The organism is Imperialibacter sp. (genome assembly GCF_040222815.1).
Classification (GTDB): Bacteria; Bacteroidota; Bacteroidia; order Cytophagales; family Cyclobacteriaceae; genus Imperialibacter.
In genome coordinates, this window is record NZ_JAVKCH010000013.1 from 57,672 (window position 1) to 173,014 (window position 115,343).

Sequence of the window (115,343 nt, forward strand, 5' to 3'; positions counted from 1 at the left end):
TTCAATGAAATATTGGGAAAGCCTACCATGTTTTGACCCATATCGTATACAAAGACACCTGGCCTGACTTCTTCTACACTTTTAGCAGTTAGCGTCTTAACGATTGATGGATTGGCTCCCATTTGCCCGACTAGTTGAAGGTGGTCATAGTCAAACGTGGTTGGCCCGCCTCTGCCCGGGAAGGTGCCCAAGTATGCTGTGCCTTTTAGAGGTACTTCTACTGCTGGTTTCCAATTAGCGTCATTGTAGTCTGCGGTCGCCCATCCATTCACTTTTTCCTCTAATGTGGCATCGTATACTTCGCCTTGAAAAAAGCTCCCGACTCTAATAGGGCCCTGTGTGAAAAGCTTCCAGGCGTCAGGCTTTGTAGTGATCACCTGCTCGCTTCCGTCGGCATAGGTAACCACTAGCTTAGCAAGCAGCGACTGCCTGTCTCCAAAGTAGTTCCAGCTTTCACCACTGTAGGTAATGTTACCACTCCACCAACCCTCGCCCAGCCAGGCACCTACCGCATTTGCCTTCCCCGCCACCATCTTATCTGTGACGTCGTAGGTTTGGTACATATGGGTCTTGTTGTACTGCGTAAGACCAGGGTTGAAGTAGTCGTTGCTGATTCTCTTGCCGTTGATATACATTTCGTAAATGCCTCTTGCTGTCACATAAAGTCTTGCTTTAGCGATGGCCTTGTCCTCTGTCGAAAATTTGGTTCGGAGCATTGGTGTGGCGTTTCGGCTGGGGTTTGCTATTACCGTGGTTCCATCTACAACATAAGCGCCGTTAGCAATGCCAAAGCCTGTTTTTGTACCGTTAAGGAAGTTTGAAAACACGCCTTTGTAGCTTGAGATGGAAGCAAGATTTTCTTTGAAAACGGCATTGGAGGGAAAGCGGAAGTTTTTTATCTCAACGGAGGAAAAAGAAGCTTTTTGCTCCCTGTCGGCGGAGAATCCAATATCAGCGACCATGGGAAAGCTGATGAAGTTATTGCCCAGGCCTACTGGATTAAGGTTCAAGCCTCTCGGAGCAAATGGACTTGGGTTGGGGTCATCACTTTTGGTGATCAGATGCTCTGCGTCGTTGCCATCGATAAAAATCTCAAACACACCAAAGTTGCAGTCGGCATAAAATGTATGTGGGGCGTACTTATTGGTGTTGTTAACAAGCGTAAGGGGGAGTTGATAGCTTTTAAATGGGACGCCCACCTCATCTTCTGGCGCATAGCCGACCCTGTAAATATTAAAGCGGGCCAAACCCGCCGGAGTGCCATCTACTTTTGAAATGTCAAGTTCGAATTTGATGTAGCTTTCATTCTCACCGTTCTGCACGCCCAGGATGTTCATGTCTTTGTCCATGAGTCGGCTGTCGTTGGCGCCGAAGATGAAGCCAGCCCTGGTTGAGCCCGAGGCTTTGTCCATCTGAAGTTGATAGCTTAGTTTAAAGACCGACAAGTGGTGTGAGTAGAAGACCAGGTCGTCATCGCCGCCACCAATCCAGGTGGCTCCGCTCCAGGCTGATAGATTCGGGTCGGGATTCATCAGACCTGTTTCGAACCACGAAGATGCAGAGGCATTTGTTTTTTGGTTGCCCCATAAGGTTACCGTCCAGTTATATTTGGTGGTGGGCTGGAGGCTGGCACCGCCGTATGTAATGCCTAGCGCTTTATCACTTTCGATCTTGCCAGAGTTCCATACCTCATTTCCTTTTTCCGAAGCCACTACGATTTGATAGGCCGTTTGCATGAGCCCACGTGAATCATCCGAGCTCTGCATTTGCCAGCTAAAGCGTGGCTTTTCTACGTCAATTCCGAGAGGGGTTGTGGCATACTCTGTTTTAAGGTTAGCAACTTTGAAGGAAACCTGCGATAATAATGCATGAGTTGTCAGGAGTAGGAGAGAGAAAAGCACTCCTTTGATGTAGCGGTTTTTCATGTAAGTAGGTGTTGGCAAGTAATATACAACTTTTGGGTTTTTCCAGATCGATTAAAGTGTCAAATTAACATAATGAAATAGCCGCCGTGTCCTGCACTGTGCTGTTTATGAATGATCACATAAATCACTAAATTGAATGTGGTTATACTATTTATACACTACCTACAATGAACTACTCAATATTGAAGGGCCACATTAAGGGGCTGGCGACGCCTTTTTGCCAATCATTTGCGTTTGTGATCGTTGCGCTTATAGCGCTTGAAGGCTGCCAAACAAAAACTACGGAGCACAAAGACACAACCGTTTCCACTACTGATTCCACTATCCTAAAAGTGGTGCAGGACAATCAAGCCAATACCATTTCCATATTCAGAGAAGGAGAAAGCGAGCCTCTTGTCACGCAAAATGTAAGACCCGATTTCCGTCCTTACTTGCATCCCATTGTAGCCCCCGATGGCAAGGGGCAGCTAACTGAATACAGTCCTGGTCACCACAAGCACCAAACGGGCCTCTACTGGGGCTTCACGAGGGTAAATGGCCGGGACTACTTCCATCATCCCGAAGGTGACTATTGGCGGAAAGTGTCGGCAGAAGTGACTGAAGCAGAAGGCAAGGTGGTGAAATGGCAAACAGTCTATGACCTGCTTGATGAGCAGGGCAATCCCGTGCTGACAGAAACTCAAAACTGGTCGATGAGGGAGACGGGAGGCAAGTTCTTGCTTGACCTCGAATGGAACGGACTTGGCAAAACCGATGTGACCATTGGTGAGTATGACTACGGCGGACTGTTCCTGCGCATGCCATGGGTGGAAGGTATCAAAGGAGAAGTGGTGAATGCTGCCCGTCAGAAAAATGAAAAGGCCGAAGGACAGCGTGCCATGTGGGTAGACGCTGGTATGCAGGTGGAAGGACGAGATGATCTTGCACACATTGCCATTCTGGATCATAAAGAGAACAAAGGCTTTCCACAGACGTGGAGAGTTGATGGGCAGTTGGGTATTGGCCCGGCCCGTGCCCGCATGGGTGACTGGACTATTGCCAAAGGCGAAACTGAAACCATCAAACATGAGATTGTGGTCTACACAGGCGAGCTGAATGACGTTGAGATGACCGAAACCTGGCAAGACTATGTGGGCGACCACAACATGTACTCCACGGCAGTGCTTTGGGGCATCGCCCAGGAAGAGGGGAGAAACGCCAAATTTCTGAAGCCAGAAGAGGCAGTGGAGGCTATGACAATCAAAGATGGCTATGATGTAAATGTATGGGCGGCCGAGCCGATGATGTCGCAGCCGATGGCTTTTTGCTGGGATGACAAGGGAAGGCTGTGGATTGCAGAAAACAAAGACTATGAGTCGAGGGGGTATGGCTTCTCAAAGGCGGGGAACAGCCGGATACTTATCCTGGAAGACACCGACCACGATGGTGTCGCTGATAGCCGCAAAGTGTTTCTTGAGGGTATTGCTTTTCCTTCGGCGATAGCCGTTGGTTTCGATGGCGTGTTTGTTGGCGCACCACCTAACCTGCTTTTTGTGCCTGACAAAAACCATGATGATAAAGCCGAAATGGATGACATCGAAGTTCGGCTGACAGGCTGGGGCATCCGTGACAGACACGAAACACTGAATAGCTTTCACTGGGGGCCTGATGGCTGGCTTTACGGTTTGCAGGGGTTTGCCACACCTTCCAAAGTGAAACTGGCGAAAGGAAAAGGCCGGATATATGGTCACAATGATCCTTTTCCTGAAGACATATTTGAAGGAGAAGGCACCGATATCAACGGAGGCGTTTGGCGCTACCATCCTACGAAGGACAAATTCGAGGTAGTATCACATGGGTTCAGCAATCCCTGGGGCATCGACTTTGACGCAAAAGGGCAGCTGTTTATCAGCGCTTGCGTTATACCACACCTCTGGCATGTAATTCCCGGAGGTATTTATCATCGCCAGGGCGGGCAGCACTTCAATCCTTACGTGTATAATGACATAAAAACGATTGCCGACCACCGGCATCGTTCTGCCCATGGCGGCTTGAGAATCTACCAGTCTGACGCTTTTCCTGCGGAGCAGCAAGGCCGTCTGTTCATGGCTAATATTCATGAGCATGCCGTGTTGTCGGATGTGCTTGAGCCCAAAGGCTCTGGCTTTATTGGTCACCATGGTGAAGAGTTTTTGATGGCTAACAATGCGCAGTGGGTAGGTTTCAGCATGGAGCTGGGGCCGGAAGGAGCGCTGTACGTGCTCGACTGGCACGACGCAGATATTTGCGGCAAGGAGGTGCTCAATGAGGAAACAGGCCGCATTTTCAGGGTCGCACCGAAAAAATCCCTGGCGGAAGATTGGGAAGGACGATACAGTGACCTGAGCAAATTGACAGATGCTCAGCTTGTGGCTCTCCAAACAAATAAAAGCTCATGGCATGCCAGAAGGGCGAGACTCATTCTTCAGGGAAGAGCAGTAAAAGCACCCCTTGCAAAGGAGGTGCATGACCAGCTCAGAAAGATTTTTACGAGCAGCCCGAACCCTGATTTCCGCCTGAATGCCATGTGGGCTTTGCACGTCACTGGTGGTTTCAGTGAAAAGCAGTTGATGGAAAGCCTAAGCGACAAAGATGAGTATGTGCGTGCCTGGGCAGTGCAATTGCTCAGCGAGGAGAAGGCCTCTGGCGAAGCAGTTGATAAATTTACCGTTATGGCTGAAGGTGATAAATCGGCTGTTGTGAGGCTTTACCTTGCCTCAGCGCTTCAGCGTATTCAGCCGGAACAAAAGTGGGCGATTGCCGAAGCTTTGATGAGTCACGCTGAAGACGTCGAAGACCATAACCTGCCAAAAATGATCTGGTTTGGCACGGAGCCCCTCGTGGCTGAAAATCCTGACAGAGCGCTCCAGCTTGCAGCAAAAAGTAAAATCTCAATGCTGGCTGAGTACATTGCCAGAAGGGCGGTAGATGCGGACGCCACAGAGAAACTTATCGCAGCCATTGGGAAGAAGCCCGAAACAACGCTGAGTATGCTGGAAGGTATGCGCAACGGATTGGAGGGACGCACCGATTTGAGTGCACCAGCCAACTGGCAGAAAGTGTATGATAACTTGCAGAGCTCCCGGGATGTGAAGGTGAAGCAATTGGCATTGGAGGTGGCGCAGTTCTATGGAGACACCGAGGCAGCCAAACAATACCTGGCCACGCTGAAAAACAAAAATACACCTATTGATCAGCGATTGAAAGCGTTGAATTCTCTCGCCGATCAGCAGCGGGAGGAGCTTGTTCGGGAAATCCCGACTTTATTGAATGAGGAGGCTTTGCGGATCGATGTGATCAGGGCCGTGGCTGCCTTTGACGACAACTCATTGGGCCAGCTGCTCATCGATAAGTACTCAAGCTTCAACGGGCAGGAAAAACTGGAAGCTGTGCAAACGCTGGCCTCCAGACCTGAATATGGCTGGATGCTCACACAGGGCTTGAAAAGTGAAATAATCCCCAAACCTGATGTGCCAGCCTATGTGGCTCGCCAGCTGAGGCGTGTTGTCGGTAGTGGGTTTGTCGAAGTGTGGGGCCCCATCGATGAATTAGGCTCCGACATTGCCGCCGATTACAAGAAATACACGAGCTTATTGACTGACAAAGCCTTAAGAGGAGGCGATGTTGTCAATGGTAAAATGATTTTTCAGCGTACTTGTGGTGCCTGCCACAAAATGTATGGAGAAGGCGGCAGCATTGGGCCCGAGCTGACTGGTTCCAATCGGGCTAACCTTGACTATCTGCTGAGCAATGTCCTCGACCCCAGCGGCGAAATTCAGGATGACTACAAAATGGTGGTTATCACCACCAGGGACGGGCGCACCTACTCAGGCAATGTGAATGCGGAAAATGAACGGCAGCTTACGATCCGGGTTGTTGGGCAAGACGCCGTGGTGATCAATAAGTCGGACATTCAATCCAGGGAGGAGTCGGCCAATTCGATGATGCCGCCGGGGCTATTCAAGACGCTAACTGATAAGGAAATCATTAACCTGGTTGGCTATCTTATGGCATCGGGACCGGTGAGCCAACCAACAGAATAATTAAGTTATTTATGAGAAGAACAGTTTTAAAGAGTCCATTAGGATTACCCGCATTGGTATTGGTTTTGGTGGCTCTTACAGGATGTGGGCAGGAAGCTTCGCAAGAGGATAAGCCGGCAAAGCCTAACATCGTTTTCATTATGGCCGACGACCTTGGCTATGGTGACTTGGGTGTGTATGGACAGCAACAAATAGCCACACCAAATATTGACAAGATGGCGGCGGAAGGCATGCTGTTTACACAGTTTTATGCTGGAAGCACCGTTTGTGCACCTTCCAGAAGCGCTTTGTTGACAGGGCTTCACACAGGACATACCCGGGTCAGAGGCAATGCCAGGGTGCCGCTTGGAGCGAGTGATACTACTTTTGCTGAGCTGATTCAGCGGGCTGGCTACGTCACAGGACTGATCGGTAAGTGGGGTCTCGGGGAACCAGGATCGACCGGTGTGCCGAATAAAAAGGGCTTTGATTATTTCTACGGCTATTTAAACCAACTGAGGGCACACAACTATTATCCTGACTATGTGTGGGAGAATGAAACCGTAGACTCTTTGGATAATGTGATGGACTATATCCCCGAAACCTATGCCAAAGGTGTGGGCGGGATCGCTGCCGAGAAAAACACCTATATTCAGGATAGATTTCTGGAGAAGACACTTCAGTTTCTACAAAGCAACAAGGACTCCACCTTTATGCTTTACCTGCCGCTCACACTACCTCATGCCAACAACGAGGCGGGTTATTTCGGTCAGTCAGGGATGGAAATTCCCGATTTCGGAGCTTATAGTGACAAAGATTGGCCTGACCATCAAAAGGGGCACGCTGCCATGATTTCCCGGCTTGACAAAGATGTGGGAACCATACTGGATAAGCTCAGGGAACTTGGACTTTCGGATAACACACTGGTTATTTTTACCAGCGATAACGGGCCTCACGATGAAGGCGGGACTGATCATACATTTTTTGATAGTAACGGCCCTTTGCGTGGCTTAAAAAGAGATTTGTTTGAAGGAGGAATAAGGGTGCCCATGATTGCATCCTGGCCGGGCAAAATAGAAAAGGGAAGCAAAAGTGACTATATAGGTGCCTTTTGGGATGTATTACCCACCTTTGTAGAAGCAGCCGAAATAGATTCTGAGAACACGACTGATGGAATATCTTTTCTGCCATCGCTACTTGGTCAGCAACAAAAAGAGCATAGCTACCTTTACTGGGAATTTTACGAAGGGGGTGGCAAGCAGGCGGTTCGCATGGACAAATGGAAATGTATCGTTTTAAACATCAACAAGCCTGAGCAGCGAGAAGTACTTCTATTCGATTTGAGTGACGACCTCGGTGAGGAACAAAACGTCGCAGACCAGTTTCCCGAAGTGGTTGCTAAAGCATTGAAACTCATGGAAACAGCACATAAGTATGACCCAGACTTTCACTTCGACTTTGAGAGCTCAGGCGATAACTAGAAAAAGCTTTTCGGATTTATTGAACAACTATTATGCAATTAGTCATTACCGATGGGTATACCCTTAATCCCGGAGACCTTAGCTGGGAGGCCCTTCATCAGTTGGGTGAAGTGAAATATTATGATCGAACGTCGCCGCTGGAAATGATTGAGCGATGCAAGGAGGCCCACGTGATTGTCACTAACAAAACCCCAGTCACAGCCGAAACCATAAAAGCTTGTCCGCATTTAAAGCTGATTGCCGTCACCGCCACGGGCTACAATATTGTGGATGTGGCAGCGGCAGGAAATGCGGGTGTGCCCGTTTGCAATGTCCCCATTTACGGGACGCATTCAGTGGCCCAGCATACGTTCGCACTGATTCTTGAGCTTACGAACCGGGTGGGGCAAAACTCTCAGAGGGTAAGCAATGGTGAATGGTCGTCGGCTAAAGATTGGTGTTTCACAAGTGGCCCTTTGATTGAGCTTTTGGACAAAACGATAGGCATCGTGGGGTTGGGAAGAATTGGCGAGCAGGTAGCGAGAATGGCAGAAGCGTTTGGGATGAAAGTCATTTATCACAACAGAAGCCCCAAAGAGGTGGGCTGGAAATCCCGAACGGTCGGGGAGCTGTTTAAAGAAAGTGATTTCATATCAGTCCATTGCCCACTAACCGGCGAAAACGAGAAGTTTATCAATGAACAATTGATTGCAACCATGAAGCCAAAGGCTTTTCTCATTAATACGAGCAGGGGGCAGCTGATCGACGAAGAGGCTCTTGCCAACGCTTTGCAGAGGGGTGTCATTGCCGGGGCTGCCCTGGATGTACTCAGCAAGGAGCCGCCTCCTAAAGGTCATCCACTTGTGGGCCTAGAAAACTGCCTGATCACCCCTCACAATGCGTGGCTGAGCTTTGAAGCCAGGAAAAGAATGATGACTACTACGGTAGAAAATATTCAGGAGGCACTGAAGGGAAATCCGATTCATATAGTCAATCAGGGTCATTTAAAAAGCTGAACAATCTTTCTAATTGGCTGATGCTGTGAATATTAAGCGCCGGATCATGTGATCTGTTTTTTCAAATGTGTAAATTTTAGTGTCGAAAAGGAGAATTTTTAACTGACCTACCTATACCTACTATGAAAACTAAAGCCGATCGTCGTCGATTTTTAAAAAACCTGGGGATGGGGGGCGTAGGCGCTGGCCTGCTCTCAGCCGAAATGTCGTGTGCCCCCAATGAAAGGAAAGGGATAGCCGAAAATAACAAGCCCATTGGCGAACGTTCGACCAGGGCCTACAATGGCAAGTACAGTGACGGTTATTTGAGCCGAATAGCCATGCCGATTGGGGGCATGGGGGCTGGCATGTTTTGTCTGGAAGGTGCAGGTGCCATTTCGCATGTGTCGGTGAGAAACAAGCCTGATATATTCAATGAGCCGGGCATGTTTGCTGCCATCTCCGTAAAGGGAATGGACAAAGGAGCCAAAGTGCTGGAAGGCCCGGTACCTGACTGGAAAAAGTTTGGGCTGAGGGATGCAGGCAATGGTCTTGGTGGAGCAATTACTGGGCTGCCCCACTTCAAGAAAGCTACTTTTGAAACCCGGTTTCCATTTGCGAGTATTGAACTTGAAGATGACGATCTGCCCCTTAAAGTTCAGATCACAGGCTGGAGCCCTTTTATTCCTGGCGATGATGATAACTCCAGCTTGCCAATTGGCGCCATGGAATACAATCTTAAGAACACAGGCCCTGGTTCAGTAGAAGCTGTTTTCTCGTTTAACTCAAAGAATTTCCTGAAGGTAGACAAGGGTACGAACTCAGTGAAGCCCATAACGAATGGGTTTGTTCTCTCGGAAGCTGGTACGAAGGAGGAGCCTTCCAAAAAATGTGACTTTGCGATTTTTACAAACGACGCAGCGACAGTTGTTGATCATTGCTGGTTCCGTGGGGGCTGGTGGGATCCTTTGACTATCGCCTGGAACACCATAAAAAATGCTGAAGTGAGACCGGTAAAGCCCGTAGAGTCGGGTGCTCCTGGTGCTTCGTTGTATGTTCCTTTTTCCCTGGCAGCCGGGCAGGAAAAGACGATCAAGGTAATGATGGCATGGTACAGCCCTGACAGCGATCAGTCGTTTGGAAAAATGGGCATTCGTGCAGAGGACTGCTTGCCAGAAGAAGGATGCGCTGATTCACCTGATGAGCTGGATAAATACGATAAGAATTTTGATGCAAAGTTTTTCAAGCCCTGGTACAGTAGCAGGTTCTCAAGTGTAAATGAGGTGAGCAGCTATTGGAAGGATAACTACGATGACCTGTACAGAAAATCCGACTTGTTCACAAAGGCTTTTTATGCCAGCACATTGCCGCCAGAGGTGGTTGAGGCGGTGGCAGCAAACCTGTCCATTCTCAAATCGCCTACAGTGCAAAGGCAATTCGATGGCCGCCTCTGGAACTTCGAGGGTTGTGGCGATTCGTGGGGTTGCTGCCACGGTTCTTGCACCCATGTGTGGAACTACGCACAGGCCATACCGCATCTTTTTCCAGCGCTGGAAAGGAGCCTAAGGCACACCGAATTTTTTGAAAATCAAAATGCTCAGGGTCATCAGAATTTTCGGGCAACATCACCTATCAGGGTAAATGATCATAATTTCCATGCAGCGGCAGATGGCCAGCTTGGAGGCATTATGAAAGTGTACAGAGAGTGGCGCATTAGTGGAGACAATGCATGGGTTGGCACAATGTTCCCGCTGGTGAAGTCGAGCATGGACTTTTGTATTCGTACGTGGGATCCATCCGAAAAAGGGATACTGGAAGAGCCGCATCACAACACCTATGATATTGAATTCTGGGGGCCGGATGGGATGCACATGAGCTTTTATGTGGGGGCGCTCAATGCGCTGGCGGCAATGGGTAGGTTCCTGGGCGAAGAAGTAGGAAAGTATGAACAACTGGCCAGCCAGGGGAAGGTCTTTATGGAAAGTGAATTGTACGATGGAGAATATTTTATTCAAAAAATAAAAGTGGATGGGCTTAAGGCTCCCAACCCAATTGAAGCTTCGGCGATTAGCATGGGAGGCCAATACTCTGATGAGGCCAGACAACTGCTGGAAGAGGAGGGGCCTAAGTATCAATATGGAAATGGCTGCCTTTCGGATGGTGTACTGGGTGCATGGATTGCCAGGGTGTGTGGGCTCAATGACCCCATTGATCCTGCGAAGCTAAAGAGCCATTTACTGGCGGTGCATAAATACAATCTAAAGGACAACCTAAGCGACCATGCCAATCCCCAGCGGCCTACGTTTGCCCTGGGTGATGATGGAGGTCTTCTTTTGTGTTCGTGGCCCAAAGGCGGTAAGCTTTCGCTGCCATTCGTTTACAGCGACGAGGTATGGACAGGTATTGAATATCAGGTGGCTGCTCACCTCATGGAAATGGGAGCAGTGGAGGAGGGGCTTGAGATTGTTCGCACATGCCGGGATCGGTACGATGGCCGGGTGCGAAACCCTTTCAATGAGTACGAATGCGGTAGCTGGTACGCCAGGGCGTTGTCGAGCTACGGCATGCTACAAGGTCTGACGGGCGTGCGCTACGATGCTGTCGACAAAACGCTTTATGTAGATTCAAGGGTGGGGGATTTCACCAGCTTCCTTTCAACAGAGAAGGGCTTTGGCACTGTAAGCTTAAAGGGTGGTCAGCCATCTTTGGATGTGGCTCATGGTGAGATTTCGGTAGATAAAGTAATTGTTTCCGGCAAGGAGGCGGCCTTGGTTTAGTAAGTATGTTGACTGTTCAGAAGGAACATATTATTTCACTGCGCTACACAATGAAGGATGATCAGGGTGTACTGTTGGAGGACAGAATGAGCGGGAGGCCAGTTGAATTTCTATATGGTTCAGGAGAAATCCTGCCAGAACTCGAAGCCAACTTGTCGGGAATGGTGCCAGGTGACGTAGCCAACCTCAGCTTCTCCACAGAGCTCGGCAGCTCATTGGAGTCCTATTTTTTTGAGGTGGTGGTTGAAGGTGTACGAAAAGCTACCGAGAGCGAGATAGCGAATGGACGACCTGAAGGGGCCAAAGAAAACACGGACTGTGGGCCAGAGTGTGAGTGCTGGTAACGCCTTTATTGCACTTCCTTTGGTGGTATTGTCATTTGCACTTTGATCTCTGCCCTCCTGTTTTTCGAATGGTCATCTTCACCGCAATCCACGCCATCAGAACAAGTGTTCAGCAAAAGAGACTCACCAAATCCTTTGCCCTTCATTCGGGACTTGTTGATCCCATTTGCAGCGAAATAGTTGAGCACCGTGGCAACCCTGCGATCGGATAGCTTTTGGTTGTATTCAATTGTTCCCCGGGAGTCGGCGTGGGCCGTCACATTAAGTGTTGATTTAGGAAATCGCTTGAGCGTTTTCAGTATATCAGCAAGCTCTGGGTAAGCTTCAGTGCTGAACCGGTATTTGTCAACGTCAAAGAATACTGTGGCTTTATCAACAAAAACTTCTTCGAGCACCAGGTCATTGAGAAGATCGCCATAATAGATATTATCTGTGTTCAGGTTATACCCTTCGGGAAGGAAGCCTTCATTGGTGGCATCTATCCTATATTTTTCGTTCGGATAAACCAAAAATGCATACGATCCGTCAGTATCTGTTTGTAGTGATTGCTGGGTGCCTGTACTAGAGTTTTTAATAGTCACCAGAGCGCCTTCCATGACGGACTGTGACTCGTTGCTATAAATCTTTCCCTTTACAAACAGTTCGTGCTTCCAGAGTTTCAGTTTGATGCTGTCGTAGCCAATTCCTTTGCCATAGGTCGAGTATACAAGCGGTTCCAGTTGAGAATATCCATCCTTTTTCACTGAGAACGTGTAGTTTTTGTCGTAAAGCAAATCAATTTTGAACTCTCCGTTCTCATCGGCAGTAATATTGGTCGTTTGGTTGTCTTCGGCATTAGAAACTGAGATGCTGGCACCTGAAACTGTTTTGGCACTGTCCATGAGTTCGTACACACTGCCAGTAACAAAGTAGTAGTTGGATGTAAAGGCATAAAGATCGTCGAGGCCAGCACCCTCCGGACGGTTGGAGGCAATATATCCCTTTCTACCGCTGTCATCAATAAGAATCGAGAAGTCATCATGGGCGGAATTGAGTGGCGACCCCATGTTTACGGCGTTGGTAAACGAGCCATGTTGTCTGTAACTGATATAAACGTCGAGACCTCCAAATCCTCCGAGGCCTGTTGATGCGAAGAAAAGTGTGGAATCGTTGTGCAGGTAGGGATAAAACTCTTCTTCTGCCGTGTTGATTTCCGGCCCCAGGTTTTCAGGAACCGACCATTTTCCGTCTTTCAAATGCGAGACATAGATGTCGGACTTTCCAAATCCACCCGGCATGTTGGAGGCGAAGTAGATGCTCGTACCATTGGTATTAAGAGTAGGATGCCCTACGGAATAATCTTCGCTATTGAACGGAAATGCCTGGACGTTGGCCCAGGTGCCGTCGGCAATACAGTCGGCAAAAAAGATTTCAAGATTGATGAGCCTGGCACCGTTTTTTACGGAGCTATTTTTGGGATTATTTCTCGTAAAAGCAACCTTATTTTTCTTACCATAAAACCACAGTGGGCCATCATGAAACTTTGATTTTAGCTGTTCTCCATACACCAGAGGGTGGACGCCTTCTAATTTTTCGATAGAATCGAGAGGCACCTCGAAGTATTTGAGCATCACCTCGTCGTCGTTGTGTGCGGTGGAGGGCTGGTATTGGATCATTGTCTCTTGTTTTCTGGAGGAGACGAAGATCAGTTGGTTTTCTTTAAGTTGTGGCGAGAACTCGGATTGGGGGGAATTGATGGCGAGATTGTCTATTTCGTACAAATCGGGGTTCCTTTGATAATAGTCAATGTTATTTAGGAAGGCTAGCTTAAGCTCACTTCCCATCATGTTTCCATGATTATCCAGTATTTGCTGGTACCATTTTTTTGCTTCCGTATATTTTCCATTCTTTCTCAATACTTCGGCATATAGTAACTTTACTGTCGGCTCGGTGCTTGCACTGTCAGCGAGGGTTGCCAGCCATGCTTCAGCAGACGATGAATCGTCAAGTTTCAGGTAGCATTCTGCCACCCTGAGTTGCGCTTGCTTATTGTCAGGTACTTTGTCAAGCTCCTTCAAGTAGTAGTATTGCGCTGTTCGGTAGTCGAGGTAGTGAAAGGCTTCATCAGCCTTCGACATGTTGCTTTTAAACAGTGAAGAGATGTTAGCGCCCTGGGCCATTATTTGCGTCAGGCAGCACATCAAAACGATGGTGATGGCTAGGTGCTTCATGTTAGAAGTATCGTGGCGTGATCACGCCATATTTCCTGTATTTAAATCTATAATTGAGTAGCATTTCGTGGGATCCCAGCTCCACCGACCTGATCGGACTAGTGGTGATGGCATAAGAATACCCGACACTCAGCTGGTCAGTCACCTGCACCTGCACGATGAGATTCAATGCGCTTCCGACTTTGTAAGATAATCCTGCCCAGAGAATTTCATCCAATAAAAAATTGGCATTCACATCAAGCTCAATAGGTCTTTGGTCTAACATTTTAAATAGCAAATTGGGCTTAAATTTTATCTGGTTGGTAAGCGTTAGCATATAACCTCCCGTTAAGATGATAGGGAAGTTTTGATACACAGTTTTTAAGTCAGTGCCTCTGTCAAAGACGTTGTTGACAAGGTGTGGCATCGAAAGACCTATATAATACTTCTCATCTGTAAAAAACGCTCCGAGCCCGAAATTGGGACGCATTTGTCTGATGTCTTCCTGAAATACCGGATCAGATGATTGAAACTGATTTAGCTGGCTGTAATTGGCTCTGTAGGAAATCAGCCCGGCCTGAGCGCCCATTGACAGGTATTTTCTGTCGCCGAACTTTATCCTGTAAGCGTAAGCAAGGTGTGCGCCCGTTTGACTGATCACACCAAATTTGTCGTGAATAAAAAGAGCCCCCAGGGCGACATTTTTGTTAAACAGTGGGGCGTGCCCTGAAAAGGTCTGGGTGCTGGGGGCACCTTCCAGCCCAACATTTTGAAACCGGGAAATAACTGTGGCGCTCAGCACTTCGTGGCTGCCTGCATAAGCAGGGTTAATGGCCAATCCATTGAACATATACTGCGCATAGGAGGCCGCCTGCTGAGCGTGCAGTGATCCAAATGACCACAGCATGAAACCGAGGATATAGATGACTTTTCTCAATCAATTATTCTTCAGAACTACAAATCCACTGTAAGTTTTATTGGACTGGACAAGGGAGATCACGTAGAAATAGGTGCCGTCGGCGAGCTTGCCACCTCCAAGCCCTTTGTTCGATTGCCCTGTCCATACCCTTTCGTTGTTGTCGTAACCGGTTGTTTCGAAAACTATGTTGTTGAATCGGTCGAATATCCTGACCTGATTGTTGACGTAGAAATCGATCCCCTCAATCCGCCAGTAGTCGTTAATACCGTCTCCATTGGGAGACACCGCCTCATACACTGTGAACGGGAGGTCTTCGACGATAAACACTGCCACGCCCTGGCTAAAGTTGTTTGGCTCAGCCGTATCACTGATTTGATAAACCAGCGAATCGATCCCCATAAATGTTGAGCTTGATCGGTATGACACTGAACCATCCTGGAACATTGTCAGGCTTCCGTTGCCCGGCTCTACCACAGGAGTTGTGCTCAGGAGAATATCATCACCCTCCACGTCAATGTCATTATCCAGAATGTTGATAGAGAAGTCTTGATTTCGCAGTACTCTTAGCGTGTCTCTGTTGGCCAGGGGGACATCGTTTACTGGCGTAATTGATATTTCAATAACTAGCTTTGTGCACAGAACCGGGTTTCCGTCGTCACACATTTCTACCTCCCAATAGGCTGTGCCATTATAGTCTGCTGAGGGCATGTAGTCAAAACAGAACAGAGCAGCGCCAGACCTGGTCAGGGCACCACCGCCGCTGATGTTGTCGATCCGATTGAGGGAAATCTGATCACCGTCCGGATCCTGGGCCTCGAAACAAAAGTTGACCGCTGTGTCCTCCAATGTGGACACCCTTAACGTGTCGGCAGGAGCGCCATTAACCAAACCCACAGGGGGATTATTGACTTCCATCACATTTATTGTAATCAGCCCAGTGCCACAAATCGAAGCATCGCCCGTGTCACAAATAGTGACTTCCACAATGTCTTCGCCGATAAAGTCCTGAGGTGGGGTGTAGTCGAAACAAAGATCATTTGCAACTCTGTTGTTCACTGACCCGATTGAGCTTACCGAACTGCCTGAAGTAAATACATGCGTATTGCCTTCTTCATCAGTTACTTCAATGCAAATTGGGGTAGTCACATTTTCTGGCACATCTACTGTTTTGCTTACCACAGTTGGAGGGGTGTTTTCGGGGGTAACGTCGATAATAGCTATGAGGCTGCCACATAAAGAAGGCACCCCGTCATCGCAAATCACGACATCCCATACCGAACGACCGATGAAGTCGGTCACGGGAGAGAAAGTGAAGCAGAAAGCACCGGTGTTATTAGCTGCGAGAGAACCCTCGCCCTCTTTGTTGGTAATGCTTTGAAGCACCACATTGTTGCCTTCCGGGTCGACTACCTCAAAGCAGAAGTCGACGGGTATGTTTTCGGGAGTGCTGATGAACAAAGTGTCTGCCGGAACACCGTTGACCAGCTCAACTGGTGGCTCGTTCACATCCACAACGGTGATTTTTACAGGTGCCACCAGGCAAATGGAATTGTCTGATTCGTCGCAAATAGTTACCTCAATTTCATCCACACCAATAAAGTCTGCAGGTGGCGTGTAGTCGAAACACAGGTCATCCAGTGCCCCATTAGCAATTTTTCCGATAGCGCCGGTGGAGGTTGCGCCAGTCAGGTAATTGGTGTTTCCTTCCACATCGGTTACCTCAATGCATATCTGAGTGGTCACTTTTTCATTAACCTCAAATTCCTGTGTTATGAGTACGGCCGGATCGTTGACGGGAGTCACTTCTATGATTGTCTGAAGCGTACCACAAAGGGATGGAGACGCATCATCACAAATTTCGATGTCCCAGGTTGAGGTGCCGGAAAAATTGGCGGCTGGTGAAAATGTGAAGCAGAAACCCTCGCCCTCGGCTGCCACCAGTGTGCCTCCTCCTGAAGTATTTGACACAGATTGTATAGAAATGTTATCACCTTCAGGGTCAGTAGCGTCAAAGCAGAGCAGCAGGGGCACATCTTCCGGAGTCGTTAGGTTTAGTGTCTCCACTGGCAAGGAATTGACTTCCGGCACTGGCGGTTCGTTGACATCAAACACAATCACCGTAATATAAGCCGTTGTACAAACCGAATTGTCAAGTACGTCGCACACTATTACCTCTACTTCGTCTTCTCCAATAAAATCTGTGGGCGGAGTATAGTCGAAACATAGGCTCTGTGTCGCTCCAAGACCGATTGTGCCGATGCTTCCGACCGACAAGCCGCTGGTCACATACTGATCGTCACCTTCGGGGTCATCAACCTCTACGCAAATAGAGGAGGTTGTTTTTTCCGGCACTTCTACCGTAAGGTCAGTGCTGCCATTAATCAAGATCTCCGGTGGATAATTAAAAGGATCCACAGTGACAATGACTTTGATCTCACCACACTTTGGAGTGCCCGGATCGCTGTCGTCACAGATTGTCAAAGTCCATTCTGACTGACCAACAAAGCCAGTTTCGGGGGTGAACCTGAAGCAAAATGTCCTGTTTGCAGAAGGCGACCCGGAGAAGCCAGGGAGGTATTCAACCGTTGAGGCGTCAGTTGTGAGCTGAGAAGCACTGGCAAACGAAATGAGATCACCGGCATCAGGATCTTTAGCAGTGAAGCAAAAGTCCACGTATTGATTTTTGTTTGTTGTAACGTTAAGGTCTTCTCCAGCTACGCCATCATCTCCGAGGATAACAGGCTCTTCGAGGACATCCAATACGTTGATGGTGATAATACCTTCGTCAAACAAATCTGCATCCCCCGAATCACTCACTTTCACGGTTACCTCATCATTCCCAAGGAAGCCGCTGTTTGGGGTATAGTCAAAAGTGAAATTGCCCGTAATGCTGTTCGTGGCGTTGGCCGAAGTGGCCGAAGTGAAAGTGAGAGGATCAGACTCCAGGTCGGTTACATTGAATGAAATACTCGTGGTTTCCTTTTCATTTACGTCTACCGTCTTCTCAACAACCACAGGGGGGTCGTTGACTGGGTTAATGGTGATGTGAATCGTAATATTAATGCATTGACCATTAACACCTGGTGTCGGCTGGTCGCATACATTTACTGTAAATTGATCAGTGCCATTTACATTGTCATTTGGGGTGTAAATGAGGCAAAGGGAATTTGATGGGTGATTAGTCACTACGCCCAGGCCATTGACGGGAAGAGTATTAGAATTGATTACAACTAAATCGGACTCCGGATCCTGTATGTCCAGGCAAATTTCTATTGGTGAGTCTTCGTCAAATTCAAAAAACAGCTCGGTTACAGCGTTTCCCCCTTCGTCCAAAACTACCGGCGGGTTGTTGTATCCGTCAAAATTTATATAACTGTTAGTGTAGGTATTGCTCCAGGCGGTACCGTCAAAAACCCGGAAGGATAGCTGTCGGGCGATTTGGGTTACTACAGGAGCTGTGTTGGCGTATACAACCTCCCGAAGGGCTGTCTGATAAGCTGCCATTGAGGCGTTTCCCTCAATTGTCAAAACTCCGCCAGAGAAGCTGGTTACGTTGATGATGCCATTGATGTCGGTGAACTGGAGCTCTTCGAAAGCGCCGTCCAATACATTAATGATCCTTATTTCCGCTTTTTCAAACGTGGTGTTGTCAACATCAGAAACTGTGACGGATTGGTTGGCCTGGATAGTCCCACCGCCGGATGGATAGGTGACGGTATTAGGATTGTTGCCTCCTGTAACCGGGGCATCATTGACGGGCACCAGTGCAATGTCAACTTGAACTGTGTTACTCACGCCGCCAGGATAACCATCGTCGATCACAAATTGTACGGTTCTTGTGGCCGAAGAAGGGTTTTGACTGCCGTTAAAGTATTTAATGCTTCGTAGGGCTGCCGCATAATTGTCAAGCGTTACCCTTTCGGATGAGGTAAGCGTTAAGACACCACTGCCGCCATCGAAAGCCCCTGTAATTTCGGGTAGGTTGGTAAACTGAAGCACATCTTCTCCACTCACATAGTTACCACTGATTGTTATCCGGGCGTCAACTATGACGGTGGTTCCAATGGGGTAGTCGGCTTCAGGAGGATACGATACCGCTATGGCCGGATCGATGATAAGTGCTACGTCCCCTTCTGTGAAACTGGCATCAGTGACGCTGGCCGTCAAAACAGGAGGGTAGTTGGGTACAACCACCACTTCTACCAACACTACTTCATTGTCAGGATCGGTGTTGTTGGTATTGGAGCCACAAGTGCCTGGCAGCTGGGCAACTGCAGAAAGTAGCATCCCCCCCACCAACGGATCGTCAAATGTGATAGACCATAGTCCTTCGGCATCAGCAATGGCAGTCTTGGTGTCAAGAGGAGTGCTGGCAGAAGCATCCTGATAGAGCTTGATTGTCACTGTGGCAGTTGGCTCGGCAGTGCCTGTGATAAAGTCATCCCCTTCCCTGATTGGGGTATCAAAAGCAGGCTTTTCTGTTACTCCTTCCAAAAAGCCTCCTCCACCTTCGGAAAGGTTGCCAAGGTTGGTAGGACATTGGTTCTCCGACAATGCCGTCATCGCATCAAATAGTGATGCATAGTCTTCATCATTCACCCCGCCGATATCCGAAATGCTGCCACTCATGGCGCAGGTGGCGTTGTTGTTGGTTAGTGCAATGAACCTGATTTCTGTGGCAGTGGTAATGCCAAACTGAGAAGTAAGGTCAGCGAAAGGGACGTAGAAGTCGTAGAAATAGGAATATTGATTGCAGCCAACAATATCGCCAATGGCTCTCTGGTGATAGGTGCCTATTGGGTAAGACATCACAGCCGAGCAATTGTTGTTACCTCCATCAATATCGTACACCCTTACGCCGTGAGCATTAGCAGATGGGCCCCTTATTAGCGTAATGTCAATTTCAAAGCCAGGGTTTCTTGACCCCTCCACATAATCCGGATCAGAGGGGCCGAGTAGCCCGTCTGTATCAATCAGCACAGAATAACCCGGAACATTTTGCTTATTGTTGGCTACCCTAAACCGAAAAATAAGGTTGCCGTCTTTAAGAATAGCGTAAGCCGAGTAGCCTTGCGAATCAGGAGTCAGGTCGGTGTTGCTGCACGACGGGCCCGCCGCATCGCCAATCACGTCACCATCTCCAACTTTGGGCAAACCAAACATGGCAAACTCAAACTGATCAGGCGTGTACCCAGCGTTAGCATCGAAGCCAGCAGTAGTGGCGGAGACATAGCCGTCACTGTTTGGATCGAAAACAGCATCGTTTCCGTGCAGCTCGATTTGGCCAAACTGAGCATGGGCAATCAGGCATTGCACCACGAATGCCGAGGTTAATAAAATCTTGTAGCGGAACATTCAGTTATCACTTTACACCTTGCCCCGATGTCACTACCCCCGAATTCTACCTGTGCAGAAATCTGCCTATGGGTTAACACGTTGAAGCCTTTTAATGCAGCTTCTTCTTGTTAGCAATCAGAAAAGAATAAGAAGTTTAGTGACTGAGGGATTTTGGTGAACAAAAAAACGAATAAATATTCCAGCCAGTCCGTTGTAAAAATTACCAGTTGTACCCACCAGCTAATTAGATTTTCTTAAAAATCAGTCGTCATAGTTGATGTACGTACAATGAAAGGTAGGTAATATTAATCAAATCGGCAAGCCATGGCGGAGTAGTCAAGTTTTATCCCACTTTAAGCATAAAAAAAGCTCCACTTGGAAAAGTGGAGCTTTTTTTATGAGTAGTAACAAATGAATAATAACTATTTGGAGGTTAACGTTATGCCCACCACTGCACCAGTTACGTCTTCTCCGTCGTTTGGCTTGCTTATGATATACAAATCATGAAGCTTTCCGTCCGTTACCGGTTCGAAATTGATCGTGAACATGCTGGCGTTCATTCCAGCAGCAGATGAGGTTCCTGATGTCGACGAGGCTTCACCAATTTTTTTGCCATCAACTGCATCAAGGCGAACTTCGAACGTATAGCCTTTGGCCATCGGTTGCTGGCTGCCAGTCATAAAATCGGCCCCGCTAACGTCGGTTAAATCAATGTTGCCAAGGCTGAACGATCCGGTTGCATTTGGCAAAAGCAGAAGGTTCATGCCGTTGAATGACATTGTAGTGTAGCCATCGAGGTTGCTCGCCTTTGTCAAATCCAACTTGCTGCTCTTCAGTCTCAAAGTGGATGAACCAACCAGAGGTTTGATATTGGCACCACCCTTGTCAGTATAGCTAGCTCTAATAATCAGCGAGCCATTGTCCATTGGCTTTTTGTCCAGTGTGGGCTTCAGCGATCCGGTTGCAGGAAGTGACTTGCCAGCCTCGGTATCATCAGCCAATGAAAGCACCCAGCTAATAATTGTTTTTGCATCACTTTCCTTCAGGCCGGGGTGGGCTGCCATTGCCACATCACCCCATACGCCAGTTCCTCCGGCGATCACCTTTTGGGCTAGCATATTAAGTGCGTCAGGATTGCCTTTGTATTTTTTGGCCACATCGATGTATGCGGGTCCAATCGATTTTTCAACCTCTTTGTGACAAGCCTTACAATCCAGAGAGTTCATCATGTTCTTCCCGATCATGTTCTCCGAAATTACCTGATGGCCTTGAGTTGCCTCTGCCTGGTCGGTGCTTTCGATGTAGTCGGCTGACACAAACAGGCTTGCCATATCTGGTTCTGACGAATCGTCGCTGTCACTTACTGTTACGGCATACTCCACATTTTTTCCTGGGAAATAGAATGACTTGTTGCCTTTTACACTAATTGTTACATCAGGCGCTGCATTGCCAGCATAAACTGAGATCGAACTACTTTTAGCGGTCAATTTAGCCGGATCACTTGCTTCTACTGTAATGGTATAGTCGCCAATTTTTGAGTAGGTATAGGTAACTTCAGGAACGGTTGTCTGCTGCGTTTCTCCGTTGCCAAAATCCCATGTGTAGGTAAGCTTGTCTCTTTCAGGGTCGCTGGCCTTTGCAGTTACAGTTACTTCAAGTGGCAGTGTGCCGGAGCTTTTATTAACAGCTATTTGCTCTACCGAAGGCGCTCTGTTGCCACCATTAAAGTCCACTCTTGAAAGTGCAGCATCGTCATTTTTAGCGAACCAGCCATTTCCATACTCAAGCAAATAGAACTTTCCGTCAGGGCCTACTTCCATATCAATCAATGAGTTGAATTTGGTATGCTCCATGAAGGGCTCCATTTTCTCATAGTCGCCATTAGGGTACATGGTCACAGCTTTGATCCAACCACGGATCCAGTCGTAGATGAAAAGTTTGCCGTTGTAGTAATCAGGGTATCTCGTAGCGGCGGGGAACATGTCAGTATAATAGACGGGCCCGGCCATTGCGTTTCTTCCACCGGTGGCCACCTGGGGGAATTCTTTGGAGGCAGCATATGGATACCAAATGAATGCTGGCGCTACAGGAGGAAGCTCTTTGATACCCGTGTTGTTTCTTGAATCATTTACCGGATGTTCAGCATCGAACAGCTCTCCGGACTCTCCGGTGGCGTAGTTGTACTGACGGTAAGGATAGTTCTTGCCTACAAACATGGGCCAGCCGAAGTTCCCGGCCTTGCGTGCCTGGTTTAGCTCGTCGTAACCACGTGTGCCCCGCACTTCCATGCTGTCGTTGGCAGCGTCCGGCCCTACTTCACCCCAATAGAGGAAGCCGGTTTTCTGGTCAATAGAAATCCTATACGGGTTGCGGTTTCCTTGCACGTAAATTTCTGGTCGGGTACCTTCAGTGCCTATAGGGTACAGGTTGCCGTCGGGTATTTCATAAGAACCATCTTCCTTCACCCGGATCCGCATGATTTTTCCACGCAGGTCATTGGCATTGCCTGAGCTTCTTCTTGCATCATATTGCTCATGCCCTGGTCTGTCGTCGAGTGGACCAAAGCCATTGTTGACATATTTGCCGCCTGGCTCGTTAAAAGGAGTCGAGTTATCACCAGCCGAAACATAAAGAAGGCCATCTTTATCAAAGGCAATTGAGCCACCTGTGTGGCAGCAGATTCCCCTTTGCGAGTAAAATTCCAACACCACTTTCTCCGATGCAAGGTCAATTTTGTCATTTGCATACTTGAATCTGGATAGCCTGTTAACCGAGGTGTCCTTTGGACTATAGAAAATGAATACATTATTGTTAGTGCTAAAGTTGGGATCTTTCTGAATGCCCAGAACTCCTTCTTCAGCATTCACTCCCTTCACGCCACTCTGATGGTAAACATCAAGCTTGGCGGCTTCACTAATTTCTCCAGTGCCGTTTTTGTAAAGCAGGATTTCACCCCTTCTCTGAGCAATAAGAATGTCAAAGTTGGGCAGGATTGTCATTTCAGTAGGCTCGTAAAATACCCCTTCGGCGAGCATTGTTTTTGTGAATCTATTTTCCTCGGGGGCCCTCAGACTGGTTGCCTTTGAATAGTCAAGTTCGCTGTTGTCGCCAATGGCATACTGAATCCCTGCCAGTATATGCTTGAGGTAAAGTTCTTCTGTGTAGGACTCATCTGTATGGCCCAGGGCTGTGTAGTAGGCACGGCCTCCGTCATAGTCGTGGTACCAGGCCATCGGGTGGTTGCCTATTTTGGCCCCGCCTTCGTAGCTATCCTCGTCGATGGTCATTACCACGTTAGTGTTAGGATTGAGGTTTTTATAGCTATAGAACTCGTCGGTTTTTGTCCACTTTTCAGGTAGGAAGCTGGTGCTTGGGTGCGACTTGTCAACTATATTCAAAACGCCTTCCTGCACATTTGGGCTTTTGTCGTTGATGCCTGGGTGATCGAGGAAGTAGCCCCCCACTAATTTGCCGTACCATGGCCAGTCGTATTCAGTGTCGGCAGCGGCATGGATACCCATGTATCCTCCACCGGCCTGGATATATCTTTCAAAATCAGCTTGCTGGTAGTGATTGAGCACATCACCAGTGGTGCTGAGGAAAACAACTGATGAGTAGTTCTTCAGCGAGTCCTCGTTGAAGTAATCTGCATTTGTGGTGGTGTCCACCTCAAAACCGTTTTCAGCCCCCAGCTTTTGGATAGCTGCAATGCCAAAAGGGATAGAAGTGTGGTGCCAACCGGCGGTTTTACTGAAGACTAAAACTTTAGCAGGCCCTGATTTTTTTGAGCAAGAAAGGAAAGTCAGCGTTAAAAAAGCCACCAGGAAAAGGCTTTTTATGATAGACAAAGGGTGTTTCATCGAACGTAATTTTTATGGGTATGAGACGATTGAACTAAGCTTAATTTGTTTCATTAACACAATAAACCGAAATTATGTATAAAAACTTCCCAAGATAAAAGATAGGATCGTAAAAGTGGCGTTTTTGCATTCCGCAAAACGGTTTTTTTACAAATGGTGACATTTTCTGGACGACTAATTGAGTTTCGACGATATTACATTTTGTCTGGCAGAAATGTTTTTAGTGCATTAGAAGTAAATAGTTGCCGCCCGCCCGTCAGGATAGTGCAGGATGCTTGCAAATTCTCTATCTTCTAGCTTCAAAAGATTTAGAACACACCTACCTACATTATGACGAATCAATCAAAAGAAGCTATAGTTTCTGAGGAATACGAAAGGGAGCCCGTGCCAGCGTCGGCACAGAAGGGATGGACAAGTTTCCTTGGGATGTATGCGGGGGAGCATGCCGCAGGAACAGAGTTTGTCATCGGGCCCTTGTTTCTTACAGCGGGAGTCAGCGCTTTTGATTTGCTCATTGGCTTGCTACTTGGCAACTTCATGGCGGTGTTGAGCTGGCGATACCTTACTGCTGAGCTGGCAGTGAAGTACCGCACCACGCTTTATTTTCACCTGGAAAAAATAAGTGGAAGAAAATTGGTCATTGTATACAACCTGGCCAATGGCATCTTGTTCTGCTTCCTGGCCGGTTCAATGATTACGGTGTCCGCTACTGCCGTCGGTATTCCTTTCGATATGGATATGCCTAAGCTTACTGACACGATGCCAAACGGGATTACCTGGGTATTGATCGTGGTGGGGTTAGGGATCGTTATTTCATTGATTGCTGCCAAGGGCTACAACACGGTTTCCAAAGCGGCTAACTGGATGTCGCCGGTGATTGTGCTCGGTTTTGTTGCAGCGGGCATTGTAGCTGCCAATCAGCTTGGTGTGAGTTCTTTTTCCGATTTCTGGAATATTTGGGGAGAAGGCACTGAGCCGTTTCCCGGCCAAATCAAGTATACGTTCTGGCATGTAGCCATATGGTCATGGTTTTGCAACGCTGCCGTGCACATTGGCATGTCAGACCTAACGGTCTTCAGGTTTGCAAAAAAGGCAAGCTCAGGCTGGACTACTGCGGCAGGAATGTACGTGGGGCACTACATGGCTTGGATAGCCGCTTGTTTGCTTTATGCAGTTTATTTGAGGGCGCCGGAAACGCAGGCCATTTTGGCAAGTGGCGAAGCGCCGTCCGTAGCGCCCGGGCCACTGGCTTACAATGCACTTGGTGTTTTTGGAGTCATCGTGGTCATTCTGGCTGGCTGGACAACAGCTAACCCGACCATTTATAGAGCTGGGCTTGCCTTCCAGGCAATCATGCCGAAAGTGTCAACTTTCTGGGTGACTATCCTGGCAGGCGCACTGGCAACAATTGCCGGTCTGTTTCCGGCGTTTGCCATGAAGTTACTTGACTTTGTGGCGGTGTATGGATTTATACTGGCGCCGGTAGGAGCCATCATTGTCTTTGAACACTTCTTCGCTAAAAATTGGGGTATACAAACGTTCTATGCTGAGAAATCGGGCATTGGGTTCAACATTGCAGTATTTGTTGCATGGGTATCTAGTGTCGGCTTGTTCTACTTTATATCTGTTCAAAAAGGCGTGTTTCTTAGCTTTTTGACACTTCCCGCATGGTTGCTCTGTGGGTTTCTTTACCTGTTTATCAGTAAGCTGACTCAGAAGAAAGGCTTATGATTTGAGGGGCGGCTTGCGTAGTACAAAGGGAAAGGGTATTTTAAGATTTTGTTGTTAACAAAACACATACCCTACACCTACACATGCTTACACTACTGATTATTCTTGTGGCGCTGGCTTTCATACTGATTGCCATCACAAAGTTTGACATCCACCCCTTTCTTGCACTTTTTGTTGGTGCCATTGGCTACGGTCTACTTTCTGGTATGTCGCCCGACCTCATCCTGAAATCCATCACCGACGGTTTTGGTGGAGTGCTCGGCAGCATCGGCCTGCTGATTCTGTTAGGCGTAATGATAGGCACCTTTCTGGAAAAAACGGGCGGAGCTCTGGTGATTGCCCAAAAAATACTTTCGTGGATTGGGGAAAAGTCAGTCATGCTGGCCATGATGATTTGTGGTTATATCCTGTCGATACCGGTTTTTGGCGATAGTACCTTCATCATGATGAACCCGATAAGTAAGTCGCTCTCCTTCAAAGGGAAGGTGCCTTACGCAGCCACAACTGTCGCCCTTACGTTAGGTGCAACTGCCAGCCACTCGTTGGTGCCGCCCACACCTGGGCCAATTGCTACAGCCGGCATTCTAAACGCCGATTTAGGAATGGTCATTTTTTGGGGGCTGATCATCAGTATCACCACTTTGATTCCGAGCTACTTCTTTGTGAAGAAATTCGTTATGAAGATTCCATTGGAGCCAGTTTTTGCAGCCAGCGAAACAGAGGAGAAAATTGGTAAACACCCCTCGGCTATCAAGTCTTTTCTGCCGATTGTTATTCCACTACTGTTGATTGTGCTTGCTTCAATAGCGAAGTACCCTACCCAACCGTTGGGTGAAGGGGCAGTTATCACAGTTATCTTATTCATTGGAAGCCCTGTGATTGCACTTCTGTTAGGAGCTTTCCTTTCTTTTGCTCTGCCGGAGAAGTTTGATAAGCAGGTGCTGTCTTCTACTGGCTGGATAGGCGAGGCATTGAAAATTGCTGCGCCGGTAATATTGATAACAGGTGCAGGCGGCGTGTTTGGAAAGATGCTTCAAAATTCTGGCATTGCTGACCTGGTAAGCACAGGGTTAAGTGGGGCTAGCTGGGGGATTTTCCTACCGTTCCTTATTGCCTTTTCGTTAAAGACTGCTCAGGGCTCTTCTACTGTGGCCATGATTACCACCGCTTCCATCATTGCGCCGTTATTGGGCACGCTTGGTCTTGATACAGAAACGATGCGGGTGTTTGCAGTGCTTGCAACTGGTGCCGGTGCCATCGCTATCTCTCATGCCAACGACAGCTTCTTCTGGGCAATGACGCAGCTCTCGGGCATGACGATCAAACAAGGGAATCAGTCGCACAGCCTGGGTACATTTATTATGTCGTTCACAGCCATTATGATGATTTATTTGATCACGCTTTTTATCTAAATTCTCTACCCTCCAAGTGGTTTTGAATCCTTGGAGGGTTGAAATGCAAACTACCTGGCTGTCCATCCGCCGTCAACAGCAATCAAAGAGCCCACCATATAGGTGGCGGCATCGCTGGCAAGGAAAATAGCTGCTCCCTGGATTTCTTTCAGCTCACCCCAGCGCTCAAGGGCCGTGGCTCCGATAATAAACTTTTTGCCATCTTCAGTGCCTGCAATGGGGGCGTTCATTTCTGTGAGGAAAGGCCCTGGGCAAATAGCATTGACGGTGATGTTGAATGGAGCAAATTCCAGTGCCAGTGCACGAGTCATCTGTACAATGGCTCCTTTGCTTGAAGCATAGGGCGTACGGTTAGGAACTCCTACCAACCCAAGTGTGCTGGCCATGTTGATGATGCTGCCTTTTCTAGCCTTTTTCATGTAGGGAGTCACCGCTCTATTGCAAAGCCAGGTGCCATTTACATTTACCTCCATCACTTTGTTGAAGTCGGCCAGTGAAAGCTCGTCGATGGGGCCACGGATATTGATGCCTGCGCTATTGATCAATATGTCGATGCGACCGAAGGTGTCCATGGCCGCTTTGGCCATGGCTTCAGTTTGCTCCTGGTTGGTTACGTCGGCAGCAAATGATATGGCTTTGACGCCGTAGGAGCTGCTAATGTTTTTGGCGGCTTCTTCTCCATCTTTTTCGGTACGGTTCACCAACACGATGTTGGCACCAGCTGAGGCTAAGCCTTCCGCCATGGCCAGCCCCAGGCCCTTGGAGCCTCCGGTAATGATGGCGGTTCTGCCTGTAAGGTCGAATAGTTTAATGCCGGGTAGTTTTTCTGTAGTCATCAGGGATATATCAAGTTTTAATAATGATCAAAAAGTAATTTCCTCAGCGCCCCGTTCAGGAGACTTTGAGCGAGTGTTAATTCTTATGAAGTGCGCTTCAAGCGCAAGCCTCATAAGTTCTCGTTGCAAACGAGAACCATGTACCTATCTTATATTCAAATTGCTGGCGCTGTATTTCAGGCAGGCCAGATTATTTTCTTCTTCAAATGCAAGTCTTTGTTCGGCTGTAAGACCAGCCACCGATGGTAAAGGCGTTTTTGAAGCCTTTTCTTTGACCATACTTAAAGTATTCGCCAGGTACTTGCCCGAAACCCCTTCAAAAACATTCCAGTAGTCGTCAGTCAGGCATGGGATTTCCAGAGGGTCTCTTGTGATCATTTCCAGGTTGAATCTGATGTCAGGGTTGTGTTTTTTGCAAACATCCACCATTTTCTTCAGATCGCAAATGCCCATACCGAGGGGTACTTCCGAAAGCAGAAATCCTTTTTCATATTCCATCACCCCCATGTCTTTCACGTGGGTGGTGAAAGCGTACGGAGCCAATGTTTCGACTACATTCATAGGTTCTTCCATGAGGGCAATGCTATTGCCAAAGTCGACGGTTACGCCCACCCATTCGCTATCGATGGTTTTGACAAAATCGACCAGCTCCGGTGCCATCCAGTCCTTATGGTTTTCGATGGCCAGTTTCATTTTGTGCTTGCGAACTATCGGTTCGGCCAACCTGACCCAGGCAAGAGAATTTTTTGCGTATTCGTCAAAGTCACTTTGCGAGTGCAGACTTTCGTACCTTCTTGTGCCAAGGCAGACGGTTCTCAAAATACTCACTCCTGCTTCCTTTGAAGCGATTACCTCTTTTTCAAAATCCGCTACTTCCTCTGCTTTTTTGGGAAGGCCAATTGATCCTTCCAGGTATAGCCCAAGTTTTTCTCTTTTGTCTCTTGCCTTTTTTGCGAAATCGCCTGTCCAGCCACGCACCACTGTTTGCACACCACCGGCTCCTATGCTGGCACAGTGCTCCATGAGTTGAATGGCGTCAGTCATGGGTGGATACTTTTTGCTTTCCGTTTTGGAATTCCACCTGGCGGCATAAGAATGCACCACAACACCCATCGGAACATCTTTTAGAAAGTCTGGCATAGCTGGAAAGGGCATGCTTAATGCCAGAGCGCCAACGCCGGCTTTTTGGAGAAATTCCCTTCTGGAGGGCCCTCCAGCGGATTTTTGATCTAAAACTTTTTCATAAGCTTTCATGGTAGTACGGTGTAAGTGTCAGTAGGTTTATTGAGCTTTTGTTTTTGCTTCTTCCTGGTCGAGTGTTTCTATATGGGTATTTAGCTCAGCAGCTGTCCACGGAACAACACGGCCCTGTGAAGTCACTCTCGTTCCTCCCACAAAGCGGCCACTGATGGCACTGGCGCTATTGCCCCACTCGTTTCTAATATAGGTCAAAATAGTCGCAATGCTTCTGTCGTCCAGGGTCGAATGTGCGGGCATCACAGGTAGTATTTCAGGAGCGTTGTACAACTTTCCAGCAACTTCGATTGGGCCTTCAATTCCATGTAATATAATCAATGCCAGGCGCTTATCGCTGCCGGTTACCCAGTCGGAGCCAGCAAGGGGTGGGGCAAAACGGCTTATTCCGGCACCGTCGGTGCCGTGGCAACCTGCACAGGTGGTGAGGTAGTTTTGCCGCCCGAGGGCAAAGGCTTCACGTTCCTGTTCATTTAATGTGTTTCCGGCAGTTTGTGCTATGGCTTCCACTTTATGTCCTGGCCACTCAAACATGGCATTTAATGAGCCGAGCTTTGCTGGATCAACAGTCACCTGTGGTTTTGTGAGAATAGCGGGGGCAGAAGCTAGCTGAATAGGGCCTTTTTTGCTGGCACTACTTTGCTGAATGGCCAGGCCTGTCAGTACAGTGTTTTCCTTCCAGCCGAATGCTGATTCGTTCACATTCAGCATTGCGAGGAGTGCACCAAGTTCTTTTGAATCTCTTTTGTTGACGATTGAGGTGGCGAGCATTTCAAGAAAGATTTCTTTTGGCTGAGACGAGCTTTCCCAGGAAGGAGAGTTCCAAAGCCGTTGCATAAAGATGAATTCCTTGTTTTCAAGGCTGCTCATAACAGCATCACGAATTAGCGGAGAATCGGAGTGGCGGGAGACAATGCCTTCCAGAATTTGTTGCGAAATGTTGGGTGACAATGCATCGGCGCTTAGAGCGATTTGTAGCACTTGTTCAATTTCAGCGGCCTCATGGCTGTTTATCAGTGCCGCCTCCACCTTTTTCTGAATGGCAATATTTGCTGAGGCTATGGGCTCCAGAATTCTTAACGCTGTTGCCTGAATCAGCGAACTTTTATCCGATATAAGACTGATTAGAAGGTCAGTGTCGCTTTGGTGAAGTCCTTCCATTGTCCAAAGGGCGTGGAATCTTGCGAGGTCGTTGGCATTGCCTGTGGCAACGGCCTTAAGCGCCGGAGTAACATCCGGGTTGTTTCGCTCAACCAAAAGACGCTGGGTCATATCTCTTTGCCAGCCATCAGGATGAGAAAGGAGGTTGACGAGTTGATCTGACGACGCTTGGGATAGCTTTTGACTGGCTGAATGCTGCCAATCTTCTGGCACCACCCGCCATATTCTTCCCATATGAATAGGCTGCTCAAGGTGACGCTCCAATGTTTTCTCTTTCAAGTAGGGCGTGGCATACTTTCCGTCCTGGATGATGCCGTGGTACATGTCCACGATATACATTCCTCCGTCGGGGCCTGGGGCGATATGCACGGGTCTGAATCTTTCGTCAGTAGAGGCAAGAAACTCAGTGCCGGGATGTGGGTCAGTAGCGCTCAACATTATACCACTTTCGCTCACAACATTTCTTTTAATAAGATTACCGGCCGGCTCGCACACAAAAGCATTGCCGTAATATTCCTTAGAAAAAACGGTGCTCCGCAAAACCATCGGAGAACAGGCTGCAGTAAACTCTATCAGCTTTTCACTGTCGTCCAGCGTACCGGGAATATACCCCCTGTTGACGGCAGGTGTGGATCGAATCGGATACACTCTTCTGTCGATCGTAAGTCCGTGGTCGATACCGGTAGATGGTTTGTGGTTTTTGTTACGGCTTAGATAATTGGGAGGTACAAGATCAGCATGCAGTTGCGACCAGTTGTAATTATAAAAAAGCCGCCCCTTGTCATCGTGACTTACTCCCCACTGGCCACGAAATTCGGTGCTGTCTCTTACCCATTCTTCATTTACCAACCGGTAGCGCAATCTCGACTTCACGTTGTAGTACCAGTTGTCGGTATTGAGAAGCAGGCCGTTGTCGGAGTGCTCAGGCATGCCATTGGAAGCATAGGTTGAATCAAGTAAGATTTTTGAATCTGCTTTAAGGTCGCCATTCAGGTCTTTTGTGGCCCAAAGTGCGTTGTTTTCAGCAACAAGCGCTCCTCCCTTGGTTAAGCCTATTGCCCTGGGCAGCGCCAGGCTGTCGAGATAGACAGTGCTTTTGTCCATGGTACCGTCTCCATCGGTGTCTTCAAGAATCGAAATCCTTCCAAGTTTGTCATTTTCCTCATGGCCCTCAATGTCAGTCATGTAGCCCCGCATTTCGACCACCCACAACCTGCCGTCTTCGTCGAATACCGCAAATACCGGCTCCTGAATCATTGGCTCGCTGGCTACCAGTTGAATCTTCAGACCAGGCTCCAACTGGAAAGTGCCTAGCTGTTCTTCAGGCGTTTTAGCCGATGAATCATCAGTGATCGGCTTGTTAGTGTCGGAACAAGCTATGAGGAAAAATGACGAAATAACAAAAGAGAACAAACGGGCCGAAGGCGTTGTATCGCAAAACTTTCTCAAGGAAAATGTATTTTATGTTTAAGCAGGTATAACTGGTCACACAAATGTATTGGTGTGTGGTTAGCTACAATTTGATACATCTTGCCTGGATACACAAGTATGTTTTACAATAACGGTATGGTAGTGGGAGTACAGATGGGCTAAAAACAGAAAAGGCTAGGACTGCTACCTTAGGCTTTTTCGGTGCTCTAGCCAGGATAAGAGCTACATCGCCGCCGCAGCCTTGACGTGATTTGAGACACCCTGCTTTACTAGCCAATTTCTCTTTTCGATGAGAATCCTAAAAAGTAATGAAACTGACGTAACCAAGAGAGTCACCTCAAAATTCTCTGCAATTGCCTCGCAGACTTAAAGCCACATTGAGATGCAATAAAATCAATAGTGTAATCAGGATTATTGAGAAGCGTTTTTGCCCTCTCTCTTCGAAGCTCAGTTAGATATTCGACAACAGTTAACCCCGTAGACTCTTTAAAAACCCGAGTCAGGTTTCTGGGGCTCATGGCTATCATTTCTGCCAATGCGTCTATCGAGTTTTCATCTCCGATGTTGTTGATAAGAAAATCCTGCACCTCATGAATTTTTGGATTAATGTGATTTCGAAAATCCAAATAAATGCTTTTTTGTGAGTGCGACTGATCACGCCTGTGATACACCACTAAGCCTCGTGCCACCTTATGAACGAAATGAGGTCCTTTCAGGGCTTCCAAAATTGCAAGCGCAAGGTCGATGCCTGCACTGATGCCTGCACTGGTATAAATATTATCGCTCTTTACATACAGGGAATCCGCCAGCACGTTCGCTTTCGGGAAACGAGCCTTCAGTTCCTCTGTTCGCCTCCAGTGGGTGGTGCATTCTCTGTTGTCCAATAGCCCGGCTTCACCTAAAAAAAAGGCGCCCGTACAAATAGAGCAAGTATTTACCTGGCTGTCCGCACATTGGCTTATCCACTTAAAAAAGTTTTTCTCAGCACCAAACTGTGCACTTCGTAAATAGTCATGGTCCGTGCCAGCCACAAACACGAAGTCGCCTGGCTGCAAATTGGCCAGCTCATAACTTTTTATTGCTCCAAACGCAACACCAGAGGTTGATATAATACCGTCATGATAACTGTAAAATTCAATCTCTGCATCAAGTCCATGCGATTTGGCTTCTATAAAAACCTGCGCAGGCCCCGCAAGATCCAATAGCTCAACAAAGGGAGGAACGATAAAGGCTACTTTCAGCATACCTGTTTTTTTTACCTAAACAAGTTACCGATAATTTCCGGACTCAAATTCACTGGGATAGGTACCTGCCAGAAAATACGTTCTTACCAGAAACCTTCCGGGTGAGTCGTTGCCTCCCCATGCTGCCTGCCTTAATGAATAACCGGAAAGCTTCAGCATGTAGTCTTCATGGGCCCGAACGTTTTTTTTGGATAACATCAATCTTCGGAACTGAAAAACTTGTTTAGTTAATTACGTTCCTGGAATCTAAGCTTCTAAAAGGTTATTCTTTTTGGATTCAGCTTTATGTAGAAGTACAAGGCCAGCAAAACATCAATTGTTATACAGAAGATATCATATCCGTCTGGTGCTACTTCGCTTACATGGGGAAAGAGAACATCCCAAAGCCCGTGTAGTGCAAGGCCTATAACCGTGAGCATGTAATTCTTTTTGTAACCCCAATACGCAAACATCAGAAAGAACGATGCCCCTGGAATTGTAAGCAAAAGAGCGTGCGGAGCGATTGAAAATCCTATATAAATAAATGGTATTACCGCCAGGCTCAATGAAGCGAAGAGGTTGAGGTCAATCTTTCGGAATATCTCAGCGAAAGCAATTATCGCCAATGTAGTGCCAAGGCCAATAAGAAAGCTTGTCATATCTTGGTTATTAGATGTTGATAACGACATTTCCTTTTTTGTGCCCTTTTTCAACATAGGCGTGTGCTTCAGCAATTCCCTCCAACGGGTAAGCTCTGTCAATTACTGGCTTGAATTTGCCTGCATCAGTAAGCTCCTTTAGAAAAACGATATCTGCTGCGGTATGATTAATTACACCCGTCATTACACTCTTTTTGCTCGTTATAGATGTCCACAGCCCCTGAAGCATTTCCGGCATACCCGCCGCACTCAAAATCATTTTTCCGTTGCTAGTGAGCGACTTTAAAGAGCGGGAAACTGATATCGCTTTGACCGTATCAAAAATTAGATCGTAGACTTCACCGTTTTGCGTAAAATCTTCGACTGTATAGTCAATCACTTTATCGGCACCCATAGATTTTACCAAGCCAGTATTCGAAGTGCTGCATACACCTGTTACAATTGCCCCGTACGACTTCGCCAGCTGAACGGCAGCACTTCCAACCGCTCCCGAGGCCCCAACTATCAGAACTTTTTGATCTGCCTTTATCATTGCCTTCTTGATAAAATGTAGGGCTGTGACTCCTCCAAAAGGAATGGCTGCTGCTTCGCTGTGCAAAACAGCAGCTGGTTTTAACGCCAGTGATCCGCCTTCCGGGAGAACGATATATTCTGCGTAAGCACCAAAACTCATATCGGCATGTCCAAAAACCTGGTCGCCAGCCTTGAAAAGTTTTACCTGTTTGCCGACAAGTTCGACTTCTCCGGAAAAAACACTGCCAAGTATATTTGTCTTAGGCTTTAGAAGGCCAAAAAATAGCCTGACTGCAAATGGGTCTGCTTTTCGCAACCGCACATCACCTGAATTAACGGCCGTAGCTTTAATTCGCAAAAGAATTTCATTGTCCTTTGGTACCGGCTTAGCCACTTCCTTGATTTGGAGAACTTCCGGAAAACCATACTGAGTGTAGACTGCTGCTTTCATTTTCTTTATTTTATTGTGTTATGAGAAAAAATGGAATTGACTCTGTTTCTATTTCAAAATTCTTTGTAGCTGACTGGCCGTTTTTAAACCACACCTGGAGGCCACGTAAGCCAGACTGTTTTCGGGATTCTTAAGAAGAGTTTTGGCCGTCTCTAGACGTACCTGGGTCAAATACCCACTAACAGAAATTCCGGTTGTTTCCTTGAACACCCGTTTCAGGTTTTCCGGACTCATTTCGGCAACTAGTGCCAGGTTCGAAATAGATGTCGCTCCTGAAAGGTTGTCGACGAGGTAGTTTTGCACGTCGTGAATTTTGATATTCAGGTGGTTTCTGAAGTCCAGGTAAATGACTTCCTTTTTGTGATCGTTATTTCTCAGATAATGGACAAGTCCTCTTGCTACCTTTTGAGTAAAAGGAGCTCCGGCCAAATCCTTAAGAATGGATAAAGCCAGGTCAATCCCTGCGGTGATCCCGCCACTCGTGCTCACGCCAGCGTTCTTGGAATACAAGACATCCGTCAAAACTTTGGTCTGGGGAAAGCGCAGTTGCAACTCGTCTACCGTTCGCCAATGCGTAGTGCATTCCAGGCCATTTAGGAGACCAGCCTCGCCCAATGCAAACGCACCATTGCAAACTGAACAGATGTTTACTTTTCTACCGGCACAGTCTTTTAGCCAATCAAAGAATTTTTTTTCTTTTCGAAATGCTGGGCTTCGGACATAATTTTGATCCATTCCTGGTACAAAAACATAATCGCCATCCTTTAACTCAGCATCCGAGAAGCTGGCGATGGTTCCAAAACCCAGCCCGCATGCGCTGACCGGGTTGCTCTGAAAAACGTAAAACTCAATATTGATTTTAAATTGGTAAAACCTGGCTTCGGTAAATACCTGAACGGGGCCGGCCAAATCAAGTAGCTCAACCGTAGGCGGGATAATAAAGGCAATAGTTTTCATGATTTGTGTTAATTCTCTGCTTGGAAATAGGAAAACAAAGTGGCATTCTTTACCATCAAACTCACACGGTGCTCAGCTTTGTGGCGGTTACAGTGTTTTGATTGCGGCATTGACAGGGCTGACTGTTTTCGTAACAATCGCACGACGCCTGTTTCTGCATTGTGTTGCTGGCGCACCTCCAGCAGGGTCGGGTTATATCGGTTGTAATTGGTAGTTGAAGAGTTTCCGCAGCAGCAACAGTCCTTTCATTCACCGAACTTGCCAGGAGAACTACATCATTTTTATAATTGAACATGATATCACCCACTGGTCTAAATCCAGCCTTTACTATTCCATTGAAAGAGCTTTGATTTTCGGGGGCCGAAATAATCCATATTCTTTCACTGACTTTTTCTTCAGCCTGTAAAATCGTGCCCAGCAGTTGAACATAGTAACCCCTGCCCCGATAAGGCTCCAGTGTTCTGAAATTCCACAGATAAGCATTCCCCTTGGGAATATCAATTTCTTTGGACAGTTCTCCGATCCGGGCTTTTTGGCGACCCAACCACCCAAACGAAACTGGCATACCTTTTAACCTCAGCACCCAGGCCTCATTGCCTTCCCGAAACCTTTTCAGAATATCTTGTTCTGTTAGATTCATTAACCTTGCCAGGGTGAGCACATCAAGCTCTCTTTTGACTGAAATATGGTTTTTCCTTTTCGGTGTTGGGTAGTCATCACCATGCCAAAACGTGAATAGTGCCATGTAGAATTTGTGTTTTTATTGTTCGGTTATTTGACCTTCATTCCGACCCCCACCTCGAGGGCGATGTTATTTATGTTGCCGTCCACAAAGTTGATGTCGGATCCTTTGACAGGCCAGGGATAAAGGGGGACATATAGGCGTCCGGTAAAAAAGTATTTTTTTAATCCTCGCTTATGACTATACATTAATCCGTAGTCTGGGCTTAATGCGCTTATGGAGGCACTTACTTTATCAACAGCGGGATTATATACCGTTTCTTTGAAGGCAGTATACTTGGCGCCAATCATCAGTAGTAGTGTATGAGTGCTTTTCCTGGAGTAGAAGGTTGTGCCTGCGCCAAACTTTTGATTGAAAGAGTAGTTATAATCGGTTTTTATATAGTTGAAATCCCGCTGAAGAAGGTTGTTAATATTAAAGGAAGTGTGTGAGGCAAGGCTTAGCCGCTTATAAGGGTTCCATTGAATCAGGCCGGCAAGCAGAAGGTCTGTTCCAAAATTGGTGTGAATGCCTATACCCGGTTCGATGGTCAGCTCTCTTGTTGGATGATCTTTCGGTGAGGCTGCCGGCTCACGTTGTGCAAACCCATATGTGGGTGCTAATACCAAGATCAATAGAGGTAAATATTTACTTGTTTTCATATTTTTATACTCGTTATCATTAGTATTTGGATTATCTGTTTTTGAAATAGTAGGTGAGCCCTTTAATGATGTTGGGGTTTTTTGAACCCATATGATCCAGGTCATCCTCCCTATTTTTTGATAGACTGATACTCGAATAGTTGTCTCGAAGGGTTTGATAGAATGCTTCAAACGGAGCTTGCATTCTGCCCAGATTCTCCGACTCGCCGATGCCAAGAAATACCAGCTGTGGTTTATCCCTGTTCCTTTCTCTGTATTCTTTTTCCAATAGCAGAGAAACTTCATCATCAAACCAGATAGATGGGCTTAGCAGAATGTAATTGCCAAACAACTGATTGTTAACGGCCAGAGCGCATGCACCAAACAAACCGCCATACGAATGGCCCAAAATCGCCCGGCTGTTTCGGGTTGTGTCTACACTAAACTCCTGCTCAATTCTCGGAACTAGTTCATTTTCAAGAAAACGTAAGAAATCCCCGCCGCCTCCTGTTGTCGGGCTGATTTTCGTAGGTGTATAGTCCAACTCTCTGTCATTACCATAGCCTATGCCGACCACCACTACATTCGTTACTGAATAACGATCGGATATTTCTTCGCAATGATTGGCAACGAAGTCAAAACTCTCTTCGCCATCCAGAACATAGATCGAAGAATGCTTTATCCCTGACGAATTGTAGTTCAATGGAAGTCCAACTTTTATCTTATAAGTGGCACCATTGAAGGTAGACTGGATGGAGAATTCCCTTGTCAGGCTCGGGTTAAATTCTTCCTCGCTGCACGACGCCAGAAATAGCACAAGCGCACCGACCAGGGCGCCCAGTGTAAGAGTTGTTAGTTTTTGCCTTTTCATAACATTGTCTTTTTGTGATGTCCTTCGACAAGACAAAGGTCAGGCTCCTGATGTTATTCGCCTAGGTCAAGAAGGCGTCATAAAAGGACAACTTAGGCGGCCAGAAAGAGAGGTGTGGAATAGCGTTGATGTAATGCGCCAAAATAGTTTGCGGAGAAGTTGACCCCCGACGCAAAAGGGGCTTTCTATAGATATTTTGGAGTATGATATTCCGGGAGACTTGAACACAAAGGAATTGCAATCCCACGTAGCAATGTTGAGCGTATTATCTCTCACTAAGCTTTATTCTTTGTCCACCCGCTGGCGGATCAAAGGCTATGTTCTCAAACCAGCTTCCATTATCGTTGATTGGGTATTTAAAAAAAGCCCAATCATTTCTGATTAGGCCTTTGAGTGATCCTGCTGGGATTAAAACCTTATTTTGTTACCTATTGGTAATCAATAAGTTGAAAAATTTGTAATGAACTTGGGTAAAGCATTGGCATAAGTGTGTGGTTCTACCAAAGCTTGGTAATTACTTCAATTCGTCTGATTGGATTATCTGGAGAGGTATTTGTTCCGACAATTGTCAGCCGTGATAGGAGTTTTATTGAGTTAGATGTTAAAGATATACCACTGGGTATTTATGTGTTGGAAGTTCATGGCGATGGATTATTTGAACAAAGTAAAATCATAATTAACCGATGATATATGAACCTGATAAACAAAGCGATAGGGCTTTTATTGGCGGCATCCAGTTTTTTCGCTTGCGGTGAAAAAGATGACCATACTGAAAGTGGTGAGCAGGATCAAGACTCGGTTAACGTCGTAGCCGAGCAATGTTTACATTCCGGAGAGCTGAAGCGAGATCTATATGCTATAGTTTCAAATATACCCAACGGCGGTGGTTTCATTTACAAGTTAGGTATTGTAGATACCACCCGAATGCGGCAATATGCAGGTGCCTGGATGCCCTATGTCTGCAATGGCTTCCCAGATAGCCTGAAACAGGAGGGCATGCAATTGCTGGTAACCATTTCTGACAAAACGGTAGGCGAGACCAGTCTCAGTGTCTCAACCATTGATTTGGTCGAGGTGACGCTCCTAAAAGATCAATTAGATAAAGATCCGAGAAATGGCGACGGTGTGTCAACTGCTGATATTAACATTTCGCAAGTTAAAGGCCCGTTTTATACTGGCTACGTCATCAATTCAACTTCAGAGTGGGAGGCGGTCAGCCAACAAACCGGTGCAACCATGGGGGCCCCTGTAGATTTTGAAAGCCAAACGCTGCTTGGCTATAAGATCATGGTAGGCGGATGCTGGCCGGGAGGCCATGTTGAATTTCGTAGATTCATCCAGGATGCCGAACATCAATTTCGGCTTGATATAAATGTAAAAAGCTACGGTCTTTGCCAGGTGGGATATGCTCGCTGGCATTGGGTCACTGTAGATAAACTCACTCCGGAAGATGAGGTTGAGTTCTCTTACAAGCAAGTGGTGATCTCTAATTGAGCATCTTAGCATCTAATAACCTGGACAGAATTTACAAATGAGTTTGCTGGTAGAAATTCAGCTTCCGCCGTCTGCTGGACATGTTTGTGACTTAGAAGGTGGGCAGTTGACCTTTTATGAAACAGCTAAAAAGGAAAAATATCTCCCAGGGTTGTTAGCTCCGACGATTCTGGGCCACCTTCAGACTTTCTTCATTCTCCGTTAAGCCGACAGCCACTTGATGAGATAGAAAATATAAAAGCCCAAGAAATTAATCTTGAGCTTTTTGAGTGATCCCGCTGGGGCTCGAACCCAGGACCCATACATTAAAAGTGTATTGCTCTACCAGCTGAGCTACGGAATCTTTTAACATTTATTAACCATCAAATAAGGAGGAATTTTGCTTTATTTGGCTGCCTTTCCTTAATTGCGCCCGTAAATGAGGTTGCAAAGGTAGTACTCTATGAATAATTTGCAAAGCTGGCATATAAAAATTTTCTTCTGTTTTTTCGTAAGCACATTTCTGACCCCAGAATATTCTTCTGCTCAGTCAGTTAGCGCTGATTTGGTGAAAGCAGATTCATTGTTTGAACTAAAGAAGTACACTGAATCATTCGACGAGTATCAACTGGTGTTTGAGGCGGGCATGGCCTCTCCACAAATGCTGATGAAGATGGCCTTTATCAAGGAAGGACTCGATGAGTATCCTGAGGCACTTTTTTATCTGACGAAGTACTATGACCTCACTCACAATAATCTTGTCCTCAAAAAAATTAATGAAATAGCCGAAAAGCAGGGTCTGCAGGGCTATGATGTAACCGACGCTGATTTTTTTATGTCGTGGTACTCGTTGTACTACGATCTCATTCTCACCGTGGTGATGACGGTGATTTTTGTACTACTGCTTTTGCAGGCTTATCGCTTCCTTAAAAAGAAAGGCTTTTCCGCAGGTGTCATGACCTGGCAGCTTGTGTTTGGCGTTGCGTTGGCCGTTGTTGTTAATTACCCTTTTTCAGACCGGGAAGCTATTATTATTGAGCCTGCTACCTATCTCATGAAAGGCCCTTCTGCCGGTGCCCCCATGCTGGAAATTGTTTCTCAGGGTCACAAAGTAAAAGTCCTCGACGCCGGCCAAATTTGGACCAAAATCCTCTGGCACGACGCTGAAGTGTACGTGAGGAGCGGGAGCTTGAAGCGGTTGGGGTAGAGAAGGGATAATACCACCATATCCTTCGGCTTCTATATGGTCTTCTTCTTATTTTTCATATCATGTTTGATTTGCTGCGAGCGGTTCTATTTTGCTGATTTTTGTCAAGGGGCCTATCTTTCGTTCAGTTAAATCCATATCCATTAGTTTCCTCACTTGTGCAACAAATGAGGAAACTATAATTTATGGTTTGTTTTCCTGTATTGTCTTGCTGAATTTGTTCTAAAATTTACATATTTATGCGTTGCTTTTATCCAAGTTATTAGAGTCTGTTTGCTTTTGAATCCCTAGCTTATGGAAAAAATTTTTACCCTAAGTAATCTGGCCTTTGGTGCTGTATTACTCCTTCTTTTCACTTCAAATAACTCTTTTGGGCAGAATGCTTCGAGTTGTTCCGAGGCTGTGGTGGCTAGTAGCGGAACCAACGCTATTCCTGCAACAGTACTAGATGGCTATTGGTATACCTACACAATTCCCGCAGATGGTAAGCTGGTTGTTTCCTCGTCAACCGACATTTATGTGAGTCTGAGCTACAATACTTGTGCTAACCGATATTATGCAGGAGCTGGCATAGGGAATGCGAGTTATGCCAGTGCCGCGGAGGGACAAGAAATTTTTATCTATTGGGATTTGGGCAGTAGTGGAGGCGATTTTGAATGGGATTTAAGCATAGTCGATCTGGAGGAAGGTGATAATTGCAGTCTGGCCAAGGTATTGGCTATAGGGGAAAATTATCTGCCTCCAACGTACGGTGAGTATTGGTTCACCTACACTATGCCCAGCGATGGTCGATTCGTAGCACAGACTCCTGATCTCGCCGGCTTTGATATTATCAGTGGTGATTGCCCCTCCAACCTCAACGGTCATATTAATGCATACGACAATATTTCAGCTGCTTTTAAGGAAGGCGAAAACATATTTTTACGTTTTAGAGTAGAGAAGGGTGGAGATTTTACATGGAGCTTCAACGTTTTAGACATGGAAGAGGGTAACACCTGTGAGTTTGCCAAGGAAGCAATGGAAGGCGCCAACGAAAACCCGCTGGGAACAACTTATGAATATTGGTACAAGTATACAAAATCTGTTGAAGGGAAGATAGTTATCGAAACCACTCCTTCCAGATCTGTCTTGGCTTATTCAAATACCTGTGACAATCTAAATTACGTTAGTAGCGGATATGGAGAGCTCTTACTAACTGATATTGGAATAGGTGAGCAAGTGTTTGTAAAGATTTACCCACAATTTGATGAAGTGGTTGATTTATCTCTAAGCGTCGAACCACTGGTGCCTGGCGATGGATGTAATTCGACCGAATTGGCTGTTGAAGGGTCAAATGCCCTTCCTTCAACTCAATACAGCAAATACTGGTATGAGTTTGTTATGCCAGGAGAAGGCAAGTTGCATGTATCTTCTGAAAATAATGCTCGAGTGACTGTCTATTCCGGTGGGTGTAGTTCTCTCATTTATGAAACTGATGGTTACGGGCAGGCCATTGCAACTGGTTTGATGTCTGGTGAAAGAGTTTGGATTGTCTGGGATACCTATAGCTATGACAACTTTGATTGGGATTTGAGCATTGAAGAGCTCTCGCAAGGCGACAACTGCTCTCTTGCTGTCACAGCAATTGATGGGGTAAATCATATCCCAGTAACCACTTTAGACTATTATTGGTACTCCTATACAGTACCAAGTACCGGGCGATTGGTGATCACGTCTGAAACAAACAACTGGATAAGTGTTCAGTCCAACTCGTGTGAACTTCTTTACGGTTTTGCCAGTGGCAACGGGAGCCTCTCTAAACCCATTTATGAGGCTGGTATGCAGCTTTTTATAAAATGGAGAACAGGCAGCGGAGGGGATTTCGATTGGAGTATCGGCGTAGAGGACTTTGAACCGGGGGACATTTGTGAAATACCAATTGATGCAACTGAGGGTTTAAACGCATTCACAACAGGGGGATACGTTGATCAGTGGTATCGCTTTGTGATGCCGAATGATCAAAAACTTTCAATCGTCAGTCTTGATCAATATTCGAGTTGTTCGATTTATACGGGAGTTTGTGAAAATTTGTACTACGAGACCGGTGGTCAAAAGGGCACATCCGTCATTGGGCTTGAGTCCGGTGACGAGGTATTAATAAGATGGTATGGCCCCAACATATTCGGCTGGTCTCTCGTTTTGGAAGATTATGAGGAAGGTGACTATTGTGAAATTGCCAAGGTAGCCGTAGACGGTACAAATGAACTACCAGCAACCAACAATCAGTATTTCTGGTACAAATATCAGGCGACTAAAGATGGAAAGCTGGTAATTAATTCCAGTTCAGGCAAGTACGTAGAGGTTTTGTCCGGTAGTTGTGATAATTACTATTGGCTAGCCTCGGCCTATGAAGACCTTACTATTCCTGAGGTTTTTGAAGGCGACGAAATAATCATTAGGTGGTCAGCAAATTCTGATGGGTTTTCTTGGGATATTTCTATCGATGAGCCACAATTGGGAGACAAATGCGCTTTGCCGGCTTTGGCTCAAATTGGTGTAAACTCGGTCCCTGAAATTTCTTCTTACTATTGGTATAGCTTCACAATGGAGGAAGAGGGTAAGCTGTCAATTCGCTCTGAGAGTGATGACTACGTGTATGTTTTTTCAAACAACTGTGGTTACCAGAATACTTTGGGTTATGGGTATGGAAATGTTGATGTGGCGAACCTTTCAGTCGGCGATGAGGTGTTGATTAGGTGGAATTACAATAGTAGCGGAGATTTTGATTGGACGCTTGGTTATGAGGCAATAGCTGATGGAGATGTGTGTTCATTGGCAATTGACGCTCAAGAAGGACTCAATTCCCTACCAAATACCTATTCTTTTTACAAGTGGTACAGTTTTACCATGCCTAAGGATGGTAAGCTGACTATTGAATCGAGTGCATATGCAGACATCACTGTGTACTCTAACTCTTGCGAGACTCTCACTTATCGGGGTAATTATTATTATGGGAAAATATCAGTTCCATCTCTAGATGAGGGTACACAGATTTTGCTTCGATGGTCTCTTGGTTATGAAGACGGGTTTAATTGGACACTTGCCGTTGAAGACGATGCGGCCGGGGATAGCTGTGACCTACCAGAGACTGCGATAATCGGGACAAATCACTTGCCAGAATCAAACTTAACCTATTTCTGGTACAATTATATAGCCCCTTCAGCCGGTAAGCTGAAGATATCAAGGGAGGTCTGGGGATCAGTAAATGTTTTTGCTGGTGCCTGCCAAAGCCTATCCTATTATGGAGGCGGGTATGGTAACGGAGATCTGCTGGTGCCAGGGTTTAACGAGGGGGATCAGATATCTATTCAATGGTATCAGGCCTCTAATTTCGATTGGAATTTGGAATTCGTACCCTACGAAACTGGCGACTTTTGTACCGATCCACTAGATGCGGTAGAAGGAACTAATACCACCGATTCAGCTCCGATTTGGTTTAAATTCACGGTGCCCGCAGAAGGCGACCTCACTATCTCCTCAGTGGGCACCACAACAACCGACACCTACCTGAGGCTTTATCAATCCTGCGGGCTTGGCAGTTTTGCCTCCAACGACGATTTTGGAGGCACCTCTCAAAGTGAGATAACTGTTACCAGCCTTGCCAGAGGAGAAGAAATATGGATGCTGTGGGATGATAGCAACAGTATAGACGGGTTTGACTGGACGATTGCCTTCGATTCCAATGTGGAGCCGTTTGATCAGACTATCACTTTCGACGCAATAAGCAATAAAACCTATGGAAGCCAATTCGATATAGTGGCTACCAGCGACTCGGACTTGGATGTATTGGTTGAAGTAATCTCTGGCCCTGCTGTTTTGGATGGTTCGTTGCTTACACTAACCGGCCTGGGAGAAGTTGTCATAGAAGCGAGTCAAACCGGTGACTACTACTTTAACCCGGCTGTGCCTGTCCAAAGAAGCTTCACAGTTAACCCTGCTCCCCTAGTAGTTAAGGCAGCCAATAAAACTATTACCTATGGTGATCCTTTGCCGAATTTGACATACTCAATAAGCGGGTTTGTAAAAGATGAAACTGAAGAGGTTATCACCGGGACAATCTCCATTTCAACCGATGCCAGTGAAATCCCGAATGTGGGTACTTATGATATAGTTACCAGTGGTGGCGAAGCAGTCAATTACAATATTTCACATGTTAAGGGTACTCTTACCGTGGAAAAACCATCGCAAACACTGACATTTGATCCACTTCCTGAAAAGACATTTGGCGATGGTGTGCTTGAGTTGGTAGCCGTCGGTGGGGCATCGGGAAACCCGGTGGCCTTTTCGAGTGGCAACACTGAAGTGGCGACAGTGGAAGGCAATTTATTGACGATAGCAGGTGCGGGAACAACCACCATTACGGCGTACCAGGAGGGTGGCGATAATTACAAAGATGCCTCAGTCGAAAGGCAGTTGATAGTCAACAAAGCCAGCCAGTCCGTAGAGTTCGCCGAGCTTACCGAAAAAATATTTGGCGATGAGGCTTTTCCCCTCTCGGCGGTCTCTTCCTCAGGATTGACCGTTTCATTTTCAAGTTCGAACACGGCTGTGGCACAGATTGAAAATGGAATACTAAGTATAAAATCTGCAGGCGAAGCTACTATTACTGCGCTTCAGCCAGGTGATGGTAATTATAACCTGGCGACAGCCACACAACTGCTTGTCATCAATAAGGCATCCCAGGCAATAACCTTTTCAGAAATTGGCCCTACCGTAGGTATATCCAATGGTGCCATAACACTTTCAGCGACAAGTTCGTCGGGATTGAGTGTTTCCTACAAGGTAATGGGCCCTGCTTCTCTTTTAGGCACAGTATTGACATTAACAGCTCCTGGCCAGGTTGAAGTGACGGCAACTCAGGGAGGGAATGTTAACTACCTGCCTGCCGAAGATGTCACGATAGGGTTCGAGGTGATTGATGATACCAATCAGAGAGCGGAGCAAACCATTTCTTTTTCTCCAATTGAAGGCAAAACCTTTAGAGATGATCCATTTGAATTAGAGGCTACGGCTTCCTCAGGCTTGGGTATTGTTTTCACAATCGAAAGTGGCCCGGCTACAATTGACGGTTCTGTTGTCACATTAACAGGGGCTGGTAGCGTAACTATTGCTGCTAATCAGGCGGGGGATGAGGAATACGCTCCAGCTTCTGAAATAACCCAATCTTTCTTGGTGGGCAAGGCTACGGCAACCATTGCACTTAGCAACTTGCAGCAGAGAGCTGATGGCGCTCCTAAAACCCCAACAGTTAGTATTGACCCCCCTTTCGTTGACTACGTAATCATATTCGATGGAGGATCTGACGAGCCTGTGGAACCTGGGAGCTATGAGGTAGTAGTGGAAGTTGAGGATACAAACTATCAGGGAAGCGCCAGCGAAACTTTCGTGCTGTCGGAAGCATTGGCAGTGAAAGATGGAGACCTGGATCTAGATGTAAAAGCTTACCCTATTCCCGTTAAAGATTACCTTACAGTTGAAATGGCTGGCTCAGCAAGAGCGACACAGGCTACTAACAAGGTCATCAGGCTGATGAATTTGCTGGGACGGGAATCGCACCGAAGTTCTTTTGTCGGGGATATAAGCACAATCGACCTTAAGCATCAGCCAAAGGGCATCTACCTTCTTCTCATAGAAAATGAAATGGGTGAGGTGCTGAAGAGAGTGAAAGTATCTAAGGAGTAAACGTTCCTTGTTGTAATAAGCAAAGCCTCGATACCTGCTAAATCTGAATCAAAATCCTCTGGCACGATGCCGAAGTGTACGTAAGGAGCGGGAGCTTGAAGCGGTTGGGGTAGGTTTTAGGATCACTTGCCACCTGCGGTCAATGGGTTAACTGTTGCTTAAATGTCTAGTAGGATTTCCCCAACTTTTCCCTAGTTTTATCAGACTCACAAACTACCATTTACCTAGCTGCCGATTCGCATGTACAAAAGAAGACTCTTGAAGCTTGTAAGTACTGCCAGTGTCATTTGCCTTACGACTTTAATGTTGTTTGCTCAGGAGGCAAACTACCCGGATACGATAGCAGCGAAACTGAAGCGACTGGAATCTGCCGCAGAAAAAGTCACCTACCTCAATGAAGCAGCCTACCAGTTCCGAACCAGCGAACCGGCCCTGGCCCTGACTTTGGCTCGCAAAGCCAAAATACTTTCAGAAGATGACCAACTGCTTGTCGGCAAAACCAATATTACTTTGGCACAGCTGCTGTTGTACACTGGAGAAACCGATTCGGCAGAACTCTTGTTGAAGGAGGCCAGTCGGATATTTCTCACTGTTAACGATAGCGCTCAATTGGCGAAATCGTACTTTGAACTAGGCACACTTTATTATTACGAGTCGAAAGACTCGCTGGCACTGGAAAACTTCTTCAAGGCATTGCCTATGTTGCAGGCAATGAATGACCTGCGGGGTCTGGCATTTTTATACAATAACTTATCGAACCTGATCAGCTATATGGACGACACTGAAGGCGCCATCGACTATATGCTCAAGGCGATTGACCTGAAAATGCAGCTGGGTGAGGAGGCGCTGCTCGGTACCAGCTACCATAACCTGGGCCGGCTCTACTACCAGCTCGACAATGTGGACTTGGCCATCAACTACTTTCGTATGAGCCTACGGGTAAAGAAAAAATACAACAACATCAAGGGCTTGGCCCCCACCTACAATTCCCTGGCTGGTATTCAGCTAAAGCTTAAACGAAATGACTCTGCCATCTTTTATCACCAGGAGGCAATCGCCATCGACAAGCAATTGCAGGATACGCTGGGATTAGCCAACGACGTGCTCTCGCTTGCTGACACTTACCTGGAGTTGGGTAATTTTAGCAAGGCGGCGCAGTACAGTGTGGAAGCATTGAGCTATGCACAGGAACCAAGACTTGTGAGGGACACCCGGCAGGTGGTGGCCCAAAGCTACCAGGGGACGGGCGATTTTCGCAAAGCGTTGGAATACTACCAGCTATATATGAGCCTGAATGATTCTCTTACCAATGCCGACAGGCAAAAAAGCATTGACGAGCTCCGGGAAAAATACGAAGCAGAAGAAAAGCAAAAGGAGATCATCTTACTGTCCAAAGAAAACGAAATTGCGGGGCTCGAGCTCGACAAAACCCGTAGCCAGCTTTACCTCGCCCTGGTGGCGATAGTTTTGGTGGTGGGCGGCGCTTTTGTGTTTGTGTGGAACACACAACTGAAGCGTAAACTCCTCAATGAAGAAATTACTAATCTGCGAAATCAGCTCAACCTGTTACTGGCACCAGGAGATAGCCAGGAAGATCTATCCATCGAAGCTGTCAATAGTAAACTGACGGCCCCGCTTACCGAGCGGGAGTTTGAAATACTGCGGCTGGCCGTGTCAGACATGAACAACAAAGAGATAGCAGAGACGGTCTTTTTATCGGTTCATACCGTTAAGTTCCATCTAAGTAAGATCTACGAAAAGCTGGGTGTAAACGACCGACAGGCTGCCCTCAAGTTTATTGCAATAAAATAGCGCTTTTTAACGAGCTCATTTTCAGTCACTTGCAAAAACTAGCCACCCGGCTAGTAGGTGTTTCACCCGTGGTGGGTGAGGAGGAAGGGGGTGAATAGGAGAAAATTTGGTTTCACAAATCGCTGAAACCATGAAAAAAATCCTTTTACTCGTAACCATGCTGGCTGGACTCGCCGTTAGTGCCAGGGGACAGTTTACAGTAATTATACCAGCTGGTGCACCACCGGTAGGTACGAAACAATTTAAATTTCAATCTTCCTCTGGCTCCTGGAAGGCTTTGGGCAATGCTGCCCAGCTAGTCGACAATAACAATAATCCAGTAGGTACTATAAGTCTTCAGGGACACAACGGCAGTGGCAACTATCATCACTGGGTATATTTCAATTTCACTATTACGGGCAATAATTTTGGAGGTCAGCTTTTGCCCAACACCACCTACAAGATGGTGGCCTCCGGACCACTACTGGAAAAAACTAATGGAGAGCAATGGCCGACAGCCAGCGGCACCTTCCATACTTTCACGACTGGCGCTGACGACGTGCAACCAAAGGGGATATCCATTTCTCCAGTAAAAAACTCCACGAACGTCTCTGGAGATGGCCCATTTGTGATAACCTTTGACGAGAAGATTCAAAAAGGTACAGGCAACATTGTTCTCCATGCCATGGATTTCACTGGCAGAGACAGGATAGTCAATATCAGCTCCTCGCAAGTACTGGTTTCTAATAACACGACCACTATTCCACGATCAAATGTTATTGTTAACCTCACAGACTATTTGGTAAGCGACGGAACGGCTGCCTACTATCTGGAAATTGAAGAAGGGGCATTTGTTGACTTGTCAGGCAATGAAAGCGTCGCCTATGGGGAGTCATGGTTAACAAACTTTAGCGTCGAGAATACATATGTTTACGATACTTCGCCTCCCCTTGTTGTTACTCAGGCACCCGAGCACCAGGCTGTTCAGGTTGCTGCCTCTACCTATCGCATTACCTTCAATGAAGAAGTAAAAAGAGTAGGCAATTTCTACCTCAGAGATGCTTCAGATAATAGCATCTATGCCACTTTTGGCAACGGAAATACTTTTTACAAGGACGACAAACACAGCATTGAAATGACGCTTATTGGAGGCACAGCGCCGTTCGCTAAGCAGTTTTACCTTGAAATTCCCGAAGGTGCTATAACAGACCTGGCTGGCAATGCTTTCGCTGGGTTTGGAGCCAATGAATGGCGCTTTAGGATCGTGGACAATGTGAAGCCGGTGATCACGGCCTTCACACCCTTAGATGAGGCCCAAGTGCCCACAAGCCTTTCCACTCTTACCATGACCTTTGATGAGGATATTGAGGTTGGAAACGGTAGCATATCATTATATAAATTTACAGGAACTTCCCAGATTCATCAGTCTTTTCCGGTTGGGGGTAACAATGTGACGGTAGACGGCAACGTACTCACCGTGTCGGGACTGACAGGTTTATTGCCCAATCAGGCTTATTATGTGCTCGCCCCCTACGGCTTTGTCACAGACTTGTATGGAAATAGTTCGACAGGAGTTGCAGACCGATATATATGGAATTTTGCCACAGAAGCAGCTGCCAATGAAGCGCCCACGGACATAGCCCTTAGCTTTAGTACAATCAACGAAAATCAGCCTGTTGGTACCGCAGTAGGCTCTTTTTCTACCAGCGATGTTAATGCTACCGATACCCACAGCTACAGCCTGGTGGCTGGCAGTGGCGGAGTCGACAACAGCAGCTTTACCATCGAAGGTAACATCTTGAAATCTGCTTCATCTTTTGACTTTGAGTCACAGGCTAGCTATAATATCAGAGTACGCAGTTTTGACGGAATTGCCGGTTTTGAAAGAACCTTTGTTATTCAGATAGGCAATGTGGCTGAAAACAGCCCTCCCTCCAATATCACCCTCGTCGGCACCTCAGTGAATGAAAATAGCCCGCTGGGTACCGTGGTTGGCACCCTCAGCTCGACTGATGCCGACGGTGGAGATTCTCATACCTATGCCCTGATAGCAGGGGAAGGCGATACAAATAATGGTTCTTTTTACATAGCAGGGAATAGTTTAAGAACCAATGCCGTTTTCGACTTCGAAACCAAAACGTCCTATAGCGTAAGAATTCGTACCAGTGATGGTACAGCCGCTTTCGCCAAGGTATTTACCATCACCGTCAACGACGTGGTAGATACGGACATCACAGGCCCTCTTACCAGCAGCCTTACACCAGGTGATGGTGGCACGGGCATTTTCGTGGATGCCTCTCTGGTGTTGACTTTCAATGAGCCAATCAAGGCGCAAGCTGCCGGGGGCACTGTGTCTGTAAAAAGGCTCTCCGACAATGCGGTGATGCTTGCAGGGCAACCTAAAACTAATACGACGGACTTCACTGTTGCTGGGAGCACATTGTCGATCCATCTTTCGGGAGCATCGCTGGCGTACGAAACTGGCTACTATGTAACTATCGACGAGTACAGTATTGAAGATCTGGCTGGCAACTATTACCTCGGTTTTGCCGACAACACCACCTGGAATTTCACTACAGCTACGGCGATCCAAAGTGATGCCACTGCCCCAACGGTCGTTGGGTTTGATCCGGCGACAGGTTCCAGTAACAATTCTTACGATCATGGGTATTTGAGCCTCACCTTTTCGGAGGAAATCAGGCACAAGTCTCAGTTCAGTACTACTTTTATTCTTCAATACAACAATTTTGGAGTATGGAGTGGTGAGACTAAATATTTTCAAACAGGAACGGAAGATGTGACATTTAGCGGAAATACCATCACACTTAATAACGTGCCTGACTTGAATCCGAACCGTCAATACAGGGTGGTTGCTCATTGGAGTGGTAGCGGTGCCATTGAAGACCTGAATAACAACGATTTTGTTGAGTGGGGATATACCGACTTGTGGACTTTTACTGTTGCATCGGGGGCAGCGGTAGCGGCCCAGTACCCTGCTCATAGCAGCACCAATATTCCTACGTATGCAAATGTTGAAATTACTTTCGATCAGAGCATTTCCGTGGATTCTGACGACTCACAGTTTGCTATGATCTTCAAAAGCGGAAATGCTCAGCCATATTATTCCTTTAGTGGGTCGAGTGGAGAAGGCACAAGCTGGTGGATTGTTGGAAATACCCTTGTGCTCAACCCGAACTATGATTTCGATACAAATACTAGCTATGAGGTTAGATTACGATCTTTGCAAACCAGTGATGGCATCGATATTCACGACATTGCCAACGAAGACTGGCAATTTACCACGGGCACGGTAGTCAATAATGCTGCCACTAATATCACGCTCACTAAGGGGGGGGTGGCCGTGACAAAGTTATCGGAACAGCTCCCGGTTGGTGCTTTTATCGGCACTTTGGCCGCTGTCGACCCCAACGCTGGTGATACGCATACCTATGAGCTTTACAATACTGCTGGTTTCAACAATGATAAATTCTCTATTGAAGGCAATCAGCTCTATATCGCCGAAACATTCGATTTTGCCAGCATCCCTCAGGCCAAACTGAGAATAATCACCTATGATCAATACGAGAAGTCATACATCAAAGAGTTTTACTTTAACACCAACGCTCTCCCAACCGATATCACCCTCTCCAATGCAAGTATCAACGAGGGGGCCGCAGCAGGAACTAATATCGGCTATTTTTCAACGATTGATGCCAATAGTTTTGCTAATTCTTACACCTATGAACTCGTAGAGGGCTTTGGCGGAGAGGACATTGGTTCGTTCACAATAGCAGCAGGTGGGCTTTTGAAGTCGGCGGCAGTATTCGATTACGAGACAAAAAACAGCTACAGCATCAGGGTGAAAGTATCTGATGGGATGGATACTTTCGAGAAGAAGATGACCATAACGGTTAATTATGTGGATATAGAAGCGCCTCTTATGCTCAGCTTTTCACCAGCACATTTGGCCACAGGAGTGGCTTCGGATGAAAACCTGACGATTACGTTTAATGAGCCCATTGTGGCAGGGAGCGGACACATTTGGGTGCGTAAAATAGGGTCTGGAGAGACAGTCATATCCGGTGCAGTGGCCTCCAACCCATCGATCTTTACAGTAGAAGAGAATACGCTCACCATCCACCTCGCCAATTACAATGACAATGCGCCGACATCGTCAACAACCTACTATGTGACGGCTGCTTCGGGATCGGTCAAAGATGCAGCCAATAATAGCTTTGCGGGGATCAACAACAGTACAACCTGGAATTTTACAACAGCCGATATTGTAGCTCCGCTGCTCAACAGCAAGTCTCCGCTGGACAACGCCACTGGAGTGGCAGTGGGTGCAGACCTGGTGCTTACTTTCAACGAGCCGGTGGCGATGGGCTTTGGTGAAATTGGCTTGTACAATGGTGGGGGCAGCCTGATAGAGAGCTTCTCGTTGCTTGCGGATGGCTCTCGGCTTTCGGTTAGCGGAAACGCTTTAGCCATTAACCCCACCGGCAATTTGCTGGCTAGTGAGAGCTACTACCTCCTGGTCGCCGCCGATGCCGTGACCGATGTGGCCGGGAATTATTTTGCGGGCATTGCCAATTCGGACACCTGGAATTTCGCCACAGCTACAGCAGGGCAGGCACCGACCAATATCATGCTCTCGGCCAGTAGCTTTTCGGAATCCATCGAAGCCGGAGAAACAATTGCCACTTTATCGGCTACAGACCCCGATGCCAATACCAGTAGCTTCCAGTTGGTGGATACCGAGTCGTTGGGCACATCAGTTGACGATTTTTACATCGCAGGAAGCAGACTCTATGCAGGTGAGGGTGTATTCGATGCCAACACTAAGAGTACCTATGATATCCGTATCCGGGCGACCGACAACGATAACAACAAGTACACCAAAGACTTCCAGCTAACTGTGACAAAGGGCCAAACGATCACCTTTGCTGCGATGCCAGAAAAAACCTTTGGCGATGCTCCGTTTAACCTTGATGCGACAGCCAGTTCTACCCTTACCGTTAGTTATGCCAGCTCCGATCTGTCGGTAGCGACGGTTGACGGTACGCAGGTAACGATAATGGGAGCAGGAAGCACGCTGATCACTGCCACGCAGGCAGGCAATGGTGCTTATCGTGCCGCCGACCCCGAAGCGCAGGAACTTATAGTAAACAAGGCTTCGCAACTCATTACCGTGAGCCCTATTGCAGATAAAGCTATAGATGCAGTGCCATTTGCGGTGTCAGCGACGGTAGACTCAGAGCTCCCGCTTACCTATTCCATCGTTAGTGGCCCGGCGACCAACGTGGCTTCCAACGTTACCCTCGACGGCACTGTCGGAGAGGTAACAGTGAAAGTGAGTCAGGCTGGAAATGCCAATTATTTGCCTGCGGAAAGCGTAGAGGTGACGTTTCTGGTGACAGACCCGTCGAAAACTAACCAAAGCATTACGTTTAGTCAGATCGGCGACCAGACCTATGGAAGTACAGTAACGCTGGAGGCGACAGCCAGCAGTGCCCTGGCAATCGACTATCAGCTAGTGTCCGGCCCTGCCTCATTGAATGGAAGTGAGCTGACACTCACCGGCCTGGGAAGCGTCACAGTCAGGGCCACCCAGGCAGGTGACGATGACTATAATCCAGCGGCTCAGGTGAGCAGAAGCTTTGAGGTGGGCAAGGCTGCTCTGACAGCAACAGCCGAGAACAAGCAAATGACCTACGGCGATGCCTTGCCTGATCTCACGTATACTGTTACCGGTTTTGTAAATAGCGAAACGGCCGATGTGATTGCAGGCAATATAGAAGCAACAACGGAAGCTTCAGCGTCATCAGATGCTGGCGAGTATGCCATTACTGTGAGTGGCGGTACTGCCGAGAACTATGAGTTCAGCTACGTCGATGGAACCCTGACTATTGGAAAAGCAGACCAGTTGATCGCCTTTGAAACATTGGAAGCCAAAACATTTGGCGATGCTTCATTTGATCTTGTAGCCAGCAGCGATGCGGCATTGCCGGTGACTTTTACCAGCTCAAATGAAGCCGTAGCGACTATCAGCGATGCTACCGTGACCATTGTAGGAGCTGGCACCGCCACCATCACAGCGGTTCAGGCAGGCAGTATCAATTACAAAGAAGCAGAAACGACGCAGGAGCTTACAGTCAGCAAGGCTGGGCAAACCATCACTTTCGAGGCTATAGGAAACCAGGTACTAAGCACTGGTAGTATAACGCTCGCAGCAACAGCCAGCTCTGGACTGGCAATTGGCTATGAAGTAAGCGGCCCAGGGACATTGGAAGGAACGATATTGACCTTCACGGGGGCAGGAGATATCACGGTAACTGCCAGTCAGGCCGGGAATGTGAATTACATGGCAGCGACAGCATTGCCGAGGACCTTCACAGTGACCGATGATACTCCTGTTGACCCTGTGAGGCAAGACCAGGTGATCACTTTCGACGCACTTGCTGATAAAACCTTTGGCGATGCTGCCTTCGATTTAGCGGCCACGGCCAGTTCTGGACTGGCAGTAGGCTATAGGGTAACCGGCCCAGCTACTATAAGTGGAGCTACGGTTACGATCACCGGAGCAGGCGGTGTAACAATTACTGCAAGCCAGCCAGGCGATGATAGCTTCAATGCGGCAGCAGATGTGAGCCAAAGCTTCACTGTCAACAAAGCAACTGCCACCATCACCCTGTCGGATTTGGAGCAAGAAGTGGACGGCACACCCAAGACACCGACTGTAGTGACAGACCCAGCCGGTTTGGAAGTGGTATTCACTTTTGATGGAGAGACAATAGTTCCCGTCGTTGCCGGAAGCTACACAGTAGTGGCGACTATCAATGATGCCAATTACAATGGAAGTGCAGAGGCCGTATTTGAATTGACAGAAGTTGTTGAGACAGGGATAGGTGATGAACTGAGCCAGATTTTAGTGTATCCTAACCCATTTGTGGAAACGATCAAAATTGAAGGCAAGAACCTAAGTGTAATCCGCCTGCGCAATCTTAACGGACAGCTAATGTTTGAAAGAGCTGTCACTGACAAAACAGAGCTTACTACTCCTGATTTGATGCCTGGTGTTTATCTTCTTTACCTGATTGATGGCGAAGGAAGATCCAACGTTAGGAGGATGGTAAAGAAATAGTAGATCCCCACAACAACTGGATTTATTACTAGTGAGAAACCGGCTTCATCTGATGAAGCCGGTTTTCTTTTTATTAAATATCGCCGAACTGTATTCGATTAACCAAAACAATAATTATTTTCAGCTATTTGTCGGGAATTTATATCATTCAATAAATGGCTTTTAGATTTTGTTGGCTGGGAATTTGTCTGCTGATCGTCGGTACCGTTTCTGCTCAGAATAGTCAGTCGATAGCCCAGCTTAAGCAAGCAGACAAAGTTCAGAATTCGAGAGAAAGGATAACCTTTTTATTGTCCGCCGAAGGTCTCCAAACCATTTCCGATGATTCTATCAAAGCAGCCTACCTTCAAAAGCTGGGAAACACCTACGCTCAGGCCTATTCAAACGATACGGCGCTTTATCATTTGAACGAAGCACTACAGTTGGTTGGCTCTAAACCGTTTAAGTTGCTTAAAGGAGAGATTTATAATAGCCTGGGTAATACGTCCCTCACCCTGAGTGCCACCGACGATGCGATGAAGTACTACAATGCAGGATTAGAAGAGGTGGGTGATTTGCACACAGTGGACGGCGCTTCTCTTAAATCACGGCTTCTAGGGAATATTGGAGGGATTTATAACGAGTTGGAGCAGTATTCGAAATCGCTTGAATATGCACAGGCAAGCTTTCAGGTCATTCAAGAATATAATTTGACGGAGCGATATTTTATGGGACACCTTGTTCTCGCTTTTGCCCACAGTGCTCTGGGCCATCTTGACCAGTCTATGGAGCATAACCTGAAAGTGCTGGACATCATTCTGCAAAATGGAGATTCCTCCTACCTGGCATATGCTTATAAAAATATTGGATCTATTTATCATCAAAAACAAGACTGGAAACGGGCAGAGGAGTATTACCTGAATGCCAAAGAGGTTGCCTGGATTGTTCAGGAATATGAGGTGTATGTGAGTTGTTTTTCCAACCTGGCGGAGGTTTCAGAGCAGCAGGGACAACTCAAAACAGGTATAAGATTTGCCCAACAGGGTATCGAGGCGGCTAAGATGTACGGTTTGTTGCCCAAACATATCGAAGCCATTAAATTTTACTATTTACTGTTAAGAAAGTCAAATCAAATCGAATTGGCATTAGCGGTTCATGAAGAATACATGGCACTGAAAGACTCTTTGTTTAGGTTGGAAACGGTAGCTCAAATCGAGGAAATTGAATCGAAATACGAAAAGGCTGAGCAGCAAAAGGAAATAGCACTGTTAACGGCGCAGCAGGAATTGACAAAAAGTGAGTTGTCACGCAAACAGCAAGTGCAAATTTTTCTAGTCGGAGCGTCTGCCTTATCAATTATCATTCTCATGCTTGTTATTTACAGTCAACGCCAAAAGGCACGATTGAGACATGAGATTCTAGAAGGACAGCTCAATGAATACCGTATACGTCTCAATGAAATGCTGGGGAAATACGAAGGAGATTTTAGTTTGTCGCTTGAAGAACTCAACGGGCGAGTGTCCAACCCAATTTCTGAGCGGGAATATGAAGTGCTGAAGATGATTTTTACTCAAAAGACCAATCAAGAAATAGCCGATGAGCTTTATTTGTCTATTAATACCGTAAAAAGCCATTTGAAGAACTTGTACGACAAGCTAGGCGTGAATAACCGAGGGGATGTTGTGAAATTGATCGCCTCGAGGAAGTAAGTAAAGCGTTTCAAATCAATGTAGTTCTAAGCTTGTGAAGTGCGTTTTTCTGGTCAAGAGCAATGAAGAAATTTGTTTCAATTCTATTACTTACGTTCATTTTTTCTGCCAAATCCGAAGCTCAGTCCTACCAGATGCTCCAGGATTTTTTGGAACAGGGCCGGTATGAAGAATTGATAGCCGAATCTGACTCTCTGATTAGTGGAGGATCTGTGTCGCCCTATCTTTATCAGTATCGGGGTGATGCCTACTATTATCTCAATGATGTAAGAAATGCTTTGATTAATTATACCAGAGCGCTTGAAGAATATCAGCATTCGGAGATTGCCGACCCGGTGTTGGAAATGGACTGCTTCAGCAATGTTGGATGGTGTTATGACGAACTAGGGATCAATGAAAAGGCACTGCAGTATCATATGAAGCACCGTGAACTGGCTGTACACTATCTTGATACGTCACAATTCACCGTCGGAACATACAATTGTGCAATTTCGCTAATGGAGATGGGCCGATACGGGGAAGCCATGCCACTTTTTCTGGAAGTCTACGATATGGATGTGTTGCTGAAGGACACTGCAGCCATAGGCTTCGACCTTAATGCATTGGGGTATGTACACCTTGAAGCAGGTTTTATCGACAAGGCCATTGAATATTATCAACAGTCAATACGCCTTTTGGAGGGCAGTTCGGGAACGCAAAGGTCGCTGGCAACAAGGTGGAATAATTTAGGGAGAGCTTTTTTGGATAAAGGGAACCTGGACAGCGCCAGCTTTTTTTTCAAAGCATCCTTTGAGTTGCACAGTGAACTAAATGACACAATTAATGCATCAGAGAGGCTCATTAGCCTCGGTGCATTGGAGAATAAAAGGCACAATTTTGCAAATGCCCTTCCATTTTTGAATACAGCAAAAGTGGCTCTGGAACAACATGAAGTAGTTGATCAGCTGATACAATGCGACCTTGAGTTAGCCACTTCATATAGAGGGCTCGGTGAATACCATAAGGCGGAAGAGCTTGCCAAAAAAGTGGTTAGAAATTCATTTGAAAACAGTTCTTTGCCAGGCAGGATAAATGGCTACTCTTTGCTGTCTGATATTTACGAGCAGACGGGCAGGTGGCAGGACGCCCTGCAAGCCAATAAGAATGTGCAGGTTTGTCGTGACAGCCTGGCGGGCAGGGAAACCAACCGTGCCCTGGTAGAAATGCAGGTGAGGTACGAAGTGGATAATATGATGCAGGAAAACGAGCTGCTGAAGGTAGAAACACAGCTTTCTATAACACAATTGGAAATAGCTAAAAAAGAGCGTTTGGCTTTATGGATTGGGATTGTGGTGCTGGTGGCCGGGGCAGCAGCAGCAATAATGGTGATGTTTCAGCGACAGGCTCTTCGGAGAAAGCTTTATGATAGAGAAGTAGAGAATCTCAAACTCCAGGTAAGCGCCCTTGTAGGTAAGGCTGATGGAAAAGCTGAGGAAATCAGCATTGACTTGTTAAACGCACAGATCGAAAGTCCTCTTTCGGAAAGGGAATTTGAGATACTTGCAAGCGCCTTGAAGGGCAACAATAATACACAGATCGCAGAGGAGCTATTTGTATCGGTGAACACGGTGAAGTTCCACCTGAAGAATGTTTACGACAAGCTCGGTGTGTCAAGTCGCAACGAAGCACTGCAATTTGTGATCAAGCAAGGTTAGTAACCCCTCTTTCCTTCATTTTACGCCATTTCTAGCCTGGAAGGCTGAAAAACTACCCGGTGGGTAGGCCCAAATTCACCCGCTGCGGGTGGCAGTCAAGGACGGTATTCAGGTGACTTTAGCGGAAACAAATCGCCAAAGCCATGTTCAATACTTACTCTTCACGACGCACAAGGATTAAAGATTTGCAAGTGGTAGTCGGCCACATGCTTCACCAGCTCCTTCAAAAAGCAGCTGCGTTTCTGGATAGCTTTCATCGGGCTTTTGTCCGTCGTTCGAATGCCACACATGTCAATTATTTGGGTGGAGATTTGTCGGCCAATCAATTGAATGGTGCTGCTATAACCTGGTGCCAATCACCAAAAATTCCATTTAATCGATGCACTATAAGAACCATGATTTGTTTAATGGCCGGGCTAATTATTTCATGGCAGTCCATCGCTGCCGTGCCAGGGCTATTGATAAAATCACCTGCTGCTAACTCTACAGTTCCTTTATATTTCGGCTCTCCGCCGGCTGAGAGTTTGGATTACAAGGGCCGTAAAAATGCTTACCTGGCGTTTACCTTTACAATACCGGTGGTAATTCCAATTGGAAATATTGGAAATAGCGCATCGGTTAGATTACGTAATTACGATACCGATGCACATATTGCCTATGGGAGTTTGGACAAGGCCATTATTTCTGGCAATACGGTCTACGTACCGGTAAACTACGGCACGAGCATCGATGAATTAATGCCTGAAGGGCAGGCTTTTTACGTTGTTGTTTCTGGCAGCACGTTTGCTGACGCCTCTAACCCGACGGATTTCTTCCCTGGTTCATCATCTGAAAATTTTTGGCGGCTGACAAGGAGGGCTAATGACGGTAACGGCCCCACACCCGTTGCATTTTCGCCATCGGTTGGCCAGCAGGATGCACCTATTGAAAGAGTGATTTCCATTCAATTTGACGAGCCTGTTTTCTATGACTATGGGTCTACAGCTAATGTGTCAATTGGAGCCGCACCTTCGGGGATTCCAGGTTATCGGGCTGACTTAACGATTCAAATGAGTGCCGATCACAGAACTATCACCTTTAGAGGATCATTAGGCCAGTATTTGGCAAAGGGCACAGACTATTTTGTAAAGCTTAATGAGGGTCGACTATATGATGCAGATGGAAATTTCTACGCCATTACAAATGACTCTCAATGGACTTTTAAGACGTACGAAGCCTTTAATCCAGTGAGCTTTTCTCCAGCAAAAAACACGGCAAACTTGCCTTTAGATCAGGTGTTCACAATTACAATGAACAATGATCTGGATGTAAGCGGTTGGCAGGAGGGTACTGGTATAAGAGCCAGAAGAGCTTACGACGATTATTTGCAGGAATATATTTATGTGAGCTCGGATCAGGTGCAGGTAAACGGGAATGTCCTCAGCGTGAGTTTCACCGATTTGGAACCTCTGACGACCTACTACATCAGTACAGGCACCAATGTGATACGGGATGCTTATGGCCAGTTTTATGATCCTGACGAGACTTGGCGATTTTCTACAGGCGCAGCTTCAAATTCAGCACCTACAAATATTACACTTAGCGCATCCAATATTAATGAGAACAATGCAGTGGGTACTGTAATTGGTACCCTAAGCACCACCGATCCTGATGCGGGAAATACATTTAACTATACGTTGGTATCAGGTACTGGAAGTACGGATAATGCCAGCTTTAATATCAACGGGAGCCAACTTCGGGCCAGCCAGATATTCGACTTTGAAACAAAGAATAGTTATTCAATTCGAGTGAGAACAATAGATCAGGGAGGATTATTTTTTGAGAAGCAGTTTCAAATTTCAATTACCAATGTAGTTGAAAATAGCGCTCCCACAAACATTGCGCTCAGTGCGTCTAGTATCAATGAAAATAATGCAGTAAATGCTGCGATCGGATCATTAAGCTCAACAGATCCTGATGTAGGCAACACCTTCACTTATGCCTTGGTGGCGGGCACTGGCAGCACCGACAATGCTAGTTTCAACACTAACGGAGCTCAGTTGCGAGCCAGTGCTAGTTTCAATTTCGAGACAAAAAGTGTGTATAGCATCAGAGTTCGAACAACAGATCAAGGCGGTTTATTTTTCGAAAAGCAGTTTGCTATTAACATAAATAATCAGAACGAGCCTCCAGCCGATATTGCGCTTAGTGCGTCAAGCATAAATGAAAACAATTCGGTCAATGCGATAATTGGTACGATAAGTGCCGTTGACCCCGATGCTGGAAATACTTTTACTCATACACTGGTTTCGGGCACAGGAAGCACCGACAATGCAAGTTTCAATATAAGTGGCTCTCAGCTAAGGGCTAGCTCTTCCTTGAACTTTGAAACTAAAAACAGTTATAATATTCGTCTCCGTTCTACAGATAATTCAGGCCTTTCTTATGAGAAGCAGTTTACAATCTCTGTTAATAACTTGAATGAAACGGCAACGAATATCACACTAAGTACTCCATCAATAGATGAAAATTCCCCGGCCAATACAGTAGTTGGTTTACTTACTACTACCGATCCCGACGCAGGAAATTCTTTTACTTATTCACTTGTAAGTGGAACAGGCAGTGTCGATAATGCCAGTTTTAATATCATCGGATCACAATTGAGATCCAGCGCTACATTCGATTTTGAAACCAAAAGCAGCTACAGCATTCGTCTGCGAACGGCCGATCAAGGCGGTTTATTTTTTGAAAAGCAGTTTACAATAACCATCAATAATGTAACTGAAGATGCCACAGCTCCAGCTATAGTTTTGCTCAGCCCGCTTAGTGGAGCAGAAGGTATATCGGTGGCGTATGGAAGTATGGCCGTGATCACTTTCGATGAGCCGGTGAAAAAAGCAGGGACAGGATTCATTCGGTTGATGCGCAGGCAAACCAACGGCGATGTCGAGGTTTTAAATTACTACTACAATAACGCCAACTGGTCTGTCAGTGGAAATCAGGTTTCCATAGGAATGTGGGCTAATCTTGGTGAGTATGGTGGTGAGTACTATTTTTTGATTGACGAAGGAGTCATCGCAAACCTTGATGATGTTCCGTTTGGCGGCTTCGATGACATGACAGCAGTGTGGGAGTTTAGATTGATCGATTCCAGGGTTCCCCAACCTAACGGTGGTTCAAAATTACCTTCCAGTGTTATTAATTTACCAATTCAAACGGTGCTTTCGATGGAATTCGCACAAAATATAAAGTTTGGAACAGGTAAGATTGAGATCCGACTGGCAGATGACTTCGAAGTTGCATTGCAGTCATTTGTTGTTGGCGTTGATCCACAAGTGCAGATAGAAGGCAACAAGCTAATTATATCACCAGCCACGCTGCCTTACGGCACCCAAATTTCCATTTACATTGAACCTGGCGCTATTACCAATATTGATGACATTGAATTTGAAGGATTCACCCAAAATGTTAACTGGTTCTATGCTACTGTTGCGCCGCCAAACCGCTCTCCAACCAACCTCGGACTAAGTGCTTCCGCTATCAACGAGAACAATTCAGTAAATGCATTGATTGGCACAATGAGTACAACGGATCCTGATGCAGGCAATACGTTTACCTATTCGCTGGTTGCTGGCGCAGGGAGTTCAGATAATGCCAGTTTCAGTATCAACGGCACGCAGCTGAGAGCAAGTACGGCGTTTGATTTTGAAACCAAAAGCAGTTATAGCATCAGAATCAGAACCACGGATCAGGGCGGGCTATTCTTTGAAAAACAGTTTGCTATTGAGGTGAACAATGCCAACGAGAATCCAATAGACATCTCCCTTTCTTCCTCAAATATTGATGAGAACAATGCTTTGAATGCTGTAATTGGAGCCCTTAGCTCTCTGGATCCTGATGCGGGGAACACATTTGCTTACACAATGGCTCCGGGAGGAATAGACAATTCCAGTTTCAATATAAGTGGAAATCAGTTGCGGGCAAGCTCAATATTCAATTTTGAAAGCAAGAGTAGCTATTCCATCAGCGTGAGGGCTGTGGATCAGGATGGGCTGTTTCTTGACAAAGAATTTACGGTCACTATCAGTGATTTAAACGACGTACCTACTCAAATCGCTCTGAGCGCATCCAGCATAAATGAAAACAATGTGATTAACGCTGTGGTGGGTACCTTGAGTTCTACTGACCCTGATGCAGGCAATACTTTCACCTATTCGCTTGTGTCTGGCACGGGAAGCACCAATAATGCAAGTTTTAATATCAATGGCAGTCAACTGCGAGCGAGCACTGCTTTTGACTTTGAAACCAAGAACAACTATGCGATAAGGGTAAGAACCACCGATCAGGACGGACTATTTTTTGAAAAGCAGTTTGCCATTTCGATAGGTGACGTGGCGGAGGATCTCTCTGCGCCAACCATACAGTCCTTTGATCCAGTTGACGGCACTATTGATATTCCATCCGATGGAAATCTTACAGTTACTTTTAATGAAGACATTCAACCTAATTCAGGTTTTGTAAGAATTAGGAAGATCAGTAACACCTCGCTGGTTCTTGACGGTAGTGCATCTGCAAACCCTCAGCTGATTTTGGTTAGTGGAGCAACTTTGACAGTCAATCTGGCTTACGCAAATATCAATAATATTGAGCCTGGAACAGAGTATTATGTACAAATAGGCAACAATGCCGTAAGTGATTTAGCGGGGAATGGTTTTTCGGCCGGGTTTACGGGTATGACTACCTGGAACTTTACTACTGCGAAAAGCGATCAGACGATCTCCTTCCCACTGTTCCCTGCAATGACTTATGGCGATGCTCCCTTCGAGATCGACGCAGCGTCAAGTTCTAATCTCGATTTGTCATTCAGCAGCTCAAATACGGCTGTTGCTTCCTTAAACTTTGACATGCTGACAATTGAAGGGGCGGGTTCGGTTGTAATAACGGCGACCCAGGGAGGGAATGCCAGGTTTAATGCTGCCCCCGCCGTGCAGCGAACACTTACTGTTAATAAGGCCAATCAAACCATTAGTTTTGCTTCTTTGCCAACAAAGGAATTTGGCGATGCCGGCTTTGCTTTGGCCGCCAGCGCTTCCTCGGGGCAGCAAGTGACTTACAGTAGTTCGAATACAGCAGTAGCCTCCGTAAATAACGGTACGGTAACCATCGTAGGAGCTGGAACTACAGTGATCACAGCAAGCCAGACTGGTACCGCCAACTATAACGCTGCCTCCAGCGCAGAGCGAACGCTTACTGTTAACAAGGCCAACCAAACGCTTACCTTTTCCGCTTTGCCGGACAAGGTGTTTGGAGACCCCAATTTTGATTTGACAGCAACTTCCTCGTCGAACCTTACGGTGAGCTATATTAGTTCCAATACTGCCGTGGCTACCATAAGCGGAAGCACGGTGACCATTGTGGGGGCTGGTACAACTAATATTACGGCCAGCCAGGCCGGGAATGGTAATTATAATGCAGCGACTCAGGTAGAAAGGACTCTTTCAGTCGGGAAAGCAAGCCAAACAGTCAGCGTTAACTCTATTCCGAATAAAATGGTGACTGATGGTTCTTTTTCAGTCACTGCGACAACCACGAGCGGCCTACCTCTCGACTATTCAATCATCAGCGGCCCAGCGATTATAAGCGGGAACACCATCACCTTAACAGGTAGTAGTGGAGTGGTAGAAGTAGAAGTGAGTCAGGCGGGCAACAATAATTACCTTGAAGCTGAAGCATCAACATCGTTTGATGTGTTAGATCCTGACAAAACTGACCAAACCATCACCTTCGTTTCAATCGCTGACCAAACATACGGTGGTGCGGTAACACTCGATGCGACAGCAAGCAGCGGGCTCGTAGTTGCCTATGAGGTAGTTGACGGCCCGGCTACTTTGAACGGATCAGCATTAACGCTCACTGGCCTGGGAAGCGTCACAGTCAGGGCCACCCAGGCAGGTGACGATGACTATAATCCAGCGGCTCAGGTGAGCAGAAGCTTTGAGGTGGGCAAAGCTATGCTGACAGTAACAGCCGAGAACAAGCAAATGACCTACGGCGGCACCTTACCCGACCTTACTTACGTGGTTGCTGGTTTTGTGAATAGCGAATCAGCCGATGTTATTGTAGGCAGCATAGAAGCAACAACAGAGGCTTCGGCGTCATCGGATTCTGGCGAGTATACCATTACTGTGAGTGGTGGTACTGCCGACAATTATGTACTTATCTATGTACAAGGAATCCTCGCTATTGGCAAGGCTGATCAATTCATCACCTTTGAGGCGCTAGAGGCCAAAACATTTGGCGATGTGTCATTCGAACTAACAGCCACGGTAGACACTAACCTTGAGCTAACCTACGGTACTTCAGATGAAGTAGTAGCTACCATTGCGGGCAGCACAGTAACGATAGTAGGAGCTGGCACCGTCACTATAACGGCGACTCAGGCGGGCAGTGCCAATTACAATGCAGCAGAGGCTTCACAAGAGCTTACCGTCAACAAGGCAACTCAAACAATCACCTTCGAGCCGATAGAAAGCCAGGTGCTTAGTGCCGGTAACATAGCGCTGACAGCCACAGCCAGCTCGGGACTGGCCGTTAGCTATGAAGTAAGCGGGCCAGCGACGTTAGCAGGAACCACATTGACCTTCACGGGGGCAGGAGATATCACGGTAACTGCCAGTCAGGCCGGGAATGTGAATTACATGGCAGCGACAGCATTGCCGAGGACCTTCACAGTGACCGATGATACTCCTGTTGACCCTGTGATGCAAGACCAGGTGATCACTTTCGACGCACTTGCTGATAAAACCTTTGGCGATGCTGCCTTCGATTTGATAGCCATCGCTAGTTCAGGTTTGCCGGTAAGCTACACTATAACCAGTTCTGCTACCATCAGCGAAAATACTGTGACAATCACAGGGGCAGGCAGTGTAACGATCACAGCTAGTCAGGCGGGTAATGACAGCTTCAATGCAGCGGCTGACGTAAGTCAAAGCTTCACTGTCAACAAAGCCACTGCCACTATTACCCTGTCGGATTTGGAGCAGGAGGCTGATGGTACAGCCAAAACGCCCACGGCAACAACAGATCCTGCTGGTTTGGAAGTGGTATTCACTTTTAACGAAGAGGCAATTGTTCCTGTCGTTGCCGGAAGCTACACAGTAGTTGCAACTATCAATGATGCGAATTATCAGGGCAGTGCTGAGGCTGTATTTGAATTAACTGAGGCTGTAGAAACGGGCGTCGACGATCGACAGTCTTCAATTGACGTAAAAGCCTATCCTAATCCAGCGGCTGACTATCTGATAGTAGAGTTATCAGAGGACATTAAACCGGGAAGGAAAACGCTCAGGCTATTCGATTTTAGTGGAAAAGAGCAACGCCAGGCGGTATTTACGGGTATAAAATATTCACTCAATCTCCAACAACAAGTAAGCGGCATCTACCTTCTCGTTATTACCGACGAGGGGGGGAGGCTGCTGAAAAGAGTAAAAGTTAAGAAGGAGTAAGCGTCTGAAGATACCTTCCAGGGAGGATTTGCACGCAGTTTTTTAGCACATTGGTGGCTTCTCGAAAGCGAGATTTACTGCGACCAGGTGCTAAAAAGCGACTGGAGTTGAGGCGCTAACTGATAACTCCATTGAAAGCAGCCTCCTGATCATTAGCCTGTTCTCCCAAACTGGTGTGCCAACAATGCTGGTGTGACCTAATTTGGGCAGGAAAGCTTTCACTACAGCTGCCGCTTCCACCACTGCCATTTGACTTCCCAGGCAATGATGCATACCATACCCAAAGGAAAGGTGATCGTTCTCCTTTCTGTCGATAATTAGTTGATCGGGGTTTTCGAAATGGCCTGGATCACGGTTGGCAGACCCAAGGCAAAGAGTGATGGTGCTATTGGCGGGAATTTCAACGCCAGAAAGGGCTATAGGTTCTGGGTTTGACCTGCCTGTTATCTGCACAGGTGAATATAACCTTAATATTTCCCGGACAAAGTGCTCAATGCTGGCGTCGTCATCAAGTTTGCATAGTAGTTCTTTGTCTTCAATTAATGTTTGCAGGCAAATGCTTATCAGGCTGGAGGTTGTTTCAAAGGCAGCAATGAAAAGAAAAATAATGAGCGATACGGGATCAGTATTAAATTCAGGGTTGTCTTCTGCAGCTTTTTTGACAGCAGCTGCCAATCCGGTCGACTCCTTATCAAGGCTGCTGTAGTAAAGATCAAAAGATGCCCGAAGGTTTGTTGAGGCTAACTGGATATTTTTTAAATCTTTAAAAGTCAAATAGGGATCAAGGAGTTGAACCAGCTTGAAGCCATCCGCCTGAAGTTCTTCTCCTAAACCTCTCGGCATGCCAAGCACATCGCAAACCATCCATACTGGTAGCTTCTTTGCAATAAAAGAGACCAGGTCAAATGATGGCGGCATATCCGCCAGAATTTCATCACAAATCTCAGATGACTTCCTCGAAAGAAAAGACTTGGAAGGCCAGTTTTTAGCCAGAACGGAGCGAATAAGACTGTGTATTGGTGGGTTTTGTTGTATCGGCATTCCGGCCACTGCCTGCTGAATCGAGCCAAAGTCTATGTTTCTGCCCGTAGCATATTGAGTCATTTTATAAATCCATTCCGCCCTTGCTCCTGTCTGATAATTTTTAGCAAAAAGCACATGCTTCACGCCATCATAGCTCATTACTACGAAGTCCCCAGTGGGTGATTGGAATACAGGCGCATGCGCCAATATTTTGGAATATACTGGAAAGGGGTTAGTAATAAACCCCGGATTCGATGGTTGCCAAAGCTTAGTTACGTCCATTTATCAATTTGTAAACGTGTTCGGTAAAGGAAGAAACAGTTGGGTTGTTGTAGAGACTCAAAGGGTCAATGTCAATTTTATAATGCTCCTCAACATCTCCGAGTAAGAAAATTGAATTCACCGAATCCAGCCCCAGATCATTAAATGCCACAGCATCATCAATAGTGGTGACTTCTTTTCCAATTTCCTTCGCAATAAGTTTTTTGATGAAATCAGCTATTTCAGATTGGCTCGTCATACTAGGAAGTCATGAATAGGTGTAAGGTAAGGTCAATTGTAAAAGCTGTAATTGTGGAATTGTTGGCGTTTCATGACGCAAGTCGTCATAGAATATTTGAATTTATAAGTATTTATGGAGATTCAATAACAGTGAAACTAAAAACCTGCTAATTTACGCCTCAAGTGTAGAAATATTTACCAAAACTTACTTCTCGCAAAGGGACAATTTAAGTCACTGTTGTTGATGTTACTTGCATTGAATGCTTTTTAATAGTAGCGGCTACGGGGTCTTTCTGATTCTGTTACTTGTGTTTTATTACTTTACTCCAAAATCCTGGAGGTGGATACTGCTTTTAGCCTCAAGCGTATACTTTTACACGACCTGGAATTCATTCTTTCTTATTGTAGTCGGCCTATCAATTCTAGTAGACTACATCTGTGGGCTTGCGATCTACAACTCAAAGCTACAGTGGCAAAGAAAAGCCTTATTTTGGTCAAGCATAGTTTCCAACATTGGCCTCCTTTTCTTTTTCAAATACCACAATTTCTTTGCTGAGAATATAAATACTGTATTCAGTGCATTGAACATAGCAATTTTGATTCCCAAAAATTCACTTCCTTTTCCCATAGGTATAAGCTTTTATACCTTTCAAACCCTCAGCCACACAATTGATGTTTACAAAGGCTTCAGAAAGCCGGAGCGAAATTTAGGAGTGTTTTCTCTCTACGTATTGTTTTTCCCACAGATTTTAGCGGGCCCAATCGAAAGATCGAAGAATCTTTTGCCACAATTGAATAACCTAAGCCTTTTAAGCTCTGAGAACGTCACCGCTGGCGCACGGCTTATCCTTTGGGGGCTATTCAAAAAAATGGTAGTTGGAGACAGGATCGGGGAGCTGGTGGATTTGGTTTATGAGAGCCCAGAAACGTACAAAGGGTTGCCGCTTATGATCGGCTCCTGTCTTTTTACCGTTCAGATTTTTTGCGACTTCTCTGGATATAGCGACATGGCAATTGGCTCGGCCAGGCTTTTTGGAGTTAAGCTTTCGAAGAACTTTGACAATAGAGTGTATTTCGCCAACTCTAAAGCAAATTTTTGGAAGGGGTGGCATATTACGCTTAGTGACTGGTTTCGGGATTACCTTTTCTTTGCCGTTTTGGGAAAGGGAAGAACGCAGGTTCGCTTTTACGTTAGTCTGCTCTTTGTGTTTTTTATCACCGGGTTGTGGCACGGAGCAAATTGGGGCTTCGTAATTTGGGGAACGCTGAACGGCGTATGGATAGCAACTGAACGCCTCACCTACAAATGGCGATTTAAACAATTTGATAGATTTGGATTGCTTCGGTTTCCAGGAGTGTTCAACTTTTTCTGTATAGCTTTCATTTTTTTGACTACTTCTTTTACAGCCATGTGGTTTAAATCCGAGTCGTGGGAGGCTGGTGTTAAAATATTGCGATATAGCCTGGATTGGGGCAATATTGGAAAAAGTCCACTTACGATCAAGGAGGTTCAAGAAATTGGATTTTGTGTGGCTGTCTTTGTTTTAATGGACATTATTAATGTGAGCATGAAGCTGAATGACTTTGGCGAATGGGTTGCCAAAAAGTCCTTTCTTCTTCGATGGGCAATTTACATTGTGCTTGTTGAGGCAATACTCAACTTTGGGATTGTCAGTAACGAGTTTTATTATTTTAAATTTTAGAATGAAAAAGGCCGTTCTTAAAGCGCTTCTGTTTGTACTAATTTTGGTTGTGATACGGCAAGTCATAAGCACCTTGTTCCCTTTGGAGGAGCGGCAATCGGCACTCAATAAAAAAAGGACATTACTGAGTACAAACGAGAGCTTTAACACCATCATTCTGGGCTCAAGCAGAGTTGAGAGAGGTGTTGACCCTTCCATAGTCGACTCCATGACGGCCCGCCATCATTTGAAATCTTTAAACCTTGGATTTCAAAGCCTTACTTTTCCTTATATCAATGTTATTTCAAATCAGATTGTGACAGAGAGAGGAGTCGATTATTTGCTGGTGGAGCTGACGGGCCCAGGCCCAGACTTTGGAAATATGGGCCCTTGGTTTGAGTTTATGAGCTCGAATACCGCGGAAAATTCATTTTCTGATATTGTATTCTTATCTCAGCAGATGGCAACAAGCTTGAAAGGGATGCTGAGTACTCGCCTGAATATAGTCAATTTTGCAGGCAGATATCATTCACATAAAGGTCTACGACAAAACGGATATTTACCATACCCCGATAACCTGAGGGACGAGGAGAAACTGCCAAATCTTATAAACTCCAGGTTGACATTAGATGTGCATTCGGGGAATTATCCGCAGCGGAAGTTGCAAAGTAAATACCATTTGGAAGAAACAATCGACAAGGCAAATGCCAACGGAATTAGAATTATTTATATTCTACCGCCATTAATCAAAGATGAAGACGAGGCGACTTTTATATATGAAGCTTTCTATGAGCTTCCTGAGGAGTATAGATTGAATGTTTATTCAGCAGAGTTTGCCGAATTGGTAATGGACAGTACTAAAAGGAAAAACTATTTTCACCTTAACAATGAGGGAGCTGTTATTTTCTCTCAAATCCTGGGAGAAAAGCTGAATGAGCACCTCTCTAAATGGCCGGATCCTAAAAAGCGGGACAATTAGCCAATACCCGTTAAGGTTAAAATAGGGACAGCTTGGCTGCCTTGGTTTCTTCTCTTCCAACCGCCTCACAAAAAAACCCCTTGAGATTCCAACTAATTAAAATAACTTATACCTGATTCCGTGCGGATGAGTAAGGAGGGTGTAAATTAAACCAAACTTAATGTACTCAAGCTTTTATGAGACCCTACCTACTACTGTTCCTTTGTATTCTATTTGTATCGTCTTGTCAAGAAACTAAAAAAGAAGAACCGTACGACCCTGATTCCTTCATCAACCCAGAGCTTTTCAAGGACCACATACGGACTACCGACTTTCAAACGGCAGAGGAGGAAATCAAAGGTTTTCACCTTCCGCCCGGGTTTGAAATCAATCTTTATGCCTCCGAGCCAGACATCACCAAACCCATCAATATGGAGTTTGATGACCGGGGCAGGCTGTGGGTCACACATTCCATCGAGTATCCTAACGAGGCCTCTACTGGCTCGGGGCAGGATAAAATCACCATTCTGGAAGATACCAACGGCGATGGGAAGGCGGATAAATTCACTGATTTCGCCAGCGACCTCAATATCCCCATTGGCATTATGCCGGTAAAAGGCGGGGCTATTGCCTATAGCATTCCCAATATCTACTATTTCGAAGACAAAGACGGAGATGACAAGTATGACGAGAAGAGAGTGCTTGTTGGCCCGTTTGATCATGTCGATACCCATGGCATGATCAACAATTTTTTTCGTGCGCCAGACGGCTGGATTCACTCCTCGCATGGTTTTCGAAATGCCTCAAAAGTATCGGGTGCTGACCACGATTCAATAAGCATGACCTCCGGTAACACCTTCCGCTTCCGCCTCGACGGTAGCAGGGTGGAGCAAACCACGTTCGGCCGGGTGAACCCGTTTGGATTTGCTGTGGATGATTTTGGCTACGTCTACTCTGCCGACTGCCACACCATGCCCATTTACCAGATTATCAGCCAGGGGGACTATCCGCACTTCGGCAAAAAAGCACCAGGTCTCGGCTTTGGGCCACAGATGATGAACTATCAAATTGGCTCCACGGCCCTTTCTGGGTTGGATTACTACAATGGAGAAGCTTTTCCCGAAGAATACCGAAACAGCTTCTACTCTGGTGACGTGGTGGCCTGCCGGGTAAGTCGCAATACGATTACCTACAATGGATCTACACCTGTGGCAACGCTTCAAAAAGATTTTCTTGTTAGCGAGGATCCATGGTTCCGCCCGGTTGATGTAAAAATTGGGCCGGATGGCGCCCTTTATATCGCAGACTTTTATAACCGCATCATTGGTCACTACGAGGTGCCGTTGGATCACCCTGGCCGGGACAGAAAGAGTGGTCGTATCTGGAGAATTACTTACAAAGGCGAGACAACTGAGCCTGTAGACTGGTCAAATGCCAGCCTTGACGATCTGATCAAAGGCCTTGGCCAAAGCACTTTTTCGCAGCGGATGATGGCGTCGAACCGACTGGTAGACTACAAGGCTGATGAGGCAGTGCAGCCACTTAAGGCACTATTAGCAGGCAGCAAAGTATCGTCCAAGCAGAAAGTCCATGCCATGTGGGCGCTAAAGAGGCTTGAAGCTCTGTCGAACGCAGAGTTAAAAAGTGCTGCTACAGGAAGCGATCAGGAGGTAAGGGTACACGCCTATCGTATCCTGACAGAATATGAATCGTTGAATGGTGAGACGAGATCTTTGGCGTTGGATGGGTTAAAACATAGCGATCCTCATACGCAGAGAGCTGCGGCAGATGTATTCGTGAGACATCATGATGCCACCAGCATCAAACCACTTGTGACAGCGGCATTGGCGGTGCCGACGCAAGACACCCATCTTCGATACACTTTGATGATAGCTCTCCGTGATCATCTCACAAATGCCGAGATCCTTGCTGGCGCTGTAGGGCAAACCTGGAACGAAGCAGAAACAAAAGTTCTGATGGATGCCATGACGGATGTGCCTTCTGCCATTGCCTCCAGTTTCATTTACGATAACATCAAGAAGTACAATGCTCCGCACGACCGCATGGTGGTGTATTTACAGCATGTGGGCAGGTTCATTCCTGAGGCCCAGCTCACCTCGGCGATCGATTTTATCAGAGAAAAATTCAACGGGGATGCCGCAGGGCAATATACGTTGTACAACACGATCCAAACGGGTATTGGTCAGCGGGGAGGTTCTGCCAATGCCAAGCAAATGACCGACTGGGCGACCAGCTTCGCAGGCGACTTCCTGAAAAATCTGGAGACAAAACCTCAACTGGTGGCTGATCAACCGTCTGCCCATGCTGATGAAGAGTACGAGTACTTTGAAGAAATTTCCCAGCGCCAGGTGTTTGCGGCAAACATTGCCAGCCAAAATAAACTTACAAGCTATGAACAAGGTCTCCGTGACCTGCTGAATGCCTCGTGGGCTAAAAGCAGGCCCAGGGCGGCTGCGGCCAAAGCATTACTGAACATCAATGGCAAAGGCAATATTGATATAGTGGAAGCCAAATTAATTAGCGCTGAGGAAGAGCCTGCTTTCCGGGAAGAGCTGGCCAGAACCATTGGTACATCATCTTATGCAGGCGTAACACCACTGCTGAATAAATCGCTGAAAGATGCGCCCAGCGGATTGCAGGTAGCCATCGCTTCGGTGTTTGTAAACTCAGCCGACGGCCGTGCTAGTTTGCTGAAAGCAGCCATGGATGGCTTCATTCCGCCTCGCACGCTGATGGACAGACGAGTGAATGAGCAGCTGCTATCAAAGCTAACTACTGCCCAGAAGAAAGAGTACGATGCATTGACTTCCGGTCTGGAGTCCGTACTGGAAGAAAGGCAAAAACTGATTGATACCAGATTATCCAGGTTTGATCCTAAGCCTGATGTAGAGCTGGGTAAAGCGGTATTTATGAACAACTGTAACGTCTGCCACCAGATCAATAACGATGGAGGCGTGATTGGGCCGCAGCTTGATGGCATCGGCAACTGGGGTCGCAGGGCTCTGGCGGAAAAGATACTGGACCCCAACAGAAACATTTCGCAGGCATTCAAGACTTACACCATTACATTGAATGACGGCAAGACACTAAGCGGCTTGTTCAGACGGGATGAAGGTGAGCTGGAAGTATACGCTAACGCAGCCGGTCAGGAATTTACGGTAAGCAAAACCGATATCAAGGAGAAAAAAGCATCACAATACACCCTGATGCCCGACACTTTCGGCGAGTCCATCAGCGAAACAGACTTTGATGCCCTGCTGGGCTATTTACTTACACAGAAGTAAGACAATTGTGTCGAGGCCTGTCAGGGGACAGACCTCGGTTAAGTCACGAGATAGATCAATTATTGTGTAAAGAATTTTCAATTGTAGATGCGCCCATTTAGGAGGGTGGCCGAAGAATTGGCGGGCCGATGAGCATAAAGGCCAGTGCGTTTAATTCTTCAAAGACTTTTGCCTACTTTTTGTCCCGGCGGGGAACCGCTTTTAAAAAGTAGGAGCCTGCCCGGCTTGAGGGCGATGGTTATTTAGATGAAAATTGTTCATAGTATGAAGAAAATTGCCACTTCTGTAGTCGTCGTATTCTTTTCAATACAATGCTACGCCCAACTCATGAAGAACCACGTCGTCGCCGACGACATCCCCTTTAAAAAAACCGTCCTGTTCGACAAATTCGTCTCTGAAGGGGTAGCCGTCGGCGACGTCAACAACAACGGCCTCACCGACATCATGGCGGGTCCTTTCTGGTTCGAAGCCCCTAACTGGATCCGCCACGAAATTTACGAGCCCAAGCTGTATGTTGCTGAAGAAGAATGGAGCAACTCCATGCTAAACTTCTCGCTCGATGTGAACCAGGACGGCTGGATCGACTTCATCCGTGTCGACTTTCCGGGTAAGGCGGTTTACTGGCATGAAAACCCCCAGGGCAAAGAAGGTTACTGGAAAGAGTACATGATCCATGAAACCGTGGGCAACGAATCACCAGGATTTTATGACATGGATGGCGACGGCCGAAAGGACATCCTGTGCGGAGATGTGACCAACAAGCAAATGATCTGGTTGAAGTCGCCCAGCAAAAAAGGAGATACCAACTGGAAGGAATACACGATCAGCTTGCCGGGCACTCCTGGCTCTGAAAACTTTTCCCATGGTCTTGGCCATGCCGACGTGAACGGTGACGGGCGGAAGGACGTGGTGATCAGAGAGGGTTGGTGGGAAGCGCCGAGCGATGTTACTCAGGCGGCCTGGTTTTGGCATCCATCCAACCTTGGCGAGCCTTGCTCGCACATGTACACCACCGACTTCAATCAGGATGGCCATCTAGACGTTTTCTCAGCATCGGCCCACGAAAGAGGTATTTGGTGGTATGAAAATGAAGGAGACGGCAGTAACCAGAAGTTCACTCGCCACCTCATCAGCGATGAAATGTCAGAAACTCATGCCGTGGCCTTCACCGACATCAACGGCGATGGCAAAAAGGACTTTGTCACCGGTAAGCGCTACTATGCCCACATGCGCCAGGGCACCGGAGCTTTAGAGCCTGCTTATCTCTATTGGTTTGAATATGTGCCAGGCAAGGAGCCCAAGTGGATTGCCCACCAAATCGACGACAACTCAGGCGTGGGACTCAACGTGGTGGCCGAAGACATCAACAAAGACGGCCTCACCGACGTGGTGATTGCCAACAAGAAAGGGATTTTTGTGTTTGAGCAGGGGAAGAAATGATTTGTTTTTTAGCGTTGATTCCTTGGTTCGTATTATTTAATCAATGGATATAGCTACTGGCTCTGTAGTAATTGTGATAACGGCTCTTGCCGTTGGTTTACTCTATTGGCTGACAAGACAACAGCTTAGGCTAAGTAGAAAAATTGATCGACATATTATCGATCAAGCGAAATCCAGGGGTTTAATAGTTGAAGACTTTCGATATGCTGGTGGTTCAGACTGGAAGGACTCTCCTTTCCCAGACAAAATCCGTGTTGGTACAGTTGGGTTCCATGGTGTTCCTAATCGAGAAGAGTATGTCAGGATACTTGAGTGTAGAACTCCTATTGGGAAGAAGACTTTCTGGGTGAAGGTCATAAGGAAACGTAGGAAGGATTTCGATTATGAGTGGCTTGAGACGTAGCTAGCATTTGAACCCCTTGGCCTGCCCCCCGACAGGCCATCGCTCCACAAGTCTAACTTTTAAACTAAAGCCTCTTCACCCTAATATTCTTATAATACACCCTTTGTCCATGGTGCTGAAACATGATATGGCCTTCCTTGTCGGAGTGGTAGCCCGGGTTGTTTGAGAACTTACTTTCCGCCAGCAGCTTTGTCATTTCAGGGCTTCCGATTTCAAACTCCAGCACCTTGGCGCCGTTGAGCCAATGCTCCACATGGCCGTTGTTGTGGATGAGTTTAGCCTGGTTAAAATCACCAATAGGTTTAAGTTTTTTGTTTACTGGCTTAATCAGGTCGTAAAGCGATCCGGCCGATCTTACCGCTGCGGTATCGTTGAAATAGATATCGTCCAATACCTGAATTTCAAAGTTATCCAGCCAGTTGGGGCTATTGCCATTCCCAGCTTCCATGGTCAGGTTCTCCTGCATATGAAAAAATACGCCCGAGTTGGCTGCAGTGTCCACCGCCCATTCGTATTCAAGCTCAAAGTCTTTGTAGCGGCCTTTGGTTAGCAGGTCACGGTTGGCAGTATCTGGATTGGTGACCAGCATGCCGTTTTCAACCAGCCATACCCCTTTAGGAAACTCTTCGATTCCATATCCTCTCAACGAATCAGTAGACGTTCCATCAAACAGAACCGCCCATTCATTTTCTGTTGGTTCTTTCTGTTCTGTTTTTTTAGTTTCAGTACAAGCTGAGAAGAGGCCAAAAGGGACTAGAAAAAGGAATAATTTCTTCATGATGGTTCTAAATTAAGGACAAGCTTTCTTAAAGATAACTACTTTTTCGAGTATATAGCCCACCTTGGCCTGTCCCCTGACAGACCTACGTCTTACAATCTCCTCAACGTTAAACCTCCGTCAGCCATAATCACCTGACCAGTCGAATAAGGAATGCCGCCCGTTGCCAGCGAGGCCACAATCCGGCCGATATCTTCTGGCTGGCCCAATCTCTTTTCCACAGTAAGGCCGTTGGCGATCAGTTCCTCGTATTTGCCCTTCACCTTGCTGATCATGTCAGTTTCAATCACGCCGGGGCGTACTTCATACACAGGAATACCAGCTTCCCCCAGCCTGGTAGCCAGCAGTTTGGTCATCATGCCCAGCCCAGCTTTGGCCATGCAGTATTCTCCACGGTTGATGGAGGCCACTTCTGCGGAAATGGAAGAAATGGTAATGATGCTTCCTTCAAATGCTGGTGCGGAGGCTTTCTCTTTTAGCATTTGGTTGGCCACTAGCTGGGAAAGGAAAAAGGTGCCTTTGAGGTTGATATCGAGCATGTAGTCGTAGTCGTCCTCATCAATTTCCAGCACATCTTTGCGAACCCTGGGAGCCACTCCCGCATTGTTCACTAGCAAATTCAGCCTTTGAAAATGGGCCAGGGTTTGAAATACCATTTTTTCCCGGTCTTCCTTCACGCCCAGGTTGCCCTGCACATAGGCAACTTTCGCTCCCAGCTTTTCCAACTCCTTAATCACTTCTTTGATGTCTTCTACCGGCCGCATGCCATTCAGGGCCAGGTCATAGCCTGCAGCTGCAAGGGACTTCGCAATACCGAAGCCAATTCCTCGAGTTCCTCCGGTAATCAATGCTACTTTTCTATCGGCCATATCAGAGCTCTTTCTTGATTTCTTTGATCAGCTTGGCTTCTTCCATCTGCTTATAGTAAGGGTCAAGCGGGAAGCATCCTGAGATCATGCCGTTGCGTGGGCCCGTGGTGCAGTCGGAGAAAGTACGGCAAATTTTCGCCCTTTTCATGCCGTCGCCAGACAATACATCTGCTGGCATTTCAGGGTAGGAGATCACCATCCGGCCAATGCCCACAAAATCCACATCACCATTTTTCAGCACGGCTTGCCCCACGTTGGGTAGCCACTCCTGCAGGTAGGAATACCCTGAGCCAACAATGGCCAGGTTTGGAAAATCCTTTTTGAGTGTCGCCACTACCTCAAGGTGACGGGCCACACCTACAAGAGGGTCTTCTGGTGGCAGGTAGCCGTCGGAAGGAGGGAAAAGGGCAGGCCTGGTTACGTGGGGATTGTAGTACGGGCTGCCGGCAGTGATGCAAAGCAGTTCGATATCGAGCTCCTCCAGCAAATGCAGAAACTTTCTTGTTTCTGTCAGGTCGTAGCTAAGTCCCGATTTCTCACCGCCAAAGGCATAGTTATAGTTGCCTGTTACTTCGTAAGGCTCGCCCACTTTGTCTTCGGCTTGTGTAAATGGCAACAAATCAATGGCGCTCAATCTCACGCCAATTTCTAAACCAGGAGCTTCCTTTCGAATGCCTTCTACAATCGAGGTAAGAAAGCGGGTTCTGTTTTCGAAGGAACCGCCGTATTTGCCTCCCCTGTCAATGGCGCTTAGAAACTCGTGACCTAAATAGCCATGACAATGTTTGATATCTACAAAATGGAACCCCGCCTTTTGCGCCAGCACAGCCGCCCTGATAAAATCTTCAATAAGGCTGTCAATGTCCTCGTCGCTCATTACCGGATAATCGTCGCCAAGTCCGAATTTCTTGTTCAGAACTGGGTGGGCGTAGAGTATTTTTGGCTGTAGCTTTTTCTTATCGAAAGGCTTACAAAACCTGCCAGAGTGGGTCAGCTGCAGGCCGATAACCAGGTCGTCGGCGCTGCTAAACTGCTCCTGATGATCTTTGACCAACGACTCGCAAAGGCTGACGAATTCTGGAAAGGTATCCTCGTTGATCATCAACTGATTGGGGTTGGCCCTGCCTTCAGGGTGCACAGCCACCGCCTCACAGCCCCATAGCAGTTTAGCCCCACTGATGGCGAAATGATGCCAGCGTCTTTTGGTGTGCTCCGAAGGTCTTCCGTCCGTGGTGCCATCCCAGCCTTCCATCGGCAGGATACAAAAGCGGTTGCCGATGGTTCTGCCCGAATTCAGCGAATAGGGTTGGTGGTACGGAGAATTGGTGGTCGCCAATTCAGCATCAAATGGAATGTCTGCGCCAATTTCTTCCAGATAGCTGGTAAGGTCTTCCGCAGTTTTGAGCTGCGCTACTCTTTTAAATACCGGTCTGCTTTTCGTAGCCATTGATCTTAAGCCATTAATCCATTAAAAAAAGTATAATACTCTTCACCTTTCAGCTGTTTGGTCAGGTAGAGCGCCAACTCCCTGGCATGATAGTCCCCCCACATGCTCGACTCGCCGCAAGGTACTTTTTGTCCTGTTGGCACGTGATCCCAATTATTGGGGCGGTGGTAAACAGAATGTAGTGTCAATCCCTGATGTGTTGGGTCAGTCGAAAGGTAAGGCTCACTGAAAAGCGCCTTTGCGGCCGTTAGCCCAGCTTGCGTATATTTTGGTTCGTTCAGGTACTTGCCAAGCCTCAGAAGTCCTTGTGCGCCAATGGCGGCTGCAGAGCTGTCTACCGGCTCGTGAGCATTAAAAGGATCGGAAGGTTTTGACAGGTAATCGCCCATGTGTACCAGGCCAGGGGCTCCTGTATCCCAGTAAGGGATGCCATCCGTACATGAATTCTCAATATAGAAATCGCAGGTGGCTTTGGCTGCCTTTAGCATCAAAGCCATTAGCTCCTTTTTAGCTATCACTCCTTCCAGTGCCGACTCAGGTACTTTTTCGAAGAACTCAAGCTCTTCTGGAAAACCGCACATAGCCCAGGCCAAGCCACGGGTCCAGGTGCTCATGCCGGTGTAGCCTTGCTGTGTGCTCACGCTACGGAAATTACCGTCGTTGGTATTGAAAATACTTTCATGGGCCGTGCGTCCCCAAAGGTCATACAAGTCACGACCTTCGCCATAAAACACAGAATAGTTGGCAGTGGAGACCAGGTGCTGTACGGTCCTCTTAAGTAAGCTGATTTTCTCATCGTTTTCCGCCATCAGCGAATGACCCAGTGCGTGGCTCATCATGAGGATGCGACAGGAGCGAACGGTGTCTACAAACAAGGAATGTGGCCCATTAAAAGAATAAATAAAGCCACCGTTTTTCGTAGTTGTCCAACGCATGGCCTGCACAGCCCCACTTACTTTGATGGCCAGCTCATAGAAGTTCTTTTCCCACTCGTTGTTTTCTGTTTTTCCTTCGTGCATCAGCCTGAGCAGGTTGCCGTAGGTGCTGATGTTGTTAAATCCGTGGTCGTGTACGCCCTTATGGGTCAGGTGCGGCGCCATTTTCTCGACCGTATTTTTTCTGCCTATTTCCAGAAATTGCTTTTCGCCAGTAGCATCAAACTGTAGCAACGCCGATCCAAACTGGAAGCCCTGCGTCCATTCCGTCCAGCCACGGGTGGTGTATTTGCCTTCTACCGTAAAAACTGGTGTACCAGCTTGCCCATCATACTGTTTTTCAATCGCCAGGATTTTCTGACCTGACAAGTCCCAAAATTGATTCAGGCTTTTCTCCAAGTGTTCAACCTTCAGTTGGTTGTCTATTTTCATTTTGTTCGTATAAGTTTAAATCAAAAGAGGGGAATGTATCCTCTCTCAAGGTCAGTAAAGTTCCAAAATTAAACCGTGCGGGCTTTCTTGCTGTGGCTTGCCTACTTTTTGTGCGTAGCCATTATCAAGACGCTGATTCCCCCGTGCACCATGTACAACACGATGTCAAAATTTAAACCGGCGATTTGTGCGGGTATTACCGAGAGAATATTGAGAACGATGCCTATCAGCGCCAGCCCACAGGTGAGAATAAGAACCTTTGGTGGGTTTTCAAAGATCACAGCGGCCAGCACCAGCGGTGCCATCACGGAAGTACCGGTAAAACTTAGCCTGGCCAGCAACACGAGTTGGTCGCTCATGTAAATAGAGAAAACCAGCACTACTAATGAGAATACCAGCAGCGAGATTTTCGTATACCGCATCACTGTTTTGTCTTCTCCGGAAAGCAAAGACCGGAGCTCCGAGCCGAGTGCAAATATCTGTGCGTTGGTGGTCGACAGGCAGGCAGCGAACAGCCCAACCACTGCCAGGGCAGCTACAGGGTTAGCCTGGTCAAACAGCAGGGCCGACGAGAGAAACTCTGAAGTAGAAACGTCAGGGTATTTTAGTGCGCCATATAAGCCAATGAACGCCGTGGGAAGAATCACCAGAATAGCAAACAACCCGACGGCATATGTCATTTTGTGTACCGACTTCAGGTCTTTCATCACTATGAGTCTGGTAGTGAGTTGAGGTTGTGTCACGGGTATCATCACAATGGCTATAGCAGAGCCTATGAGAAACTGAGTGCTGAACAGACCCTTTGGGCCGGGTAGGGTAAGCAGGTCAGGATTCTGCGTGCGTACATTCGCCATCATTTGGCCAAGTCCTCCCGACATTTCCAGGCAGGCTAATCCAATGATCCAAATCACAACCAATAGCAAAATGCCTTGAATGGCATCGCTGTATACAATGGCTTTAAGGCCACCAATTTCTGCGTAAATCAGCATAATCACCACCGTGCCAGCCGACCAGCCCCAAGAGGGAATGGCGTCGGGAAAGGCGGCGTTGAGAAAGATAGAAATACCTCTGATTTGAATGGCGACATACGGAATAAGGAAAAGAAAGGCGGTTAGGAAAAACAGGTAGCCGGCCCAGGGCGACTGGTAGCATTTTTCCAACAGTCCGGCAATGCCTTTGAATCCTTTGTTTTTGGCCAGTTTCCTCAGCTTGTAGCCAAACCAGATGATAAAGAAGACCATCACCGCATCCGAAAAAGCCAGGAAGATCCAGGCACCTACCCCGTGGTTACGGAAAAAGTCGGGCATGCCCATGAACGTGAAGGCGCTGAACAATGCGGCAGCAAAGGTCATGAAGCCGAGGAAGGCACCTATGGCGGAACCGGCCAACATGAATTCGTCAGAAGTTCGGTTCTTTTGATAGGATTTAACAGAGGCCAGCACCAGCAGACCAATGAAAATAATGAAGAAAATAATCAGCCAGGTGGTCATATCAGTCTTCTTTATGCGGGAAAACCCTGGTTCCAATAAATGTGAGAGCTACCAGCAGCGCTGTAATAAGGATGCTGCTCCAGAATACGTAAGGCAGGGAGAGAAAAAACGGCTCGGCATTGCCGGGTTTGAAGACTACGCCAAAGCTAAGAAGAACAAGCAAAATGGCTGCGGCGACAACGACTCGCCAGGGGGTAAATGATTTCATTATATAATAAGTAGGTTTTAAAGCGGATGAAGATTGGCAAATAAAGGGGCTTTTGCAATTTGTACCGGGACAAAATTAAATTGACATTTCTTTTACAATTTATATAGAAATGATTTTATTTGTTTTACAATTCATATACTAATGGGTAAATCATACATAGGAGAATTTGAAGAACTGGTACTGACCATTGTGGCCATCCTTCAGGAAGAGGCATACGGCAATGCCATCGTCACTGAAATAAAAAGCAAGGTGGGCAGGGAGGTGAACCTAAGTGCGGTGCACGTCACCCTGTACCGGCTGGAGGACAAGGGCTATGTGAAATCCGACATGGGAGGTGCCACCAACGAGAGAGGTGGTCGCCGTAAACGAATCTTTACTATCACAAATGCAGGTCTGGCTATTCTCAAAGACATGAAAGAGTCGAGAATGGATCTTTGGAAGTTGATACCACAATTGAATTTTGGATAAAAGAATGCCGGACAAGCAATCACATAAAGGTTTTGTAACTCGGTGGCTTCGCTTCCTTCGTCGGTTCTGTCCGCCTGATCTCTACGAAGGGATAGAGGGCGACTTGCTGGAGCAGTTTGAAACGGATATTGAGTCGGTAGGGCCAAAGAGAGCGGGGTGGAGGTTGAAATGGAATGTGCTGCGGTTTTTCCGGCCGGGGATTTTGATGAGGAATAGTTTCACCAGGCGACTAAATAGTACTGGCATGATGGGCAACCACCTAAAGGTTTCTTACCGACAGTTGGTCAAAAGCAAAGCGTTCACTGTCGTTAACGTTTTAGGGCTGGCCCTCGGCATGTCAGCCGCTTTCATCATTTTTCAGTATGTCATCTACGAAAAGAGCTACGAAAGCCTGCATGGCAATAAGGATCAGATTTACCGGGTAACAACGGTCTGGAACCAGCAAATTGTGGATGGGGATGCTCGGGCAACCACAGTTCCGTGGTCGGGCCCCTCAGTAAAAGACGCTTTTCCTGAAGTGCTGGAGTATACTCGGTTTGCCCCTTTGAGCGTGTTTATTGGTGAATATTGGGCTGTTTATGATGATGTGAACCTGGCGGATTTGGAGGTGTTTTTTACTGATCCCGGCTTCCTCAAAATGTTTTCTTTCAAGTTGCTTCAGGGCAATGAAGATTTGGCGCTGAATGACCCGTTTTCGATTGTTATTACTGCCTCAATGGCAACAAAGTTTTTTAAGAACGAAAGCCCAATGGGTAAACTCATTCGGATCGATTCACACGGGAACCTTGGCCCGGCCACCTTTGGAGAAAGCAATTTTAAGGTGACAGGCGTCATTCAGGACCCTCCTGATAATTCTCACATGAATTTCGACTTCCTCATTTCGTACAGCACAATTTTTCCCGGGCTGAGCAACGGGAGCACTTACTGGCACTGGGACTACACTTACACCTATCTGTTGATTCAGGAGGGAAGTAAAATTGCTGAACTCGAAAACAAAATATCGAAGCTTAGGGTGGCTCAGCATGGAGACGAAATGACCTATTTCAGCGATGCCATTGACTTCAGGTTGCAGCCCATCAGTGACATCCATTTGCATTCTGCTTTGAAAAATGAGCTCAAAGTCAATGGTGACGGCAATGGGGTTTTTCTCTTGCAGCTGGTAATGATAGGCATCCTACTTAGCGCCTATATCAACTATGTTAACTTGTCTACGGTAAAGGCTATCGAAAGGAGCCGTGAGATTGGCGTGAGGAAAATTATTGGTTCAACTCGTCGTCAATTGGTGGGCCAACTGTTGGTAGAATCTGCGTTGCTGAGTTTACTCGCCATCCTTGTGGCTATTCTAATTTCCGCAAGCAGTATCCTTTTTATAGACAATGCTTTTGGACTGAAGTGGCCTGCCTGGCAGAATGGCATTGTTACACCCTCATTGATCGTGTCTGCAATAGCCATTGTAGTAGCAGGCATATTGCTCTCGGTGGTATACCCTGTTTTGATTGTTACCCGCATCAAGGCGATAGAAGCCCTGAAAGGGGGTAGACAAGGTGCGGCAGGTTTAGGGAGAAAAATTGAGTTGAGAAAAGCGCTTATTGTGGTGCAATTTGTCTTCTGCGTTGCTTTTACTACTGGTACGTGGTCACTTTATCAGCAGCTTCGCTTCATGAAGGAGTATGATCTTGGCATGAACATGGATCAGGTGATCGTCGTAAAGGGATATGGCCTCCAGTCGCCAAAGGTTTATGAGAACTTCAAATCCAACCTGAAGGGGGTAAGCTTCATTGAGTCCGTCGGCTTTTCCTCGGCTGCCCCTGGCGACGAGATTAACTTGCTGGGCCTGAAAGCCAATGTAACTGTTGGCGATCAGACAGAGCCAAAGGAGCTAAAAATCGTCAGTATTGACGAGGATTTTTTTAACACCCTGGAGATTTCACTGCTGGCAGGTCGTTCATTTGATCCTGCGAACATGGCAGACCAAAAGCCGGCCATTGTCAACGAATCAGCGACCCGTTTACTCGGTTTTGAAGACCCGTTCGAAATCGTGGACAAGCCTTTGCACAGTTTGCAGGAAGCAGACAGCAGAATTGTGGGGGTGATCAAAAATTACAACCAGCTTTCTCTAAAAAACTCCTATGAGCCCATAGTGTATGTACCCTACAAAGAGTGGGACAGAACCTGGAACAACAGGTTTTTCTTTGTAAAAATCCAGGGAGGTGCAACAGGCAATCGCTACCAGGAAGCTCTGGCTGAAATTGAAGCCGCATGGAAAGAAGCTGCACCAGAGCAACCCTTTCAATACTTCTTTCTCGAGAGTCATTTTGAGAATAAGTACCAGGCCGAAACAGTATTCACCTCGCTGTTTCTCTTCTTCTCGCTCTTTGCAATCATCATCGCATGCCTGGGGCTATTTGGTCTGGTGGCTTACAGCACTATCCAGCGAACAAAAGAGATCGGGATAAGAAAGGTGCTTGGAGCGACAGTGGAGAATATTCTTGCTCTGCTTTCCAAAGACTTCTTTCGACTAATTTTGGTGGCTGCAGTGCTGGCTGTGCCCATAGTATGGCTCGGAATTGAGTCATGGCTTAATACTTATGCCTTTCGCATTGACGTTGACTTTTGGCTTTTCGTTGCTCCATTGCTGAGCGTTTTCGGGCTAGCCTTGGCGACAGTAGTTCTCCGGTCGTGGCGGGTAGCAGTTGATAACCCTGTAAACAGCCTCAGGCATGAATAATCCCTCTTCAACCTGGCTCCGCTTCCTCCACTGGTATTGCTCGGAACCCCTGGTAAAAGATGTTAAAAGTAGTCAGCCTTTTTCTAAAAATTCTCTTGGCGAGATAATGGGAATGTTTTTAAACGGACTAAGAACCTGTAAATCCGGATCGCCGGTAACAATACAATCTGCCTTTCCGGAAAGGGCGAGCTCGAGGTACATATCGTCTTTGGGGTCTCGGCAGACTTTTACTTTATGCGTTACAGGAAGTAAAGTAGCTAGCGACTCATATTCCTTTGTGAACTCAAGCCTTACCTCTATACTGGCATATTTATCGAATTTAGGCCGCATAGCTACGTTGATCAGTTCTGCAAGGACTGGGGTTGAGAGAAGGATGACATCGGATTGTTTGGCTTTGAGTAAAGCCTGTCCAGAAGTGGAGGTGTTATTTAAAAGTGCGCTGATTAACACATTGCAATCAAAAACGACCCTCACCTATTTTTCGTTGAGCAGCTGTTCAAGTATTTCAGGAGTCAGGCCATTTTTGCGTGCTTGTTCGCTCGCATCTTTCATGATTTCCTCCAGGCTTCTCTTTTTCCCAACAATAATATCCAGCGTTTCAGCAATAGCTTTTTTCTCAGCAACTGTCATTTGCTCCAGTTTTTCAGCCGTTGGGTCGCTTACCTCCAATGTTATTGTTTTCATGTGACAAATATACGTAAATCAAGCATGACAGACGTGAAAAAATCATTCTCTCTCCGCTTTCTCCGCTGGTTTTGCCCGCCCCATTTGTACGAAGGCATTGAAGGCGACTTGCTGGAGCAGTTTGAAACGGATCTTGAGTCGGTAGGGCCAAAGAGAGCGGGGTGGAGGTTGAAATGGAATGTGCTGCGTTTTTTCCGGCCGGGGATTTTGATGAGAAATACTTTTGAAAACCGATTAACGAATGCTGGTATGCTAAGAAACTATATGACTATCGCATGGAGGAATATCATTCGATATCCAGGCCACACTACGCTGAATGTCCTGGGCTTGGCCCTCGGACTGGCTAGCTGTTTTCTGATTGGTCTATATGTTAGGTACGAGTTAAGCTTTGACAACTTTCACGTGAAGGGTGAGCATATATATAGGTATATTCCGCAGTTCGCAAAAGATGGAGAAATGACGCTTCAGGTACAGACTGCTGCCGGCATAGCCCCCCACCTCCAGGCTACGGTTCCCGAAGTTGAGCAAGCGGTTAGATACACTGAATGGGAGGAGCAACCCTTCTTAAAATGGAAGGAAAAAGAACTCCCCGCAGCAACTCTATCTCTCGCAGACAGCAACTTCTTCCACATGTTTTCATTCCGGCTACAGGAGGGGAATTCGGCTGATATGTTGACTCGTCCCATGACCGTAGTCATCTCCAAAACTATTGCTAAAACTATTTTTGGGGGCGAATCTCCCATTGGACAGTTGATTACCTATGACAATAACCTGGAATTGGAAGTTACGGGCGTTTTCGAAGATGTTCCCGCCAATAGCCATCTTCAGTTTTCTTATCTGGTGTCTGTGGCATCACTGCCAAAACTTTACGGAGCTGACCAGACTGTGCTTTCCAGCATGGACAACTGGAATTTCTCCACCTACTTGTATGCGCCGTCGATTGTTGACTTGCGTGGTTTTGATCAGAGGGTAACAGAAGCAATGGTCACCAAAATGAAGGCACTGGGTACGTTTGGAGATGGTGAGGCCGCAGCTGCGCATTGGCTTCAACCGCTTACCGACATTCACTTCACTCAAGGAATAAGGGGAGATGGCCCTACATCAAATATCAGCCAAGTTTACATTTTCTCGGCAGTAGCCATTTTCATCATTCTCATTGCGTGTTTCAACTTCATGAACCTTTCCACGACCAGGGCGATAGGCCGGGCTAAGGAAGTGGGGATTAGAAAAGTAATGGGTGCAGTGAGGAGGCAGCTTATATTTCAGTTTTTGAGTGAGGCTTTTTTCATCGTCTTAATAGCTGGTGTCCTGAGCCTGGTTCTTTTCTGGCTGGCCGTTCCCTGGTTCAATAACGCTATGGGCTTGCGACTCACTTTTGAGATAGGCAATGACTGGCAATTCGTTGCTCAACTGTTGGGTATCATCGTTGCGACAGCTTTCATGGCGGGCAGCTATCCCGCTTTCTACTTATCGTCGTTCACTCCTTCTGCCACTCTTAGAGGAGGAAACCCAAAAGGTGGCAAGGCTGGCTTTCGAAACATATTGACTGTTATCCAATTTAGTATCTCAGTATTTCTGCTTATCGGAACGCTGGTTATCAGCAGCCAGCTGTCTTATATGAAAGAAGCTAAAATGGGCTACGAAAAGGATCTGGTGGTTCATTTTCAACTAACGGATGATTTGGAGGCAGAGAAATTTGAAAGCTTTAAAAATGCACTATTAAATCATCATGGAATTGCTGCTGTTAGCAGAGGAAGTGATGTGCCTGGAAATATCACTGGCCATAATATTTTTGAAGTTCAGGTGGGGGAAGAAAAACGGATCAAAGCATTTACTTACATTACGGCCGACTATGGTTACCTCGATGCTCTTGGTATCGAGGTAGTTGAAGGCAGGCAATTTTCCAGGGAGTTTCCGACAGACGAAACTCAGGGCTATTTGGTTAATGAGACCCTGGTTAAATTCTTAGGCCTCGACAAACAGTCCGGCAGGGTTGTTGGCACTCCCATGCGCTGGTTGTATTCCAAGTCTCAGGAGGGTAATATAATCGGGGTCGTCAAAGACTTTCATGCCCGGTCGCTCCAAAACAAGATCGAGCCGATGGCGATATGGTTTAGCGAAGGAGGATCTGTCGGCGTATTGAAGCTCAATGGCAACGACGTTTCAGGCGCTTTGGCTGCATTGGAACAGGAGTGGAGCAGGTCGGCTTCAGGCTATCCGTTGAATTATGCTTTTCTTGACGAATCGCTTGGCAGGATGTATTTGGCCGAAGAGAAATCTATGACGCTCGCAGGGGCTTTCTCGATTTTGGCCATCTTCATTTCCTGTATGGGCCTCATTGGGCTGGTGTCGTATGTGGCCGAACAGCGGAAGAAAGAAATCGGCATCCGGAAGGTACTTGGTGCATCAATGGTCGGCATTGTCACCCTTTTTTCGTGGCGGTTCGTTCGGCTTGTTGTGGTGGCTGCGGCTGTCACGGCTCCGCTGTCCGCATTGGCCGTGGACGAGTGGCTGGCCAACTTTGCCTATACGGCGCAGCTTCAGTTGTGGGTGTATGGTATTCCCATATTGATTGTGTTGCTAATTACTGTTGCTGTCGCTGCAGGCTTCACGATAAAGGCCGCCAAAGCAAACCCGGTTGATTGCCTGCGGAACGAATAACAGAGCATTCTGGCTATTTTTGTTAAATTCAGATTCAATACGATTGAATTATGAAAATCCATCTGGTCGGCGGCTTTCTTGGAAGCGGCAAAACAACGGCCATTGCCAACGCCTGTCAACAGCTTAAGCAGCAAAGCCTAAAAGTCGGCGTGATCACCAACGATCAGGGTCAATACCTGGTGGATAGCGAGTTTCTCCATGGGAAAGGAATTTCGTCTGAACAGGTAATTGGTGGCTGCTTTTGCTGCAACTACGATCAGCTCGATGAACAGATTCAGCGAATGAAGGCTAGTACTTCACCTGATGTTATTTTTGCTGAGTCGGTGGGGTCATGCACCGATCTTGTCGCTACGGTGCTGAAGCCTCTGCGGAAGTTTCGTGGGCAAGAAATGGAAGGCATGACTCTTTCCTGCTTCGTTGACGCCAGGATGCTGATGATGCATTCGAATAATAGAAGACTGCCCTTTAGCGCCGACACCACCTACATTTGGGAGAAACAAATCGAGGAAGCCCGTTTAATTGTCGTTAACAAAATTGACCTGATTAACTCCTCTGATCTTCCGGCTTTCAAGCAGGAGGTGACTGCGAAATGCCCCGACAAAAAATTTCTTTTCCAAAACTCACTTCACGAGGGCTCGGTTCGTGGCTGGCTGAATGAGCTAGAGGCGAACGAGAATTCCGGTAAGCTCCCATCACTTGATATCGACTATAACAAATATGGAAACGGCGAAGCTGAGCTAGCCTGGTTGGATGAGCAGATCACAATCAAAACATCCGATGGCACCGCAACCAAATTAGCACTCGATTTCATCGAAGGTCTGAATAGTAGCATTAAACGTAATGGGCTCACGATTGGGCATCTTAAGTTGATGATCACATCGAATGATAAGCAGAGAAAAATTAGTTTCACCACCATGTCGTCCAGCGGCGCCGAAACTAATGAACTCAAGTCTTTTTTCGGAGACTCGAATGAATTGCAACTTACAGTGAATGCCCGGGTTCAAACAGCTCCCGAAGTCCTTAGAGGTCTGTTGGAGGTTGAGCTTGGGTTGCTGAGAACAGCCAATACCATAATCTCGGAAGAGAATATTGCTTTTTTTCGGCCAGGGTTTCCAACGCCTACTCACCGGATAACGAGCTGACAAACTGGTCAATCATCGGATGATTTGTAAGGTTTTGCCAATGCCTGCTTGTAGCACTTTTTCCACGCCGATCTGTTCAGCGTATTTGTCCCAACGACTGACTACTTCCGCAATTTCCTGAATAATGGTGTTGGCTTTCTTTACGTTCATTTGATAAGCCACAGATAGCAAATCGCTTTTGGTAATACCTGTTCTTTTGCCGTTGATGCTGAGGGCGTGCTGGCTTACCCAATCGCTGCCGGGCCTATAGGCGTGACAAACATCAAACGCCGGCGACAATGTCCACTGCCCGGCTTTGTCCATCATGAATGCGAAGTTTTTGGTGTGATCGTCGCAGTTCCTCCCCATCACATTGAAAACCATTCTTCGGTATAGCTGCTCAGCTTGCGGGTAAGGCAATCCCAGGAACCTCATAGTTTCAAACAACTGCTCGTAGCTGTACATCGTCACCTCATTAAAGTCGAAATGCCGTATCGCACAAAAACTTTGGACATGGGCTTTACCCTGATCAGGTAGGCGGTCAAATCGTTGCGTCATGAAATGTGCCCGGCCGTTTTCTTCCAGCAGTTGGCTGTCTGTCATTGTTATGCCAGCCTCCTTGGCCATTAGATAATAGGCCATTTCTACCCGGCCGAAGCCACTCGATGAGCCAAATTGAGTATCTGTTACCCCATCAAATTTGATGATCCAATGGGTAAACCCTTTCGGAGCATTGGTTTGGCCGCTCTTGATGTCGCCCGTCGATTTGTTGTAGGTGATCAGGGCTTTTGCCCTGGCTCCACCGGCTGATGAGCCAATTTTCAGTATGTCAATCAAAGCCTTTTCTTCGTCGCTGGCCACATTGGTGGCAAAGTCCTTCCTCCCGGAGAGAATTTGCTCGGCCACTTGTATCAGGCTTTCTATTTCTATTTCTGTGGCCTTGTCGTCTGCCTTCGGAAAAGCTGGTTCCGCTTCCAAAGCGCCCATGCCACGGGAGCCAATAAAACAAAGCGTTTCAACTGGGTTAAGGCTGTTGGTGGGGCGCCCCTGTCGGGTAAGCCAGGTGTTGATCAGTGCATTGCCATATTTGTCGGGTAAAATATCGGCCAGCAGGCCGGGCAACCCTTTGAATGTGCTGGTAGTACGCAATTCAGGAAACGAAAACACCCGGCCTCTTGCTTCTTGCAGTGGCATCTGCACGGGTGCCAGGTCCCAGTTGTTTGACAGGAAACTGGGTTCGTATTCAAACACTCCGAGCTCTTTGGTTGGATCCCAGGCGATGGCACCCACTCTTTCTCCCCAGATATTGATAAACGCCGTTGTTACCATTACCAGTCGGATGAGGTGCGCTCAGGAGCTTTCCTTTTTGATGCTCGCTGCCGTTGACTTTGCTCCAGCTTTGCCAGCTGAAGTGGGCTCAACTGCCTCTCTACCTTAAATGCTTCCAGCACCTGTAGCTGATTTAATGCCCTGAGTAATTGGATAAGCGTGAGGGTATTGGATCGTTTGCCTTGCTCAAATTCCACAAGCGTTGTGCGATTAATGCCCGCTTCTTCCGCAAGCTGGCTTTGGGTTTTGTTTTGTTCCAGCCGATGGTGCCTGACAAACTCTCCAATGGTTGACAGCAAAGCTGCGTCGCTCATTAACGAAATGTTGTTTTTATCCATCATTAAGTAACTATTTTGACACTAATGTTGGTTATATCAATCAAATGTAATAACCTTTTACCAAATGACAATACTTTATGTTGTATTTATCAGACATAACGTCGACAAAACCTATTCAATGTTGGATATATCAGATAATAATAGAGGTGTGTGAGTATAGCTTGCTCGTGCTGAATGAGCTTGTCATCGACGACTCAATAGTCGATTTGGAGTTTTTCTAATGTTTGTACTTTGGTCAAAAGTATTTCTCTGAATTCTGGTACCGCATCATAAAGCACAGGGTTTTGATCAATGAATTTAATTAGGTCGGATATTTTAGAATCATTTCGAAGAATAATATGGTTAATATCTTCTATCTTGAATTTGAGCATATAGTGCTGCTCTATATTTTCAGTATAGGACTTTAACTCGTCATCCAGACCAGTTTCCATCATACTCATATAAGATTTCGCAGGAATAAACGGTGGAATTATGCCAGGTGGAACATATCTCCACTCTTTTTCATCATAGAACTTTACCGCATTTTTGTTCTTTTTCCCAATTCTGAAGAGCGTTCCTTCATACGGTTTAATAAAGGAAAGTATATATCTGTAGTGATTTCCAAAGGCCTCGACATTTTTGAAATGGATGTTTTCTCGGCAGTATTTCTTACTGAAGCCATTAGAAAAGGTTAGACTTCTTTCTTTTATTTCAGGTTCGTATTGCTCAAATATTTTAACCATTTCCCAGAGCTGTTCGACCCATTTGGAATTTTTATAAACATAGGCTACAGGCGTAATTCCGTGCTTTTCAGCCCACGATTTTTTCAGCCCAATACCGTAATCGCCATAAGTGCTGGTATGATTATTAATTTGGCTCAAAGGAATGTCACAAAAACAACTCATGGGAACTGCTAACAAGAAAGCCGCCTTTTTTTGATTGTAAAGCATGGCGTAGTCCTCTATGCAGTAACTTGGCCTAATCCCATTGACTAAAATTTTAAATAACGTTTTAATTTCGCCCGTAAAATGGAAGAGACTATCAGAACTAAGTTTTGACATGGTTATTTTTTTACCCTTTTGTAAATATACTTTCTTGCAGTTTATCTATTGTAAGCCAGCTTTCAAAAGAGGTTGATGAGTTGTAAATAATTCCCTTTCCAACCCCAACTCCTTTTTCTATCTTCAGCCCAAAATTTAGCCCCCATGGATTTATCATATATCATCAACGAACTAGGCGAGGACAGAGAAAACTACTACCGCTCCGTGTCGCCACCCATCATGATGTCGTCCAACTTTTGTTTCGACAACATCAAAGACATGCAGGAAAGCCTGGAGTTTGAACACGAAATTCCATTTTATACCCGTGGGGTAAATCCAACCACTGCCATTCTGCAAAAGAAAATAGCAGCACTGGAAAAGACAGAGGACGCACTCATCTTCGCCAGCGGAAGCGCAGCCATTGGAGCTGCTGTGATGGCTAACTTGAGTCAGGGCGACCATGTGGTGTGCGTCGAAAAGCCTTACAGCTGGACAAACAAATTGCTCAACCAGTTGCTTCCCCGATTTGGGGTGACGGCTACCATGGTAGACGGGACTGATCCCAAAAATTACGAGAGGGCTATCAGACCCTCCACGAAAATTCTTTATCTCGAAAGCCCCAACTCCTGGACATTCGAACTGCAAGACATTGAGGCAGTGGTGAAGATCGCCAAGAAACATGGGCTGCTGACCATTATCGACAATAGCTATGCTTCTCCCATCAATATGAACCCTGCTGAAATGGGTGTCGACATCGTTACTCACTCAGCGTCCAAATACCTCAATGGCCATAGCGACCTGGTAGCAGGCGTACTTTGTGCCACCAAGGAAATGACGACCAGGATATTCAAGTCAGAGTTCATGACACTTGGAGGGATCATTTCACCAATGAATGCCTGGCTGATGCTGCGTGGGCTGCGCACTTTACCGATACGTATGGAGAGGGCAGAAAAATCAACAGCGACCATCATCGACTTTCTTGCCAATCACGAAAAGGTAGGCAAAATCTACTATCCGTTCCACCCTAGCCACCCACAGTATGAGCTGGCTAAAAGGCAAATGAAGCGGGGGACTGGCCAATTTACTATTCAACTAAAAACTGAAAAGCCTGATGAGATCATTCGTTTTTGCGACTCTTTGAAGACTTTCTACCTTGCGTGTTCATGGGGAGGGCATGAATCATTGATCTTTCCGGCCGTTGCCATGGTCGAGTCAATGAATTACAAGAATGCCACAACACCGTTGAACATGATTCGTTTCTATGTCGGCCTGGAAGAAACTGATTATCTTATAGCTGACCTAAAACAAGCATTTGACAAAATTTAACGTTCTGGCGTTCCTAATTGCAGGAATCAATCTTCTGATTGGAGGGGCTTCGTATGCCCAAAGCATCAAGGGAATTGTGATCGACGAGAAAGGTGAGCCACTGCCTTTCACCACCATTTATGTGGGAGGCACTTCTACAGGTGTTTCTACCAATCAGGACGGAGACTACGAGCTTTCTCTGGACCCTGGCCCCTACGATATCGTTTTTCAGTATGTTGGCTACAAGCGCCAGGTGCAGGAGGTCGTTGTCATTCCTGGGAAGACCTACATGTTGAATGTGCAGCTTCTTCCGGAAGCCTATCAACTGCGGGAGGTGGTGGTTAATTCTAAAGACAAGGATCCTGCTTATGCAGTGATAAGGGAGGCTATCAGAAAACGCAAGTACCATCTTACTGAAGTCAACGCATTTTCGTGCAGGGTCTATATCAAAGGCAATCAGCATCTTGATAATATCCCCAACAGTGTATTGGGTTACACCATCCCTCTCGACACAGGCATCGTGTATCTTTCTGAATCGGTGTCAGACTTGTCGTACATCTTTCCCGACAAATACAGTGAGCGGATGATCTCTTCCCGGGTCAGTGGACAAAGCAAGGCCTTCAGCTTCAATATGGCCTCCGAGATGTATGTCAACTTCTACAACAATCTGCTTGGAATGGAGGGGCTTACCGAAAGAGGCTTTGTCTCCCCCATTGCCAACAACGCTTTTTTCTTTTATGACTATAAACTTCGTGGCGCTTTTCAGGAGGGAGATTATCTCATCAATAAGATCGAGGTAATACCGAAAAGGGCAAATGACCCTGTTTTCAGTGGTTTTATTTATATCGTTGAAGACAGTTGGAGCATTCATAGCATTGACCTTGTGCTACCGCAGAAGAAACAGATCGAATTTGTAGACAGCCTTCGCATCCGTCAGCAGTATGCGCCTTTGGATCTGGGCATCTGGATGATGTTGTCTCAAAGATTTGATTTCAGGATCGGGGCGTTTGGTTTTCATGGAAACGGATACTTTGTTGGGGTGTACTCCAATTATAAGATAGAGCCAAGGTACAAGCTGGACGCAGTAAATAAATTGACCGGCCCAACAGTCGAACAGGTTGATACGCTTACGAAAAATGATGTAAAGCTGTTCCCTAAGCCAAAAAAGAGTTTCGGCAAGGAGGTGCTCGTAATCGAAGAAGATGCTAACAAGAGAGAGGACGTGTATTGGGAGAAAATTCGGCCGATACCACTCAACGATTACGAAATACGTGACTATAAAATCAAAGATAGTCTGCTAGTGATAAAAGAGTCTAAGCCATTTAAAGACTCTATGGATGACAAAAGAAATAACTTCAACCTTGTGAAGCTTTTTGTTTCAGGTTACAGATACAATAGAAGCTACAAGAGAGATTTTCTTTCGTTTGATCCGTTAATCAAAGCTATTCAGTACAACACTGTGGAAGGCATAGTGACGAATCTGGATGTGAACTATACCAAATACTATGAGAACAATAAGTTTTACCGGATCACTCCGGCCATCAGATATGGATTCGGCTCAGGAAAGCTCTACGGACGACTGGGGGCTACCTACTATTACGATCCAAAGAAGTTTTCGAGCGCACAAGTAGATTTCGGACAGTTTGTCTATCAATTTAATCAGGCCGATCCGATAGTTTCTTATGTAAACACCGCCGAGACATTGGTAGGGGGCAGGAACCTGATCAAGTTATTTGAAAAGACTTATGTAAGCACGAGATACCGCACAGAATTGTGGAATGGCGTTTTGTTTACTGGCCGGTTTAGTTGGGAGAAAAGGGTGCAGTTGTACAACACCTCATTCCTTTCCATTCTGAAAGAGGAGAACCGTATTTTTACCCCGAATGCTCCTAAAAATTTGGAACTGGCCGATACAAGTTTCCCTACGCATGAGGCAGCCATTGTCGATTTGTCCATCATTTATCACCCGGGCCAGCGATATATTTCACGACCCGACCAAAAGGTATTGCTGGTTAACAAATGGCCATCTTTCACTTTCAATTATGTGAAGGGTTTGAATGGATTACTGGGATCGGATGTCGACTACGACAGGGTGTCGGCCAAAATCAGCGATGAGATTTCACAGGGCTTGTTTGGCATGGGGAGATTGACACTCGAATCGGGCTTTTTCCCTGGTAAAAAAGTAGCCTACTTCATGGACTACAGGCAATTCAACGGCAACGCGACACTCTACGCCAGGTTTGAACCCGGCAACTTCCAACTGCTTGATTACTATCTCTACAGCTCGCTAAAGCCGTACTTTATGGGGCAGTATGAACACCATTTTGATGGCTTCATTGTCAATAAATTACCTCTTCTGCGTAAAACGAAACTACAAGCCGTAGGCTCGGTCAATTACCTGCGTGCCGGCACGGTCGACCACTACACAGAAATCGGGATCGGCCTTGAACATATTCTGAAAATTCTCAGAGTGGATTTCTACACTTCTTTTATTGGAAGGCAACACCAGGCCATCGGGTTCAAAGGGGGGCTTGGTTTCTGATCAGCGTTCGATAGACAGCACACCATTGAAGGATCGCTGCGAATACTTTACCATATAATAGTAAACGCCACTCGGTAGCTTGTCGCCGTTCCAAACAAAATCCCTTTGCCTCGTCATATATACGTTGGTTCCTTCCCTTGTCAACACCCTGAAAAACTGAAACTGGTCATCGCAGTTGTCAACCGGTAAATCAGGGATGGAGTAGGTGTCGTTAATGCCATCGCCATTCGGGGTGAAGATATTGGCTGGGAGAAATTCGCTCGGACTTTCACGGTCAATCAGGTCTATAAAAATCGACAAAGTGTCAAATTTTGGGTTGGGGCATCGGGTGTCCCAGGAGAGGAAGGAAACCTTGTAGGAAAGCTCCCTGGCTTCATCAAATAAAAAGCACTCTGGCGCCCAACGGAGAAACCCTTTGGCCTGGCCCTGCCCTTCCACACGGTTGAATTCAAAAGTTTCTGATGGCGGCAAAGGCACACCATCAAGAAGATCGATGGAAAGAAAGTCATTGTCGGGGTCAGTGGAGGTCACCTCCAGTTCAATCGACTCCAGACTGTTGATGGTGACCCTGTCGTTTTCAACACCAGCGATGGTAATCACTGGCGATTCATTGGTTGCCTGGAACACATTGATCTTGAGACTAATGACATCGGTTTCGGTTTGCAGGCAAAAATCATTGTCGGCAGCAACAAAGTTTACTTCAAAGTAGTCCTGTACCTCCGTGTCGATCAGGTCGCAGCCCAGGTTCCAACTGAAGGTAGTGTTCACCTCGCCCGGTCCGGACACCGGGGTGAAGTTGATCAGGTAGTCCTCGAAGCTGAAGTTCACAGGTACCGCTATCAGGTCGATCACATCCCCATCTGCGTCGGTGGCGGTCACTGGAAAGGATAAATTGGTTCCGACGGGAATCTGTAAGTCGTAAGAGCCAAGTGTGGTTGAGAGCTTGGGCGGGTTGTTGACAGGTAAATTGACAGTAAGCGAGACCTGAATTTCATCCCGGGAGTTGTCCATGCAGAAATCGTTGTCCGACAGCCGAAGTGTGAAATCAAACTGATTTTTCACACCGAAAGGAAAGCTTCCGCAGCCAGTTTCCCATTCAAATACTGCCTCAATTGACCCTGCTTCATCTTTATCGATACTGACTTTCATGCCCCATTCTTCAGGGTCAAAATCACTTGCCACAATGTCAAGCACCATCGTCTCATCGTCCAGGTCAATCCCCTCCAATGGCAGGCTGTAGCTAATGCCCTCATCAAGTGTCAGGTTGATAATTTTGCTCGTCTGGTTGACATAACGGGGTGCCTGGTTGGGTGGTGGCTCCACAATTACAGCCAGTCTCACGGTGTCCATTTGCGGCAGGGGACAAGCATCGTCGGCAGCAATCAGATCAATCAAGTATGGGCCGTCACTCACATAAGGACACTTTGAAAGGCATACTTGAAGATTGAGAATATCCTCAGAAGTAGCGAGGTAGCCTTCTTTAATGGTGAATATGCCCTCTACCTCACCGTCAAAATTCACTCCCACCGCCCTCATTTTGATATTTTTATCCCCAACAGGGTCGGTCACCTGTATGTCAAAGCATTTGTTGTCGCCCGCCTGGAATACCAGCGTATCTCTAATCACGGAATTAAAACTCAAGGACCCAGGCACACGGACTTTAAGGTTTGGTGGGGGTTCTGGATTGCAGCCATCCACCACCAGCATCTGAAAATCCCTTCTTACCTCACCTATTTTCTCCCCTTTTCTAAACTCCTTACACAAGACGGAGAATACGTACAAGCCAATTTTCTCTGGCTTCACAGTGATGAATCCCTTGTTGGTAATTCTCAGCGATGGGCTGCCAGGTATCACATGCTCAATATCTATGTTCTGTGCCCATATGACCTCAGGGTGAGGCGTCGGTTGGGGAATCGGCAAAGCCTGTAAAGCAGAACTGTTCAACGGAGTCACAAGGGTGTAGGCCAATGAGTCCCCGTCCAGATCAACACCAGCAAAATCGGTGTAATACAATTGGTTAACGCATGCGTAATCGCTCAACGGTGGAAAAAGGGACGGTGAGGAATTGACAAAGGGTCGGCCATTTTTTACCACAGGCGGGAACTCCAGGTAGTAGGTTTGCCCAGCCCCAATGGAGTTGACGATGTTGACAATTCCGGCATTCCGGCAACATCTTTCCCACACAACATAGTAGCCTTCCGAGTCGCTGAAGTTTTCCGGCAACAGCTCTATTTCTCTCGTGTAGAATGCCCGAAGGGTTTTCAGTTCATCCAGCGAACACTCAATATTGGTGTAGGGCACAGTGGCTCGGTCAGTGAGGAAGAGTGTGTCTCTTCTCATGAAAGCGTTGTCCGACTTTCTGTAGATATAAGCCAGCAGTCCTGGCTCGGGCCCTGGATTAGCACTTTGTGCCTGATCAAAGTACTGGATCAGATTGAGGTTGTACCTGAAGCCCTGCACGTGAACCAACTCCAACTCGCCGCCGACGATATGGTTGGCTAAAGACGTCCCGCCACCCAGCCACCAAAGAAGTATAAAAAGAACTGTTGCGAATTTTGCTATGCGGTAACGTTTAATCATTAGTTGCTAAACAATCTACTCTTCGAATCCCCTGTACCTAAAATTAGATGAAAGACTACAAATAATGACCAATAGTTGAAGAAAGCTTTTTGCTCGCTCTGTGATGAGCAGTCACTATCGATCCTGAGCGTTCTCTTCCATTGCCTTCTTTTTGCTAAACAACCGCTTTCTGTTTTTGATACCAATAACGATTACTGCTAGCAAGGGAAAGAAGAGAAAGTACTCATTTCTCCAGTTTCCGGACGAATACAGGTATGTGCCTGCGCTGATGATGATTGTCCATTTGAGAACGACGTAGCCCACCATGAGAAGTACGGTGTTACGGGAAAGAATCTTCATTGCCTTCATTTTGTTTGCGTTATTTAAAGTATTTACGAGCGGGATATTATTTAGTTTAGTTTTAGCTAACATTTTATTTAGATGTAACTAAAATAAAACGAATGAATGCTATTGTTACATCATCGGCATTTGCTGTTGGTCGAATATTTATACTTTTGGAGCCATAAAATGGAATTGCTATGAAGAAGCTAGTAGGTGCTATTTTTCACTCAATGCTCCTGGTGATAGGGTTTACTGCAAAGGCTCAGGACTCTGGGACGCTCACCCTCGAAAGGATATTTAGTTCTAATGAATTCAGAGGTGAGTGGTTTGGGCAGCTTGCCTGGTTTGAGGAAGGAAACGCTTATACCACGCTGGAGCAGTCAGAAACGGTTTCTGGAGGATATGAGATAGTCAAAAACAACACTGCAACTGGCGAAAGGTTGGTGCTGGTAAAAGCATCTGATTTGGTGCCTGCCGGAAGTCGGCAAGGGCTCGAAGTGGAAGACTATACCTGGTCTGACGATAAAAGCAAACTGCTTATTTACACCAATTCTGCCAGGGTGTGGAGGCTCAACACCAAAGGCGATTACTGGGTGCTTGACCTTGCTACCAAAAAATTGACACAGTTGGGAGGAAGCAATGCAAAGCCATCTACCTTGATGTTTGCCAAGTTCTCTCCCGATGGAAGCAAAGTGGGTTATGTGAGAGAGCATAATGTGTATGTGGAGTCGCTGGCGGATGGCAAAATTACTGCACTTACTACCGATGGCACTGACCGCATTATCAATGGCACCTTCGACTGGGTATATGAGGAAGAGTTTGGCTGCCGTGATGGCTTTCAGTGGAGCCCCGACGGAAGCCAAATCGCCTACTGGCGAATTGACGCCAGGTCTATTCGCAATTTCTTAATGATCAATAATACGGATTCAATCTACTCATACACAATCCCCGTAGAGTACCCGAAAGCAGGTGAGAAACCTTCGGAAGCAAAGATTGGAGTGGTGAGCGCAGCAGGTGGGTCGACCCAATGGATGAACATTGCTGGCGACCCCACTAATAACTACGTACCTCGCATGATTTGGAACGCAGACTCAAAATCATTGCTGGTGCAGCAGCTAAACCGTCAGCAAAACCACAACCAGGTGCTTAAGTGCTTCGTGGCCGATGGCAGGGTAGAAAAAGTGTATGAGGAAAAAGACCCAGCCTGGCTCGATGCCGTTGATGACTTTCAATTAATGAACAACGGGAGGTCTTTTACCTGGGTGAGTGAGAAAAGCGGATGGCGGGCTGCCTATTTGATAACGGGGTCTGAGGAGAAGCTTATTTCGCCAGCAGATTTCGATATGATCAATATCGAGCAGATCGATGAAAAGGGAGGATGGCTCTATTTCATGGCTTCGCCCGACAATGCGACTCAAAATTACCTTTACAGAATAAGGCTCAGTGGAAAGGGCAAGGCCGAAAGGTTGTCACCTGCTGATCAACCAGGTACTCACAGTTATGAGGTTGCTCCCAATGGCAAGTATGCCCAGCATTCGTATTCTAGCGAAGGTGTGCCTCCCATTATGGACTTGGTGTCGTTGCCTGATCATAAGGTCATCAAAACATTTGTGACCAATAAAGTACTCGCCGCCAAAGTGGAGGCGCTGAGCAAAGACAAAACTGAGTTCTTCCAGGTGACTGGGGACAATGGGGTTACCATGGATGCCTACATGATCAAACCGGTCGGTTTTGATCCGTCTAAAAAGTACCCGGTGCTTTTTCATGTGTATGGCGAGCCTGCTGGTCAAACCGTACATGACGCATGGGGTGGCAGCGGCTATTTGTGGCATTTGATGTTGGCGCAGCAGGGCTACATCATCATGAGCGTCGATAACAGAGGTACACCAGGCCCGAAGGGTAGGGAATGGCGCAAGTGTGTGTATGGCCAGATCGGCGTGCTCTCTTCAGAAGACCAGGCGGCTGCCCTACGCAAAATAAAGGAAACGTATTCCTTTGTGGATGGCGAAAGAATAGGCATTTGGGGCTGGAGTGGCGGCGGCTCCATGACGCTCAATATGATGTTTCGATACCCTGACCTTTATCACACAGGCATGTCGGTGGCGCCGGTGGCAGATCAGCGTCTCTACGACAATATTTATCAGGAGCGTTATTCAGGAGTACCTCAACTGATGCCAGAGAGCTACGAGAAAGGTTCGCCGGTTAATTTTGCCAAAAACCTGAAAGGCAACCTGCTGGTGATGCATGGCACCGGCGATGACAACGTGCATTATCAAAACACCGAGGTGCTGGTGAATGAGCTGATTAAGTACAACAAGATTTTTTCAATGATGAGCTACCCCAACCGGTCACATGGCATTTACGAAGGGAAAAATACCAGCAGGCATGTCAGAGAAATCCTGACCAACTACCTGAAGAACAATCTTCCGGCCGGGCCAAGGTAAAGCTGGCAATTTTTGTTACATCCTTAGTTTTCCTTTTGGGCAAAGCGTAATTTTGCGGCCCTATGGGCAGAGGCAAGAACATAATACTGGAAAACATCACGATTGAGGCAGTAGCTTCAGAAGGCAAATGCATTGCCAGGCATGAGGGACAGGTAATATTTGTGGAGCAGGTAGTTCCCGGCGACGTTGTCGATTTGCTCGTTTTTCGTAAGAAAAAGGGCTTCATGGAAGCCAGAACTATTAAATTCCATACGCTTTCGCCCAAAAGAGTCGAGCCTTTCTGCTCCCACTTTGGCACCTGCGGAGGCTGCAAATGGCAGAGCTTGCCTTATGACGAACAGCTCCAGTTCAAATGGCAGCAGGTAAAGGACAACCTGGAAAGAATTGCCAAAGTGCCTTTGCCAGAAATCAACCCAATTCTTGGCTCTCCCGACACGCAGTACTATCGCAACAAGCTGGAGTTTACCTTCTCCAACCACCGCTGGTTGACCGACGAGGAAATTCAATCAGGCGCCGATTTGGAGAAAAATGCCCTGGGCTTTCACGTGCCCAAGCGCTTCGACAGAATTGTGGATGTCGAAACCTGCTACCTGCAGGGAGATCCCAGCAATGCCATCAGGACATTTGTGAGGGAAGAAACCATGAAGGCAGGCTATCCTTTCTATGATATACTAACCCACGAAGGCTGGCTGCGCAACCTGATCATTCGCACCGCCAGTACCGGACAATTAATGGTCATTCTGCAAGTAGCCTACGAGAACGAAGACCTGGCCAACCTGCTCGGCAAGATCAAGGAGGCATTTCCGCAGATCACCTCCCTCATGTACGTGATCAATAGCAAGGGTAATGATACTTTCCAGGACCTGGAGGTAGAGCTATTTCATGGCCAAGATCATATCATGGAAGAAATGGACGGCTTGCATTTTAAGGTGGGGCCAAAGTCCTTTTACCAGACCAATAGCAAGCAGGCCGAACGGCTTTATAAAGTGGCTATTGATATGGCCAACATTAAGGAGCACGAGTTGGTGTATGATCTCTACACAGGCACAGGCACGCTGGCGCAGTTTGCCGCACGGAGCGCCGCAAAAGTAGTAGGGTTGGAGTACGTGGAGCCCGCCATTGAGGATGCCTGGATCAATGCGAAACTGAACAACCTGGAGAATGTGCATTTCCAGGCAGGCGACATCAAAGACTTGCTCACGGAAGAATTCATGGAAAGGCACGGTCGCCCGCAGGTGATCATCACTGACCCTCCTAGGGCCGGTATGCACACTGACGTAACAGACGCTTTGTATCACTCAGGGGCAGAAAGGATTGTGTACGTAAGCTGTAACCCCGCCACTCAGGCACGGGATATCCAGCTATTGGCAGAAAGGTACAAAGTAGTAGAAGTGCAGCCGGTGGATATGTTTCCGCATACGCATCATGTGGAGAATGTGGTACTGTTGGAGAGGAGAGACTAAAACGATTTTTCACCAGGCGGCGAGCTTTCTAACGAAAATAATTCCTCACCCCAAACTCGTTTTGCTCTATAAATATGGTTTTAAAAGCTGTCAGGTTATTTTGCTCATAGAAGAGGAGCATTGCCTTTTTGTAGTCAAGTGAATCAACGCTACGGTAAGACAGTGGGCAGGCGTCGTCTGCAATGAGCAGGGCATTGCTAATCATCCGGCCCGTGCGCTTATTTCCATCTTCAAACGGCTGTATATATGAGATTAACACTACAGCAAGCAAAGCTTTTTCAAAACCATTGTTCTTGCTGTTGATCAAGTCACACATCAGTTCGAGATTTTCCCTGATCTGGTATTCATTGTCTAAAGGCCTGTAAGCTGTTCCGGTAATACCTACGGCACGGGAACGAATATTGCGACCAACATTCAAATCCTTGATAAGTAGTGAGTGAATTTCTTCTAGTGTGCGCAAAGTAAGGGCTTGGGCATGGTTTTTATGCTCCATCAGGTATGTAATAACCTCCTTATGGTTCAGTAGCATGATGGCCTCTTCTTTGGTCTTATTTTCGGCCTCCTGCTTCTCCTTAAATAGCCTTTCCGTTTCCAGCAAAGTATAAGTATTCCCTTCAATCTGGGAAGATTTCCAACTGAGCTCAATAGTTAGTCGTTCCAGTTCCTTTTGGTAAAGTGTAGGCGAAAGGCTGGCAATATTGCTTTGATATTCCTCCTTTAACTTTTGAAGACCCGCCAACTCATTGTCATTAAACAGAGGAATACCTGTTAATGATTGAATGAGTTCATGGTTGAAGGATGTTTTGGCTCCTCGCCTGTCAGGGTCAAGGTCAAAATAATTAGAAGCACTAACCGGTGCAAACAATTGGTAATCGGGAGCAATGACATAGGTGATCGCTCGTCCGGCGCCGAGTTTCTTCAGGTAGTTGGCCTCAACAAGTTTAGCCATGTCCCTATTGACCGTTGGGATGCTTGGTTCGCTGCTAAGCAGTTTTTTGATTTCCGATATAGATACTTGTCCCTTTGTACCTATGATCTCAATGATTTCCTGCTGGCGTGGAGTAAGGTTCATTATTTCACTTTTTCCTATCACTAAACTAGCCTAATCCTATCTTAAATGATAGGATTAATAAATAAAAATGATAGGATTTGTTTTCACAGCGAAAAATGAGGATTGACCTACGCTATTTTCAAGCCCGTTGGTACAGTACAGGCGACTTTTGAATCAGCAAATACATTTTGGAGAATGTCGTACTTTTGCGGTTAGTCAAATAATTTTGAAAAGCAGGTAAAATGCAAAACGATCCAGAACTAAGTGGCAAATACCTCGGCACTATCACCAAAGACTTTGTGCTCGTGGCCGACAGTATTAAAGAAGCCTCCTACCAGATACGCAAACAAGGGTTTTCAGAATTCCCCATTTTCCCCATTGCCAAGGTGGAAATCCCGATCGGTCAACTGCTGATCCCCAGAGAAGATTTAAACTTGTCATGGAATTACTATGCCACCTATATTGATGAATTTGTTAACAGGAAACTGATCGAGGATGTTGATCAATTCAAAGGCGCTTTTAAAGACCCTGATGAATTCTGCTGCTTATTTGTGGTGGACGAAAAGCTGACCAGCTTCGTGTTTGTACCTTATCCGGAAGATTAATTCTTAGGCTCTTCCAAAAGCAACCTCATCAGTACCTCGGCGGCCACAGTGCCTTTCAACTTTAGGAAATCACGACTGGTGTTGTCGCCAAACTCGAAGACCAGCCCGTCTGTGTTGAAGGTTCGGTAGAAAAAGTTTCGTGATACCACACCATTGTCCACTTTCGACGGCCGGTGATTAACATAGTAGCCCGGGATGGCTGCCTCAATGCCAGCCAACCAGTTGGTGGTGAGACCCGGCGTGTTGGTAGGCAGGCTGGGGTCGATGGTGTAGTAGATATCGTCCCAGGTGCTGTGGAAATCCATGAAGAAAACCATGGTGCCTTTCCTCTTCTTCATGTAGGCTTTGAAATAGTCGGCTACCTGCTTCACCTCCGGTTGGTTTTGTGCTTCCCAATCCCGGTTGAGGTCTACCCCGCCCGCATTGTGGCGCCAATGGCCTTCGTCTACGCCATCAGGGTTCATCAGCGGCACGTTCAGCACATCATACCGCTTTCTAAAGGCGTTTGACAACGAGTCATCCTTTAGTATTCTTTCGATAAAAGCCTTCATCGCAAAGAAGCCCGTGACCTCCGGTGGATGCTGGCGGCTAATTACCGCTACCACTTTTTTGTCTTTTCCCTTCGATACCCGCAGCATCTTCAGATCCCGGCCGAGCGTGGTTTTCCCTATTGTCTTTGGTTTTAGCTTGTATGCCTCTCCAATGGAATCCATCCAGGTATATACCTCTTTGGAAGTCCACATTTCCTGCCCAGCCACCCACACGGTGTCGCTGGCAGTCAGGTCAAGTACAATACTGGCTTCTTTCGGCAGCAGTCGGTAGTTGTAAAAGGCGATGGTGGTATCCGACTTGGCAATAAAACGAGCAGAGTCAAGATTGGTCCAGCTTTTGCCGTCCATGCTCACTACGGGAAAGTAACGGTGTCTGCCTTGTGGGTAGTTGAACGACAGCGTGACCTGCTTGTCGGCACTGCTCCATACTTTGAAGGCGTACCAGGGGCTCGGATTGACAGGGTAGTTTTCCGCTTCAATGGTCAGGTGGAAGGTTGAGCCATCGGCAGGCACTACTTTATTCAGCCGTGCCCCTCTGAAGTCATTGCTGAAGCCAACTCCTTCCTGTTCAAACAGCCAGACTTTTCTTTCCTGAAGCTGGATGGCTTTGGAGGAAGTTTCGACGATTTGTGTTGGCCCCTGACCTTGGAAACGGAACTGTTTTTCTTGGGGGTAGGCAATCAGTGGAAGAGCCAGAAGGACGAAAAGGAAACGTATTTGCATGAGCCTTGCTTTGAATACGCTAGGCTACGAAATCGAGGGGAGAAATAAAATCGAAATTATTTACTGGTGCACCAGGCGAACACCAGATTTTGGAATAACCTGCTGCGAAACTACCCAATCCAGGGCCTTGTTCACAGTGTTAAAGTATCGCACCCTTTCTGGCAAATGCCTTTCCATGCTGCCCTTAATGGCCTGAATGGTGTATTGTGCAAAGGGATCTTCCGGCAGAATGGTGGCTGAGTAGTGGATGCCAGCCCTGATCATTTTAACTGTAAACTCTCCTGCTATGTAGTTCCTTGATCTGTCGTCAAGCACTTCCATATCCCTGGTGTCGTACAGCACTTTTGTGGCATGCTCCATTTGAACTGCTGAAAGTGTTCTTTGACCTACCTCCAGAATCTCTTCGAAAGTCGCAAAGCCTTTCCAGTCATGAATGATTAAATTGAGTTGTGCATGCCACGCCACCTTGATGTAGGGTTTGTCAAGGTAGGTTTTAGATTCTTTAATGAGAGAAGCAATTGAAAGCATTCAAACGATAGTTAAGTAGGTGGTTACTAGTAAATTTGAATTAAATTTTAGTCGCAAGCAAACATTGAATCCCGGAAACGACGAAATGCTATTTTGAGCGGATGAAATAGTTAATAAAAATAAAAACTAAGTTATTAGTTGTTAAACTAAACTATTCGTTTTACATTTGAATATACGTATAGAACATTATGAAAGAACTGACCAAAGCCGAAGAACAAATCATGCAAATTCTGTGGAAGCTCGACAAGGGGTTTGTGAACGAAGTACTTGAAGAAATGCCCGAACCTAAACCTGCCTACAACACGGTGTCTACCATTATCAGAATACTGGTAAAGAAGGGTTTTGTTGGCTACAAAGCATTTGGCAAAACGCACCAGTATTTCCCCAAAGTGGGTAAGGATGAATACAAGAGCTTCTTCCTTCAAAACTTTATGGGTAACTATTTCAATGGATCGTTTCAGAAGCTTGTCTCCTTCTTTGCCAGCGAAAACAAGCTGGATGTAAAAGACATGGAGGAGCTGATGAAGTATGTAGAAAAAGACATTAAAGATAAAGACGATGACTAACCTACTCCTATTTCTTTTCCAATCCGTAGCCTGTAGCCTGGCTTTCTATGCCATTTACTATCTGGTGCTGCGCAACGAGTCGTGCTATGCTTTCAATAGGTACTACCTGCTGTCCTCTGTACTTTTCTCTGTTATTTTCCCATTGGTCAAGGTGGATTTGCCATGGGCTTTGAGCAGGGAAGTAACGGCTGTGATTACACTTCCGGAAATGGTTGTAGATCCTTATGCCAACTATTACAGTGGCGTTTCGTGGTTGGAAGTTGTTTATGCTGTTGGCATCGTTTTTTTCGTTGCCAAGTTGGTATTGAAAGTAATTTCGGTGGCGAAACTGATCACCTCAGCCGAGAAGGAGACGCATCAGGACTATGTTTTGGTTCGAACCAAGGGCAAGCTACCCACCTTTAGCTTCATGCACTATCTGTTTTGGGACGATACCCAGGAACTTGGAGAAAGGGAACAACAGCAAATATTGAAGCATGAGCTGGCGCATATCCGCAGGAAGCATTCGAGGGATATTCTTTTCATCGAAATAGCTCACGCTATCATGTGGTTTAACCCAATAGTTTATGCTATCAAGAATGCCCTGGTAATGACTCATGAGTTTGAAGCCGACGACAAGGCTACCGAGGGCAGGGACATAGAAACTTATCAAAAGCTTTTGGCGAAGCAGGTACTTAACCAGTACGGGTTGACACTTGGTAGCCATTTCAATCAATCGCAAACACTAAAACGATTACGTATGCTTACAAACAAAAACAACAATGTGTACTGGGGCAAATTTGCACTGCCGGTACTGGCCATGGCCGTGGTTTTCGGAGTGATCAGCTGTGAACTGCCGGGAGCGGGCGAAGAGGAACTAACTATTCAGGCTGCTACAGTGTCGGATGGGCCGGAAGAGGTTTTCACGAAAGTGGAAGAAATGCCAACGCCTCCTGGAGGAATGCAAGCTTTCTACACTTACGTGGCCAGAACGCTAAAATACCCAAAGCAGGCCAGGCGAATGGGGGTTGAGGGTAAAGTATTTATACAGTTTGTGGTAGACACGGACGGGACTGTTACAGAAGTGCAGGCGATAAAGGGCATTGGAGCAGGTTGCGACATGGAAGCAGTAAATGTTATTTCTCAGTCTCCAAAGTGGCTGGCTGGCAAGCAAAGAGGAAAGGCGGTAAAAACGAGAATGATATTGCCAATTACTTTTAAGCTTGGCGACAAAGAAGGTGAAGATAGAGTCATCAATGACTTAAAGATTAAGATGGAAGATGTAAGTGGCAACTTTGATCATGCAAAGTCCGAGGAAGATGTGAAAGGCACATTGTCCGAGATCGTAATGACAGCTTGGCAATCAAAGTAGTATTTGCCTGGGTATGAGAAAACCTGCTTTTTGAGCAGGTTTTCGGTGTTTGTAAGCATGAAAAACCTCTGCCATCAATGGCAGAGGTTTTTTTGTTGCCGTGCATCTCGTGACTAATTGTGCGCTGGTTCATTCAAATTGAAATACTCACCTTTTGTTTTGTCAAGGGTTGTTGAGATAAGCTTGAGGTTTTCAGTGGATGCTTCAAGGCCGATAAACTTGGCCACGATTGCTCGCTGCCTGTAAACAATAAATGTGTTTGCCTCTTCCGGGTTTATTTGGTTGAGGTTTACTTCACTAGCCTTGTCGGTCAGCGACGGAACGAATGTGGCGGCTATATTTTTCAAATTAAGTGCTCTTCCAATATCCTCCAATTCCTTTTGTCTTGCCTCTCTGCTGTAGGCTACTTCGTTTCCATACACGAAATAGACCTTCAAATACTTGCCCCGTTCCACACTTTCCTGCTCCAGAAAGGATAGCCAGTTCCTAATATCACCCCAATCTGGTCTGTTACCCACGAAGTACAGAATGCCATGATAACGTCCATACTTACAAACGGGGCACGTCTTCGTTCCTTTGTCTGGCCCCCAGGCGTGAAAAGGTGTAAAGGAGGGGCTGTCTTCACCAATCTTCAGACCAGACACTTCGGCTGGCTGCTCATCTGTTGGGTAGTTGGGAATATTGCGACCAAGTATGATGTTGTGTTCGGCAACCTGCAGGTCTTTGTCCAGCAGCACTCGGAGCACCCCGCTTCCACCCCTGTTTTCCAATGCCTTTCTTTTTGCTCCTGTTAGCAGTGGGTCATCGCCAAAAACAAATGCATCGATATAATATTCGTCGTCGATAGCAGGCTCTTTGATCGAGGTATGAATGTGGGCTGGCTCGTCTCTCTCCGGGTAGGGGGCAGGTCGCACAGTGTAGATCGAATAGCTGCCTGCCTCGTCCGTTTTCACCCAGCCCCGGATATGTCCATGTCTCCTTGCTTTTGCGGGCATGCCCTCAACAGGAGTATAAAAACCTTCATTGTCTGTTTGCCAATAGTAGATAACAACCCCGCTGGCAGGAGTGATGCCATCCACTTTAAAGACTTTGCCGGTGACGAGCAACTTTTGCCCTTCTTCGAGCCAGCCAGCACTGGTGTCGGATGCGTCGATGGATGCTGGCATACCAACGAACATGAGCTCGCACCCGTCGCAGCCATCGCCTACAATGACTTTCTTTGCAGTTTGTTTCTGCCCGCTAACGTTGGGCTGGCCCTGGCAACTGAATAACCCCATTGTGAGTGCCGTCGCTATGAGTACCTGGCAAAATGTTTTGTTTTTCATAGCCGCAATTTCATGTGCCTTTTCCGGTAAACAAACCTGAATACCTCAACCTGATGACTTTTTGATGCAACCCGTGGACTATTTGAACTGGGTCTTGAACGAAGTCGAATAATTTCGACTCATTCGCACAACTTCACCATTTTTCAGCGTGATGTCGTAGTCACCGTTCAGGCGTGATTGATAAGACTCAACTTCTTTTATATTGACAATGGTAGATTTATGAATTCGCACAAATTGCTGCCGGTTGAGCTGCTCACCAAGCACTTTCAGGGTCTCGGAATGAAGAAACTTTCGTGTGGCTGTGTGTAGTGCGACGTAGGGGCTTGCGCTGCTCACATAAAAAATATCATTGACATTTACTGCGGTTGTTTTTGCACCACTGCCTACCATCACAACGGTTAAATAGCGCTGTGCTGAAGGTGCTTTTGGCTGCTCTGCATTCAGGCGACTGAACACCAGCGTTGAAATGCCATAGATGAGAAGGCACAGGTAGGTATCCTCAGAAAATGAATATCTGAGCAGGTTGATAAACGAATAAGAATGATTCAGGAAAATGGAGTATGCTGTTGATATGATGAATGCAAAAGACACAAGATGCACCAGTGTGGCCAGGATGGTCAGGACTGCGAGAAAAGCTAATTTGACCTTTCTGGAAAATCTGTTAGAAAATTTTCCGATTGCATAGCCCTGCAGAATGGAGACGGGAAAGAAAACAAACCAAAAGCCTTTATGAATAATGGACTCAGAGAAGTAAAAGTGGTAATCATTTATATAAGCATGAAGGTAATCCTGTATGAGCCTGAGGAGCACCGCAAATATCATCAGCAGGCCTGAGGCTTTTATTATTTTCCAGCGCTTTGATGCCCAAAAATTACCCTCTGATGATGCCATATCAAAAATCACTGTTTTCAACATTTGAAGTAAGGTAAAAATAAATGTCGTAGGATGACATATGCCGAACCCGACTTGGCGGAAGGATGTGCTTGAAAAATCCCCACCAAGCTATTCTTGTTTGATTTCTTCTCTGCCATCAATAACTTCGACACGCTAGAGCTACAACTTTCTAAAACATCCTTTACCATGAATAAACTATCCAAATTTGCTTTATCGCTATTGAGCCTTGTGCTCTTCGTAGCTATTGATACTGCCTACGCCCAGGAAGCCAATCCGCTTGAAGGAAGATGGAACCTAACGATTACCAAAGACGGGGCGGAGCTTCCTTCCTGGTTAGAGATTCAGCATTCAGGCTATCACACGCTGGTGGGCAGGTTTTGTTATGCTTCCGGGAGTGCTCGACCGATTGCTGAGGTGAAGGCAAAGGATGGGAAGTTCAATTTTGCTATTCCTGTGCAATGGGAGCCGGGAGAAGGAGACATGGCCTTTGAAGGTCAATTGATAGCAGATCAACTGAAGGGCACCATGCTGTTTACCGATGGGAAGAAATATAACTGGGTGGGGACGAGAGCACCAAAGCTGGCTTATGTGGACAATCCAGAGTGGGGTGAGCCTATTACTTTGTTCAATGGTCGTGACCTGAGCGGATGGCATGCCATGGGCGAAAATCAGTGGAAGGTGGAGTCAGGAGTACTGACAAGCGAAAAGTCAGGTGCCAATATGGTGTCAGACCAAAAATTCAACGATTTTAAACTGCATCTCGAGTTTCGTTACCCAAAAGGAAGCAACAGCGGCGTTTATCTACGTGGCCGCTACGAGGTACAAATAGTTGACAGCAAAGGAATGGAGCCTTCGAGTGGCTTATTGGGAGGCATCTACGGGCTTATCAGTCCCAATGAAATGGTGGCAAAGGACGCAGGCGTGTGGCAGTCGTACGATATCACGTTAATAGGCAGGAGGGTGACAGTAGTGCTCAATGGCAAAACAATTATCAGCGATCAGACCATTGTCGGCATGACCGGTGGCGCTCTTGATAACAACGAGGCCGAGCCAGGCCCGCTAATGTTTCAGGGAGATCATGGAGCCATTGAATTCAGAAACATCATCATTGCTCCTCGGGTGGAAGAAAAAAAATCAAAGTAAAATTTTAAAACTTAACGGGTAAAAAGGGCCGTTTCTCAGGGTCAGGCAGAAAATTTGGGGGATAAAACTCAAAAGGAACGTTATTCGATTCAGCAATAGGTGGCAATAAAAAAGCAAAACTGGTTCAATGCGTCTCGCTTGGACCTTTTGCTTTTTTATGCAAGCACAAAATACCCATGCCAAAAATCAATACCCTCAGAAATACAGATTGATCAGTTAGTCAGATCAGGGAACCGCCTTTTTATTCTTGCTTCAGAATAAATCCTTCAGGTTAAAACTCAACTCCTTGAGCACGGATGAAGTAACTATTCCTTCGCCTGCCAGGTAAAGCGTAGGCTTAACCCAGTCTGAGGAATGGTAGATTTCCAGGGTTTGGTTGGCGGGATCAACAATCCAATATTCCAGAACCCCAAATTTCTGATAGGCGTTCTTTTTCTCGTACCTGTCTGTATAGCTATTGGAAGGTGATATAACTTCGACTAAGAGCTCAGGTGGCCCTTCAATACCCCGTTCTGTTACATAGGCAATTTGCCTCTTTGAGAGGAAAATAAGATCAGGTTGAAAAACGTTTCTATTGTCAATATAAAGATCGAGCGGCGAGAATAAGACCAAGCCATCGACCTTCTTGCCGTAAGCCTTAATGACATCATTAAGGTTGCTCAACACAATTTGATGTAAAGGGGTAGGCGATGGGCTCATGATCAGTTCTCCATTGATTAATTGGCATGGAGTATTGGTCTCCCCTAAAAGGAGATAGTCATCAACAGTCCAATCTTTCGTTTTATCAATCTTTACTGTTTCCATAATCAAGAGCAACTAAGATACAAAACGATACAAACATCTAAAAGTGTTTCCAGCCTTGTGCTTTTAGCTCAACTGCGTTGCTATTTTTGGTAATCAAATGCCTGCCCTCTTTGGCGTCCGTCATGTAGCCAATGAAGTGGATGTCCATGTGGTTTTTCAGCTTTTCGAAATCCTCCTGACTAATGGTGAACAAAAGCTCATAGTCCTCTCCGCCATTCAAAGCGCAGGTAATGGGGTCGAGCTGGAATTCTACGGCTGTGTTATAGGTCAGCGTGTCGATAGGTAGTTTGTCCTCGTAAATTTTTGCGCCCAGCCCCGATTGCTTGCAGAGGTGAAAAAGCTCCGATGCCAGCCCGTCTGAAATGTCGATCATTGAAGTAGGTACGATGTTCAGCTCTCGCAATTCATGGATAATGTCCATGCGTGCTTCCGGCTTAAGCTGCCGCTTGACGATGTAATCGTAAGGCCCGAGGTTAGGCTGCATATCCGGATTGGCCTTGAAAACCTGCTTCTCACGCTCCAGCACCTGCAAGCCAATATAAGCACCTGCCAGGTCGCCTGTGGCGCACACGATATCACCCTTTTTTGCACCACTTCTCAGGCTTACCTTTTCCGGGTCGGCTTCGCCAATAGCCGTAACGGAAATCACCAATCCCGATGCTGATGATGTGGTGTCGCCACCTACCAGGTCTACTTTGTAGTTCTCGCATGCCATTCTGACGCCTTCGTAAAGTGCGTCTATGGCCTCAAGCGAAAACCGGTTGCTCAGCCCTATGTTGACGGTGATCTGCGTGGGAATACCATTCATAGCCGCAATGTCCGACACATTTACCGCCACTGCCTTATAGCCAAGGTGCTGCAAAGGCATATAGGAAAGGTCAAAGTGGATGCCTTCCATCAGCATATCAGTAGACACAAGCATCACTTTGTCGCCCGTTTTGATGATGGCGGCATCGTCGCCAATCCCCTTCAAGGTTGACGCATTATTATTTTTGAACCGATTACTGATCCTGTCGATAAGGCCAAACTCGCCTAGCTCCCCTAGCTCTGTTCTTTTGGGTTGTTCACTCATGATTATCTTATTTCCTGGCAAAGCTCCACCAACACACCGTTTGTTCCTTTTGGGTGTACAAAGCAAACCAACTTGTTATCAGCGCCTTTTTTTGGTTCTTCATTCAATAGCACAAACCCTTCTTTTCGAAGGCGCTCCATCTCGGTTTTTATGTCATTCACTTCAAAAGCTATATGGTGAATGCCTTCTCCTCGTTTTTCTATGAACTTTGAAATGGGGCTCAGGTCGTTGGTACCTTCAAGCAGTTCTATTTTGGTACTCCCTACCTTGAAGAACGAGGTCATTACACCTTCTGAAGCCACTTCTTCGCTCTTATACGGGGCAACACCCAAAAGCTTCTCGTAAACAGCATTACCGTCAATGAGGCTTTTTACAGCAATTCCAATATGTTCTACGTTGGTCATTCAGGTGGAAGGTTGTTTGAAACCGATGGCCGATTGATTACTTTTGCAAAGTTGAAGAAACTTTTCTTCTTACGGAAAAGTTTCTAGTAATGCTGATTTATAGATCATTTGCTATAAAAATGCGTTAAGAGCTAGTATCAAACATTATTGTTTGGATGGAAATAAGAACCGATGTGCATGCCGATGCTGCCAGGGTGCAAAATGAGATAAAGACCTACCTTGGCCTCAAAAGCAGCGAGTTGATTTTTGAGTATACTACGTTGGAGGGAGGTAAGGCCAAACTGGATCTTATTACCGTTAACCCCCGACACAATCAGTCGTTTCTGTTTCGTACAGAGATTGGGCTTGACAAAGTAGAGGCTCTCATCAAAATGCTCGACTATGTGAAGAGCTATCGGGAAAAGGAGTACAGCTACACCATTCAGTGGGTTTCCAAGGAAATGCGTGAGCTTCAAACTTCTTACTTCCGGGCCAAAAACATGTATGATGCGCTCGATAAATTGTATTACGGACGAGATGTGAACACGATGACAGTTTACAGTTGCGTTTTGAACCCAATGACTTAAAATTATGAACATAGGTATCACTGACATAGCCAAGAATAAGATCGTTGAATTCCGTGAGAAGGAAGGACACACCAACGACCACAACATCCGTGTGGCAGTGCAGGGTGGCGGCTGCTCCGGTTTGATGTACAACCTGGAGTTTGACTCAGAGTTGAAACCAACTGATGAAATCTTCGAGGACAAGGGGGTTAAAATTCTTGTCGACAAGCGCAGCCTGCTTTATTTGATAGGCACCACGCTTGACTTCAGCGACGGTTTAAATGGCAAGGGATTCCACTTTGTAAACCCCAATGCAACCCGCACCTGTGGTTGCGGGGAGAGCTTCGCTGTTTAGCCCCTTGATCATCGAATGTGAAAATATAAGGCCGTCAATTGACGGCTTTTTTTATTCCTCCAGGTGCTCCTCTGCTAGCTTTATTTCTTTTTCCATTCTATTGAAAAACTTGCTTCTTTCTTTCTCGGCACTACTGCTGATCAAAGAGGACTTATTGATTAAATTGGCCAGATGATCTTCAGTAGACCGACAGAAAGAAGGGTCGGATGTGGAGAGAATGTTGAAAGTATTGTACGTCAGGAAAGCTACACGCTTGTCGCTCATTTTGAAAAATATAGAATTGTCGGCGATCAGAATTTCATTTTTATAAAGACTGAAGGCACCTCCCTGTTCGCCAGGCTTAGTCGATTTTGATCCTATCTCCGCAAAATGCCTGATGTTGCCTATCATATCATTGAGCTGGCCAAGAATGACTTTGTAAGACTTGCTGTCCTCGAACAGTCCGCACTCAAGATAGAACTGAAGCTGCTTGATCACCACAATGATCGTTTCGTCGCTCCATATTTCGGTGCTTGGTATCCTGGAGTATAACGACCAGATTTTATCACCTATTCCCTTGAGCACACCCGAAACATGGGAGGATGAAAACTTCTTGTTTTCAAGCTCCGGGTAGCGAAGCACTGTTTTCATCCAGAAAAACATCTTAAATGCAGCCAGCTCAGGATAGGGGAAATAATAGAAGATGGGAATGTCTTTGGCGCAATACACTAACTCCTTGTCAGGGAAACTGTTGATCGTTTCCAGGTTGCCCTTTATGCTTTCCAGGTATTTTTCGAAAGTAAAGCCCGTGGTGGATACCTGTCTTACGTGGAACATGACAGTTTCTGACGTCTGAGCCAGCAGGGCGTCCAGCGAAATGCCAAACTTATTGGAAAGTAGGGTGACTTCTTCAATGCTGAGCAATGTCTCTCCCCGAATTCTCCTGTAAGCGCTGTCCCGGCTGATATTTAACAAATCTGCCAACTCTTCAGCAAAGGCGATATTGGCCGGTAGCTTCAGTCGGATTTGTCCAAGGAACGACGCCTGTATGTTGGGTGTTTCAC

The 115,343-nt window shown here is 46.6% G+C and carries 75 protein-coding genes and 1 tRNA gene (2 of these 76 cut by a window edge); 36 read left to right on the forward strand and 40 right to left on the reverse strand.

The window, feature by feature from the left end; translation table 11 throughout:
* Positions 1-1,925, reverse strand: partial view of a family 78 glycoside hydrolase catalytic domain gene (locus RIF36_RS03395; protein ID WP_350124835.1) — the 5' portion only. The gene continues 1,732 nt to the left of window position 1, outside the view; only the first 1,925 of its 3,657 coding nucleotides appear in the window; its start codon is at positions 1,923-1,925; its stop codon lies off the left edge, out of view.
* Between the two features lie 167 nt (positions 1,926-2,092).
* Between RIF36_RS03395 and RIF36_RS03400 the strand changes: the two genes are divergently transcribed.
* The 5 genes from RIF36_RS03400 to RIF36_RS03420 all read left to right on the forward strand — a co-directional run bounded on the left by RIF36_RS03400 (position 2,093) and on the right by RIF36_RS03420 (position 11,541).
* Positions 2,093-5,986, forward strand: a complete 3,894-nt coding sequence (locus tag RIF36_RS03400; RefSeq protein ID WP_350124838.1) for a PVC-type heme-binding CxxCH protein — start codon at positions 2,093-2,095, stop codon at positions 5,984-5,986.
* A gap of 11 nt (positions 5,987-5,997) precedes the next feature.
* Positions 5,998-7,446, forward strand: a complete 1,449-nt coding sequence (locus tag RIF36_RS03405; protein ID WP_350124841.1) for an arylsulfatase — start codon at positions 5,998-6,000, stop codon at positions 7,444-7,446.
* Positions 7,447-7,478: 32 nt separating this feature from the next.
* Positions 7,479-8,441, forward strand: a complete 963-nt coding sequence (locus RIF36_RS03410; RefSeq protein WP_350124844.1) for a D-2-hydroxyacid dehydrogenase — start codon at positions 7,479-7,481, stop codon at positions 8,439-8,441.
* Between the two features lie 122 nt (positions 8,442-8,563).
* Positions 8,564-11,197 carry a GH116 family glycosyl hydrolase gene (locus RIF36_RS03415; protein WP_350124847.1) on the forward strand — a complete coding sequence of 878 codons (2,634 nt, stop codon included), beginning with the start codon at positions 8,564-8,566 and terminating at the stop codon, positions 11,195-11,197.
* Between the two features lie 5 nt (positions 11,198-11,202).
* Positions 11,203-11,541 carry an FKBP-type peptidyl-prolyl cis-trans isomerase gene (locus RIF36_RS03420; RefSeq protein ID WP_350124849.1) on the forward strand — a complete coding sequence of 113 codons (339 nt, stop codon included), beginning with the start codon at positions 11,203-11,205 and terminating at the stop codon, positions 11,539-11,541.
* Positions 11,542-11,546: 5 nt separating this feature from the next.
* Here the strand turns inward: RIF36_RS03420 and RIF36_RS03425 are convergent, their stop codons facing one another.
* The 4 genes from RIF36_RS03425 to RIF36_RS03440 all read right to left on the reverse strand — a co-directional run bounded on the left by RIF36_RS03425 (position 11,547) and on the right by RIF36_RS03440 (position 23,846).
* Positions 11,547-13,751, reverse strand: a complete 2,205-nt coding sequence (locus RIF36_RS03425; protein WP_350124852.1) for a carboxypeptidase regulatory-like domain-containing protein — start codon at positions 13,749-13,751, stop codon at positions 11,547-11,549.
* Position 13,752: 1 nt separating this feature from the next.
* A complete protein-coding gene (locus RIF36_RS03430; RefSeq protein WP_350090683.1) occupies positions 13,753-14,667 on the reverse strand; it encodes a PorP/SprF family type IX secretion system membrane protein in 915 nt (304 codons plus the stop codon).
* Complete coding sequence (locus RIF36_RS03435; protein ID WP_350124855.1) at positions 14,668-20,004, reverse strand: tandem-95 repeat protein; 5,337 nt, start codon at positions 20,002-20,004, stop codon at positions 14,668-14,670.
* A 404-nt stretch (positions 20,005-20,408) separates the two neighbouring features.
* Entirely contained in the window at positions 20,409-23,846 is a 3,438-nt protein-coding gene (locus RIF36_RS03440) for a ThuA domain-containing protein (RefSeq protein WP_350124858.1), read from the reverse strand.
* Between the two features lie 330 nt (positions 23,847-24,176).
* On the opposite strand from RIF36_RS03440, the gene RIF36_RS03445 reads away from it, so the two are divergent.
* Positions 24,177-25,577, forward strand: coding sequence for a purine-cytosine permease family protein (locus RIF36_RS03445; protein ID WP_350124861.1), 1,401 nt, complete (start codon positions 24,177-24,179; stop codon positions 25,575-25,577).
* An 83-nt stretch (positions 25,578-25,660) separates the two neighbouring features.
* Positions 25,661-26,989 carry a GntP family permease gene (locus RIF36_RS03450; protein ID WP_350124864.1) on the forward strand — a complete coding sequence of 443 codons (1,329 nt, stop codon included), beginning with the start codon at positions 25,661-25,663 and terminating at the stop codon, positions 26,987-26,989.
* 50 nt (positions 26,990-27,039) lie between these two features.
* Here the strand turns inward: RIF36_RS03450 and RIF36_RS03455 are convergent, their stop codons facing one another.
* From RIF36_RS03455 to RIF36_RS03505, 11 genes are all read right to left on the reverse strand, one after another.
* On the reverse strand, positions 27,040-27,825 hold the full coding sequence (locus RIF36_RS03455; RefSeq protein ID WP_350124867.1) for an SDR family NAD(P)-dependent oxidoreductase: 786 nt from the start codon (positions 27,823-27,825) through the stop codon (positions 27,040-27,042).
* A 144-nt stretch (positions 27,826-27,969) separates the two neighbouring features.
* Positions 27,970-29,079 (reverse strand): sugar phosphate isomerase/epimerase family protein, encoded by a 1,110-nt coding sequence (locus tag RIF36_RS03460; RefSeq protein ID WP_350124870.1) that lies wholly within the window; start codon positions 29,077-29,079, stop codon positions 27,970-27,972.
* Between the two features lie 27 nt (positions 29,080-29,106).
* Entirely contained in the window at positions 29,107-31,689 is a 2,583-nt protein-coding gene (locus RIF36_RS03465) for a DUF7133 domain-containing protein (RefSeq protein WP_350124872.1), read from the reverse strand.
* A 314-nt stretch (positions 31,690-32,003) separates the two neighbouring features.
* Positions 32,004-32,915, reverse strand: coding sequence for a GlxA family transcriptional regulator (locus tag RIF36_RS03470; RefSeq protein WP_151999604.1), 912 nt, complete (start codon positions 32,913-32,915; stop codon positions 32,004-32,006).
* Between the two features lie 24 nt (positions 32,916-32,939).
* Positions 32,940-33,113, reverse strand: a complete 174-nt coding sequence (locus tag RIF36_RS03475; RefSeq protein ID WP_350124874.1) for a hypothetical protein — start codon at positions 33,111-33,113, stop codon at positions 32,940-32,942.
* Between the two features lie 56 nt (positions 33,114-33,169).
* Entirely contained in the window at positions 33,170-33,553 is a 384-nt protein-coding gene (locus RIF36_RS03480) for a DUF6010 family protein (protein ID WP_350124877.1), read from the reverse strand.
* 10 nt (positions 33,554-33,563) lie between these two features.
* Entirely contained in the window at positions 33,564-34,517 is a 954-nt protein-coding gene (locus RIF36_RS03485; protein WP_350124880.1) for an NAD(P)-dependent alcohol dehydrogenase, read from the reverse strand.
* A 48-nt stretch (positions 34,518-34,565) separates the two neighbouring features.
* On the reverse strand, positions 34,566-35,474 hold the full coding sequence (locus RIF36_RS03490) for a GlxA family transcriptional regulator (protein ID WP_350124883.1): 909 nt from the start codon (positions 35,472-35,474) through the stop codon (positions 34,566-34,568).
* A gap of 61 nt (positions 35,475-35,535) precedes the next feature.
* Entirely contained in the window at positions 35,536-36,219 is a 684-nt protein-coding gene (locus RIF36_RS03495) for a GNAT family N-acetyltransferase (protein WP_350124886.1), read from the reverse strand.
* Positions 36,220-36,245: 26 nt separating this feature from the next.
* A complete protein-coding gene (locus tag RIF36_RS03500) occupies positions 36,246-36,962 on the reverse strand; it encodes a hypothetical protein (RefSeq protein ID WP_350124910.1) in 717 nt (238 codons plus the stop codon).
* The gene (locus tag RIF36_RS03505) at positions 36,889-37,707 is read right to left on the reverse strand and encodes an alpha/beta hydrolase (protein WP_350124889.1); all 819 of its coding nucleotides are present in this window, start codon (positions 37,705-37,707) and stop codon (positions 36,889-36,891) included. The genes RIF36_RS03500 and RIF36_RS03505 overlap by 74 nt, the downstream gene beginning before the upstream one ends.
* 489 nt (positions 37,708-38,196) lie before the next feature.
* On the opposite strand from RIF36_RS03505, the gene RIF36_RS28420 reads away from it, so the two are divergent.
* Together RIF36_RS28420 and RIF36_RS03510 are read left to right on the forward strand one after the other, a co-directional pair.
* Positions 38,197-38,394: a T9SS type A sorting domain-containing protein gene (locus RIF36_RS28420; protein WP_502880834.1), complete on the forward strand. Its 198-nt coding sequence runs from the start codon at positions 38,197-38,199 to the stop codon at positions 38,392-38,394.
* A 3-nt stretch (positions 38,395-38,397) separates the two neighbouring features.
* Positions 38,398-39,201, forward strand: a complete 804-nt coding sequence (locus tag RIF36_RS03510; protein ID WP_350124892.1) for a hypothetical protein — start codon at positions 38,398-38,400, stop codon at positions 39,199-39,201.
* A 270-nt stretch (positions 39,202-39,471) separates the two neighbouring features.
* On the opposite strand, the gene RIF36_RS03515 is transcribed toward RIF36_RS03510, so the two are convergent.
* A tRNA-Lys gene (locus RIF36_RS03515) sits at positions 39,472-39,544 on the reverse strand.
* 99 nt (positions 39,545-39,643) lie between these two features.
* On the opposite strand from RIF36_RS03515, the gene RIF36_RS03520 reads away from it, so the two are divergent.
* The 7 genes from RIF36_RS03520 (at position 39,644) to RIF36_RS03550 (ending at position 65,909) form a co-directional block, all read left to right on the forward strand.
* Positions 39,644-40,387 carry a hypothetical protein gene (locus tag RIF36_RS03520; RefSeq protein WP_350124895.1) on the forward strand — a complete coding sequence of 248 codons (744 nt, stop codon included), beginning with the start codon at positions 39,644-39,646 and terminating at the stop codon, positions 40,385-40,387.
* A 294-nt stretch (positions 40,388-40,681) separates the two neighbouring features.
* Positions 40,682-46,108, forward strand: coding sequence for an MBG domain-containing protein (locus tag RIF36_RS03525; RefSeq protein ID WP_350124898.1), 5,427 nt, complete (start codon positions 40,682-40,684; stop codon positions 46,106-46,108).
* 240 nt (positions 46,109-46,348) lie between these two features.
* Positions 46,349-47,920 carry a tetratricopeptide repeat protein gene (locus tag RIF36_RS03530; protein WP_350124901.1) on the forward strand — a complete coding sequence of 524 codons (1,572 nt, stop codon included), beginning with the start codon at positions 46,349-46,351 and terminating at the stop codon, positions 47,918-47,920.
* A gap of 130 nt (positions 47,921-48,050) precedes the next feature.
* A complete protein-coding gene (locus RIF36_RS03535) occupies positions 48,051-55,043 on the forward strand; it encodes an Ig-like domain-containing protein (RefSeq protein WP_350124904.1) in 6,993 nt (2,330 codons plus the stop codon).
* A 155-nt stretch (positions 55,044-55,198) separates the two neighbouring features.
* Positions 55,199-56,731, forward strand: a complete 1,533-nt coding sequence (locus tag RIF36_RS03540; protein ID WP_350149311.1) for a LuxR C-terminal-related transcriptional regulator — start codon at positions 55,199-55,201, stop codon at positions 56,729-56,731.
* A gap of 62 nt (positions 56,732-56,793) precedes the next feature.
* Positions 56,794-58,425, forward strand: a complete 1,632-nt coding sequence (locus RIF36_RS03545; protein ID WP_350119911.1) for a tetratricopeptide repeat protein — start codon at positions 56,794-56,796, stop codon at positions 58,423-58,425.
* A gap of 143 nt (positions 58,426-58,568) precedes the next feature.
* Positions 58,569-65,909, forward strand: coding sequence for an Ig-like domain-containing protein (locus tag RIF36_RS03550; RefSeq protein ID WP_350119908.1), 7,341 nt, complete (start codon positions 58,569-58,571; stop codon positions 65,907-65,909).
* A 90-nt stretch (positions 65,910-65,999) separates the two neighbouring features.
* On the opposite strand, the gene RIF36_RS03555 is transcribed toward RIF36_RS03550, so the two are convergent.
* Both RIF36_RS03555 and RIF36_RS03560 read right to left on the reverse strand, forming a co-directional pair.
* Positions 66,000-67,214, reverse strand: coding sequence for a cytochrome P450 (locus tag RIF36_RS03555; RefSeq protein ID WP_350119905.1), 1,215 nt, complete (start codon positions 67,212-67,214; stop codon positions 66,000-66,002).
* Positions 67,201-67,452 (reverse strand): acyl carrier protein, encoded by a 252-nt coding sequence (locus RIF36_RS03560; protein WP_151997302.1) that lies wholly within the window; start codon positions 67,450-67,452, stop codon positions 67,201-67,203. Before RIF36_RS03560 ends, RIF36_RS03555 begins: the two co-directional genes overlap by 14 nt.
* 241 nt (positions 67,453-67,693) lie before the next feature.
* Here RIF36_RS03560 and RIF36_RS03565 point away from each other — a divergent pair, with 241 nt between their 5' ends.
* The 5 genes from RIF36_RS03565 to RIF36_RS03585 all read left to right on the forward strand — a co-directional run bounded on the left by RIF36_RS03565 (position 67,694) and on the right by RIF36_RS03585 (position 75,221).
* Positions 67,694-69,136 (forward strand): MBOAT family O-acyltransferase, encoded by a 1,443-nt coding sequence (locus tag RIF36_RS03565; RefSeq protein ID WP_350119903.1) that lies wholly within the window; start codon positions 67,694-67,696, stop codon positions 69,134-69,136.
* On the forward strand, positions 69,096-70,094 hold the full coding sequence (locus RIF36_RS03570; protein ID WP_350149312.1) for a hypothetical protein: 999 nt from the start codon (positions 69,096-69,098) through the stop codon (positions 70,092-70,094). Before RIF36_RS03565 ends, RIF36_RS03570 begins: the two co-directional genes overlap by 41 nt.
* A 176-nt stretch (positions 70,095-70,270) precedes the next feature.
* Positions 70,271-73,378, forward strand: a complete 3,108-nt coding sequence (locus RIF36_RS03575) for a PVC-type heme-binding CxxCH protein (RefSeq protein WP_350119897.1) — start codon at positions 70,271-70,273, stop codon at positions 73,376-73,378.
* A 264-nt stretch (positions 73,379-73,642) separates the two neighbouring features.
* Positions 73,643-74,818: an FG-GAP repeat domain-containing protein gene (locus tag RIF36_RS03580; RefSeq protein ID WP_350119894.1), complete on the forward strand. Its 1,176-nt coding sequence runs from the start codon at positions 73,643-73,645 to the stop codon at positions 74,816-74,818.
* Between the two features lie 43 nt (positions 74,819-74,861).
* On the forward strand, positions 74,862-75,221 hold the full coding sequence (locus RIF36_RS03585; protein WP_350094605.1) for a hypothetical protein: 360 nt from the start codon (positions 74,862-74,864) through the stop codon (positions 75,219-75,221).
* Positions 75,222-75,285: 64 nt separating this feature from the next.
* On the opposite strand, the gene RIF36_RS03590 is transcribed toward RIF36_RS03585, so the two are convergent.
* From RIF36_RS03590 to RIF36_RS03610, 5 genes are all read right to left on the reverse strand, one after another.
* Entirely contained in the window at positions 75,286-75,999 is a 714-nt protein-coding gene (locus RIF36_RS03590) for a 3-keto-disaccharide hydrolase (RefSeq protein WP_350119891.1), read from the reverse strand.
* A 92-nt stretch (positions 76,000-76,091) separates the two neighbouring features.
* Positions 76,092-76,868: a 3-ketoacyl-ACP reductase gene (locus RIF36_RS03595; RefSeq protein WP_350119889.1), complete on the reverse strand. Its 777-nt coding sequence runs from the start codon at positions 76,866-76,868 to the stop codon at positions 76,092-76,094.
* 1 nt (position 76,869) lies between these two features.
* A complete protein-coding gene (locus RIF36_RS03600; protein ID WP_350119886.1) occupies positions 76,870-78,315 on the reverse strand; it encodes an oxidoreductase in 1,446 nt (481 codons plus the stop codon).
* 5 nt (positions 78,316-78,320) lie between these two features.
* Positions 78,321-79,682: a glycosyl hydrolase gene (locus tag RIF36_RS03605; protein WP_350119883.1), complete on the reverse strand. Its 1,362-nt coding sequence runs from the start codon at positions 79,680-79,682 to the stop codon at positions 78,321-78,323.
* A gap of 101 nt (positions 79,683-79,783) precedes the next feature.
* Entirely contained in the window at positions 79,784-81,172 is a 1,389-nt protein-coding gene (locus tag RIF36_RS03610) for a sodium:solute symporter family protein (RefSeq protein WP_350119880.1), read from the reverse strand.
* Here RIF36_RS03610 and RIF36_RS03615 point away from each other — a divergent pair.
* From RIF36_RS03615 to RIF36_RS03625, 3 genes are all read left to right on the forward strand, one after another.
* Positions 81,144-81,374 carry a hypothetical protein gene (locus RIF36_RS03615; protein WP_350074405.1) on the forward strand — a complete coding sequence of 77 codons (231 nt, stop codon included), beginning with the start codon at positions 81,144-81,146 and terminating at the stop codon, positions 81,372-81,374. The two genes, RIF36_RS03610 and RIF36_RS03615, sit on opposite strands and share 29 nt — an antisense overlap.
* A 147-nt stretch (positions 81,375-81,521) precedes the next feature.
* The gene (locus RIF36_RS03620; protein WP_350094585.1) at positions 81,522-81,848 is read left to right on the forward strand and encodes a PadR family transcriptional regulator; all 327 of its coding nucleotides are present in this window, start codon (positions 81,522-81,524) and stop codon (positions 81,846-81,848) included.
* Between the two features lie 4 nt (positions 81,849-81,852).
* Entirely contained in the window at positions 81,853-84,576 is a 2,724-nt protein-coding gene (locus tag RIF36_RS03625) for an ABC transporter permease (protein ID WP_350119878.1), read from the forward strand.
* A gap of 72 nt (positions 84,577-84,648) precedes the next feature.
* Here RIF36_RS03625 and RIF36_RS03630 read toward each other — a convergent pair whose 3' ends face one another.
* Together RIF36_RS03630 and RIF36_RS03635 are read right to left on the reverse strand one after the other, a co-directional pair.
* A complete protein-coding gene (locus RIF36_RS03630) occupies positions 84,649-85,050 on the reverse strand; it encodes a putative toxin-antitoxin system toxin component, PIN family (RefSeq protein ID WP_350119875.1) in 402 nt (133 codons plus the stop codon).
* Positions 85,051-85,260: a hypothetical protein gene (locus RIF36_RS03635; RefSeq protein ID WP_350074412.1), complete on the reverse strand. Its 210-nt coding sequence runs from the start codon at positions 85,258-85,260 to the stop codon at positions 85,051-85,053. It lies immediately after the preceding gene.
* A gap of 24 nt (positions 85,261-85,284) precedes the next feature.
* On the opposite strand from RIF36_RS03635, the gene RIF36_RS03640 reads away from it, so the two are divergent.
* Entirely contained in the window at positions 85,285-87,921 is a 2,637-nt protein-coding gene (locus RIF36_RS03640) for an ABC transporter permease (protein WP_350119872.1), read from the forward strand.
* A 50-nt stretch (positions 87,922-87,971) separates the two neighbouring features.
* Complete coding sequence (locus tag RIF36_RS03645; RefSeq protein WP_350119869.1) at positions 87,972-89,063, forward strand: GTP-binding protein; 1,092 nt, start codon at positions 87,972-87,974, stop codon at positions 89,061-89,063.
* A gap of 12 nt (positions 89,064-89,075) precedes the next feature.
* On the opposite strand, the gene RIF36_RS03650 is transcribed toward RIF36_RS03645, so the two are convergent.
* The 3 genes from RIF36_RS03650 to RIF36_RS03660 form a co-directional block, all read right to left on the reverse strand.
* A complete protein-coding gene (locus tag RIF36_RS03650) occupies positions 89,076-90,371 on the reverse strand; it encodes a type II toxin-antitoxin system HipA family toxin (protein WP_350074418.1) in 1,296 nt (431 codons plus the stop codon).
* On the reverse strand, positions 90,371-90,712 hold the full coding sequence (locus tag RIF36_RS03655) for a helix-turn-helix domain-containing protein (RefSeq protein WP_317489759.1): 342 nt from the start codon (positions 90,710-90,712) through the stop codon (positions 90,371-90,373). Before RIF36_RS03655 ends, RIF36_RS03650 begins: the two co-directional genes overlap by 1 nt.
* 191 nt (positions 90,713-90,903) lie before the next feature.
* Entirely contained in the window at positions 90,904-91,749 is an 846-nt protein-coding gene (locus tag RIF36_RS03660; RefSeq protein WP_350074420.1) for an abortive infection system antitoxin AbiGi family protein, read from the reverse strand.
* Positions 91,750-91,893: 144 nt separating this feature from the next.
* On the opposite strand from RIF36_RS03660, the gene RIF36_RS03665 reads away from it, so the two are divergent.
* A complete protein-coding gene (locus RIF36_RS03665) occupies positions 91,894-93,054 on the forward strand; it encodes a trans-sulfuration enzyme family protein (protein WP_350074422.1) in 1,161 nt (386 codons plus the stop codon).
* Positions 93,041-95,575, forward strand: a complete 2,535-nt coding sequence (locus RIF36_RS03670) for a DUF5686 and carboxypeptidase regulatory-like domain-containing protein (protein ID WP_350074423.1) — start codon at positions 93,041-93,043, stop codon at positions 95,573-95,575. The genes RIF36_RS03665 and RIF36_RS03670 overlap by 14 nt, the downstream gene beginning before the upstream one ends.
* Here RIF36_RS03670 and RIF36_RS03675 read toward each other — a convergent pair whose 3' ends face one another.
* Positions 95,576-98,155: a T9SS type B sorting domain-containing protein gene (locus RIF36_RS03675; protein WP_350119866.1), complete on the reverse strand. Its 2,580-nt coding sequence runs from the start codon at positions 98,153-98,155 to the stop codon at positions 95,576-95,578.
* A 114-nt stretch (positions 98,156-98,269) separates the two neighbouring features.
* Complete coding sequence (locus RIF36_RS03680) at positions 98,270-98,503, reverse strand: hypothetical protein (RefSeq protein WP_350119863.1); 234 nt, start codon at positions 98,501-98,503, stop codon at positions 98,270-98,272.
* 170 nt (positions 98,504-98,673) lie between these two features.
* Between RIF36_RS03680 and RIF36_RS03685 the strand changes: the two genes are divergently transcribed.
* Both RIF36_RS03685 and rlmD read left to right on the forward strand, forming a co-directional pair.
* Positions 98,674-100,920 carry a S9 family peptidase gene (locus RIF36_RS03685; RefSeq protein WP_350119861.1) on the forward strand — a complete coding sequence of 749 codons (2,247 nt, stop codon included), beginning with the start codon at positions 98,674-98,676 and terminating at the stop codon, positions 100,918-100,920.
* 62 nt (positions 100,921-100,982) lie between these two features.
* Positions 100,983-102,383, forward strand: coding sequence for a 23S rRNA (uracil(1939)-C(5))-methyltransferase RlmD (gene rlmD, locus RIF36_RS03690; RefSeq protein WP_350119858.1), 1,401 nt, complete (start codon positions 100,983-100,985; stop codon positions 102,381-102,383).
* Between the two features lie 28 nt (positions 102,384-102,411).
* Here rlmD and RIF36_RS03695 read toward each other — a convergent pair whose 3' ends face one another.
* The gene (locus RIF36_RS03695) at positions 102,412-103,455 is read right to left on the reverse strand and encodes a Fic family protein (protein WP_350119855.1); all 1,044 of its coding nucleotides are present in this window, start codon (positions 103,453-103,455) and stop codon (positions 102,412-102,414) included.
* Between the two features lie 221 nt (positions 103,456-103,676).
* On the opposite strand from RIF36_RS03695, the gene RIF36_RS03700 reads away from it, so the two are divergent.
* Positions 103,677-104,039 carry a hypothetical protein gene (locus RIF36_RS03700; protein ID WP_350119852.1) on the forward strand — a complete coding sequence of 121 codons (363 nt, stop codon included), beginning with the start codon at positions 103,677-103,679 and terminating at the stop codon, positions 104,037-104,039.
* Here RIF36_RS03700 and RIF36_RS03705 read toward each other — a convergent pair.
* Positions 104,036-105,313 carry a M14 family metallopeptidase gene (locus RIF36_RS03705; RefSeq protein WP_350119849.1) on the reverse strand — a complete coding sequence of 426 codons (1,278 nt, stop codon included), beginning with the start codon at positions 105,311-105,313 and terminating at the stop codon, positions 104,036-104,038. The genes RIF36_RS03700 and RIF36_RS03705 overlap by 4 nt on opposite strands.
* Before the next feature lie 60 nt (positions 105,314-105,373).
* On the reverse strand, positions 105,374-105,841 hold the full coding sequence (locus RIF36_RS03710; RefSeq protein WP_350119846.1) for a hypothetical protein: 468 nt from the start codon (positions 105,839-105,841) through the stop codon (positions 105,374-105,376).
* Positions 105,842-106,029: 188 nt separating this feature from the next.
* Between RIF36_RS03710 and RIF36_RS03715 the strand changes: the two genes are divergently transcribed.
* Together RIF36_RS03715 and RIF36_RS03720 are read left to right on the forward strand one after the other, a co-directional pair.
* Complete coding sequence (locus RIF36_RS03715; RefSeq protein WP_317489771.1) at positions 106,030-106,407, forward strand: BlaI/MecI/CopY family transcriptional regulator; 378 nt, start codon at positions 106,030-106,032, stop codon at positions 106,405-106,407.
* Positions 106,400-107,758, forward strand: coding sequence for a TonB family protein (locus RIF36_RS03720; RefSeq protein WP_350119843.1), 1,359 nt, complete (start codon positions 106,400-106,402; stop codon positions 107,756-107,758). The genes RIF36_RS03715 and RIF36_RS03720 overlap by 8 nt, the downstream gene beginning before the upstream one ends.
* A 113-nt stretch (positions 107,759-107,871) precedes the next feature.
* Here the strand turns inward: RIF36_RS03720 and RIF36_RS03725 are convergent, their stop codons facing one another.
* Positions 107,872-109,083 (reverse strand): dioxygenase family protein, encoded by a 1,212-nt coding sequence (locus tag RIF36_RS03725; protein ID WP_350119840.1) that lies wholly within the window; start codon positions 109,081-109,083, stop codon positions 107,872-107,874.
* Positions 109,084-109,161: 78 nt separating this feature from the next.
* On the reverse strand, positions 109,162-109,974 hold the full coding sequence (locus tag RIF36_RS03730; RefSeq protein ID WP_350119837.1) for a LytR/AlgR family response regulator transcription factor: 813 nt from the start codon (positions 109,972-109,974) through the stop codon (positions 109,162-109,164).
* A 189-nt stretch (positions 109,975-110,163) separates the two neighbouring features.
* On the opposite strand from RIF36_RS03730, the gene RIF36_RS03735 reads away from it, so the two are divergent.
* Positions 110,164-111,120 (forward strand): 3-keto-disaccharide hydrolase, encoded by a 957-nt coding sequence (locus RIF36_RS03735; protein ID WP_350119834.1) that lies wholly within the window; start codon positions 110,164-110,166, stop codon positions 111,118-111,120.
* 252 nt (positions 111,121-111,372) lie between these two features.
* On the opposite strand, the gene RIF36_RS03740 is transcribed toward RIF36_RS03735, so the two are convergent.
* From RIF36_RS03740 to mce, 3 genes are read right to left on the reverse strand one after another with little or no spacing between them, the layout of a single operon-like run.
* Complete coding sequence (locus tag RIF36_RS03740; RefSeq protein WP_350119831.1) at positions 111,373-111,924, reverse strand: Uma2 family endonuclease; 552 nt, start codon at positions 111,922-111,924, stop codon at positions 111,373-111,375.
* A 37-nt stretch (positions 111,925-111,961) separates the two neighbouring features.
* Positions 111,962-112,996 carry a thiamine-phosphate kinase gene (gene thiL, locus RIF36_RS03745; RefSeq protein WP_350119828.1) on the reverse strand — a complete coding sequence of 345 codons (1,035 nt, stop codon included), beginning with the start codon at positions 112,994-112,996 and terminating at the stop codon, positions 111,962-111,964.
* A 2-nt stretch (positions 112,997-112,998) separates the two neighbouring features.
* Positions 112,999-113,400, reverse strand: a complete 402-nt coding sequence (gene mce, locus RIF36_RS03750; RefSeq protein WP_350119824.1) for a methylmalonyl-CoA epimerase — start codon at positions 113,398-113,400, stop codon at positions 112,999-113,001.
* A gap of 155 nt (positions 113,401-113,555) precedes the next feature.
* Here mce and RIF36_RS03755 point away from each other — a divergent pair, with 155 nt between their 5' ends.
* Entirely contained in the window at positions 113,556-113,966 is a 411-nt protein-coding gene (locus RIF36_RS03755) for a hypothetical protein (protein WP_151997263.1), read from the forward strand.
* 4 nt (positions 113,967-113,970) lie between these two features.
* Positions 113,971-114,300, forward strand: a complete 330-nt coding sequence (locus RIF36_RS03760; RefSeq protein ID WP_151997262.1) for a HesB/IscA family protein — start codon at positions 113,971-113,973, stop codon at positions 114,298-114,300.
* 51 nt (positions 114,301-114,351) lie between these two features.
* On the opposite strand, the gene RIF36_RS03765 is transcribed toward RIF36_RS03760, so the two are convergent.
* Positions 114,352-115,343 carry the 3' portion of a helix-turn-helix domain-containing protein gene (locus RIF36_RS03765; protein ID WP_350119821.1) on the reverse strand. The gene runs 133 nt beyond the window's last position, so 992 of the gene's 1,125 nt are visible here — the last part of the coding sequence; the start codon falls outside the window, past its right edge; it ends in the stop codon at positions 114,352-114,354.

Excerpts from the sequence above, each read along its gene's own strand:
- RIF36_RS03665 (WP_350074422.1), top strand. The coding sequence starts at position 91,894 with ATGGATTTATCATATATCATCAACGAACTAGGCGAGGACAGAGAAAAC.
- RIF36_RS03550 (WP_350119908.1), top strand. The coding sequence starts at position 58,569 with ATGTTCAATACTTACTCTTCACGACGCACAAGGATTAAAGATTTGCAA.
- RIF36_RS03655 (WP_317489759.1), bottom strand. The coding sequence starts at position 90,712 with ATGATGGATAAAAACAACATTTCGTTAATGAGCGACGCAGCTTTGCTG.
- RIF36_RS03525 (WP_350124898.1), top strand. The coding sequence starts at position 40,682 with ATGGAAAAAATTTTTACCCTAAGTAATCTGGCCTTTGGTGCTGTATTA.
- RIF36_RS03420 (WP_350124849.1), top strand. The coding sequence starts at position 11,203 with ATGTTGACTGTTCAGAAGGAACATATTATTTCACTGCGCTACACAATG.
- RIF36_RS03555 (WP_350119905.1), bottom strand. The coding sequence starts at position 67,214 with ATGGACGTAACTAAGCTTTGGCAACCATCGAATCCGGGGTTTATTACT.
- RIF36_RS03725 (WP_350119840.1), bottom strand. The coding sequence starts at position 109,083 with ATGAAAAACAAAACATTTTGCCAGGTACTCATAGCGACGGCACTCACA.
- RIF36_RS03450 (WP_350124864.1), top strand. The coding sequence starts at position 25,661 with ATGCTTACACTACTGATTATTCTTGTGGCGCTGGCTTTCATACTGATT.
- RIF36_RS03715 (WP_317489771.1), top strand. The coding sequence starts at position 106,030 with ATGAAAGAACTGACCAAAGCCGAAGAACAAATCATGCAAATTCTGTGG.
- RIF36_RS03680 (WP_350119863.1), bottom strand. The coding sequence starts at position 98,503 with ATGAAGGCAATGAAGATTCTTTCCCGTAACACCGTACTTCTCATGGTG.
- RIF36_RS03400 (WP_350124838.1), top strand. The coding sequence starts at position 2,093 with ATGAACTACTCAATATTGAAGGGCCACATTAAGGGGCTGGCGACGCCT.
- RIF36_RS03625 (WP_350119878.1), top strand. The coding sequence starts at position 81,853 with ATGCCGGACAAGCAATCACATAAAGGTTTTGTAACTCGGTGGCTTCGC.
- RIF36_RS03605 (WP_350119883.1), bottom strand. The coding sequence starts at position 79,682 with ATGAAAATAGACAACCAACTGAAGGTTGAACACTTGGAGAAAAGCCTG.
- RIF36_RS03685 (WP_350119861.1), top strand. The coding sequence starts at position 98,674 with ATGAAGAAGCTAGTAGGTGCTATTTTTCACTCAATGCTCCTGGTGATA.
- RIF36_RS03540 (WP_350149311.1), top strand. The coding sequence starts at position 55,199 with ATGGCTTTTAGATTTTGTTGGCTGGGAATTTGTCTGCTGATCGTCGGT.
- RIF36_RS03590 (WP_350119891.1), bottom strand. The coding sequence starts at position 75,999 with ATGAAGAAATTATTCCTTTTTCTAGTCCCTTTTGGCCTCTTCTCAGCT.
- RIF36_RS03470 (WP_151999604.1), bottom strand. The coding sequence starts at position 32,915 with ATGCTGAAAGTAGCCTTTATCGTTCCTCCCTTTGTTGAGCTATTGGAT.
- RIF36_RS03600 (WP_350119886.1), bottom strand. The coding sequence starts at position 78,315 with ATGGCTACGAAAAGCAGACCGGTATTTAAAAGAGTAGCGCAGCTCAAA.
- RIF36_RS03545 (WP_350119911.1), top strand. The coding sequence starts at position 56,794 with ATGAAGAAATTTGTTTCAATTCTATTACTTACGTTCATTTTTTCTGCC.
- RIF36_RS03535 (WP_350124904.1), top strand. The coding sequence starts at position 48,051 with ATGAAAAAAATCCTTTTACTCGTAACCATGCTGGCTGGACTCGCCGTT.
- RIF36_RS03520 (WP_350124895.1), top strand. The coding sequence starts at position 39,644 with ATGAATAATTTGCAAAGCTGGCATATAAAAATTTTCTTCTGTTTTTTC.
- RIF36_RS03645 (WP_350119869.1), top strand. The coding sequence starts at position 87,972 with ATGAAAATCCATCTGGTCGGCGGCTTTCTTGGAAGCGGCAAAACAACG.
- RIF36_RS03720 (WP_350119843.1), top strand. The coding sequence starts at position 106,400 with ATGACTAACCTACTCCTATTTCTTTTCCAATCCGTAGCCTGTAGCCTG.
- RIF36_RS03480 (WP_350124877.1), bottom strand. The coding sequence starts at position 33,553 with ATGACAAGCTTTCTTATTGGCCTTGGCACTACATTGGCGATAATTGCT.
- RIF36_RS03620 (WP_350094585.1), top strand. The coding sequence starts at position 81,522 with ATGGGTAAATCATACATAGGAGAATTTGAAGAACTGGTACTGACCATT.
- RIF36_RS03650 (WP_350074418.1), bottom strand. The coding sequence starts at position 90,371 with ATGGTAACAACGGCGTTTATCAATATCTGGGGAGAAAGAGTGGGTGCC.
- RIF36_RS03485 (WP_350124880.1), bottom strand. The coding sequence starts at position 34,517 with ATGAAAGCAGCAGTCTACACTCAGTATGGTTTTCCGGAAGTTCTCCAA.
- RIF36_RS03425 (WP_350124852.1), bottom strand. The coding sequence starts at position 13,751 with ATGAAGCACCTAGCCATCACCATCGTTTTGATGTGCTGCCTGACGCAA.
- RIF36_RS03560 (WP_151997302.1), bottom strand. The coding sequence starts at position 67,452 with ATGACGAGCCAATCTGAAATAGCTGATTTCATCAAAAAACTTATTGCG.
- RIF36_RS03635 (WP_350074412.1), bottom strand. The coding sequence starts at position 85,260 with ATGAAAACAATAACATTGGAGGTAAGCGACCCAACGGCTGAAAAACTG.
- RIF36_RS03615 (WP_350074405.1), top strand. The coding sequence starts at position 81,144 with ATGAAGAAAATAATCAGCCAGGTGGTCATATCAGTCTTCTTTATGCGG.
- RIF36_RS03740 (WP_350119831.1), bottom strand. The coding sequence starts at position 111,924 with ATGGAAACAGTAAAGATTGATAAAACGAAAGATTGGACTGTTGATGAC.
- RIF36_RS03585 (WP_350094605.1), top strand. The coding sequence starts at position 74,862 with ATGGATATAGCTACTGGCTCTGTAGTAATTGTGATAACGGCTCTTGCC.
- RIF36_RS03445 (WP_350124861.1), top strand. The coding sequence starts at position 24,177 with ATGACGAATCAATCAAAAGAAGCTATAGTTTCTGAGGAATACGAAAGG.
- RIF36_RS03610 (WP_350119880.1), bottom strand. The coding sequence starts at position 81,172 with ATGACCACCTGGCTGATTATTTTCTTCATTATTTTCATTGGTCTGCTG.
- RIF36_RS03580 (WP_350119894.1), top strand. The coding sequence starts at position 73,643 with ATGAAGAAAATTGCCACTTCTGTAGTCGTCGTATTCTTTTCAATACAA.
- RIF36_RS03730 (WP_350119837.1), bottom strand. The coding sequence starts at position 109,974 with ATGGCATCATCAGAGGGTAATTTTTGGGCATCAAAGCGCTGGAAAATA.
- rlmD (WP_350119858.1), top strand. The coding sequence starts at position 100,983 with ATGGGCAGAGGCAAGAACATAATACTGGAAAACATCACGATTGAGGCA.
- RIF36_RS03675 (WP_350119866.1), bottom strand. The coding sequence starts at position 98,155 with ATGATTAAACGTTACCGCATAGCAAAATTCGCAACAGTTCTTTTTATA.
- RIF36_RS03700 (WP_350119852.1), top strand. The coding sequence starts at position 103,677 with ATGCAAAACGATCCAGAACTAAGTGGCAAATACCTCGGCACTATCACC.
- RIF36_RS03495 (WP_350124886.1), bottom strand. The coding sequence starts at position 36,219 with ATGGCACTATTCACGTTTTGGCATGGTGATGACTACCCAACACCGAAA.
- RIF36_RS03705 (WP_350119849.1), bottom strand. The coding sequence starts at position 105,313 with ATGCAAATACGTTTCCTTTTCGTCCTTCTGGCTCTTCCACTGATTGCC.
- RIF36_RS03575 (WP_350119897.1), top strand. The coding sequence starts at position 70,271 with ATGAGACCCTACCTACTACTGTTCCTTTGTATTCTATTTGTATCGTCT.
- RIF36_RS03410 (WP_350124844.1), top strand. The coding sequence starts at position 7,479 with ATGCAATTAGTCATTACCGATGGGTATACCCTTAATCCCGGAGACCTT.
- RIF36_RS03490 (WP_350124883.1), bottom strand. The coding sequence starts at position 35,474 with ATGAAAACTATTGCCTTTATTATCCCGCCTACGGTTGAGCTACTTGAT.
- RIF36_RS03405 (WP_350124841.1), top strand. The coding sequence starts at position 5,998 with ATGAGAAGAACAGTTTTAAAGAGTCCATTAGGATTACCCGCATTGGTA.
- RIF36_RS03595 (WP_350119889.1), bottom strand. The coding sequence starts at position 76,868 with ATGGCCGATAGAAAAGTAGCATTGATTACCGGAGGAACTCGAGGAATT.
- RIF36_RS03710 (WP_350119846.1), bottom strand. The coding sequence starts at position 105,841 with ATGCTTTCAATTGCTTCTCTCATTAAAGAATCTAAAACCTACCTTGAC.
- RIF36_RS03505 (WP_350124889.1), bottom strand. The coding sequence starts at position 37,707 with ATGAAAAGGCAAAAACTAACAACTCTTACACTGGGCGCCCTGGTCGGT.
- RIF36_RS03510 (WP_350124892.1), top strand. The coding sequence starts at position 38,398 with ATGAACCTGATAAACAAAGCGATAGGGCTTTTATTGGCGGCATCCAGT.
- thiL (WP_350119828.1), bottom strand. The coding sequence starts at position 112,996 with ATGAGTGAACAACCCAAAAGAACAGAGCTAGGGGAGCTAGGCGAGTTT.
- RIF36_RS03435 (WP_350124855.1), bottom strand. The coding sequence starts at position 20,004 with ATGTTCCGCTACAAGATTTTATTAACCTCGGCATTCGTGGTGCAATGC.
- RIF36_RS03760 (WP_151997262.1), top strand. The coding sequence starts at position 113,971 with ATGAACATAGGTATCACTGACATAGCCAAGAATAAGATCGTTGAATTC.
- RIF36_RS03695 (WP_350119855.1), bottom strand. The coding sequence starts at position 103,455 with ATGAACCTTACTCCACGCCAGCAGGAAATCATTGAGATCATAGGTACA.
- RIF36_RS03500 (WP_350124910.1), bottom strand. The coding sequence starts at position 36,962 with ATGACCTGGATCATATGGGTTCAAAAAACCCCAACATCATTAAAGGGC.
- RIF36_RS03455 (WP_350124867.1), bottom strand. The coding sequence starts at position 27,825 with ATGACTACAGAAAAACTACCCGGCATTAAACTATTCGACCTTACAGGC.
- RIF36_RS03415 (WP_350124847.1), top strand. The coding sequence starts at position 8,564 with ATGAAAACTAAAGCCGATCGTCGTCGATTTTTAAAAAACCTGGGGATG.
- RIF36_RS03660 (WP_350074420.1), bottom strand. The coding sequence starts at position 91,749 with ATGTCAAAACTTAGTTCTGATAGTCTCTTCCATTTTACGGGCGAAATT.
- RIF36_RS03735 (WP_350119834.1), top strand. The coding sequence starts at position 110,164 with ATGAATAAACTATCCAAATTTGCTTTATCGCTATTGAGCCTTGTGCTC.
- mce (WP_350119824.1), bottom strand. The coding sequence starts at position 113,400 with ATGACCAACGTAGAACATATTGGAATTGCTGTAAAAAGCCTCATTGAC.
- RIF36_RS03530 (WP_350124901.1), top strand. The coding sequence starts at position 46,349 with ATGTACAAAAGAAGACTCTTGAAGCTTGTAAGTACTGCCAGTGTCATT.
- RIF36_RS03640 (WP_350119872.1), top strand. The coding sequence starts at position 85,285 with ATGACAGACGTGAAAAAATCATTCTCTCTCCGCTTTCTCCGCTGGTTT.
- RIF36_RS03460 (WP_350124870.1), bottom strand. The coding sequence starts at position 29,079 with ATGAAAGCTTATGAAAAAGTTTTAGATCAAAAATCCGCTGGAGGGCCC.
- RIF36_RS03565 (WP_350119903.1), top strand. The coding sequence starts at position 67,694 with ATGCTTTTTAATAGTAGCGGCTACGGGGTCTTTCTGATTCTGTTACTT.
- RIF36_RS03440 (WP_350124858.1), bottom strand. The coding sequence starts at position 23,846 with ATGAAACACCCTTTGTCTATCATAAAAAGCCTTTTCCTGGTGGCTTTT.
- RIF36_RS03755 (WP_151997263.1), top strand. The coding sequence starts at position 113,556 with ATGGAAATAAGAACCGATGTGCATGCCGATGCTGCCAGGGTGCAAAAT.
- RIF36_RS03475 (WP_350124874.1), bottom strand. The coding sequence starts at position 33,113 with ATGTTATCCAAAAAAAACGTTCGGGCCCATGAAGACTACATGCTGAAG.